108 protein-coding genes, 4 pseudogenes and 1 riboswitch (1 of these 113 cut by a window edge) are annotated in these 109,003 nt (G+C 70.9%); of the genes and pseudogenes, 60 read left to right on the top strand and 52 right to left on the bottom strand.

The genetic code is table 11. From position 1 onward, the window contains the following. Positions 1–702, top strand: partial view of a CbtA family protein gene (locus tag ACWGKJ_RS25180; protein ID WP_385021933.1) — the 3' portion only. Its footprint begins 165 nt before the window's first position; only the last 702 of its 867 coding nucleotides appear in the window; its start codon lies beyond the left edge, outside the window; the stop codon is at positions 700–702. After that, entirely contained in the window at positions 699–1,496 is a 798-nt protein-coding gene (locus tag ACWGKJ_RS25175) for a (2Fe-2S)-binding protein (RefSeq protein ID WP_453315820.1), read from the top strand. Before ACWGKJ_RS25180 ends, ACWGKJ_RS25175 begins: the two co-directional genes overlap by 4 nt. A gap of 241 nt (positions 1,497–1,737) precedes the next feature. On the opposite strand, the gene ACWGKJ_RS25170 is transcribed toward ACWGKJ_RS25175, so the two are convergent. After that, positions 1,738–2,610: an aldo/keto reductase family oxidoreductase gene (locus ACWGKJ_RS25170; RefSeq protein ID WP_385021927.1), complete on the bottom strand. Its 873-nt coding sequence runs from the start codon at positions 2,608–2,610 to the stop codon at positions 1,738–1,740. Between the two features lie 105 nt (positions 2,611–2,715). Here ACWGKJ_RS25170 and ACWGKJ_RS25165 point away from each other — a divergent pair, with 105 nt between their 5' ends. From ACWGKJ_RS25165 to ACWGKJ_RS25140, 6 genes and pseudogenes are all read left to right on the top strand, one after another. Next, complete coding sequence (locus ACWGKJ_RS25165; RefSeq protein WP_385021924.1) at positions 2,716–3,579, top strand: LysR family transcriptional regulator; 864 nt, start codon at positions 2,716–2,718, stop codon at positions 3,577–3,579. A gap of 179 nt (positions 3,580–3,758) precedes the next feature. Then, positions 3,759–3,929, top strand: a riboswitch (cobalamin riboswitch). Between the two features lie 225 nt (positions 3,930–4,154). Then, positions 4,155–5,654 (top strand): CoA-acylating methylmalonate-semialdehyde dehydrogenase, encoded by a 1,500-nt coding sequence (locus ACWGKJ_RS25160; protein ID WP_385021921.1) that lies wholly within the window; start codon positions 4,155–4,157, stop codon positions 5,652–5,654. A gap of 5 nt (positions 5,655–5,659) precedes the next feature. Then, positions 5,660–6,808: an acyl-CoA dehydrogenase family protein gene (locus ACWGKJ_RS25155; RefSeq protein ID WP_385021918.1), complete on the top strand. Its 1,149-nt coding sequence runs from the start codon at positions 5,660–5,662 to the stop codon at positions 6,806–6,808. Beyond that, entirely contained in the window at positions 6,805–7,872 is a 1,068-nt protein-coding gene (locus ACWGKJ_RS25150; RefSeq protein WP_385021915.1) for an enoyl-CoA hydratase/isomerase family protein, read from the top strand. Before ACWGKJ_RS25155 ends, ACWGKJ_RS25150 begins: the two co-directional genes overlap by 4 nt. Beyond that, positions 7,866–8,798 (top strand): 3-hydroxyisobutyrate dehydrogenase, encoded by a 933-nt coding sequence (gene mmsB, locus ACWGKJ_RS25145; RefSeq protein ID WP_385021912.1) that lies wholly within the window; start codon positions 7,866–7,868, stop codon positions 8,796–8,798. Before ACWGKJ_RS25150 ends, mmsB begins: the two co-directional genes overlap by 7 nt. A gap of 17 nt (positions 8,799–8,815) precedes the next feature. Further along, positions 8,816–8,944: pseudogene (locus ACWGKJ_RS25140) on the top strand (enoyl-CoA hydratase); the annotation flags it as partial. Between the two features lie 108 nt (positions 8,945–9,052). Here the strand turns inward: ACWGKJ_RS25140 and ACWGKJ_RS25135 are convergent. Next, entirely contained in the window at positions 9,053–9,646 is a 594-nt protein-coding gene (locus ACWGKJ_RS25135) for a TetR/AcrR family transcriptional regulator (RefSeq protein WP_385021909.1), read from the bottom strand. A 128-nt stretch (positions 9,647–9,774) separates the two neighbouring features. On the opposite strand from ACWGKJ_RS25135, the gene ACWGKJ_RS25130 reads away from it, so the two are divergent. From ACWGKJ_RS25130 to ACWGKJ_RS25120, 3 genes are all read left to right on the top strand, one after another. Further along, positions 9,775–10,887, top strand: coding sequence for an FAD-dependent oxidoreductase (locus ACWGKJ_RS25130; protein ID WP_385021906.1), 1,113 nt, complete (start codon positions 9,775–9,777; stop codon positions 10,885–10,887). A gap of 279 nt (positions 10,888–11,166) precedes the next feature. Next, entirely contained in the window at positions 11,167–12,114 is a 948-nt protein-coding gene (locus ACWGKJ_RS25125) for an oxygenase MpaB family protein (protein WP_385021903.1), read from the top strand. After that, positions 12,096–14,333: a serine/threonine-protein kinase gene (locus ACWGKJ_RS25120; RefSeq protein WP_385021900.1), complete on the top strand. Its 2,238-nt coding sequence runs from the start codon at positions 12,096–12,098 to the stop codon at positions 14,331–14,333. The genes ACWGKJ_RS25125 and ACWGKJ_RS25120 overlap by 19 nt, the downstream gene beginning before the upstream one ends. Positions 14,334–14,419: 86 nt before the next feature. Here the strand turns inward: ACWGKJ_RS25120 and ACWGKJ_RS25115 are convergent, their stop codons facing one another. Together ACWGKJ_RS25115 and ACWGKJ_RS25110 are read right to left on the bottom strand one after the other, a co-directional pair. Continuing rightward, positions 14,420–15,142: a DUF4232 domain-containing protein gene (locus tag ACWGKJ_RS25115; protein ID WP_385021897.1), complete on the bottom strand. Its 723-nt coding sequence runs from the start codon at positions 15,140–15,142 to the stop codon at positions 14,420–14,422. A 175-nt stretch (positions 15,143–15,317) separates the two neighbouring features. Further along, positions 15,318–17,177 carry a serine hydrolase gene (locus ACWGKJ_RS25110; RefSeq protein WP_385021894.1) on the bottom strand — a complete coding sequence of 620 codons (1,860 nt, stop codon included), beginning with the start codon at positions 17,175–17,177 and terminating at the stop codon, positions 15,318–15,320. 171 nt (positions 17,178–17,348) lie between these two features. Here ACWGKJ_RS25110 and ACWGKJ_RS25105 point away from each other — a divergent pair, with 171 nt between their 5' ends. The 5 genes from ACWGKJ_RS25105 to pip all read left to right on the top strand — a co-directional run bounded on the left by ACWGKJ_RS25105 (position 17,349) and on the right by pip (position 24,149). Next, a complete protein-coding gene (locus ACWGKJ_RS25105) occupies positions 17,349–18,455 on the top strand; it encodes an NAD(P)H-dependent flavin oxidoreductase (protein ID WP_385021891.1) in 1,107 nt (368 codons plus the stop codon). Then, entirely contained in the window at positions 18,455–20,017 is a 1,563-nt protein-coding gene (locus ACWGKJ_RS25100) for an acyl-CoA synthetase (protein ID WP_385021888.1), read from the top strand. Before ACWGKJ_RS25105 ends, ACWGKJ_RS25100 begins: the two co-directional genes overlap by 1 nt. A gap of 264 nt (positions 20,018–20,281) precedes the next feature. Next, the gene (locus ACWGKJ_RS25095; RefSeq protein ID WP_385021885.1) at positions 20,282–21,379 is read left to right on the top strand and encodes a calcium:proton antiporter; all 1,098 of its coding nucleotides are present in this window, start codon (positions 20,282–20,284) and stop codon (positions 21,377–21,379) included. A gap of 175 nt (positions 21,380–21,554) precedes the next feature. Continuing rightward, complete coding sequence (locus ACWGKJ_RS25090; protein ID WP_385021990.1) at positions 21,555–23,096, top strand: acyl-CoA synthetase; 1,542 nt, start codon at positions 21,555–21,557, stop codon at positions 23,094–23,096. A gap of 93 nt (positions 23,097–23,189) precedes the next feature. Continuing rightward, the gene (gene pip / locus ACWGKJ_RS25085) at positions 23,190–24,149 is read left to right on the top strand and encodes a prolyl aminopeptidase (RefSeq protein ID WP_385021882.1); all 960 of its coding nucleotides are present in this window, start codon (positions 23,190–23,192) and stop codon (positions 24,147–24,149) included. Positions 24,150–24,235: 86 nt separating this feature from the next. On the opposite strand, the gene ACWGKJ_RS25080 is transcribed toward pip, so the two are convergent. After that, positions 24,236–24,976, bottom strand: coding sequence for an MBL fold metallo-hydrolase (locus ACWGKJ_RS25080; protein ID WP_385021879.1), 741 nt, complete (start codon positions 24,974–24,976; stop codon positions 24,236–24,238). Between the two features lie 269 nt (positions 24,977–25,245). Here ACWGKJ_RS25080 and ACWGKJ_RS25075 point away from each other — a divergent pair, with 269 nt between their 5' ends. After that, positions 25,246–25,650: a MerR family transcriptional regulator gene (locus ACWGKJ_RS25075; RefSeq protein ID WP_385021876.1), complete on the top strand. Its 405-nt coding sequence runs from the start codon at positions 25,246–25,248 to the stop codon at positions 25,648–25,650. A gap of 154 nt (positions 25,651–25,804) precedes the next feature. Here ACWGKJ_RS25075 and ACWGKJ_RS25070 read toward each other — a convergent pair whose 3' ends face one another. Then, positions 25,805–26,857 (bottom strand): hypothetical protein, encoded by a 1,053-nt coding sequence (locus tag ACWGKJ_RS25070; protein ID WP_385021873.1) that lies wholly within the window; start codon positions 26,855–26,857, stop codon positions 25,805–25,807. Between the two features lie 76 nt (positions 26,858–26,933). Between ACWGKJ_RS25070 and ACWGKJ_RS25065 the strand changes: the two are divergent. Continuing rightward, positions 26,934–27,516: pseudogene (locus ACWGKJ_RS25065) on the top strand (aminoglycoside phosphotransferase family protein); the annotation flags it as partial. An 89-nt stretch (positions 27,517–27,605) separates the two neighbouring features. Here the strand turns inward: ACWGKJ_RS25065 and ACWGKJ_RS25060 are convergent. The 3 genes and pseudogenes from ACWGKJ_RS25060 to ACWGKJ_RS25050 form a co-directional block, all read right to left on the bottom strand. After that, positions 27,606–27,679, bottom strand: a pseudogene (locus ACWGKJ_RS25060) (Uma2 family endonuclease); the annotation flags it as partial. Between the two features lie 54 nt (positions 27,680–27,733). Next, the gene (locus ACWGKJ_RS25055; RefSeq protein WP_385021870.1) at positions 27,734–28,903 is read right to left on the bottom strand and encodes a hypothetical protein; all 1,170 of its coding nucleotides are present in this window, start codon (positions 28,901–28,903) and stop codon (positions 27,734–27,736) included. A 242-nt stretch (positions 28,904–29,145) separates the two neighbouring features. After that, complete coding sequence (locus ACWGKJ_RS25050; RefSeq protein ID WP_385021867.1) at positions 29,146–29,721, bottom strand: serine/threonine-protein kinase; 576 nt, start codon at positions 29,719–29,721, stop codon at positions 29,146–29,148. Positions 29,722–29,810: 89 nt separating this feature from the next. On the opposite strand from ACWGKJ_RS25050, the gene ACWGKJ_RS25045 reads away from it, so the two are divergent. After that, a complete protein-coding gene (locus tag ACWGKJ_RS25045) occupies positions 29,811–30,044 on the top strand; it encodes a hypothetical protein (RefSeq protein ID WP_385021863.1) in 234 nt (77 codons plus the stop codon). 3 nt (positions 30,045–30,047) lie between these two features. Here ACWGKJ_RS25045 and ACWGKJ_RS25040 read toward each other — a convergent pair whose 3' ends face one another. After that, entirely contained in the window at positions 30,048–30,422 is a 375-nt protein-coding gene (locus ACWGKJ_RS25040) for a hypothetical protein (RefSeq protein ID WP_385021860.1), read from the bottom strand. Between the two features lie 179 nt (positions 30,423–30,601). On the opposite strand from ACWGKJ_RS25040, the gene ACWGKJ_RS25035 reads away from it, so the two are divergent. After that, on the top strand, positions 30,602–31,048 hold the full coding sequence (locus ACWGKJ_RS25035; RefSeq protein WP_385021857.1) for a cold shock domain-containing protein: 447 nt from the start codon (positions 30,602–30,604) through the stop codon (positions 31,046–31,048). Positions 31,049–31,097: 49 nt separating this feature from the next. Here ACWGKJ_RS25035 and ACWGKJ_RS25030 read toward each other — a convergent pair whose 3' ends face one another. Next, positions 31,098–31,289: a GrpB family protein gene (locus ACWGKJ_RS25030; RefSeq protein ID WP_385021854.1), complete on the bottom strand. Its 192-nt coding sequence runs from the start codon at positions 31,287–31,289 to the stop codon at positions 31,098–31,100. Between the two features lie 714 nt (positions 31,290–32,003). Between ACWGKJ_RS25030 and ACWGKJ_RS25025 the strand changes: the two genes are divergently transcribed. Continuing rightward, positions 32,004–32,561, top strand: coding sequence for a hypothetical protein (locus tag ACWGKJ_RS25025; protein WP_385021852.1), 558 nt, complete (start codon positions 32,004–32,006; stop codon positions 32,559–32,561). A gap of 487 nt (positions 32,562–33,048) precedes the next feature. Here ACWGKJ_RS25025 and ACWGKJ_RS25020 read toward each other — a convergent pair whose 3' ends face one another. The 3 genes from ACWGKJ_RS25020 to ACWGKJ_RS25010 are packed head-to-tail and all read right to left on the bottom strand — an operon-like array spanning position 33,049 to position 33,934. After that, positions 33,049–33,384, bottom strand: a complete 336-nt coding sequence (locus tag ACWGKJ_RS25020; RefSeq protein ID WP_385021849.1) for a LexA family protein — start codon at positions 33,382–33,384, stop codon at positions 33,049–33,051. Then, positions 33,381–33,620, bottom strand: a complete 240-nt coding sequence (locus tag ACWGKJ_RS25015) for a hypothetical protein (RefSeq protein ID WP_385021846.1) — start codon at positions 33,618–33,620, stop codon at positions 33,381–33,383. Before ACWGKJ_RS25015 ends, ACWGKJ_RS25020 begins: the two co-directional genes overlap by 4 nt. A gap of 44 nt (positions 33,621–33,664) precedes the next feature. Further along, positions 33,665–33,934: a hypothetical protein gene (locus ACWGKJ_RS25010; protein WP_385021844.1), complete on the bottom strand. Its 270-nt coding sequence runs from the start codon at positions 33,932–33,934 to the stop codon at positions 33,665–33,667. An 83-nt stretch (positions 33,935–34,017) separates the two neighbouring features. On the opposite strand from ACWGKJ_RS25010, the gene ACWGKJ_RS25005 reads away from it, so the two are divergent. The 8 genes from ACWGKJ_RS25005 (at position 34,018) to ACWGKJ_RS24970 (ending at position 39,175) form a co-directional block, all read left to right on the top strand. Continuing rightward, a complete protein-coding gene (locus ACWGKJ_RS25005) occupies positions 34,018–34,905 on the top strand; it encodes an epoxide hydrolase family protein (protein WP_385021841.1) in 888 nt (295 codons plus the stop codon). 93 nt (positions 34,906–34,998) lie between these two features. Further along, positions 34,999–35,172 (top strand): hypothetical protein, encoded by a 174-nt coding sequence (locus tag ACWGKJ_RS25000; protein ID WP_385021838.1) that lies wholly within the window; start codon positions 34,999–35,001, stop codon positions 35,170–35,172. A 293-nt stretch (positions 35,173–35,465) separates the two neighbouring features. Continuing rightward, positions 35,466–36,113, top strand: a complete 648-nt coding sequence (locus tag ACWGKJ_RS24995; RefSeq protein WP_385021987.1) for an HAD family hydrolase — start codon at positions 35,466–35,468, stop codon at positions 36,111–36,113. Positions 36,114–36,217: 104 nt separating this feature from the next. After that, positions 36,218–37,390: a helix-turn-helix domain-containing protein gene (locus ACWGKJ_RS24990; protein WP_385021835.1), complete on the top strand. Its 1,173-nt coding sequence runs from the start codon at positions 36,218–36,220 to the stop codon at positions 37,388–37,390. Between the two features lie 379 nt (positions 37,391–37,769). Further along, complete coding sequence (locus ACWGKJ_RS24985) at positions 37,770–38,150, top strand: DUF6415 family natural product biosynthesis protein (RefSeq protein WP_385021832.1); 381 nt, start codon at positions 37,770–37,772, stop codon at positions 38,148–38,150. Further along, positions 38,143–38,544 carry a hypothetical protein gene (locus ACWGKJ_RS24980; RefSeq protein WP_385021829.1) on the top strand — a complete coding sequence of 134 codons (402 nt, stop codon included), beginning with the start codon at positions 38,143–38,145 and terminating at the stop codon, positions 38,542–38,544. Before ACWGKJ_RS24985 ends, ACWGKJ_RS24980 begins: the two co-directional genes overlap by 8 nt. A 142-nt stretch (positions 38,545–38,686) precedes the next feature. After that, complete coding sequence (locus ACWGKJ_RS24975; protein ID WP_385021826.1) at positions 38,687–38,869, top strand: hypothetical protein; 183 nt, start codon at positions 38,687–38,689, stop codon at positions 38,867–38,869. An 87-nt stretch (positions 38,870–38,956) separates the two neighbouring features. Further along, positions 38,957–39,175 carry a hypothetical protein gene (locus ACWGKJ_RS24970; protein WP_385021824.1) on the top strand — a complete coding sequence of 73 codons (219 nt, stop codon included), beginning with the start codon at positions 38,957–38,959 and terminating at the stop codon, positions 39,173–39,175. Between the two features lie 82 nt (positions 39,176–39,257). On the opposite strand, the gene ACWGKJ_RS24965 is transcribed toward ACWGKJ_RS24970, so the two are convergent. Beyond that, entirely contained in the window at positions 39,258–39,710 is a 453-nt protein-coding gene (locus tag ACWGKJ_RS24965) for a hypothetical protein (RefSeq protein WP_385021821.1), read from the bottom strand. A 30-nt stretch (positions 39,711–39,740) separates the two neighbouring features. Here ACWGKJ_RS24965 and ACWGKJ_RS24960 point away from each other — a divergent pair, with 30 nt between their 5' ends. The 4 genes from ACWGKJ_RS24960 (at position 39,741) to ACWGKJ_RS24945 (ending at position 42,682) form a co-directional block, all read left to right on the top strand. Further along, positions 39,741–40,304: a hypothetical protein gene (locus ACWGKJ_RS24960; protein ID WP_385021818.1), complete on the top strand. Its 564-nt coding sequence runs from the start codon at positions 39,741–39,743 to the stop codon at positions 40,302–40,304. 122 nt (positions 40,305–40,426) lie between these two features. Continuing rightward, on the top strand, positions 40,427–40,582 hold the full coding sequence (locus tag ACWGKJ_RS24955) for a hypothetical protein (protein ID WP_385021815.1): 156 nt from the start codon (positions 40,427–40,429) through the stop codon (positions 40,580–40,582). 90 nt (positions 40,583–40,672) lie between these two features. Continuing rightward, positions 40,673–41,548 carry a radical SAM protein gene (locus tag ACWGKJ_RS24950; RefSeq protein ID WP_385021812.1) on the top strand — a complete coding sequence of 292 codons (876 nt, stop codon included), beginning with the start codon at positions 40,673–40,675 and terminating at the stop codon, positions 41,546–41,548. A gap of 9 nt (positions 41,549–41,557) precedes the next feature. Beyond that, positions 41,558–42,682 (top strand): 50S ribosomal protein L11 methyltransferase, encoded by a 1,125-nt coding sequence (locus ACWGKJ_RS24945; RefSeq protein ID WP_385021809.1) that lies wholly within the window; start codon positions 41,558–41,560, stop codon positions 42,680–42,682. Positions 42,683–42,789: 107 nt separating this feature from the next. Here ACWGKJ_RS24945 and paaK read toward each other — a convergent pair whose 3' ends face one another. After that, positions 42,790–44,121: a phenylacetate--CoA ligase PaaK gene (paaK, locus tag ACWGKJ_RS24940; protein ID WP_385021806.1), complete on the bottom strand. Its 1,332-nt coding sequence runs from the start codon at positions 44,119–44,121 to the stop codon at positions 42,790–42,792. A 193-nt stretch (positions 44,122–44,314) separates the two neighbouring features. Beyond that, the gene (locus ACWGKJ_RS24935) at positions 44,315–44,980 is read right to left on the bottom strand and encodes a TetR/AcrR family transcriptional regulator (RefSeq protein WP_385021803.1); all 666 of its coding nucleotides are present in this window, start codon (positions 44,978–44,980) and stop codon (positions 44,315–44,317) included. A gap of 326 nt (positions 44,981–45,306) precedes the next feature. Between ACWGKJ_RS24935 and ACWGKJ_RS24930 the strand changes: the two genes are divergently transcribed. Further along, positions 45,307–46,518, top strand: a complete 1,212-nt coding sequence (locus ACWGKJ_RS24930) for an NAD(P)/FAD-dependent oxidoreductase (protein ID WP_385021800.1) — start codon at positions 45,307–45,309, stop codon at positions 46,516–46,518. An 87-nt stretch (positions 46,519–46,605) separates the two neighbouring features. On the opposite strand, the gene ACWGKJ_RS24925 is transcribed toward ACWGKJ_RS24930, so the two are convergent. Next, complete coding sequence (locus ACWGKJ_RS24925; protein WP_385021797.1) at positions 46,606–47,913, bottom strand: MFS transporter; 1,308 nt, start codon at positions 47,911–47,913, stop codon at positions 46,606–46,608. Between the two features lie 70 nt (positions 47,914–47,983). Here ACWGKJ_RS24925 and ACWGKJ_RS24920 point away from each other — a divergent pair, with 70 nt between their 5' ends. Beyond that, positions 47,984–49,072, top strand: coding sequence for a GlxA family transcriptional regulator (locus ACWGKJ_RS24920; protein ID WP_453315819.1), 1,089 nt, complete (start codon positions 47,984–47,986; stop codon positions 49,070–49,072). Here ACWGKJ_RS24920 and ACWGKJ_RS24915 read toward each other — a convergent pair. Continuing rightward, positions 49,033–50,655, bottom strand: coding sequence for an acyl-CoA synthetase (locus tag ACWGKJ_RS24915; RefSeq protein WP_385021794.1), 1,623 nt, complete (start codon positions 50,653–50,655; stop codon positions 49,033–49,035). The two genes, ACWGKJ_RS24920 and ACWGKJ_RS24915, sit on opposite strands and share 40 nt — an antisense overlap. Positions 50,656–50,871: 216 nt before the next feature. On the opposite strand from ACWGKJ_RS24915, the gene ACWGKJ_RS24910 reads away from it, so the two are divergent. The 6 genes from ACWGKJ_RS24910 (at position 50,872) to ACWGKJ_RS24885 (ending at position 57,265) form a co-directional block, all read left to right on the top strand. Next, positions 50,872–51,672 (top strand): crotonase/enoyl-CoA hydratase family protein, encoded by an 801-nt coding sequence (locus ACWGKJ_RS24910; RefSeq protein WP_385021791.1) that lies wholly within the window; start codon positions 50,872–50,874, stop codon positions 51,670–51,672. Between the two features lie 110 nt (positions 51,673–51,782). Then, complete coding sequence (locus ACWGKJ_RS24905) at positions 51,783–52,751, top strand: Zn-ribbon domain-containing OB-fold protein (RefSeq protein ID WP_385021788.1); 969 nt, start codon at positions 51,783–51,785, stop codon at positions 52,749–52,751. Next, positions 52,751–53,797: a thiolase domain-containing protein gene (locus ACWGKJ_RS24900; protein ID WP_385021785.1), complete on the top strand. Its 1,047-nt coding sequence runs from the start codon at positions 52,751–52,753 to the stop codon at positions 53,795–53,797. The genes ACWGKJ_RS24905 and ACWGKJ_RS24900 overlap by 1 nt, the downstream gene beginning before the upstream one ends. After that, positions 53,794–54,993: a thiolase domain-containing protein gene (locus ACWGKJ_RS24895; RefSeq protein WP_385021782.1), complete on the top strand. Its 1,200-nt coding sequence runs from the start codon at positions 53,794–53,796 to the stop codon at positions 54,991–54,993. Before ACWGKJ_RS24900 ends, ACWGKJ_RS24895 begins: the two co-directional genes overlap by 4 nt. A 200-nt stretch (positions 54,994–55,193) precedes the next feature. Continuing rightward, positions 55,194–55,694 carry a hypothetical protein gene (locus ACWGKJ_RS24890; RefSeq protein WP_385021779.1) on the top strand — a complete coding sequence of 167 codons (501 nt, stop codon included), beginning with the start codon at positions 55,194–55,196 and terminating at the stop codon, positions 55,692–55,694. Positions 55,695–55,933: 239 nt separating this feature from the next. Then, positions 55,934–57,265 carry an N-acetylmuramoyl-L-alanine amidase gene (locus ACWGKJ_RS24885; RefSeq protein ID WP_385021776.1) on the top strand — a complete coding sequence of 444 codons (1,332 nt, stop codon included), beginning with the start codon at positions 55,934–55,936 and terminating at the stop codon, positions 57,263–57,265. A gap of 173 nt (positions 57,266–57,438) precedes the next feature. Here the strand turns inward: ACWGKJ_RS24885 and ACWGKJ_RS24880 are convergent, their stop codons facing one another. Beyond that, complete coding sequence (locus ACWGKJ_RS24880) at positions 57,439–58,578, bottom strand: aminoglycoside phosphotransferase family protein (RefSeq protein WP_385031764.1); 1,140 nt, start codon at positions 58,576–58,578, stop codon at positions 57,439–57,441. A 233-nt stretch (positions 58,579–58,811) separates the two neighbouring features. On the opposite strand from ACWGKJ_RS24880, the gene ACWGKJ_RS24875 reads away from it, so the two are divergent. Next, entirely contained in the window at positions 58,812–60,311 is a 1,500-nt protein-coding gene (locus tag ACWGKJ_RS24875; protein ID WP_385031767.1) for a DNA-binding protein NsdB, read from the top strand. A gap of 75 nt (positions 60,312–60,386) precedes the next feature. Here ACWGKJ_RS24875 and ACWGKJ_RS24870 read toward each other — a convergent pair whose 3' ends face one another. Next, positions 60,387–61,829: a PP2C family protein-serine/threonine phosphatase gene (locus ACWGKJ_RS24870; RefSeq protein WP_385031770.1), complete on the bottom strand. Its 1,443-nt coding sequence runs from the start codon at positions 61,827–61,829 to the stop codon at positions 60,387–60,389. 586 nt (positions 61,830–62,415) lie between these two features. On the opposite strand from ACWGKJ_RS24870, the pseudogene ACWGKJ_RS24865 reads away from it, so the two are divergent. Then, positions 62,416–62,805, top strand: a pseudogene (locus ACWGKJ_RS24865) (hypothetical protein); the annotation flags it as partial. Positions 62,806–62,911: 106 nt separating this feature from the next. Here the strand turns inward: ACWGKJ_RS24865 and ACWGKJ_RS24860 are convergent. The 11 genes from ACWGKJ_RS24860 to ACWGKJ_RS24810 form a co-directional block, all read right to left on the bottom strand. After that, positions 62,912–63,952, bottom strand: coding sequence for an NAD(P)-dependent alcohol dehydrogenase (locus tag ACWGKJ_RS24860; RefSeq protein ID WP_385031773.1), 1,041 nt, complete (start codon positions 63,950–63,952; stop codon positions 62,912–62,914). Between the two features lie 60 nt (positions 63,953–64,012). After that, entirely contained in the window at positions 64,013–64,780 is a 768-nt protein-coding gene (locus tag ACWGKJ_RS24855) for an SDR family NAD(P)-dependent oxidoreductase (protein ID WP_385031776.1), read from the bottom strand. A gap of 84 nt (positions 64,781–64,864) precedes the next feature. Continuing rightward, entirely contained in the window at positions 64,865–65,485 is a 621-nt protein-coding gene (locus tag ACWGKJ_RS24850) for a TetR/AcrR family transcriptional regulator (protein ID WP_385031779.1), read from the bottom strand. A 74-nt stretch (positions 65,486–65,559) separates the two neighbouring features. Further along, a complete protein-coding gene (locus tag ACWGKJ_RS24845) occupies positions 65,560–66,819 on the bottom strand; it encodes a chitinase (protein ID WP_385031782.1) in 1,260 nt (419 codons plus the stop codon). A gap of 252 nt (positions 66,820–67,071) precedes the next feature. Next, positions 67,072–68,157 (bottom strand): phosphatidylinositol-specific phospholipase C domain-containing protein, encoded by a 1,086-nt coding sequence (locus ACWGKJ_RS24840; RefSeq protein ID WP_385031785.1) that lies wholly within the window; start codon positions 68,155–68,157, stop codon positions 67,072–67,074. A gap of 133 nt (positions 68,158–68,290) precedes the next feature. Continuing rightward, on the bottom strand, positions 68,291–68,782 hold the full coding sequence (locus ACWGKJ_RS24835) for a cupin domain-containing protein (protein ID WP_385031788.1): 492 nt from the start codon (positions 68,780–68,782) through the stop codon (positions 68,291–68,293). 190 nt (positions 68,783–68,972) lie between these two features. After that, entirely contained in the window at positions 68,973–69,374 is a 402-nt protein-coding gene (locus tag ACWGKJ_RS24830) for a nitroreductase family deazaflavin-dependent oxidoreductase (RefSeq protein WP_385031791.1), read from the bottom strand. A 146-nt stretch (positions 69,375–69,520) separates the two neighbouring features. After that, entirely contained in the window at positions 69,521–69,877 is a 357-nt protein-coding gene (locus tag ACWGKJ_RS24825; protein WP_385031794.1) for a hypothetical protein, read from the bottom strand. 109 nt (positions 69,878–69,986) lie between these two features. Next, positions 69,987–71,027 (bottom strand): glutathione S-transferase family protein, encoded by a 1,041-nt coding sequence (locus tag ACWGKJ_RS24820; protein WP_385031797.1) that lies wholly within the window; start codon positions 71,025–71,027, stop codon positions 69,987–69,989. A gap of 163 nt (positions 71,028–71,190) precedes the next feature. Then, positions 71,191–72,915, bottom strand: a complete 1,725-nt coding sequence (locus ACWGKJ_RS24815; RefSeq protein WP_385031800.1) for an adenine deaminase C-terminal domain-containing protein — start codon at positions 72,913–72,915, stop codon at positions 71,191–71,193. Between the two features lie 67 nt (positions 72,916–72,982). Then, entirely contained in the window at positions 72,983–74,350 is a 1,368-nt protein-coding gene (locus ACWGKJ_RS24810; protein ID WP_385031803.1) for an NCS2 family permease, read from the bottom strand. Positions 74,351–74,708: 358 nt separating this feature from the next. On the opposite strand from ACWGKJ_RS24810, the gene ACWGKJ_RS24805 reads away from it, so the two are divergent. Beyond that, entirely contained in the window at positions 74,709–75,707 is a 999-nt protein-coding gene (locus ACWGKJ_RS24805) for a LacI family DNA-binding transcriptional regulator (protein ID WP_385031806.1), read from the top strand. A gap of 32 nt (positions 75,708–75,739) precedes the next feature. Here the strand turns inward: ACWGKJ_RS24805 and ACWGKJ_RS24800 are convergent, their stop codons facing one another. Both ACWGKJ_RS24800 and ACWGKJ_RS24795 read right to left on the bottom strand, forming a co-directional pair. Then, positions 75,740–76,963 (bottom strand): MFS transporter, encoded by a 1,224-nt coding sequence (locus ACWGKJ_RS24800; RefSeq protein ID WP_385031809.1) that lies wholly within the window; start codon positions 76,961–76,963, stop codon positions 75,740–75,742. Positions 76,964–77,098: 135 nt separating this feature from the next. After that, positions 77,099–78,370 (bottom strand): hypothetical protein, encoded by a 1,272-nt coding sequence (locus ACWGKJ_RS24795; protein WP_385031812.1) that lies wholly within the window; start codon positions 78,368–78,370, stop codon positions 77,099–77,101. A gap of 270 nt (positions 78,371–78,640) precedes the next feature. On the opposite strand from ACWGKJ_RS24795, the gene ACWGKJ_RS24790 reads away from it, so the two are divergent. From ACWGKJ_RS24790 to ACWGKJ_RS24775, 4 genes are all read left to right on the top strand, one after another. Continuing rightward, positions 78,641–79,756, top strand: coding sequence for an LLM class flavin-dependent oxidoreductase (locus ACWGKJ_RS24790; protein WP_385031815.1), 1,116 nt, complete (start codon positions 78,641–78,643; stop codon positions 79,754–79,756). Continuing rightward, positions 79,753–80,454 (top strand): FMN reductase, encoded by a 702-nt coding sequence (locus ACWGKJ_RS24785; RefSeq protein ID WP_385031818.1) that lies wholly within the window; start codon positions 79,753–79,755, stop codon positions 80,452–80,454. Before ACWGKJ_RS24790 ends, ACWGKJ_RS24785 begins: the two co-directional genes overlap by 4 nt. Positions 80,455–80,589: 135 nt before the next feature. Further along, entirely contained in the window at positions 80,590–81,468 is an 879-nt protein-coding gene (locus ACWGKJ_RS24780) for an LLM class F420-dependent oxidoreductase (protein WP_385031821.1), read from the top strand. Between the two features lie 249 nt (positions 81,469–81,717). Further along, positions 81,718–83,565 carry a sialidase family protein gene (locus tag ACWGKJ_RS24775; protein ID WP_385033698.1) on the top strand — a complete coding sequence of 616 codons (1,848 nt, stop codon included), beginning with the start codon at positions 81,718–81,720 and terminating at the stop codon, positions 83,563–83,565. Positions 83,566–83,694: 129 nt separating this feature from the next. On the opposite strand, the gene ACWGKJ_RS24770 is transcribed toward ACWGKJ_RS24775, so the two are convergent. Continuing rightward, the gene (locus ACWGKJ_RS24770) at positions 83,695–84,438 is read right to left on the bottom strand and encodes a FadR/GntR family transcriptional regulator (protein ID WP_385033701.1); all 744 of its coding nucleotides are present in this window, start codon (positions 84,436–84,438) and stop codon (positions 83,695–83,697) included. Positions 84,439–84,595: 157 nt separating this feature from the next. Between ACWGKJ_RS24770 and ACWGKJ_RS24765 the strand changes: the two genes are divergently transcribed. Continuing rightward, positions 84,596–85,066: a DUF5954 family protein gene (locus ACWGKJ_RS24765; RefSeq protein ID WP_385033704.1), complete on the top strand. Its 471-nt coding sequence runs from the start codon at positions 84,596–84,598 to the stop codon at positions 85,064–85,066. 68 nt (positions 85,067–85,134) lie between these two features. Here ACWGKJ_RS24765 and ACWGKJ_RS24760 read toward each other — a convergent pair whose 3' ends face one another. Further along, on the bottom strand, positions 85,135–85,800 hold the full coding sequence (locus ACWGKJ_RS24760; protein WP_385033707.1) for a transcriptional regulator: 666 nt from the start codon (positions 85,798–85,800) through the stop codon (positions 85,135–85,137). Positions 85,801–85,935: 135 nt separating this feature from the next. Here ACWGKJ_RS24760 and ACWGKJ_RS24755 point away from each other — a divergent pair, with 135 nt between their 5' ends. Together ACWGKJ_RS24755 and ACWGKJ_RS24750 are read left to right on the top strand one after the other, a co-directional pair. After that, positions 85,936–86,235 (top strand): hypothetical protein, encoded by a 300-nt coding sequence (locus ACWGKJ_RS24755; RefSeq protein ID WP_385033710.1) that lies wholly within the window; start codon positions 85,936–85,938, stop codon positions 86,233–86,235. Between the two features lie 76 nt (positions 86,236–86,311). Further along, entirely contained in the window at positions 86,312–87,016 is a 705-nt protein-coding gene (locus ACWGKJ_RS24750) for an adenosylcobinamide amidohydrolase (protein ID WP_453315818.1), read from the top strand. Positions 87,017–87,090: 74 nt separating this feature from the next. On the opposite strand, the gene ACWGKJ_RS24745 is transcribed toward ACWGKJ_RS24750, so the two are convergent. Both ACWGKJ_RS24745 and ACWGKJ_RS24740 read right to left on the bottom strand, forming a co-directional pair. Beyond that, positions 87,091–88,347 (bottom strand): cation:proton antiporter, encoded by a 1,257-nt coding sequence (locus ACWGKJ_RS24745; protein WP_385033715.1) that lies wholly within the window; start codon positions 88,345–88,347, stop codon positions 87,091–87,093. 6 nt (positions 88,348–88,353) lie between these two features. Beyond that, positions 88,354–88,839, bottom strand: coding sequence for a cation:proton antiporter regulatory subunit (locus tag ACWGKJ_RS24740; RefSeq protein WP_266860137.1), 486 nt, complete (start codon positions 88,837–88,839; stop codon positions 88,354–88,356). Between the two features lie 257 nt (positions 88,840–89,096). Here ACWGKJ_RS24740 and ACWGKJ_RS24735 point away from each other — a divergent pair, with 257 nt between their 5' ends. Then, positions 89,097–89,810, top strand: a complete 714-nt coding sequence (locus tag ACWGKJ_RS24735; protein WP_385033718.1) for a ribonuclease H family protein — start codon at positions 89,097–89,099, stop codon at positions 89,808–89,810. Between the two features lie 140 nt (positions 89,811–89,950). On the opposite strand, the gene ACWGKJ_RS24730 is transcribed toward ACWGKJ_RS24735, so the two are convergent. Then, on the bottom strand, positions 89,951–90,487 hold the full coding sequence (locus ACWGKJ_RS24730) for a hypothetical protein (protein WP_385032651.1): 537 nt from the start codon (positions 90,485–90,487) through the stop codon (positions 89,951–89,953). Positions 90,488–90,646: 159 nt separating this feature from the next. After that, positions 90,647–91,624, bottom strand: coding sequence for an Lrp/AsnC family transcriptional regulator (locus tag ACWGKJ_RS24725; protein ID WP_385032648.1), 978 nt, complete (start codon positions 91,622–91,624; stop codon positions 90,647–90,649). 99 nt (positions 91,625–91,723) lie between these two features. Here ACWGKJ_RS24725 and ACWGKJ_RS24720 point away from each other — a divergent pair, with 99 nt between their 5' ends. Together ACWGKJ_RS24720 and ACWGKJ_RS24715 are read left to right on the top strand one after the other, a co-directional pair. Further along, positions 91,724–92,176, top strand: coding sequence for a VOC family protein (locus ACWGKJ_RS24720; RefSeq protein WP_385032645.1), 453 nt, complete (start codon positions 91,724–91,726; stop codon positions 92,174–92,176). Positions 92,177–92,363: 187 nt separating this feature from the next. Beyond that, positions 92,364–92,777, top strand: a complete 414-nt coding sequence (locus ACWGKJ_RS24715) for an antibiotic biosynthesis monooxygenase family protein (protein ID WP_385032642.1) — start codon at positions 92,364–92,366, stop codon at positions 92,775–92,777. 368 nt (positions 92,778–93,145) lie between these two features. On the opposite strand, the gene ACWGKJ_RS24710 is transcribed toward ACWGKJ_RS24715, so the two are convergent. Then, positions 93,146–93,979 carry a hypothetical protein gene (locus ACWGKJ_RS24710; protein WP_385032639.1) on the bottom strand — a complete coding sequence of 278 codons (834 nt, stop codon included), beginning with the start codon at positions 93,977–93,979 and terminating at the stop codon, positions 93,146–93,148. Positions 93,980–94,106: 127 nt separating this feature from the next. After that, positions 94,107–94,562: a DUF5990 family protein gene (locus ACWGKJ_RS24705; protein WP_385032636.1), complete on the bottom strand. Its 456-nt coding sequence runs from the start codon at positions 94,560–94,562 to the stop codon at positions 94,107–94,109. Positions 94,563–94,735: 173 nt separating this feature from the next. Here ACWGKJ_RS24705 and ACWGKJ_RS24700 point away from each other — a divergent pair, with 173 nt between their 5' ends. Further along, positions 94,736–95,536, top strand: a complete 801-nt coding sequence (locus ACWGKJ_RS24700; RefSeq protein ID WP_385032633.1) for an endonuclease I family protein — start codon at positions 94,736–94,738, stop codon at positions 95,534–95,536. An 83-nt stretch (positions 95,537–95,619) separates the two neighbouring features. On the opposite strand, the gene ACWGKJ_RS24695 is transcribed toward ACWGKJ_RS24700, so the two are convergent. The 3 genes from ACWGKJ_RS24695 to ACWGKJ_RS24685 form a co-directional block, all read right to left on the bottom strand. After that, complete coding sequence (locus ACWGKJ_RS24695) at positions 95,620–95,871, bottom strand: DUF6213 family protein (protein WP_385032630.1); 252 nt, start codon at positions 95,869–95,871, stop codon at positions 95,620–95,622. 243 nt (positions 95,872–96,114) lie between these two features. Next, complete coding sequence (locus ACWGKJ_RS24690) at positions 96,115–96,444, bottom strand: hypothetical protein (protein WP_385032627.1); 330 nt, start codon at positions 96,442–96,444, stop codon at positions 96,115–96,117. Between the two features lie 135 nt (positions 96,445–96,579). After that, the gene (locus ACWGKJ_RS24685) at positions 96,580–97,365 is read right to left on the bottom strand and encodes an SAM-dependent methyltransferase (protein WP_385032624.1); all 786 of its coding nucleotides are present in this window, start codon (positions 97,363–97,365) and stop codon (positions 96,580–96,582) included. Positions 97,366–97,707: 342 nt separating this feature from the next. Between ACWGKJ_RS24685 and ACWGKJ_RS24680 the strand changes: the two genes are divergently transcribed. Further along, a complete protein-coding gene (locus ACWGKJ_RS24680) occupies positions 97,708–98,205 on the top strand; it encodes a peptidylprolyl isomerase (protein WP_385032621.1) in 498 nt (165 codons plus the stop codon). A 186-nt stretch (positions 98,206–98,391) separates the two neighbouring features. Here ACWGKJ_RS24680 and ACWGKJ_RS24675 read toward each other — a convergent pair whose 3' ends face one another. The 3 genes from ACWGKJ_RS24675 to ACWGKJ_RS24665 are packed head-to-tail and all read right to left on the bottom strand — an operon-like array spanning position 98,392 to position 101,443. Then, positions 98,392–99,426 carry an acyl-CoA dehydrogenase family protein gene (locus ACWGKJ_RS24675; RefSeq protein WP_385032618.1) on the bottom strand — a complete coding sequence of 345 codons (1,035 nt, stop codon included), beginning with the start codon at positions 99,424–99,426 and terminating at the stop codon, positions 98,392–98,394. Continuing rightward, entirely contained in the window at positions 99,423–100,595 is a 1,173-nt protein-coding gene (locus ACWGKJ_RS24670) for an acyl-CoA dehydrogenase family protein (RefSeq protein WP_385032615.1), read from the bottom strand. Before ACWGKJ_RS24670 ends, ACWGKJ_RS24675 begins: the two co-directional genes overlap by 4 nt. Continuing rightward, the gene (locus ACWGKJ_RS24665) at positions 100,595–101,443 is read right to left on the bottom strand and encodes an enoyl-CoA hydratase (RefSeq protein ID WP_385032612.1); all 849 of its coding nucleotides are present in this window, start codon (positions 101,441–101,443) and stop codon (positions 100,595–100,597) included. Before ACWGKJ_RS24665 ends, ACWGKJ_RS24670 begins: the two co-directional genes overlap by 1 nt. Positions 101,444–101,557: 114 nt before the next feature. Here ACWGKJ_RS24665 and ACWGKJ_RS24660 point away from each other — a divergent pair, with 114 nt between their 5' ends. The 3 genes from ACWGKJ_RS24660 to ACWGKJ_RS24650 all read left to right on the top strand — a co-directional run bounded on the left by ACWGKJ_RS24660 (position 101,558) and on the right by ACWGKJ_RS24650 (position 104,240). Further along, the gene (locus ACWGKJ_RS24660) at positions 101,558–102,343 is read left to right on the top strand and encodes an SDR family oxidoreductase (protein ID WP_453315817.1); all 786 of its coding nucleotides are present in this window, start codon (positions 101,558–101,560) and stop codon (positions 102,341–102,343) included. A 66-nt stretch (positions 102,344–102,409) separates the two neighbouring features. Beyond that, on the top strand, positions 102,410–103,024 hold the full coding sequence (locus ACWGKJ_RS24655) for a TetR/AcrR family transcriptional regulator (RefSeq protein ID WP_385032656.1): 615 nt from the start codon (positions 102,410–102,412) through the stop codon (positions 103,022–103,024). A gap of 58 nt (positions 103,025–103,082) precedes the next feature. Further along, entirely contained in the window at positions 103,083–104,240 is a 1,158-nt protein-coding gene (locus ACWGKJ_RS24650; RefSeq protein ID WP_385032610.1) for an acetyl-CoA C-acetyltransferase, read from the top strand. Positions 104,241–104,356: 116 nt separating this feature from the next. Here ACWGKJ_RS24650 and ACWGKJ_RS24645 read toward each other — a convergent pair whose 3' ends face one another. Genes ACWGKJ_RS24645 through ACWGKJ_RS24630 form a run of 4 tightly spaced genes read right to left on the bottom strand, consistent with a single transcriptional unit; the run spans position 104,357 to position 107,875 of the window. Further along, positions 104,357–105,466: an NAD(P)H-dependent flavin oxidoreductase gene (locus ACWGKJ_RS24645; RefSeq protein WP_385032607.1), complete on the bottom strand. Its 1,110-nt coding sequence runs from the start codon at positions 105,464–105,466 to the stop codon at positions 104,357–104,359. Next, positions 105,463–106,248: a CoA-transferase subunit beta gene (locus ACWGKJ_RS24640; protein ID WP_385032604.1), complete on the bottom strand. Its 786-nt coding sequence runs from the start codon at positions 106,246–106,248 to the stop codon at positions 105,463–105,465. Before ACWGKJ_RS24640 ends, ACWGKJ_RS24645 begins: the two co-directional genes overlap by 4 nt. After that, positions 106,245–107,093 (bottom strand): CoA transferase subunit A, encoded by an 849-nt coding sequence (locus tag ACWGKJ_RS24635; protein WP_385032654.1) that lies wholly within the window; start codon positions 107,091–107,093, stop codon positions 106,245–106,247. Before ACWGKJ_RS24635 ends, ACWGKJ_RS24640 begins: the two co-directional genes overlap by 4 nt. A gap of 32 nt (positions 107,094–107,125) precedes the next feature. Then, positions 107,126–107,875 (bottom strand): enoyl-CoA hydratase family protein, encoded by a 750-nt coding sequence (locus ACWGKJ_RS24630; protein ID WP_385032601.1) that lies wholly within the window; start codon positions 107,873–107,875, stop codon positions 107,126–107,128. A gap of 140 nt (positions 107,876–108,015) precedes the next feature. Between ACWGKJ_RS24630 and ACWGKJ_RS24625 the strand changes: the two genes are divergently transcribed. Next, positions 108,016–108,963, top strand: coding sequence for an SDR family oxidoreductase (locus ACWGKJ_RS24625; protein WP_385032598.1), 948 nt, complete (start codon positions 108,016–108,018; stop codon positions 108,961–108,963). Positions 108,964–109,003: the final 40 nt, after the last annotated feature.

The following is a 109,003-nucleotide window of genomic DNA, read 5'->3' as shown; positions in this document are numbered from 1 at the left end:
ATACCGGAGGCGGGCGGCCCCGAACTGTTCAGCCGCACCATCCAGGCCAACCTCGGCATCGGCGTCGGCATCGTCTTCTTCGGTATGGCGATGGGCGCCCTGTTCGCCGTCGCCTACACCGTCTGCCTGGGCCGCACCGGCGGTCTGCGGGCCCGCTCCCTGGCGCTGCTCGTCGCCGCCGGCGGGTTCCTCGGCATGTATCTGGTGCCGTTCCTGAAGTACCCGGCCAACCCGCCCGCGATCGGCCACGAGGACACCATCCAGCAGCGCAGCGCCCTGTATCTGATCATGGTCGTGTGCTCCGTGGCCTTCCTGGCGGGAGCGGTGTGGCTCGGCCGACGACTCCAGCCGCGCTTCGGCAACTGGAACGCCTCCCTCCTCGCCGGCGCCGCATTCGTGGTCGCGATCGGGATCGTCATGCTGCTCCTGCCGCAGCTCGGCCATCTCGCGTCCAACAAGGAGAACTTCGGCCATCACGCCACCGAGACCCCGCTGCCGCTGACCGACCCGAAGGGCCACATCGTCTACCCGGGCTTCCCGGCCGATGTGCTGTTCGACTTCCGCTTCTACTCGGTCGCGGCCCAGCTCATCCTCTGGACGGCCATCGGCCTGGTCTTCGCCCCGCTGGCCGAGCGCCTGCTCCGGCCCATGCGACCGGATGCCGCCGCCCCCTCGCAGGAGCCGGACACCGTTCCGGCATGAGCGGTCCACCCACGGCGAGCGCGGCGATCGAGGAGATCGCCGCGCTCGGCCCGTTCTTCGGCGTCCGGACCCATCCGCCAGGTACGGAACCCCCCGGGCCCTGGCGGCGGATCACCGGCCCACTGCTCGAAGCCCGGGTGACAGGCGTACGGGAGTGGCTCGCCGCGGCAGGCGGGCAGCCGCCCGAGGCGGTCGAGACCCGGGTCGCGGCATCCGTCGCCCATCTGGGGCTGGCTGCCCGGCTGGTGTCACCGGCACTGGCCGCCGCCGTGCTGTACGGGCTGGTGCCCGCCCCCGGCCTCGCGGACCTCCGATGGCAGCCTGTGACCGGCGGCCCGGTCCCCTTGTCGCTGCCCGCCGATGCTTTCACCGAAAGGGCTTTTGTCGAGGGGGCGGTGACTGACGGGGCTTCTGCCGTCGGGGCCCTCACCGGCGAACTCTCTTCAGCCGCGCCGCCGGCCCGGCTCGCCGCCGAGCTGGGCAGTCGTCTGGTGGACGGCCCCCTGAGCGAACTCGCCCATGCGATGGCCGAGTTCTCGGTCTCCCCGCACATCCTCTGGGGCAACACCGCATCGGCCGTCAACGGAGCCGCGACCATGATCACGGCAAGCCGCCCAAACCTCACCGCACGGACCCGCGCCATCAGCTCACTGCTTCTGGCGCGGCCCCCACTGCGCGACGCGAGCAGCGTGCGGCCCGACGGAGTGTTCCGGCGGCGGAGCTGCTGCCTGATCTACCGCGCCGCGCCCGGCGCCGCGGGGGCCCTGTGCGGGGACTGCGTACTGTCCCGCTGACCAGGCCGCATCACGTCATCCGCCACTGCCCCCGGTCTTGCCGGGGGCCGGGCTGCGCGCTCTGCTAGGACGTGTTTCGAAAGTCCCGCCTGGCCGACGACGCCTGGCACGCACGCTCGCCGCGTTGTCGGAGTCGTCCAAGTACGTCCAGTACGAGGACGATCCTCCGCCTTGCGATCGCACGCGCCAGGCGCCGTCGGCCCCGCCCTTCGGGCGGACGGCGCTACTTTCGAAACGCGCCCTAGTGGCCGATCTTGTCCAACTCCACGAGTTCCTCGTCGGAGAGCGAGAGTCCCGCACCGGCTGCGTTCTCGCGCAGGTGCGCCACCGACGAGGTGCCGGGAATGAGCAGGATGTTCGGCGACCGCCGCAGCAGCCAGGCCAGGGCGACCGACATCGGTGTCGCGTCCAGCCGGGTGGCCACGGCGGAAAGTGCCGTGGACTGCAGTGGGGTGAAGCCGCCGAGCGGGAAGAAAGGCACGTAGGCGATGCCCTTGGCGGCGAGTTCGCCGATCAGCTCGTCGTCCTGACGGTAGGCGAGGTTGTACATGTTCTGTACGCACACGATCGGCGCGATCGTCTGCGCCTCGGCGACCTGTTCCGCCGTCGCGTTGCTCACTCCGAGGTGCCGGATCAGGCCCTGCTGCTGGAGTTCGACGAGGGCCGCGAAGGGCTCGGCGAGCGAGCCGGGCCGGGGACCCGTGGCGTCGCCGAGCCGGAGATTGACCACGTCGAGCGAGTCGAGGCCGAGGTCCTCAAGGTTCTCGCGTACGGCGCGGCGCAGCTCCTCGGGCTGCCGGGCAGGGATCCAGCCGCCCTGCTGATCGCGGACCGCGCCGACCTTGGTCACGACGTGCAGTGACTCGGGGCAGGGGTGCAGCGCTTCACGGATCAGCTGGTTGGTGACGCGCGGTCCGTATGCGCCGGCGGTGTCGATATGGGTGATCCCGAGGGCGGCGGCCTCGCGCAGGACGGCGAGCGCGCCGTCACGGTCGGCAGGAGGGCCCATGACCCCGGGGCCGGCGAGCTGCATGGCGCCGTAGCCGAAGCGGGTGACGGTCAGATCGCCGAGGGTCCAGGTGCCACCGGGCAGGGACGCGGAAGGTCTGTTCATGGTTTCGCTCATGCCGTCGATGTTCGCTCGCGGACAGGCGGCGCATCCAATACCGACACAGCGCCCTGTCATACCCGGTAGGTATCACAGAGATACGCTGTGGCCATGGACACCCTGGAGACCCGTGAGCTGAGGTACTTCGTGGCCGTCGCAGAGGAACTGCACTTCGGCCGCGCCGCCGAGCGCCTCGGCATGGCCCAGCCACCGCTGTCCCGGGCGATCCAGCAGCTCGAACGGCGCCTCGGCGTCTCCCTGCTGGAACGCAACCGCCGCGGCGTCTCCCTGACCGGCGCCGGAGAGACGCTGCTGCACGAGGGCCGCGCAGCACTCGACGCGACCACCGCTGCCGCCCGCCGCACCCGTCGCGCCGGCGGCGCCGGCAGTCCGGGCGGCCCCCGCAACCGCCTGGTACTGGCAGTGAAGGCCGGCGCGTCCCACGAGCTGATGCGCAAGCTCCTAGACGCCTACGCGGCCGAGCCCGACGCCGCTGAGATCGAGGTACTGCCGAGCGGCACATGTGAGCAGGGAGAAATGCTGCGCGACGGCCGCGCTGATGTGGCGCTCATGCACGCGCCGTTCAATTCCCTCGCCGGGTTCGACAGCGAGGAACTGATGGCCGAGGGACAGATCGCGATCCTGCCCGCCTCACATCCCCTCGCCGCGCAGAGGACGCTGTCCCTGGCGGACGTCAGCGACATCCCCGGTCTTCCGCTCGCCCGCTGGTCCCGCCGCGGCACGTACCCACCCGGCCCGGGCCCCGAGATCCACGACCAGACGCAGCTGGCCCAGCTGATCGCCCTCGGACGCACCGTGGCCGTCTTCCCCGAGTCGGCCAGCGCCTGGCTATGGGCCGAGCACACGGCCGTGCCCCTGACCGACGCACCCCCCGTCGTCACCCACATCGCCTGGCCCGCGCACAGCCGCTCCCTCGCCCTTGCCGGACTGATCCGCACGGCCACACGGCTATGACCCGCTGACTGCCCACTACGGCCTCGGGTACGAAAGGGTCAGCCAACGCCTCAGCACGCTGCGGCGGTCCCGGCCGCGAGGTGCCCCGTACCCGCTGACCGGGAAGCAGCCGGAAACCGACGCCTGGAGCGACACAGCCGGGGCGGGGGGTGGACTTACTAGGACGTCCAACTATATCTTCGTGGCACAAGGTCCGCGGTGCAGGGAAGCCGGTGTGAATCCGGCACGGTCCCGCCACTGTGACCGGGGAGTGTGCTGCCATCCACACGCCACTGGCGATTTCAGCCGGGAAGGCGGGCGGCACGCGGGGATCCGGGAGTCAGGATACCGGCCGCGGAATGTTCCGTGTTTTCCACGAGGATGGAGCAGACACGCATGGCACCGGTCCGTACGCACACCCACGACCCTGGTGATCCGGCGGAGCGCACCCGACTCGACGCGCGCTCGTAGAACTCCGCGGCCGCGAGCCGCTGTTCGCTGTCCCACGGCAGCCCTCCCGGCAGCACGCCCGTCCGCGTGCTCCCGGCGATCTGCCGTGCCGTCCCCGGATCCCAACCTGACGAGAGCAGGCAACCATGGTCCGTGAACTCACCCATTTCATCGGCGGTAAACACACCGCCGGTACATCCGGTCTCTTCGGCGACGTGTACGACCCCAACACCGGCACCGTCCAGGCCCGGGTCCCGCTCGCGGGCCGCGCCGACACCGAGGCGGCCATCGCCGACGCGGTCACGGCGCAGCCGGAATGGGGGGAGTGGAATCCGCAGCGCCGTGCCCGGATCCTGCTGCGCTTCCTCCAACTCGTCGATGGGGAACGTGACTCCCTGGCCCGGCTGCTGTCCGCCGAGCACGGAAAGACCGTCGCCGACGCCCACGGTGATATTCAGCGCGGCCTGGAGGTGGTGGAGTTCGCCGCTGGTATTCCGCACCTGCTGAAGGGCGAGTTCACCGACAACGCGGGCACCGGCATCGATGTGCACTCGCTGCGCTCCCCGATCGGAGTGGTCGCCGGCATCACGCCGTTCAACTTCCCGGCGATGATCCCGCTGTGGAAGGCGGCGCCCGCTCTCGCCTGCGGAAACGCGTTCATCCTCAAACCGTCCGAGCGCGATCCGTCCGTGCCGCTGCGCCTGGCCGAACTGTTCCTGGAAGCAGGTCTGCCGCCCGGTGTGCTGAACGTCGTCAACGGTGCCAAGGAGGCCGTCGACACGCTGCTCGATGACCCCCGGGTCGGCGCGCTCGGCTTCGTCGGCTCCACTCCCATTGCCGCACATATCTACGCGACCGCCGCCGCTCACGGGAAGCGCGCCCAGTGCTTCGGCGGCGCCAAGAACCACATGATCGTCATGCCGGACGCCGACCTCGACCAGGCCGTCGACGCCCTCATCGGAGCCGGATACGGGTCCGCGGGTGAACGCTGCATGGCGATCTCGGTGGCCGTGCCGGTCGGGGAGGAGACCGCCGACCGGCTCGTCGCCGCACTCAAGGAGCGGATCGCCACCCTCCGTATCGGCCGCTCCGACGACCCGGAAGCCGACTTCGGCCCCCTCGTGTGCCAGGACGCCCTCGACCGGGTCCGCCGGTATGTGGACACCGGAGTGGCCGAGGGCGCCGAACTCGTCGTCGACGGGCGGCAGTTCTCCCTGCCCGGCCACGAAGGCGGCTTCTTCGCGGGGGCGTCCCTCTTCGACCGGGTCACCCCGCGGATGCGGATCTACCAGGAGGAGATCTTCGGGCCCGTGCTGTGCGTCGTACGGGCCGCCTCCTACGAGGAGGCACTGCGGCTGCCCAGCGAGCACCCCTACGGAAACGGCGTCGCGATCTTCACCAGGGACGGCGACACCGCCCGCGACTTCACCCGCCGGGTGGACACCGGCATGGTCGGCGTCAACGTCCCCATCCCGGTCCCCGTCGCCTACCACACCTTCGGCGGCTGGAAGCAGTCCGGTTTCGGCGACCTCAACCAGCACGGCCCGGACGCCATCCGCTTCTACACCCGCACCAAGACCGTCACCTCGCGCTGGCCATCGGGTGCCAGGGAAGGCGCGAGCTTCACCCTTCCCACCATGGGATGAGCGCCATGACCACCACATCGCTCACCGAAGTCCAACAGGCCCTGGTCGAGACCACATTGGACTTCGCGCAGGATCATCTGGCGCCCCACGCCCTCCGGTGGGACCAGGACAAGTACTTTCCGGTCGAGGAGCTGCGCAAGGCTGCCGGGCTCGGTCTCGGCGGCGTGTACGTACGGGATGAGGCGGGCGGCAGCGGACTCTCCCGCGCCGACGGTGTCCTCGTCTTCGAGGCTCTCGCCTCCGGCTGCCCGTCCATCGCCGGCTACCTCTCCATCCACAACATGGTCGCCTGGATGATCGACCGCTACGGCGACGACGACCAGCGCGCACGGTGGCTGCCCCGCCTCTGCGCCATGGATGACCTCGGCAGTTACTGCCTCACCGAACCCGGTGCGGGGTCCGACGCCGGGGCGATCCGCACCGGCGCGGTGGCGGACGGCGACCACTACGTCCTCACCGGAGTGAAACAGTTCATCTCCGGTGCGGGTGCCTCACAGGTGTACGTCGTCATGGCACGTACGGGTGGAGAAGGCCCCGACGGCATCTCCGCGTTCGTCGTGGACCGGGACGATCCCGGCCTCTCCTTCGGACCGAACGAGAAGAAGATGGGCTGGAACGCCCAGCCCACCCGCCAGGTGATCCTGGACGGAGTCCGGGTACAAGCCGACCGGATGCTCGGGCGGGCGGGCGACGGCTTCCGGATCGCCATGAGCGGCCTCAACGGCGGCCGGCTCGGCATCGCCGCCTGCTCCCTCGGCGGCGCCCGCAGCGCCCTCAGCCAGAGCCTGTCCCATCTCGCCGACCGGGAGGCGTTCGGGACCCGGCTGCTCGACGCGCAGGCCCTGCGGTTCCGCCTCGCCGACATGGCCACCGAACTCGCCGCCGCCCGCGCCCTGGTCCACCAGGCGGCCGAGGCCCTGGACCGTGGCGACGCCGGGGCACCGCAGCTGTGCGCGATGGCCAAGTGCTTCGCCACCGACACCGGTTACTCCGTCGCCGACCGCGCTCTCCAACTGCACGGAGGCTACGGGTATCTGCACGAGTACGGCATCGAGAAGATCGTCCGGGACCTCCGTGTCCACCAGATCCTGGAAGGAACCAACGAGATCATGCGCGTCATCGTGGCCCGCGGACTGACGGAGGCGTTCCGGTGACCGCCGACGAGGGACACGTACTTCTCCGCACCGAGGGCCGCGCGGCGCACCTCACGCTCAACCGGCCACAGGCGCTCAACGCCCTCACCCACGCCATGGTCCGCCGTATCGACGAGGCGCTGACCCACTGGGAGACCGATCCGGCCGTGCAGACCGTGATCATCACCGGCGCCGGCGGGCGCGCCCTGTGCGCGGGCGGCGACATCCGGTCCATCTACGAGGACGCACGCACCGGAGGAACCGCGTCCGCCGCGTTCTGGCGGGACGAGTACCGGCTGAACGCCCGGATCGCCCGCTACCCCAAGCCGTACGTCGCCGTCATGGACGGCATCGTGATGGGCGGCGGCGTCGGGGTCTCCGCCCATGGCAGCGTCCGTATCGTCACCGAGCGCTCGCGGATCGCGATGCCCGAGACCGGGATCGGTTTCGTGCCCGACGTGGGCGGCACTCATCTGCTCGCCCTCGCCCCCGGTGAACTCGGCACCCACCTCGCCATGACGGGCACCCAGATCGGCGCCGGTGACGCCCTGTTGTGCGGACTCGCCGACCACTTCGTACCCTCTGACGACCTGCCCCGGCTGCTGGCCGATCTCGCCACACAGCCGGTGTGGGACGCGCTCCAGCTGTACGTGGGCGACCCACCGCCCGGCGAGCTGGCGGACCAGCGGGCCTGGATCGACGCCTGCTACGGGGCCGGCACCGTCGAGGGGGTCGTCGCGCGGCTGCGCGGCAGCGGTACGGGCGCCGCCGAGGCGACGGCCGACACCCTGGCGGCCAGGTCGCCCACGGCCCTGAAGGTCACCCTCGCCGCGCTGCGCAGCGCACGGCGGCTCGGTCCGCTGGAGCGTGTGCTTGAGCAGGAGTACCGGATCTCCTGTGCCGCACTCGCCTCGCACGACCTGACCGAGGGGATCCGCGCCCAGGTCATCGACAAGGACCGCAACCCCCACTGGGCCCCGGCCACCCTGGCCGAAGTCACTGACACCGAGGTGGCGCGCTACTTCGCACCGCCTGCCGCAGGCGAACTCCGCCTGACCGTAACCGCACAGGAGGTGCCGTGGTGAACAGCGGGCGCACGATCGGCTTCATCGGACTCGGCCACATGGGCGGTCCGATGGCCGCGAACCTCGTCGGGGCGGGGCACCGGGTCCTCGGCCACGACCTGATGCCCGAGCTGCTCGCCACGGCCGTCAAGGCCGGGGTGGAGGCCGCCGGGTCGTCGGCGGAGGCCGCCGCGGTGGCGGACGTGGTGATCACCATGCTGCCCGCGGGACGCCATGTCCTCGGCCTCTACCGGGCGGAGCGGCTGCTGGCGGCAGCCCGGCCCGGCACCCTGTTCATCGACTGCTCGACCATCGATGTCGCCGACGCGCGCGGCGCCCACGAGGCCGCGTCCGCCGCCGGAATGCGGGCTCTGGACGCGCCGGTCTCCGGGGGAGTCGTCGGCGCCGGGGCCGGGACGCTGACCTTCATGGCGGGAGGCGGCGCAGCCGAATTCGCGGAGGCCGAACCACTTTTGGCGGTCATGGGCAGGAAGGCGGTCCACTGCGGCGGGCCAGGCGCCGGGCAGGCCGCGAAGATCTGCAACAACATGATCCTCGGGATCTCGATGATCGCGGTGAGTGAGGCGTTCGTCCTCGGCGAGAGCCTGGGCCTCTCCCCGCAGGCCCTGTTCGACGTGGCCTCCACCGCGTCGGGACAGTGCTGGGCCCTGACCGTCAACTGCCCGGTGCCGGGACCCGTGCCGGACAGCCCTGCCAACCGCGACTACCGTCCGGGCTTCGCCGCTCCGCTGATGGCCAAGGACCTGGGGCTTGCGGCCGGAGCGGCCAGGGCCGGTGGTGTTCACGCGGAACTCGGTACGAGAGCCGCTGAGTTGTACGCCGCCTACGCCGAAGGGGCCGGGGCGGACGAGGACTTCTCCGGGATCGTCAGAACCATCAGGGAGCGGTCGGTGGCGCACTCGGCGCAGGACGGAGAAACCGTATGACCACGGAGCCGTACGAGATGACCACAGAGCCGTACGAGACGATCCGCGTCGAGCGCAAGGGGCGGACCGCGCTCCTGACGCTCGACCGGCCCGAGGCCCTCAACGCGCTCAACCTCCAGGTGATGAACGAGGTCGTCGCAGCGACGGCGGATCAGAAGGAGGGGATGGCCGCCTTCGTCGACAAGCGTCCGCCTGAATTCACGAACGGCTGACGTACGAGGCCTTCCCATCGTCGTGACTCTCCCGGGCCGGGGTCAGTCGCCCGGCTGGACGGCCGCCCAGCCGTGTTCGAGCAGCGCGAAGATCTCCTCGGCGGCTCGGCGCGGTTCGGCGTGCCCGAGGATGAGGCCGCGGGCCTCCAGGGCGAAACGGGCCAGGGCGGCGCAGCCGATGTCGTCATCGGGCGCACCCGCGGCCTCGGCGATGGCTCCCGCCAGGGCCGCTTCGTGGCGCGTCCACATGCGGTGGGCGTACTCCCGCAGCGCGGGGGTCTCCTGCAACAGGCGCGTGAAGTCGGCGAACCTGGGATCCGCGGCATGGAGGGCGAACCGGGTCTGGGCCAGCAGGAGGTGTTCGCGCAGCGCCTGGGGGACCGACTGGCCCTCGGGGCGCTCACGCACCGCGGCCACGAGTGCTTCCTCCAGGTCGTCGTCCTGATCGAAGACCAGGGCCTCCTTGCTGGAGAAGTGCTTGAACAGGGTGGTCACCGAGACATCGGCGCAGTCGGCGACGTCTTTGACGCCGACCTGGTCGTAGCCCCGCTCAAGGAAGAGTTCAAGGGCGGCGTCAGCCAGGGACTGGCGGGTCTGGGCCTTCTTGCGCTCGCGGCGCCCGGTCGGTTCGGTCACGCACACACCCTAGCCCCACGTGTATCCACTACGAAAGTGTAGTCATTGCACATATGTAGCGAGTGTGCTTTCTTGGTGATGCCTGCCGGGCCTCCCGGCGGCTCATCCACCTTCCGAGGGACGCTCCCATGAACTCCGCTCGTGACCCCCGTATCGCGATTGTCGGCGCCGGCCTCGGCGGCCTCGTCTGCGCCCGGGTCCTCCAGCGGCACGGCCGCTCTGTCACCGTCTTCGAACGAGAGGCGTCCGCCGACGCCCGACCACAGGGCGGCAGCCTCGACCTGCACGCAGGCACCGGCCAGGCCGCGCTGGATTCGGCGGGGCTCCTCGACCGGTTCCACGCTCTCGCCCGTCCCGAAGGGGAGGAGTGGCGCGTGCTCGACTTCGCCACCGCCGCGCTCCTGGCGCAGCAGGGTCCTTCCGCTGCCGGGGGAGGGCGGCCCGAGATCGACCGGGGCCAACTGCGCGGTCTGCTGCTCGACTCGATCGCCGAGGGCACGGTGCGGTGGGACCGCGACGTCAGCGGAGTCACCCCACAGGCGGACGGCACCTGCCGCCTGCTCTTCGGTGACGGCGCAACCGAGGACTTCGATCTGGTGGTCGGTGCCGACGGCGCCTGGTCCCGCGTCCGCCCTGCCCTGTCGCCCGCCGTACCGAGCTACACCGGGGTCACCTACGTCGAGACCGGGTTCGACGACGGCGAGACCCGCCACCCCGGACTCGCGCGGCTGGTCGGCAACGGATCGATGCTCGCCAAGGGGCCCGGCAGGACCCTGGTCGCCCAGCGCAACAGCAACGGCCACATCCGCGCCTACATCGCGCTCCGCGTGCCGCAGGACTGGCATGTGACCGCCCGTGTCGACCTCGGCGACCGGCGGGCCGTGCGGGCGGCACTGCTGGAGATGTTCGACGGATGGGACGAGAGCCTGCGCTACGTCCTGCGCGGCGGCGACAGCGGATTCGTCAACCGGTCGCTGTCCGTCCTGCCCGCCCCGCACACCTGGGCGCACATACCCGGCATGACGCTGCTCCGCGACGCCGCGCATCTGATGCCCCCGGTCGGTCTGGGCGCCAATCTCGCCATGCTCGACGGCTCCGACCTCGCCCACGCCCTCGTACGGGAGTCCCGTGTCGATGACGCCGTCCGCGCCTACGAGAGCATCATGCTGCCGCGCTCGGCCGAAGCCGCGACGGGCAGCGCACAGGGGCTCGACCGGCTCGTTCCCGCGACGGCCTCCTGAGCGACCGCCACTGCCGCCGCGACCGCCAACACTCCTCTCCACCGTCCCGCGCCGCCCGTCGCCTCATCCCTCACCGCGAGGCCGTGCGCGCCGCGGGGAGTGGTGCGCCGCGAACCCGGGCATGCCGTACGTGGGGGACATGTGACCCAGGAGGTCCGGGCCGGAAGCCGGTCCGGGAACGGAGGCGGCCGGCCGAGGGCGACCGGCCGACGGCACCCAAAACCGGGTGACCGGCGGCCGGCCGGGACAGCGAGCGGCCAGGCGGAGCGGAGTGACGGCATGAGCGAAGGACCGCGGACGGCAGGCGGACCCGACCCCGGCCTGTTCGGTCCCGGGTCGGTGACCTGGCAGGTGCACGCGGACCCGGTGATGTGGATCGCCGGGATCCGCGCCCTCTACCTCCAGGCGCTGCACCCCCGCGCGGTCCGCGGCGTCATCCAGAACTCGGACTTCCGCCAGGACGCCTGGGGCCGGCTGCTGCGCACCGCGAGCTTCGTCGGCACCCTCACCTACGGCACGACCGCCGCCGCCGAGCAGGCCGGCGCCCGGGTCCGGCGGATCCACGGCTTCCTCGGCGCCACCGACCCCGCGACCGGGGAGCGGTACGGCGTCGGGGAGCCCGCGCTGCTGCTCTGGGTGCACTGCGCCGAGATCGACTCGTATCTCACCGTCCTGCGCCGCTCCGGTGTCCCCGTCAGCGACGCACAGGCCGACCGCTACATCGACGAGAACCGGCAGAGCGCCCGGCTGGTCGGGCTCGACCCGGCGGAGGTGCCCGCGGACCGGGCCGGACTCGCCGCCTACTTCGAGTCCGTACGCCCCGAACTCGCCGCGACCCCGGAGTCCGGTGAGGTGGACGCGTTCCTGCGCAGGCCCCCCGTGCCCGCCGTTCTCACTCCGGCGCGCGAGGTGTTCTGGCGGCACGTGGCCGGGCTCGCGTACGCCGCACTGCCTCCGTACGCCCATGAGCTCTACGGGAGGCCGGCGCCGGGTCCTGAGACCGTGACCCGGCGGCTCACGGCCACCGGCAACGCCCTGCGCTGCATCCCGGACCGGCTGCGCTGGCAGCTGCCACCTGGCCATATTCTGAAGGCCATGGCGCGCCTGGGCCCCGGCAGCCGTCCGGCACCGTACAAACTCCGGACACCGGACGCCATACTGGACGGGCCGGGGACGGCGCAGCGACGCGACGGGGGCGACAGTACGAGATGGCGGACACCAGGCTGATCCACGGCCGGTACCGGCTGCTCGAACCGATCGGGCGCGGGGGCATGGGCGAGGTGTGGCGGGCGCGTGACGAGTCGCTGGGCCGCCATGTCGCCGTCAAATGCCTCAAGCCGCTGGGGCCCCAGCACGACCAGTCCTTCACCCGGGTGCTGCGCGAGCGCTTCCGCCGCGAGGCGCGGGTCGCGGCCTCGCTCCAGCACCGCGGGGTCACCGTCGTCCACGACTTCGGCGAGTACGAGGGTGTCCTGTACCTCGTCATGGAACTGCTCGACGGCCAGAACCTCAGTCAGCTCCTGGGCGCGAACGGGCAGCGGCCGCTGGCGGTCCCCGATGTCGTGGACATCGCCCGGCAGGTCGCGTCCGCCCTCGCCTACACCCATGAGCAGGGCATCGTCCACCGGGACCTGAAGCCCGCCAACATCATGCGGCTGACCGACGGCACCGTGAAGATCTGCGACTTCGGCATCGCACGGCTCGGCCACGACATCGGCTTCACCTCCCGGCTCACCGGCACCGGCATCGCCATGGGGACCCCGCACTACATGTCGCCCGAGCAGATCGGCGGCGGGGAGATCGACCACCGCAGCGATCTGTACTCGCTGGGCTGTGTGCTGTACGAAATCGCCACCGGGGCGCCGCCGTTCGACCTGGACGACGCGTGGGCGGTCCTCGTCGGCCACCGGGACACCGAGCCCGAGCCGCCGCGCAGCCACCGCCCGGAGCTGCCGGACTTCCTCGACCGGGCCGTCCTCGATCTGCTCGCCAAGACCCCCGAGGGGCGCCCGGCCGATGCCAGGGAGTTCGGTCTGCTGCTCGGCCCCGAGACGCCGTCGGCCGGGCTGACCGTGCCCGGTGTGCCGGGCCCCACCGTGCAACTGCCCCCGCCTCTGCCCCCGTTGCCGCCCTGGACCCGGTCCATGACGACCGGTCACAAGGCCACCGGTACCTGGACGGTCACCTCCACCCCGACCGACCGGGCGACAGCGCTCACCGGGGAGTGGACGACCGCCGGGCCGCCGCGCGACGCCGTGGCGGTCCCCGTGCTCTCCACCGGGCAGCGGCCCACACCCCCGCCCGACCTGGTGGCCGCGCTGACCGGGCGCCACAACGCGGGGCTCAGTCTGAGCAGGCTGGGCCGCTGGTCGGAGGCGGGCGAGGTGCACCGGGCCGTGGCGGCCGAGCGGGAGTACGTACTCGGCCCAGGCCATCCCGACACTCTGGCCAGCCGTTACGAAGTGGGCTTCACGCTGAGCCGCACCGGACGGGCGGCCGACGCGCTGCACGAGTTCACCCGGGTCGCAGAGGGCCGCGAGCGGGCCCTGGGCGCCGACCACCCGGACACTCTCGCCGCCCAGCAGGAGGCGGCGTACGTCCTGGGGCAGCTCGGACGGCACTTCGAAGCGCACCAGGTGTACGCGTCGGTGCTCGCGGCCCGGGAGCGTTCCGTCGGCCCCGACCACCCGGACACACTGCGCTGCCGGCACAACCTCGCCTTCAACCTGAGCAGGCTCGGGCGGCTGGAGGACTCGTACCGGATGGCGTGCGAGGTCGCGGACGCGCGGGCCGCCGTGCTGGGCGCCGCACACCCGGACACCCTGCTGACGCGGTACGAAGTCGCTTACACACTCGGGCAGTTGGGGCGCTGGCCGGAGGCGCTGGAGATCTACCGCGAGGTGGCGGCCGGCCGTGAACAGGCGCTGGGCGCCGACCACCCCGACACCCTCGGCACCCGTTACGAGGTGGCCATCAGCCTGGGCCGGCTGGGCCGCAGTGCGGAGGCGCTCGAACGGCTCGGCGCGCTCGTCGCCGACCGCACCCGGGCCCAGGGGCCGGCCGACCCGGAGACCCTGCGGGCCCGCCACGGCCTGGGGGTGAACCTCGGCCGCCTGGGCCGGTGGGATGAGGCGCTCACCGAGGCGCGCGAGGTCGGCGCCCTGCGGGAGGAGGCGCTGGGTGCCGACCACCCGGACACCCTGGCCAGCCGACGCGAGATCGCGGTCGGCCTCGGCTGGCTCGGGCGCTGGGCGGACGCCCTCACCGTCTACCGGGCGGTCGCGGAGGCCCGCGAGCGGGTGCTCGGCATCGACCACCCCGATGCGCTGGCCAGCCGCAACGACGAGGCCCACTGCCTGGAGCAGCTGGGCCGCGGCGACGAGGCCGCCGAGTTGTACCGCCAGGTCGCCGAGCGTCGCCGGCAGCGGAGCGCGCCGGGGCTGTGAGCCGCCGCGTGCGTACCGGCCGGGGTGGGGAAGCCGGGGCCCTGTCCGGCTCGGGAAGGTCCCGGCGACCGCAGAGGAGCCGGGTGTCAGGACCCGATCGGGTTGACGTATGTCGCCGGGTGGGTGGCGCCGTCCTGCTTGGTGACGGCCCCACCGAACGGCCACTTCAGCGAGAACTGCGTCCTCTCGTCGGGCGGAGTGATCCGCACCAGACTGGGCACGAAGGCGCCCGCCCCCTTCTCCGTGGTCGCGCCGAGCGTGATGCTGAAGTCGGTGGTTTCCCCCGGCGCGAGGGAGATGGTGGTGACCGGCTTCGAGGAACGCTCCAGTGACCAGGTGCTCGGGGAGCCCTGATCGCGGATCAGGTCGACGCCGGGAAAACCCGACAGGGTGCAGGTGGCCTTGCCGGTGTTGGTGAACGCCACCGACGCCTGGGTCTGTTCGTCGCCCTGCATGTCCGGTACGGCGTCGCCGCCCGTGGCGAAGGCCGCCTTCAGACCGGCGGTGTGGCAGCGGGACGAAGCGGAGCCACCGGCTGCCGTGCCCTTCCCGTCGGTGGTGGAGGAGCCGTTCGCCGTCTTCGTACCGCCGTCGGCGCCCGAACCGTTGGACGTCGAGCTGTCCGAGCTGCCGGCGGCCGCGCCCTTGCCGGAGGTGGCGCCGTCGGACGAGGAGGCCGCAGAGGAGTCCGCGGAGGAGGAGCCCTTCTCGTCCGACGAGGAGGAACAGGCCGCTGCGCCGAGGCTGAGGGCGGTGACCGCCAGAAGCGCGGCCATCCGGCGGGGGAGTCGGTTCAGCTGTGTGGTCATGAGTGTGGAGCCCCTGGCATCGTGGATAAGGATCTACGTCCGTTTACCACGCTCCGGCCTTCCGTGCGGTTGCACGGAGAGGGGAATCGCCGAGATGTGACTGGGATCTCCGGGGCCGGGCGGACCACGGCCGACCGTGCGCCGGGCCCTTCCTGGCGGCCCGTCACCGGCCGGGTCAGTCCGCGGAACGCACCCAGCCGGACGCCTCGATCCGGGCCGCGTCGGCCGCCCTGGTCTCGTCGAAGACCGTACGGCGGCCGTCCCCGACCGCGATGCCGGTGACGTACGCCCCGCGGCCCACGTACAGCTGATCGGTCGTACAGCGCCAGCGCAGCCGGACCTCCCTGCCGTGCCAGGGCGTCAGATCCGCGTCCAGCCGGTGCCAGACACGTCCTGACCAGCCGTCCACCGAGCCCGTCGGGTGGGTCTCCGGACCCTGCCCTTCGGCGGTGGTGGAGAAGGGCACCGGCTGCCAGGTCGTCCCGGCGTCCGCGGATACTTCCAGGAGGAGGAAGTCGGCGTGCGGCTCGGTGTCCCACCACAACGAGGCGCTGAGACGGGCCCGTTCGGGCACCGGATTGAGGGCGGGCAGGGTCAGGGTGGCCGTCGCCGAGCTCGCCATACCGGAGAACCAGGCCGTACGTCCGTGCGCGGGCCGCACCGGCACCGCCCGCGCCAGACTGTCGCCCGCGCGGACCCGGGGCGCGCTTCCCGTGCGCCAGTCGCGCACCGGGTGGACCGAGTTGCCCAGCATGATCAGAAAGGTGTCGGTGGACGGGTCGAGCACCAGGCTGGTCCCGGTGAAGCCGGTGTGGCCCGCGGTGTGCGGGGTGGCCATCGCGCCCATGTACCAGTGCTGGTAGAGCTCGAACCCGAGTCCGTGATTGTCCCCGGGGAACGCGGTGTTGAAGTCCGTGAAGAGCAGGTCGACGGAGTCGGGACGCAGGATGCGGGCCCGTCCGTACGCGCCGCCGTTCAGCAGGGTGCGGGCCAGGACGGCCAGGTCCCAGGCGCAGGAGAAGACTCCGGCGTGACCGGCGACGCCGCCGAAACTGTAGGCATTCTCGTCGTGCACCTCGCCCCAGACCAGCCCGCGGTCCAGGCCCGACCAGGGCGGCCTGGCGTCCTCGGTGGCCGCGATCTCCGGTTTCCGGTCGGCTGGCGGGTTGTAGCAGGTGCGGTCCATCCCGAGCGGAGCGGTGATCCCCTCATGGGCCAGTACGTCGAGCGGGCGGCCGGTGATCTTCTCCAGGACCAGCTGGAGCGAGATGAGGTTGAGGTCCGAGTAGAGATAGGCGGTGCCGGGAGTGCTGATGGGTGCTTCGTTCCACAGCATCCGCAGTCTCCCTTCCCGCGTCGGCTCCTTGTACAGCGCCAGCGTCGCGCGGAACCCCGAGGTATGGGTGAGGAGTTGGCGTACGGTCACCTCGGACTTGCCGGCCGCTCCGAACTCGGGGAGGTAGGAGGCGACTTTCGCCGTCAGCCGCAGCGTGCCCCGTTCGATCTGCTGCACCGCGACGAGGGACGTGAAGAGTTTGGAGAGGGACGCCAGGTCGTAGAGGGTGTCCCGGTCCGCGGCGATCTGCTGGTCCGGCGGGAACTCCACACCGGTGTCGGACTTTTCGTCGTACGCCGAGTAGCGCACCGCCTGCCCGATCGGCTCGTGCAGGGCCACCGTGCCGCCGCGTCCGGCGAGCAGGACGGCACCCGCGTACCAGGGGTGGGTGGGCGAGGGATCGAGGAACGTCCGTGCGTCGCGGACCAGTTGGCCCAGGGGGCCGGGGAGCAGCCCGGCCTGCTCGGCGGTGCCGTGCCGGAGGGTCGTACGACGGGAGCCGGAAGCCGGGCCGGTTCCGCGCCCGGGTGCCGGGGCGCCCGAATCCCTGCCCCGCCCCGGGCCGCGGTGCGCGGCCGGTCCCGCCGCGGCCGCGGGGCCCAGGGGGAGGGAGGCCAGGGCGAAGGCCCCGCCGAGAGCCAGCATTCCGCCGCCCAGTCGGCGCCTGCTGATGTGTCCGCCCGCAGCGTTGCCGCTCATCCCCGCGCTCCTTGAAAGTATCTTTCGACCCCTTGGACAATTGCGGAAACTTTCTGCCATCGGTGCGGGGGTGTCAACCCTCGCACCGCGTGTCTCCAGCGCTCCAAAGAATCTGACACAGCATCAGAAAATCTCTTCCCTCGGATGCTCCGCTGGGGCATCCTGCGCCCCATGGAGACGGAGCTGAGCAAGAAACTCGGGATCGAGCACGCAATCTTCGGCTTCACGCCCTTTCCCGCCGTGGCCGCCGCCATCACCCGGGCCGGCGGATTCGGGGTACTCGGAGCGGTCCGCTACACCGCCCCCGACGAACTGGCGCGTGATCTCGACTGGATGCAGGAGCACACCGGCGGACTGCCGTACGGGCTCGATGTCGTCATGCCCGCGAAGAAGGTCGAGGGGGTGACGGAGGCCGAGGTCGAGGCAATGATCCCGGAGGGGCACCGCCGGTTCGTCGAGGAGACCCTCGCCAAACACGGGGTGCCCGAGTACCCCGAGGGCGAAGCCTCCGGCTGGCGGATCACCGGCTGGATGGAACAGGTCGCCCGCAACCAGCTCGATGTCGCCTTCGACTATCCGATCAGACTGCTCGCCAACGCCCTCGGCTCGCCCCCCGCGGACGTCATCGAACGCGCCCACCGCCACGATGTGCTGGTCGCGGCGCTGGCCGGCAGCGCCAAGCACGCCAGGCGCCACGCCGAGGCGGGCATCGACATCGTCGTCGCCCAGGGGTACGAGGCCGGCGGCCACACCGGGGACATCGCGTCCATGGTGCTCACGCCCGACGTGGTCGACGCGGTCTCCCCGCTGCCGGTGCTGGCCGCCGGGGGGATCGGCAGCGGCGAGCAGATCGCCGCCGGTATCGCGCTCGGCGCCCAGGGCGTCTGGCTCGGCTCGCTCTGGCTCACCACCACCGAGGCCGAGATGCATTCCCGCGCGCTCACCCACAAGCTCATCGAAGCGGAGTCGGGCGACACCGTGCGTTCCCGTGCGCTCACCGGCAAGCCCGCGCGTCAGCTCCGTACCGAATGGACCGACGCCTGGGACGACCCCGCGGGACCCGGCACGCTTCCCATGCCGCTCCAGGGCCTGCTCGTCGCCGACGCGGTCTCCCGGATCCAGAAGTATGAGGTCGCCCCGCTGCTCGGCACCCCGGTCGGCCAGATCGTCGGCCGGATGAACTCCGAACGCGGTGTGCAGGAGGTCTTCGACGAGCTGACCCGCGGCTTCGAGCGGGCCGTCGACCGCATCAACCGCATCGCAGGACGGAGTCACTGATGGCAGCCACGGAGAGCGGAACCCCCAACGGCTTCTGGGCCCAGGCCACCGCCGACCCCGGCCGTACGGTCCTGATCGCGCCGGACGGCGAGGAGTGGACAGCGGGACGGCTGCACACCGCCGTCAACCAGCTGGTGCACGGACTGCGCGCCGCGGGGCTGAAGCGCGGTGACGCCTTCGCGGTCGTTCTGCCGAACGGCGTCGAGTTCCTCACCGCCTATCTCGCCGCATCGCAGGCGGGCCTCTATCTGGTCCCGGTCAACCACCACTTCGTCGGGCCGGAGATCGCCTGGATCGTCTCCGACTCCGGTGCCAAGGTCCTCATCGCCCACGAACGCTTCGCCGAAGCGGCCACGGCGGCAGCCGACGAGGCAGGACTCCCCGCCACCCACCGGTACGCGGTCGGCGACATACCGGGCTTCCGCCCCTACGCCGAACTCCCCGGCGGGCAGCCCGGTTCCGTACCCGTGGACCGCACCCTCGGCTGGGTGATGAACTACACCTCGGGCACCACCGGCAGGCCCCGCGGCATCCGCCGCCCGCTGCCCGGCAAACCGCCGGAGGAGACCTACCTCGGCGGGTTCCTCGCCATCTTCGGGATCAAGCCCTTCGACGGCAACGTCCACCTCGTCTGCTCGCCGCTCTACCACACCGCGGTGCTCCAGTTCGCCGGCGCGGCCCTGCACATCGGCCACCCCCTGGTGCTGATGGACAAGTGGACGCCCGAGGAGATGCTGCGCCGCATCGACGCGCACAAGTGCACCCACACCCATATGGTCCCCACCCAGTTCCACCGCCTCCTCGCCCTGCCCGACGAGGTGAAGGAGCGGTACGACGTGACGTCCATGCGCCATGCCATCCACGGCGCCGCGCCCTGCCCCGACCACGTCAAGCGGGCGATGATCGAGTGGTGGGGCCGCTGCGTCGAGGAGTACTACGCGGCCAGTGAGGGCGGCGGCGCCTTCGCCACGGCCGATGACTGGCTGAAGAAGCCGGGCACCGTCGGCCGTGCCTGGCCCATCAGCGAACTCGCCATCCACGACGACGACGGCAACCGGCTGCCCCCCGGCGAACTCGGCACCGTCTACATGAAGATGGCCACCGGCGGTTTCAGCTACCACAAGGACGAGGCCAAGACGGCGAAGAACCGCATCGGGGACTTCTTCACCGTCGGCGACCTCGGCCTGCTCGACGAGGACGGTTACCTCTTCCTCCGGGACCGCAAGATCGACATGATCATTTCGGGCGGGGTCAACATCTACCCGGCCGAGATCGAGTCCGCGCTGCTCAGCCACCCGGCGGTCGCCGACGCCGCGGCCTTCGGCATCCCGCACGCGGAGTGGGGCGAGGCGGTCAAGGCCGTCATCGAACCGTCCGACGGCGCTGTGCCCGGCGACGCGCTCGCCGCCGAGATCCTGGCCCACTGCGAGTCCCGGCTCGCCGGATACAAACGCCCCAGGAGCGTCGACTTCATCGAGACGATGCCCCGCGACCCCAACGGCAAGCTCTACAAGCGGCGGCTGCGCGAACCGTACTGGGAGGGCCACGAGCGCGCCCTCTGACCCGGCCGCCCGGGATCCACGGCGAATCCATAGCGGGATGCGCGGCGCGGTCCGTAGCGTGATCCACGGCGGGGACCGTGGCGGGATGCGCGGCAGGGGCTCGCCACGGGGTGCACAGCTACGGTGCGGTGCGGTGCGGTGTGCGACGGTGGCCACGGCGTGGGCCGCCGGCGTGTCCGCGGCCACCGTACGGTCCACGCGGCAGGTACCCGTCCCGGACGCACTCACCGGGCAGCCACTGATCATCTCTGTCAGCGTGGGCCCATGAGAGCGCCGAGCCGGGCCCTGGCGGCACAGTGGACCACCGCGGTCCCCCTGATCGCCGTGGTGGCCCTGATTCTCAGCTGGGGCCGCCATCTGCCGGTGTTCGCCGTGGTTCTGGTGGCGCTCTGCCTGGCCGGAGCGGTGCTGGCCGCCGTGCACCACGCCGAGGTGATCGCCCACCGGGTGGGGGAGCCCTTCGGCTCGCTGGTGCTTGCGGTCGCCGTCACCGTCATCGAGGTGGCGCTCATCGTCACCCTGATGGCCGACGGAGGCTCCAAGTACTCCTCACTGGCCCGGGACACCGTCTTCGCCGCCGTGATGATCACCTGCAACGGCATCGTGGGGCTCTCCCTGCTGGTCGGTGCGGTACGCCGTGGGGTCGCCGTCTTCAACGCCGAGGGGTCGGGCACCGCCCTGTCCGCGGTGGCGGCGCTGTCGACCCTCACCCTGGTCCTGCCGAGGTTCACCAAGAAGCCGGGGCCGGAGTTCAGCGGACCGCAGCTGGCCTTCGCCGCCATCGCCTCACTCTGTCTCTACGGCCTCTTCGTCGCTGTCCAGACGGTGCGTCACCGGGACTACTTCCTGCCCGTGACCCAGGAGGGCGAAATCCAGGACGAGGAGGGCCACGCCCCGCCACCCCGCCGCCGGGCCGCCCTGCTGAGCCTCGGACTCCTGCTGGTCGCACTGATCGCCGTGGTGGGCAACGCCAAGGCCATCTCACCGACCCTGGAGTCCGGCGTGGAGGCGGCGGGGCTGCCGCACGCGGTCGTCGGGGTGGTGATCGCGCTGCTCGTGCTGCTGCCCGAGACGCTCGCCGCGGTACGGGCGGCGCGCCGCGACCGGGTCCAGACCAGCCTCAACCTGGGGCTGGGCTCGGCCATGGCGAGCATCGGCCTCACCATCCCGGCCATCGCCCTGGCCTCCGTCTGGCTCACCGGCCCACTCCTGCTCGGGCTCGGAGCCACCCATATGGTGCTGCTCGCGCTGACCCTGGTGGTCGGCGCCCTGACCATCGTCCCCGGCCGGGCGACTCTGATGCAGGGCGGTATCCATCTGGCGATCTTCGCCGCCTTCGTCTTCCTGGCCGTCAGCCCCTGAGCCGGGCGCCGCCACCGGGGCGTACGGCCGGCCGGGGCTCGCCGGGCAGCCGCTCCATCCCCCGGTTCCCCCGTACGCCTCCCTTGACCCGACCACCGCCGAACCGCAGGATCACGCCATGACACAAGCCCCGGGCGAACCGCAGGACCAGGCCAGGACGCAGCAGGACCACGTCATGACACGGGACCAGCCCACGCCGGGCGCACGCGCCGGTACGGTCGACGCCGTCCTGCGCCGCAGCGCACGCCGGGTGCCGGTACGCACCGCGGTCCGGTACGGGGAGCGGGCATGGAGCTATGCCGCCCTCGATGAAGCGGTCAGTACGGCCGCCGCCGTACTGACCGGGCGCGGACTGCGGACCGGCGACCGGGTGGCGTCCTACGGGCACAACTCGGACGTCTACCTCATCGGCTTCCTGGCCTGCGCACGGGCCGGGCTGATCCACGTCCCGGTGAACCAGAACCTCACCGGTGACGAACTGGCGTACATCCTCGGCCAGTCGGGCAGTGCGCTGGTGCTCGCGGACCCGGGCCTCGCCGACGCGGTCCCCGACGGGTTCCCGGTGCTCCCGCTGCGCGGGGACGACGGCTCGCTGCTGGCCGCACTCGGCACCCCGCTTCCCTTCACCCCCGAGCGCCCGCCCGGCTCCGACGACCTGGTGCAGCTGCTGTACACCTCGGGCACCACGGCGCTCGCCAAGGGCGCGATGATGACGCACCGGGCGCTCGTCCATGAGTACGTCAGCGCCATCACGGCCCTCGGCCTCCGGGAGACGGACCGGCCGCTGCACTCGCTGCCGCTGTACCACTCGGCCCAGCTGCATGTCTTTCTGCTGCCGTATCTGGCGGTGGGCGCCGAGAACACCATCCTGGACACACCCGACGCCTCCGAGGTGTTCCGGCTGGTCGAGGCGGGTCTGGCGGACACCCTTTTCGCGCCGCCCACCGTATGGATCGGCTTCGCCCGCCACCCCGGCTTCGCGACCCGCGATCTGAGCGGACTCCGTAAGGCCTTCTACGGTGCGTCGATCATGCCGGTGCCCGTGCTGGAGCGGCTCCGCGAACGGCTGCCCGGACTTGCCTTCTACAACTGTTTCGGGCAGAGCGAGATCGGCCCGCTCGCCATGGTCCTCGGGCCGGACGAGCACGAGGGACGGATGGACTCCTGCGGCAGGCCCGTCCTCTTCGTGGAGGCCGCGGTGATCGACGAGAACGGCAACGAGGTCCCCGACGGTACGGCCGGCGAAGTCGTCTACCGCTCACCGCAGTTGTGCGAAGGCTACTGGGGCAAGCCGGAGGAGACCGCGGAAGCCTTCCGCGACGGCTGGTTCCACTCCGGCGACCTCGCCGTGCGGGACGCCGAGGGGTACTTCACCGTGGTCGACCGCGTGAAGGACGTCATCAACTCCGGCGGTGTGCTGGTCGCCTCACGCCAGGTCGAGGACGCGCTCTACACCCACCCCCGGGTCGCCGAGGCGGCGGTCGTCGGGCTGCCCGACGACCGCTGGATCGAGGCGGTCACGGCCGTCGTCGTGGTGTCCGACGAGGCGTCGGGCGCGGTCACCGAGGCCGAACTGCTCGCCCACGCACGGGAGTCCCTTCCGCACTTCAAGGCCCCCAAACGGGTCCTGTTCGTGGACGCACTGCCGCGCAACGCAAGCGGGAAGATCCTCAAGCGCGAGCTGCGGGACCGCTTCGCGGATCCACAGTCCGCCTGAGCCTGCCTACAGGGGTGTGCCGCCGCCGGACACCGCGTCCGGCGGAATCCGGACTGCCCGCCCGTGATCTGCCTGCCTCTAGGATCGACGGTCATGGTCGATCTCTACCCGCCCACAAGTCCCTACGATTCCGGCTTCGTTGACACCGGCGACGGCAACCGTCTCTACTACGAGCAACTCGGCAACCCCGAGGGCAAACCCGCCCTGACCGTCCACGGCGGCCCAGGGGGCGGCGCCATGCGGCGCCCGACGCGGGCCTGGGACCCCGAGGCGTACCGGATCATCCGCTACGACCAGCGCAACTGCGGCCGCAGCACCCCGCACGCGAGCGACCCGGCCGCCGACATGAGCCTCAACACCACGAGGCATCTGACAGAGGACATGGAGCGGCTGCGCAAACACCTCGGTATCGAGAAGTGGCTGCTCAACGGGGCCTCCTGGGGCCCGACGCTCGTCCTGGCCTACGCGGAGCAGTACCCCGAGCGGGTCACCGAGATCGTCATCCAGGCGGTGATGACGTGCCGCCGCTCGGAGATCGACTGGCTCTACCGTGGCGCCGGGCGGTTCCGCCCCGAGGCGTGGGACCGGTTCCGCGAGGGCGTCCCCGAGGACGAGCGGGACGGTGACCTGCTCGCGGCCTACGCACGGCTGATGGAGAAGCCCGACCGTGCCGTACGCGAGAAGGCCGCCGCCGACTGGCTCGCCTGGGAGGACGCGGTCATCACCGGCGAACCCAACGGCGTTCCCGGCATGTACAGCAACCGCGACATCGACGCGCAGATCGCCTTCGTCCGTATCTGCGCCCACATCTTCAGCAACGGCGCCTGGCTGGAGGAGGACCAGCTGATCCGGAACGCGCACAGGCTGGCCGGGATCCCGGGGGTGATCGTGCAGGGCCGGCACGACATGGGCTGTCCGGTGCAGACGGCGTGGGAGCTGGCGAAGGCGTGGCCGGGCGCGCGGCTGCATGTCATCGAGGACGCCGGGCACGCCGGAAGCGACGCGGCGGGGGAGGTGGTCCGGGGCGCCATCGAGGAGTTCAAGAACCGCTGACTCCTCGGCACGGCACGGAAGGAGGGCCGGGAAGGGCGGCACGGAAGGACGGCAGGGTAAGTAAGGACGGCACGGAGGGATCAAGTTCAAGTCGGCAGCTGCTGGGCCGCGTGGTGGTCGTGCGTCGGGATGATCACGACTCGGTCCTTGACGGCGTGCAGGCGGTGCAGCGTCCGGAAGGTCTCGTGCCGGTCTTCGTCGACGAGCTCACCGGGGTAGCCGGCCTTCTGCCGGATGAGATCGATCTGGTGGGTGTGCCAGGCGGCATCACCCGCGAGCAGCACCCAGCCTGTCGCCGTATGCGCCAGCACTCCGACGCTGCCAGGGGTGTGTCCCGCGAGGTCGACGAGTACGACGGAACCGTCGCCGAAGAGGTCGTGGCTGGCGGCAAACGTGAGGACCGGCGGGCCGTCCAGTTCGTACGGGACCATGCCGCGGCCGCGCAGGGCCTCACGGACACCGCCCACGGGCGCGATCGGGCCCTGCATGACCCAGTCGTGTTCGCGGCGGTGCAGGTGCACCGGCAGTTCCGGAAGGTCGAGGAGCCCGCACACATGGTCCCAGTGCGTGTGCGTCGGCAGTGCGAAATCCAGGGAGGAATGCGGCCGCTCACGCAGTGCGGCAACGGTGGCGACGGTGTCGGCCGGGGGACGCACCGCGACCCGCAGGACCACCGGCAACTCGGCGACGGCGCGACTGCCGACATCCAGGCACACACCCGGATCCACGATGAACGTCGCTTCCGGGTGGGTGATCACGAACGACAGCAGCGCGTTCGCGATGCGCCGCGGCTGCCGTAACCCCTCCACGACGAATGCGGTGGGCACGGGCCGCGGCACCTGTCGCAGCGCGGACACGGTGACCGACACCGCCGTCTCCGGCAGTCCCGCGTCGGTCAGACCACGCAGAAACCGCTGGTCGGGGCGGCGGGGGCGGAGTAGGCCCGTTGCCAGGCTTGCGACCGCGCCGCAGCATGCGGCCGGCGTCGGTGATCTCACAGCGTCAGACACAGCGAACGTCGTCCTTCTCGCGATCCGGTGGTGCCTTCGATGACCGGACGGTATAACTTCAGGCCGACCTGAAGTAAAGGAGTGTGGTGTCCGCAGTGGAGTTGAAGATCGGCGGTGCGGCTGCCCTGCTCGGGGTGGCCACCCATGTCCTCCGGCACTGGGAGGACATCGGACTGCTCACCCCGCGTCGGCTGCCCTCCGGGCACCGTGTCTATGACGGCCGGACCATCGGCCGGGCCCGCCTCGTCCAGATCGGCCGGCGGGCCGGGCTGTCACTCGCCGAAATCGGTCAACTGGCGGCCGGGGAACGGGCCGACCGCATCGGCCTGGTCAACGCGAAGCGCACCCGGATCGCCGAACACATCGCGCATCTCGAACTGGCCGACCGGTTCCTGGCCCACCTGGTGCACTGCGTACACCCGGTCATCTCCGACTGCCCGGAGTGTTCCGCCCTGGTGGAGCGGGGCGCGCGGTCAGCGGCCACCCAGTGACGTGGTGTGCGAACGCGGGCAGCACGGCGGTGGTGCACTCGCGCCACTTCGCGTCCCGGCACGCCGCGATCCAGGGATTCCCTGTCCGGGAGTACAAGAAGCAAGAAGCCCTCCGCCGGCCCCGAGGCTGACGAGGGGCCTTGGGAGGCAGGCGCTACGAGTCCGTTTCCCAGTTGCACTTGGAGGCGAGCATCTTCTTGAGCTTGGTTTCGTTGTCCCCGGTGAGTTCGGGGTGCCAGGTTTCCAGATCCCACGTGGGACCGCCGAGGCGCCCACCGCTGGTGTTGGGGTACGAGAACTCCGCGTGGCACATCAGCTGTTGGAAGGTCGAGTTCTCCTCGGTCTGCGTGGCGCCGGGGAACATGCGGGTGTTGGACCACACCTGCTTCCAGTCGTCATTGAGGTCACTGGCGGCGTCATCGGTACCGGTGACGGTCTTGAACGCGGCGGCCGTCGGAGTGACGTGCACGGAAGTCAGCCGGCTGTCGGTCCAATTGACGTAGACCTCGGTCTTCTGCACCCACTTCGTGTTGGTGATGCCGCCATAGCCGATACACGCGGACTGACAGGTCTCGAAGGCGTCGGCCTGACCACCGCTCCACAGGAGGTACTTGCCGGACTGGAAGTCCTGGCGTACGCCGGTGTTGTCATCGAGGTTGCCGCCCACCTGCCCGGCGTTGTACTCGTCGCTCGTGGGGTAGCCGTACACCCCCGCTTCGTACCCGTACTGCCCCCACCACCATCCGATGTTGCCGTGCACCGCGTGCGCTCCGCTGCTGGGGGACCAGTAGACCGTGGCGTTCTGGAACTGCTGGCGGAGGCCGATCCCGTCGGGGTTCTTGAGCTCGTCGGTGAGGGGGTACCCCATGTAGCCGCTCTCCCAGCCGTGCTGACCCCACTCCTGCCCGATGAGCCCCCACACGGCGTGCGCCCCGGTGTCCGGGCTCCAGTAGATCGATCCGTTCTCGAAGACCTGACGGCGCCCGACCCCGTCGGGAAGGCCGAGTTCATCGCTGGTGGGACAGCCGAGGGACTGCTGCGCACCGGGTGTCTGGGTGTACTCGGTCCAGATGGCGCCATCGACCGAGTGGGAGCCGCAGAAGGTTTCCGCGGCCGCGGGGGCCGCCTGGAGGCCCACCAGCAAGGAGGCCCCGGCCGCACATGCGGCGAGTGCGGCGAGGATCCGTCTCGATTTTGGTCTGTTCATGACCGGCAGTATCTACGGACGCGGACGGCGCGGGCTGCGGGGGAATGAGCCAGAAGCCGGCGAGTAGGGTGCCGGGATGATCGCGACGCCAGAGGAGTTCGCGCAGAGCACCGTCGACCGCGAGGGAGAGGCGGGGGCGGCGTGGCTCGCCGATCTGCCCGGGATCGTGGAGGAGCTGCTGGGGCGCTGGGGGTGCGTGCCGGACGGCGAGGTCATGCATGGGGGCGTCGGCGTCATCGTTCCGGTACGGCGGCGGGATGGGGAGAGCGCGGTGCTGAAGGTGTCGTTCCCGCATCCCGGCAGCGTCCATGAGCCGGATGCCTTCGTCGTGTGGGGCGGGTGCGGTGCCGTCCTGCTGCACAAGCGTGACGACGAGCAGTTCGCGATGCTGCTGGAGCGGGTTCAGCCCTCGACCCTGTGGCGGAGGTCGAGGACGGCGACGAGGCAGTGGCGGTCGCCGGGCGGCTCAACCGCCGCCTGGCCGTCCCCGCCCGCGCTGCCTGCCGCGACTGCGTGAGCAGGCCGATGCCTGGGAGGAGCGGCTGCGCGAGGACGCCGGGGAGCTGACACATGTCCTGCCGCGACAGGCGCTGAATGCCGCAGTGGCGACTGTTCGGGAGCTGGGCCGTACCCAGCCGGACACCCTCATCCATGGGGACTTCCAGCTCCTTCATTAGGCAAGTCGACTGTCGGGTCCAAAGTTGTCGGAACTTTGGCCCGTGGATCCGGCATGCACCGGGCCGAACCTCGGGGAGGCGGTCACATCCTCCGCGAACAGCCCTCCGCGCGGGGAGGGCGCATCCAGTCGGGCAGTGCGGTCATGGCTTCGCCGTAGCGGTGCGTCGGGTCCGGAGGGCGGCGCGCGGCGGGGCTGTCCTACTCGGCCGGCAGACGGAGCATCGGTTCGAAGGCCGTGTCCTCCTCGCCCTCGACCGAAGGGAGGAAACCGTCCGGGACGGTGCGGGCGGCCGTGGTGAGGAGGCGGGCCAGGACCTCGGGCTCGGTGGCCGGGGGGAGGCGGAGGGCGGCGAGGAGGCGGTCGCGGACCTCGGGGTGGTCCGGGTTGTCCTCAAGGTAGTCGGCGTTGAGCGCGGGGGGACGGAAGCCGGCCAGGGCGTCGTGCCAGGAGGGGAGGACGATGGCCAGGGTCAGGGCCTCGGCGAGGGACTCCGCGATGAGGGAAGCCTGGCCCTCGGAATCGGTGTAGAGGACGGGGCGGACGCGGTCGGAGCCGGCCGGGCCGCAAAGGTAGTGGGTGCCTCCCGCGTTGCAGCCGGCCACGGGCTCCACCGGGAGACCGGCCGGCAGGGCGATTGACTCGATGGGGTCGGTCCGCGTGAGGTCGAACTCACCGTCGCAGGCGAGGTACGCCTCGACCTCGGGGTCGGCGCCGATCCGGCGGAGCAGGGCCTCGTCGGAGAGGGCAGCCGGGTTGAGGCCGCGGGCGGCTTCGGGGGTCAGGGGGTGGCCCGCGAGGACGTGGCGGACGGTGGCGAGGGGGACGGGCCGCCCGTAGTCCTCCTCGAAGTGCGCCTGGACGGCATCGGGGGAGCGGTCGGTGAGGAGGCGGAAGAGGTGCCCGGAGCCGTCCGGGTCCGGGCTGCCCGAGGGGAACTCGATGCCCGAGCCGGTGCGCCAGGCGCTGCCGCCGGTCTCCCACCACAGGCAGGCGGTGATCCGCGGGGCGCCGAGGCCCTCGTCGACGAAGGCCGGGTCGTCCAGGAGCGGGCGCAGCGCGGCGGGCACCTCGCCGATGACACCGGGCCAGACCTGTTCGTCGTCCGTGGCGTACGGGCTCATCTCCGACTCGTGGTCGAAGCCGCGGACGAGCACACCGGCCGGGGTGAAGAGGACGGAGTAGTCGTCACCCGAGCCGTTGTCCATCAGGGCCGCCTCCGTCCCAGGTCCCCAGGCGGTGGAGAAGGAGTAGCGGGAGAACCGCGGGTCGCGGCAGATCGCCTGGTCCAGCACGGCCAGCGCGCGCAGGTACGTGCGGAGCTCAGCGGGGTCCGGGAGGAGGGCGGCGGTCGTGTGCACGGTGTCCATGGGCTCATATAAGCGGCCGGCACTGACAACCGGGGCGGCGGTTCGGTCGCACCCGCTCTCTCACTCAGGGAACCAAAAGCCCAGCTCACGCAGGCGGGGCAAGCACACTGCGAGGCATTGCTCCACAGACGCGGCATCGGTTCGCACGAGGACGTCCTCGCGCAACGGAGCTCCACTGGCGACGAAGCTCCAAGGACTGCCCCTCTCTGCCATCCGCTCAGCGTCGGCCTTGAACAGCACCGTTACGCCTTGTTCAGTTGTTCCGGCGACATGTACTGCGGCGTGCCCACCACGCCGTCCGTAGCCGTTAGTTGCGTCGTCGCGTCCACGATCCGGGCGATACCGAAGTCGGTGACGACCGCTCGGTCCCCCACGAGCAGGATCTTCTCGGGTTTCAGGTCCCGGTGGATGACCCCGGTGGCGTGCGCATGGGCCAGTGCCTCGGCCACCTGCACGCAGATCGCGAGTGCGGCCTGCCACTCCAGGCGCCCCGCACGGCGGAGCATCGTGCCCAGCGACTTCCCTGGCAGGAACTCCATCACGATCCAGGGCACTTCTCCGTCCTCGACCACGTCGTGCACGGTGACGATGCCCGCGTGCCGCAGCCGGGCCGCTGCCCGCGCCTCACTCATGGACCGCCGGATCAGCGTCTGACGCGCGGAGTCGGTGAGCTCCGCCGGGAGCAGAACCTCCTTCACCGCGACCTCGCGATCGAGGAGCTCATCGTGCGCCCGCCACACCCGGCCCATACCGCCCTGACCGACCGGTTCAGCCAACCGGTAACGACTGCCTACCGGCATTCCCACCTGTTTCGGCATGTCCCAGAAGCTACCAAGCTCAGCAGGCACGACGGCCGCATCTGAAGATCTGGGGGCGTCAGGATCTGTGCGTGCAGAGGGAGTCGAGTGTGTCGGCGCTGGAGCGTCCGCTACGCTCCTGTGGCCGCCCGATGGGCCACGGGCCGGAAGCGACCTGCCCGGACGGCTACACCCTCCAGGCGCCGGCCGGCAACCCGGACGCACTCATCTGCCGCCGCGCACCGGCCGACGAACCCGCATCACCGGCCGGCCAGAGCGTGCTCGTGGTTGGCGCGCTGGCCATGACCGCGAAGTACCAGAAGATCGGTACCCGCACCGTTTGATACTCATCGCTCAGCTTCCCGTTGCGTATCACTGTCGGCGCTGTCGGCGCTGTCGCTCTCCGCGCTTCCGTGCTCCGCGAGGAACTCTGCAACCCGCTTGTCCTCCGTTCCGCGCCGCGCTATCCGGCGCGCGATCCATGCGGTGCCCCCACCGACGACGAGAACTACCGCAGTGACCAGCACGACGCGGAAGACGGTCGACAGCCCGAAGAGCGACGACAACCCAATTCCGATGAACACGCCGAAGACCAGGCCCACTGAGCCCCACACGATCGTGACGGTGTCGGTCAGCTGCCGTTCCGTGAGGTGTTTGTCGTAGTAGTCACCCCGGATGAGGTAGCGACCACTGGTGCCGCCGGTGCCGCCGGGCATACTCATTGCTCACGCCTCCGTACTCTCGTCCAAGGGCGGTAGTGGCTACCGGCCCCCGCTGCTCCGACTGTGATCAAGAGCAGAATCAGCGTCCTGCCCAACTCCTTGTCTTCCACACCACCGGCACGCAGTGGGTTCACCTGTCGGAGCAGTACGGCAACTGACGGGGCGTCTGCCGACCTACTGTGGATGTGGGCCGTCGACGGCACCTGGGAGCGCGTGTTCACCGCCCTGGTGGCCTAGCGCAAGAGCGGACCCCAAGTCGCTTAGGAAAGCCTGGTGTTCAGTGGGCGACATCAGTGCACACCCCGTTTCTCATCAAGCTTGCGGAGATCCCGGACTACCCCGAATCGGACCGGTCATGGACCACCTGTGCCGAGAAGGGCTTCGGCTTCATCACCCCCGATGACGGCAGCGCGGACGTCTTCGCCCACTGTTCGGCCATCGACTCCGACAGGTTGAGAGCTCTGAATGAGAGCTCCAAGGTGAGTTTCGAGACCACCCAGGGACCAAGGTCCCCCAGGCCGCCAACATCACCGTCGTGTGACCAGCCCGAAGCCATCCGTGGAACGATGCTGGGGCCGGGCCCGCCGGATTCGTCGATGCGGTTCCACGGTTCCGGGCGGCACTGATAGCCGAACACCGCAAGCAGCGGTCCATCCCGGGCCTCGTCGATCGAGCTCATCCGTACCCGCACATCAATGCAGTCCTTGGCCGGCAACTGCGCACCGAAGCGGATCCGACGTGGTCGGCCCCGAGTGCGAGATCACCCAGCGCATCTCGCAGCGCCTCAGCAAGAGGTTCGAACGCCAACGGCCACTGCGGACGGTACTCCACCACGGGAACTGGGCCGCGCTCATCGGGAAACGGCATATCGCCGTACGCTACAAATCGTCCGGGCGACTACACGGACGGCGAGACTATCTCCCGCGTCCCGCCGGGGGCGAGTGCCTCAGCACCCCTGTCCTCATCGCAGTCGTGTCGTCGGCGGTCGCTATCTGGGCGGTGGTCGTACAGGGAGCGAACACAAGGCCCCGCCACCGCCGCGCGCCCAGCTGCGCCGACTTCGGCTTCCCCGTGTCGAGCTGGTGATCGCCGCAACCCGGCTGCTGATCCTCGCGGGCATCGCCATGATGGCCGTCCAGGTGATCGGTCTGTCCTCGGACCTCCGGCAAGCCAACCGGGCGCGTGACCAGCTCTCGGCGCAGGTAGAGCATCTGGGCGGTACGCCGCTGGCTGGGCCGCCCGGCAGCCGCGGTGAGCTGGGTAAGGGAGTGGTGGGCCCGTCTGGGCTCGCAGGGCCGCCGGGCCCAGACGGTAGACCTGCTCCAGCTGTCACAGCGGGGCTCCCGCGCGGGCGGGCAGGTCGAGTCAGGGTGTCAGTGTCTCAGGAAAAGACTCTTTGCTTCTGTCGCCGAGCTTTGTCGTGAAGAGGAGCCTAAAAGACCTCGAACAAAAATTCGCCATTTATCTGCTCTGTCATGGTCCGGTGATTTCCGGAGCCACTCTATTGACTTTCCCGATCTGGGCGCGCCTAATTTGAACCGAACCCACATGGGCCCAATTCGTCCGATCGGAGCATAGGTTGTGATCAATGCAGTGATCAATCGTCGTGTTTTAACCTTGATCGCAGGGGCTGCCCTGGTTGGGGGGCTGGTATTTGCGGCACCGGCCAGTGCCCAAGCGAGCGTCGTTGATGTTGCCTGCGGTCCGCTTGGCACTTCCGACACGGTCACTTTCAGCCCCGGGCTACACTTGTTCGACGCGCCAACCCAATCCCATGGGGGTGCTTCCTACAGCTGTCTTTCGCTCGGCGACCCGACGATCACTGGTGGCAGCTACACCACCCCCACGTCAGGTTCGTACACCGCCTCCTGTTTGGACCCACTGTCCGACAACGCTGGTTACTTCACGATCCCGTGGAACAACGGGAAATCCAGCACCGGCTACTTCACTGTCACCAACAACGTCGTCGCCGGTGAATTCGTTGAGGCTGCTGTCGGGACAATCACCTCGGGCGAGTTCACGGGCGACACCGCCACCGTCGACCACATCTACAGCGCGCCAAACGAACTGGAGTGTCTGTCCCCGTCGGGACTGACAAGTCTGAACGGGTCGATCACGATCCTTCTGACCCCGGTGTAGACGCGGCTCGACAAGACGGCTAGCTCGGCCCAGACAGGTCTGCCCACATGTCGTTTCTGTTGGCGTGAGACCGATTTCTGGCCGCGAGCGCGAAAGTGTCTTCTACTCTGGAATGATGAACCTTATCTAAGGATTCTATCGCTCCAAGTGGAAGGCACTTTCTGTGAGCAAGGTATCGGTTCGTGATGCTGGAAGGGGTGTTTGTTGGTGTGCTAGTGGGCGGGTGGCGGATGCAGTGCCGTGAGCTGGGGTTATTTGTTTTGTGCTGAATAAAGATGAGTTTTCCGCGCATTCGTGGTCGCCCTCTTGGGGCATCTCGCTCTCCTCTGATCTCAACAGGTTGAGGGGAGTTCCGCCCCCGTTTCTCCGGTACGACGTTTTCCCCGCCCGGGTAATGACTTCGCGAAACTTCCGCACCGCCGATCGACACCCCGGACGCGCTCGTCCGCCGCCGAATGCTCGCCTATGGACCCAGGTCACCGGACAGTCAAAGCATTCGCGGCGTGTGGGCACTCTCGCGATGACCGCGAAGTACAGGAAGATCGGAACCCGCACCGTCTGACATGACTGTGCCCCTTCCGCTCCGGCGGCGGGGGCGCGCTTTCGAGTGTCCGGAGCGGTTCAGCGCGGCTGCCGGCCCTGGGTAGTACGCGAGACGAACCCGAGGGACTGCCAGGCGCTGGAGCTGGTAGTGGACGGACGACGTGCTGGACAGGTCCACGGTGTCGCCGATCTCGCGCATCGTCGGGTAGCGCCCGTGCTCAGCGACCGAGTTGCGTAGGCGGCGCAGGATGCGCGCCTGCCGGTCGGTGATGTCCTTCACGGCCGTGCCCCGGTCAGGTCCCGGGCGGCTTCCCGGAGCGCCATCCGCGCGGCCGGGGCGCCCCCGGGTGCCGTCCGCCAGTACGGGTGGGCGGCGATGTGCGCGGACAGCTGCTGGAGTCGCCGCCGGTGCGCGGCCGTCCCCGCCTGCTGGGTGCTGCGGTCCGCGAGCTGCCGGTAGGTGGCGTACCAGTCGGCCTGGGCCCGCAGGAGATCGTGGGGGAAGTGGCACCTCATTCACCGAGTAGAGCACAAGTTCGAATTTTCTTGCACTGCCGTGCTCACTCCCGTACGCGTGTCGCGGTGACGGCGCCGTGCCTGGTGGTGCCCGCCTCGACCTCCACGGTCAGGTGCTCGCAGGTCGTGTACTGCTCGCCATCCGGCGTGCGCGCGGCCCTGCCGGGGCCCGAGTCGCGCAGGGCCGGAGAGACCTGTACGCGCAGCGCCGTCGTGAGCCGCCGGGTCAGCGTGACCTGGCCGTCCGGCAGGCGTACGGCGAGATGCGTGGGCCGCAACGGAGTGCCCGTGTAGCCCACGACCACGGCGTCCACCGTGTCGGCATGCCTGATCGACTCGGCACGCCCGCGCAGATCTTTCGCGCCATTCCAACTGGAACGGCCATATATTGCCTGCCATGTGTGCTGACATCAGCCCGTTCCGGATCGAGATCCCGCAGGCCGATCTCGACGACCTGCACGACCGACTGGCCCGCACCCGGTCGCCGTTCCCGGTGCCCGGTGCCGGCCCGGAGTGGGATCATGGCATCCCGCCGCACTACCTGCAGGAGCTGGCCGGCTACTGGGCGGACGGGTTCGACTGGCGTGCGCACGAGGCTCGGCTGAACGCTTTCCCGCAGTTCATCAGCGAGATCGACGGGCAGACCATCCACTTCCTGCACCTGCGCTCCCCGGAGCCGGGCGCCACTCCACTGCTGCTGAACCACAGCTACCCGACCTCGTTCGTAGAGTTCCTCGAAGCCAGCGGCCCGCTGACCGACCCGCGCGCGCACGGCGGGGACCCGGCCGACGCCTTCCACATCGTCATTCCCTCCCTCCCCGGCTTCGTCTTCTCCAGCCCCCTCTCGGCGCGCGGATGGAACCTGGAACGGACGGCCCTGGCCTTCGGGGAGCTGATGACCCGCCTCGGCTACGAGCGCTTCGGCGTGGAAGGCGGCGACCTCGGGGCCGGAGTGACCGGTCGGGTGGCGACGCTCATGCCCGACCGGGTGCTCGGCGCGCACACCCACGGCGACCGTCTCCAGCTCGGCATGGCGGGCGAGGACCTCCCGGTCCCCGACGGCCTGACCCCGGAAGAACAGGCCGGGCTCGAAGCGGCGCAGCACCGCTGGTCGCAGATGAAGGGCTACAAGGTGCTGCACTCCACCGCACCCAACGCCCTCTCGGCAGGTCTCGCGGACTCGCCGGTCTTCCAGCTGGCGTGGATCGCGGAGAAGTTCGTGCAGTGGGCGAATCCCGCCACGCCGATCAGCCGCGAGAACGTCCTGATCACCGCCAGCCTGTAGTGGTTCACGCGAACCGGGCCAGCGGCCGGCGACTTCTACTGGGAACTCGCGCACGCCGACAACCCCGGCTGGGGCAGTACCAACGGTGTCCCCATGGCGTCCTCGCTGTTCTTCAGTGACCCGCTGGTCCGCAAGGTCCTCGGCCCCGGAGACGGCAGTCCCGTCTTCTTCCGGGAGCACACCGAAGGCGGGCACTTCCCCGCATTCGAAGTCCCCGATCTGTTCGTCGACGACATCCGCGCCTTCTTCCGCACCCTCCGTGCCTGACACCGTCTTTCGCAGCACGCCCTTCCGGTGCGGCGCCGCAGCGACCGGCTCCACCACCTGAGGCGGCGCCCGTCCACGGCCACGGCCCGTCCGAAGATCAGCCAGTGGCAGCGCCGCGCCGTACCCCGGCAAGCAGCCCGAGCGGGCATCGGCTGTCAGTGCCCGGAGCTACGGTGGCCGGACAATCCCAACTCACACAGTCGGGGGTTGCTTGGCCGCCCCGCTCCCGTGATGCAGGAGCGGGGCGGAGCTGCGTTCTGGGGCGAGGCTCTGATGCCTAGGCTGCTTACGTGATTGAGACCATTGCCTTTGACATCGGCGAGACGCTGACCCGTGATGACCGGTACTGGGGGTCATGGGCGGATTGGCTTGGCGTGCCGCGTCACACCGTCAGTGCGCTCGTTGGAGCCGTAACTGTCCAGGGCCGCGACAACGCCGATGCGCTGCGTCTCCTGCGGCCCGGCATCGACATCGCTCAGGAGTACGCGGCCCGTGAGGCTGCTGGCCTTGGTGAGCAGCTGAGCGAGGAGGACCTGTACGAAGACGTACGGTCCGCGTTGTCGGCGCTACGTGAACTCGGTGTCCGCGTCATCGTGGCTGGAAATCAGACGGTGAAGGCCGGGCTGTTGCTTCGTGCTCTGGATCTGCCGGCGGATGTGGTGGCGACGTCTGGGGAGTGGAATGTGGCCAAGCCGGCTCCGGAATTCTTCGCCCACGTGGTCGACGCGGCGCAGACGGCACCAGAGCGGATCCTGTACGTGGGAGATCACCCCGTGAACGATGTCTTCCCGGCGAAGCGGGCAGGTCTGCGAGTTGCGCATCTGCGGCGTGGCCCATGGGGTCATCTGTGGGCCGACGACCCCGGGGTGATGGAAACCGCGGATTGGAGTATCAGCAGCCTTTCCGAACTCGCTGCGCTGGTGGGCGGGTTCGGCGGGTAGGGAGTGAAACGGCTCTACTTGCGACGTGCCAGGCAGAGCCGTTTCTGTATCCGGCACCTCACGGTGGCGGTACCGTTCAGAGTGACGCCCTGAACGGAGCAAGTATGCCCTCCGACACCCCTCTTCAGGTAGGCCGGCGTATCGCGGCCACCCGCCACTCCAGACGCATGACACAGGCTGACCTGGCCCGCGCGGCATTCGTCTCACTGGCCACGGTCAAGGCGATCGAGCGCGGAGCCCGCGCCCCGAGCGATGCCACCCTTGACTCAATCGCAGCAGCTCTCACCGTTGACCCGACACAGCTCGCCACCGGGTACACCGGAACGGAGCGCCGCGTCCACGCTGTGCTGCCTGAACTCTCAGCGATACTGGCCGCCTACGATGTCCCGTTGGATCCGCCAAGCCGGTCAGCTGAGGAACTGCGGGCCGCAGTCGCCGAAGCGGTGAGCTGGCGCCTTGCGGCCCAGTACGCCCGCGTCGCCCAACACATTGCCCCTCTGCTCCGGGACAGCCTGTGCCATCTGCACAGCAGCCCAACACCGGATGCAGCGCGCCTCGTGGTGGCCGCCGCGCGCACCGCCGATGCTGTCGCCTACAAATACGGGGCCCACGACCTGTCGGCACGGCTCGTCGACTTGATGCGATGGGCCGTTGCACAGTCCGACGATGCCCTCCTCGGTGTGTCCGTCGCCTACGTACGCACCGAGACGTTTTTCGTCGCCCGAGCTCACCGGGCCGGGCTGCGCGTCCTGGAGGCCGCCGTCGACATAGCCCCGCCGCCCGTTTGCGCGCGCAGCGGCGCAGCCCGCGGTGCGCTGCACATGCGGGCCGCGGTCATCGCCGGCCGGGCTGGAGAAGCATCTGCGGCGGACACGCATCTGTCTCATGCCCGTGCTCTCGGTGATGAGGTTCGGGAGGACATCTACCAGGGCACGGCGTTCGGGCCGGATTCGGTACGCATCCACGAGGTTTCCGTCGCGGTCAGCTTGGGTGGTGAGTTCGTTTCACGGGCGCTCGACGTCGCCCGTGAATGGAAGCCATCCCTAGCAATCCCTGCCGAGCGCCGCTCCGGCTTCTATATCGAACTTGCGCGCGCCCAACTGTGGTCTGGTCTCGCCGACGACGCGTTCGAGTCTCTGAAAGTGGCCCGGTCTGTGGCACCGCAGCACACACGCGAGCATCCCTGGGCCAAGGAAGATGCCGCCACACTGCGGCGCCTCAAGCGTGCCGACGCAGACAGCCTCACTAACTTCGCCGAATGGATCGGCGCCATCTGACGGCTCCTCCATGCCGGGATACAGGGGCTACAAGTTGTAGCCCCTGTATCCCTTGCTGACGCTCATCATCTGTCTGACCACACGCGATCGGACAGATGAGAGATGCCGTGATGGCGGAACACTCACCGGGCCAGCCGACGCTCATCGAGCGACCAGTCAGCATTGCGCGGCTGCATGGGATGGCCTGCTTCTACTGCGGAGCCGTCGCCCCCGCACTCCGTGCGGCTGGGCACATCACCCTGCCTGGCGGGGATCGCGTGTGGCCGATCGTCAGTTGCGGGATGCACGCACCTCCCATGACTGCTGCGCGGCATACGCAGACCCCGGCCACCGCAGCCACGGCCCCGGGGCACGGCCATCCTGAAGGAGACAGGCTGACATGAACCACGCTACTGGCACCCGCCGACCACCGGTAGACGACCCCCGGCCCGTCGATGTCGAGACGATGAAGACCATCGCGGACCGGCTGCTCGCACAGGAATCGACGCGTACGGCGGACGACCTCCTCACCGAGATCATGATGCTGCGAGGGTTCCTCCAGCTGCTCATCCCGGCGGTCGGTGAGCTGGCCGCCGTGCGGCCGGTGGACGACGTACGGCGGGCTGGCGCGCAGGGCGGGCTTGGCGAGGCGCGGCGTCGTCTGGCCCACACCACCGGGCACACGGTGCCCGTGCTGCTCGCTGAGGCTCAGCGGCTCTCCCGGTCTGTGCTGGCCCTGTGCGCTCACCTGGCCAACCTGGGGGTGGTGGCTCATGCGTGAGGCCATCGCTCCTTGGTCGCCCCCGCAGGGCAACACCGTCGACCTGGTCGCTACGGGCACCTGCTGGGACGCGGTACGCGTTTCGACCCGGTTCGGCCGGGCTGTCATCGATCGCCTCGGTGACCAGTGCGGTGCCGTGATCGCGGACGGATACGGGCAGGTCCTCTACTGGCTCATCAAGCCGGGCTCCGCCGATGCGTGGACCCTGCCGTCGCACATGGTCGGTGTCCTCGGCTCCAGCGCGTACGTGGCAGTGCCTCCGGTGGGACGCACCAGCGGGTCCGGCCTGCACTGGGGCGTCGCGCTGACGCCGCTGTGCTACCTCACCGACACTGATCTGCTGCACACCGCGCTCGAAGCGGAGATCGCTTACGCCTACGGGCCGCGCCCGTGATCTGTGCGAGCTGCGACCGCCCGATCCTGCCCGGTGAGCCATGGCAGGAGTACGAGATCCACAGTGGCACGGGGGCGGTCGCCGCGGTGACCTTCCATGTCCAGTGCCCGGTCCGACGCGTGTATGTGCGCCGGTACCCGGTATGACGTCCCGCTCGTGGTCGAGCGCACCGACCGGCCACGAGCAGGGGCCGACCCCGGCGGAGAGGGCTCTCGGTGAGGGGCGGGGGTGCTCGGCGACGCTGGCGTCGCCCTCCTGCTTCGGGTTCCTCCTGTTCGTCAGCCTCTGGCTCCTGATCTGCGCCTGGCACGACCTCGCCATATGAGGCAGCTCGGCGCGCCCTGATTCACCGATCAACACCATCAGACAACGCAATCCCACGAGGAGGCGTCGGTGACCCTTACGACTCCGCATGGCCCTCGGCCTGGTCGACGGCATCGAGGAGCTGTCCGTGCCGTACGGGGACGTCTGGCTCGGAATCCCCGTGCACTTCACCGGCGGCCAGGCCATACCGTGCCTGCCCCCGCTCACCGGCACCGAGCGCCGACGCCTGGACTCCGCGGCCAGCAGCCTCCGCGACGCCTACACCTCCCTCCCTGCCCTTCCCCCTACCGAGAGGACCGCCCCATGATCAGTGCCACCCGGCTCGGCGCCGCCACGGCCGCCGTCACCGTACTGAGCAACCGAACCGAAGTCACCGACTGGGCCCTGCGCTACTTCGGCCCCTGGTGGAACGCCACTTCGACGGACGTCACCGAGGTATGCGCCGACTCTGTCGTGCTCGCCGACGTCAATCTGGCCGCCCACGAGGAGATCACCCGTCTGGTCCACGACGGCCGGCCCACGGAGGCCGTGGAGTACGCGAAGCATGCCCTGCTGGTGGCGCGCGACGGCGAGGACATCATCGCCACGTCACCTGGGGAGAGGATCGCGTACCGCAGCACACCGGACTCAGGCCGTCTCGTCCTGGCCGGGACCGACGCGCAGCCGCTCGCCCTGGCCGCCGCGCGCCTCGCCGCGAGTCGATCCGCGGCCAGCTCCTGCGGGACGGATGGGCCGTCCTGCACGCCTCCGCCGTTGTACGGCCGGACGACGGCGAAACACTGCTCACCTTCGGCGACAAGGGAGCCGGGAAGACCACCACGGCCCTGCTGCTCGCCTCGCACGGCTGGCAACTCCTCGCCAACGACCGGGTCATGGTCCGGCCCACGGGGGAGCGGGACGTGGTCGTCCTGCCGTGGCCGTCCGCTGCCGCCCTCGGCCTGGGCCTGCTGCACGCGCTCGGCTGGGAGGCCGCCGCGCGGGAGCACCTGCGCAGCGGGGGCACCTTCCACCCGACCCAGCACCAGTCCGTGACCGATGCGCTGCTCGCTGGGAACCACACCCCGCTCTGGGACGCCAAGAATCGGGAGCGGAAGGTGCAGGTGTTCCCGGACCAGTTCCCGGACCTGTTCAACGTCCCCCTGGCCACCCGCGGGCATGCCGCCGGGCTGCTCTTCCCCCAGGTCGACGCCGACGCAGCGCCCGACGTCATCGATGGCACCCGCAGCCTGGGAGCGGCCGACTTCATGTCCGGGGCGACCGAGGACCGGTACCCGGACATCTTCGGCCTGGCCCAGGGCATCGACGGCGGCGGCCGGGAGAGCGCCCGCGCCGAGGTGGCTTCCCGGCTCGCCGAACTGCCACACCGCGCGGTCCGGCTCAGCCACGACATCCCGGCCAGCGCGGCTCTGTTGCACAAGGTCGCCGACGCGATCTGACCTCACCCGCACACCACCCATGGCGACCGATTCGGGTCAGGGTCGCACCCCAGAACGCCCGCCCCGACCGGAGTCCGGAAGACCTGGCCGGGGCGGGTCTCCCACGAGAGAGATACCCAGACATGGCGAAGAGCGACGACAGGCTTTTTGAGCAGATCAGGAACCTCGGGGAGGCATCGAAGGCCGCGCGGGACCAGTCCCTTGCCCCCGAGCTACGGGCGCTCGCGCGCGACGTCGCCGAGAAGGCCATGGACGACCTCAAAAAAGACAAAAAGTAACCCGCTGGAGACCGACACGCGCCTGGTCACAGTCCTCCAACTTCCAACCGCACATGACCGCATCAAAGTGACCGAGAAGGAGACCTCGTCGTGACAACCGCCATCCGCCACGCCAAGCCCCTGTCATCTGCTGTGGACGGTATCCAGTCCGTCGAGTGCGAGCTGACGGGCCGCTGCCAGCTGGAGTGCTCGCACTGCTGCACTCTGTCCGGACCGAAGGTCTCCCACGGCACGATGACCCGCGCCGACTGGGAGAACGTTGTAGAAGACATCGCCGCGGTGGGCATCCCTCCTGTGCAGTTCATCGGCGGTGAATCCACCCTGTCCCCGGCCCTGGTTCCGCTGATCACCCATGCGCTCGGCCAGGACCTGGCCGTGGAGGTGTACTCGGACCTCACACACGTACGCCCCGCCCTCTGGGCTGCGCTGGACCAGGATGGCGTGCGCGTCGCGACCAGCTACTACAGCGACGACCCCGGGCAGCACGACGCGATCACCGGCGGCCGGGGCAGCCACGCCCGCACCCTGGCCAACATCACCGAGGTACTGCGCCGTGGCATCCCGCTACGCGTCGGCCTGGTCGACCTCGGCGACGGGCAGCGCGTCACCGAAGCCGAAGCCCAACTGCGGTCGCTCGGAGTCCAGAACATCAGGGTGGACCAGGTCCGCGCCGTTGGACGCGCGGCATCAGACTCCGCCACCATGCCCAACGTGAGCGAACTGTGCGGGCGGTGCTTCCACGAACGCGTCGCCGTCTCTCCGGACGGTGACGTGTACGGCTGCATCCTGTCCCGGCACCTGCACACCGGAAGCGTACGCACCACCCGCCTCGCTGAGATCCTGTCCGGCCCGCGCTGGGCCGAGGCCCGGTCAGCTGTCCCGTACGTGACGACGAATGCGTGCCCGCCCAACGACGGCGGGGATTGCAGCCCCGCCAGCACCCCGGCCTGCAACCCCAAGTACTAGGAGACGCCGGTGAACTGGCAGCCCCACGCCGAAGCCCTCGCGGCCGGCTCCACCCCCACAGGGTCACGGTGGCGCGCTCCGGTTGCGCTGCTCCCGCGCCACCTGTTCGTCCCCCGCTGGTGGGCAGGCGGGGACGGCTGGTCGCTGCGCACCGGGGCGGACGATGAAGAAGCCTGGCTGGCCGCCGCGTACGCCGACAACTCACTCGTCACCCGAGTGGGCAGCGCGCACGCGGACCACGCGAAGCGCAGGGACCGGCCGGCAGGCAGACCGACGTCGTCAGCGACGCTGCCGAGTCTGCTGGTGCGGATGTTCCAGCACACCCGGCTCGGCGACGGACACACCCTGCTGGATGTCGGCACCGGGTCGGGGTACGGCACCGCGCTGGCCTGCGTGCGTCTGGGGGAGCACCGGGTCACCAGCATCGACGTGGACCCCTACCTGACCGAAGCAGCCGCCCAGCGGCTCACCCAGGTCGGACTGGGCCCCCAGCTCCACACCCTCGACGCGAGCGGTGAACTGCCAGGGCGCTACGACCGCATCGTGGCCACGGTCGGGATCCGGCCCGTCCCCGCCAGCTGGCTGACGGCACTCAGGCCCGGCGGGCGGCTGGTGACCACCATCGCCGGGACCACACTCATCGTCACCGCGGACAAACAACCGGACGGCACCGCCCTGGGGCGAGTCGAATGGGACCGGGCCGGGTTCATGCACGCCCGCCGCAGTGCCGACTACCCGCCTCTGCCCAATGGTCCGGTAGAAGCTGCCCGCACCGGGGAAGGGGAGTTCGTCACAGCCGGTAGGTATCCAGTGGTCGACGTGGAGCAGGCATGGGACCTGTCGTCCATGCTCGGCATCGAGGTGCCCGGCATCGTCTACGGATACGAGGAGACCGGGCGGCAGTGCACAACGTGGCTCGCCCACCCGGACGGGTCATGGGCCCGTGCCACCAGCGAGGAGGGGAGCTATCCGGTCGTTCACCAGAGTGGTCCGCGCCACCTGTGGGACGTCCTGGACGAGATCCGCTCGTACTGGCTCCAGCACGGCGAACTGCCCGTACGCGGGGCCCATGTGCTGATCACGCCAGACGGGCGGACACGGCTCGCCCGAGGAGCCTGGCGCGCCACCCTCTGACCTTCACATCCTGCGTGACGACTCCCCCGGGGAGGCGGCCTGCGCCCTGCTGAACTGTCAGTTCCATGTTGGGGCTCGCCGCCGCGCAGCCGAGGAACTGCGTGGCGTCACGGCACCGGGCGGCTGGTGTCTGAGAGGTTCGCGCGACCAGCGGGATTGTTTCGCAGGTCCACGATTCGCCTGAACTTGCCGACCGAGCGTTCCAGCGTCTCCGGATCGACCACCTCTACCCCGGCCGACACTCCGATGGAGTCCTTGATGCCCGCGGCGACCGAGCGGGCCGCCGCCTCCCGCACCCCGGGCGCGCAGTCCGGCCTGGCCTCGACCCGTACGGTCAGGGCGTCCATCCGGCCCTCCCGGGTGAGGTGCAGCTGGAAGTGCGGGGCGAGGCCGGGGGTGCGCAGGACGATCTCCTCCACCTGGGTGGGGAAGAGGTTCACGCCGCGCACGATGACCAGGTCGTCGCTGCGCCCGGTGATCCGCTCCATCCGCCGGAACACCCTGGCGGTGCCGGGCAGCAGCCGGGTCAGATCCCTGGTCCGGTAGCGGATCACCGGCATGGCCTCCTTGGTGAGCGAGGTGAAGACCAACTCCCCTTCCTCACCGTCCGGCAGAACCTCCCCGGCGAGCGGATCGACCACTTCTGGGTAGAAGTGGTCCTCCCATACCGTGAGGCCGTCCTTGGTCTCCACGCACTCCTGGGCCACCCCGGGCCCCATGACCTCGGAGAGCCCGTAGATGTCGACGGCGTCGATCGCGAACCGCTCCTCGATCTCGTGCCGCATCTCCTCGGTCCACGGTTCGGCTCCGAAGATGCCGGCCCGCAGGGATGTGGTCCGGGGGTCGATGCCCTGGCGTTCGAACTCGTCCAGCAGCGTGAGCATGTAGGTCGGTGTCACCATGATGATCTCGGGGTGGAAGTCCTGGATCAGCTGGACCTGCCTGGCCGTCATCCCGCCGGACGCGGGGATCACTGTGCAGCCGAGGCGTTCGGCGCCGTAGTGGGCTCCGAGGCCGCCGGTGAACAGGCCGTATCCGTAAGCGACATGGACCTTGTCGCCGGGCCTGCCGCCCGCGGCGCGGATGGATCTGGCCACCACGTCCGCCCAGGTGGAGAGGTCGCGCTCGGTGTAGCCGACGACGGTCGGGCGTCCCGTCGTACCGCTGGACGCGTGGATGCGCCGTACGTCGGACTGCGGGACCGCGAACATCCCGAACGGGTACTGGTCGCGGAGATCGGCCTTGACCGTGAACGGGAATCGGGCCAGGTCGGCGAGGGTGCGGCAGTTCTCGGGGCGCAGCCCGGCTTTGTCGAAGGACTTGCGGTAGAACGGCACGTTCTCGTACGCGTGCCGGAGCGTCGCGCGCAGCCGATCGGTCTGCAGGGCTACGAGCTCGTCACGGCTGAGGCGTTCCGCGGCGTCCAGCAGGGCTGTCATGTGGTCACTCCCGTCCCGACCGGCAACCTGCCGACCGATCATTCGGTCGACCTGTGTCTGATCAGTAATTCAGGAGCGGGCCGGACCGTCAAGACCCGTGAGCCGGGAGGGCTGCGACGCGGCGGAGGAACCCGGTGGCGGTGACGTGTCGCGTACCGATCCGGGGCGTGTCGGGCATGCCACCGATCCGCTGTCACCGGTCTGTATGCTCCGCCGTCGATGCCGACGCAGCCAGTGACCTGGTGAGATCGTCGATGAAGGCGTGGACGTCGCCCAGCTGCCAGAGGCCGCCCGCCGGACGGTCCAGGAGCAGCCTGCCGTGCACCGACGACCAGATCGATACGGCAGCCGCCTCCGGGGTCTGGGCGAGCCGCACCCCGGCGTCCGCCAGCCGGCCGACCGCCGTGCGCCAGCGGGACGCGATGCCGGCCGGCCCTTCGTCCTCGGGGCCGGAACCGTTGAACATCACCCGGAAGCTCATCGGGTTCTCCTCGGCGAACCGGGCGTACGCGTGCGCCAGGGCCGCCAGCCGCGCGGCCGGGGAGTGTGCGGCAGCCGCTCCGTCCGCCCGGTCCAGCTCCGCCCGCAGCTCGCCGAAGAGCCGGCCGAGTGCGGCACGGACGAGTTCGTCCTTGCCCGTGAAGTGCCGGTAGATCGCGGGCGCGGTGATACCCGCCTCGCGCGCCACCTCCCGCAGCGACAGCGGAACCGGACGCATCCGCTGCTCGTCGGCGATGAGCCGCAGCATCGCCTCGATGATCTCCGTGCGCAGCCTCTCGCCCTCGCCGCGTGCGTTGCGCGGCCGCTGTACGGGACTCGGTGGCGCGGCCACCGGCCGCGGCTCGGAGTGTCTGGGCATCTGCCAAGCCTGACACAGGCCATGTCAGTGGTCGCCGGAGCGCCGGCCCAGGGCACGTAAGCGGTCGCCCGAGCGCCGGCCCGGGGCACGTAGGTGGTTGCCGGAGCGCCAACCCTGGGCACGTAGGCGGTCGCCCGAGTGGCAACTTCCCTGCTGGTGTGCGGGGTGGGATTGGCCGGGTAGGTAAACAGGTGTAAATTTCCGGAAGTTCACTTCACCGTGGTGTGCGGCGCTGCGCCGCCCACCGTGACCATCGGAGCGGCCATGCGTGTCACCACCGAAGAAGAGGGCGGGCGCCTCGGCGCCGTACGGCACGGGGCCCTCGTATGAGCGTTCCGCGCCGGGTCGTGGTCGTCGGCGCGTCCGCGGCGGGTCTCGCCGCGGCGGAGGGGCTGCGCCGCTCCGGATACGAGGGCGGGCTCGTCCTCGTGGGCGAGGAGGGGCACCTTCCGTACGACAGGCCGCCGCTCTCCAAGCAGTTGCTCGCCGGTGAGTGGGGTGCCGAGCGGGTGCGGCTCCGCACCGAGGAGGCGCTGGCCGAGCTGGACATCGGGCTGCGCTCCGGCACCCGGGCGCTGGCCCTCGACCCGGCCGCCCGTGAGATAGGCACCGACGGCGGGACCATCGGCTATGACGCGCTCGTCATCGCGACCGGAGTGCGGCCCCGGGTGCTGCCGGGCACGGAAGGCGTCGCGGGCGTCCATGTGCTGCGCACACTGGACGACGCGACCGCGCTGCGTGAGTCGCTCTCCGGCCGTCCGCATCTGGTGATCGTCGGTGGTGGTTTCATCGGCGCCGAGGCCGCCGCCGTCGCGCGGGAGGCCGGTTGCGAGGTCACGCTGGTGACCGATGGGGCGGTGCCGCTCGCCGACGCGGTCGGCCACGCCATCGGGAGCATGCTGACCGAACTGCACCAGGAGAACGGCGTGCGGACCGTGACAGGCGCCCTCGTCGAGAGCGTCGTCACCGAGGGCGGCCGGGCGACGGGCGTACGCCTCTCCGACGGCCGCACCCTCGCGGCGGACGCCGTACTCGTCGGCATAGGTGCGCGGCCCAACACCGAATGGCTCGCCGGAAGCGGGCTGCGGCTCGGCAACGGTGTCGAGTGCGACGCCACCCTGCGCGCCGCCGACCACATCTGGGCGGCCGGGGACGTGGCGTCCTGGCCCGACCTGGTGACCGGTGAGCGGCTGCGGATCGAGCACCGCACCAACGCCTCCGAACAGGGCCTCGCTGTCGCCCGCAACATCCTCGCCGGGGAGGCGGCCACCGCCTTCACCACCGTGCCGTATGTCTGGTCCGACCAGTACGGTCTCAAGATCCAGATGTACGGCAGGACCCGGAGCGCGGATCTGGTGCACATCGTCGAAGGCAGCCTCGCCGAACGGAAGTTCACCGCGCTGCTTGCCCGCGGCGGACAGGTCTGCGGTGCGGTCGGTGTGAACATGGTCCGTCCGCTGCGAGCCCTGCGGCCCCTGGTCGCGGCCCGTACACCATGGGCGGAGGCGCTGGTCGCACAGGGCGCCGGGGCCGTCTGATATCCGCTGCCGGGGGTGGCACATCGCCCCCGGCGGCAGACGCGAGGCCGGCCTCGCCTCGGCGGGGTGCCGGGCCGACTTCTCCCTTCACCCGTGCTCCCGGCCCGTCACGCTCCCGCACCGGCCGGCCGGGGGAGCGATGACCAGCGCCAGGAGCGCGCCGACGGCGCAGACCGCGCCGATCGCCATCCACAGCGGGTCGTACGAGCCGAAGGTGTCGCGCGCCACCCCGCCGAGGAACGCGGCCAGCCCGGCGCCCAGTTGGTGTGCGGCGGCCACCCAGCCGAACACGATCGCGCTGTCCGCTCCGTACAACTCACGGCAGAGCGCCAGAGTCGGCGGCACGGTGGCCACGTCGAGCAGTCCGAAGACCACCACGAAGGCGACCATCGGCGGCCGTACGGTGGCGGACATCAGCACCGGCAGGCAGAGCAGCGACACCCCGCGCAGCGCGTAGTACACCGCGAGGAGTCTGCGCGGGTCCAGACGGTCCGTCAGCCAGCCGGAGAGGACCGTGCCCCCGACATTGAAGACCCCGACGAGCGCCAGCAGCGAGGAGGCGGTGGTCGCCGGCATCCCGTGGTCGTGGGCGGCCGGGGTGAAGTGCGTCCACATCACGCCGTTCGTGGAGGCCCCGCAGATCGCGAAGGTGGCCGCGAGCAGCCAGAACGCGCCGCCCCGCGCCACCGATCCCAGGACCCGCACGGTCCGGACGGCCGCGTCCGGCGGGGGCGCCGGCTTCGGGGCGAACCGCCGTGCCCCGTAGGCCCGTACGCCCATGTCGGCGGGGTGGTCGCGCAGCAGCACCAGCGCCAGGGGCAGCGCGGCGCACGCGACCAGCGCCAGCAGCACCGCGGCCGACCGCCACCCGTGCCGCGCGACGATCCACGAGAGGACCGGCAGGAAGGCGAACTGCCCGAAGACCCCGGCGGCCGTGAGCACCCCGCTGGCCAGCCCGCGCCGCCGGAGGAACCAGCGCTGGGTGACGGTCGCCGCGAAGGTCAGCGCCATCGCGCCGGAACCGAGCCCGATCAGCACGCCCCAGGTCGTCACGTACTGCCAGGGCGCGCTCATCGCCGTACTGAGCAGGGCGCCCACAGCGACGGCGGCCAGCGCCCCACCCACCACCCGGCGCATCCCGAACCGGTCCATCAGGGCGGCCGAGAACGGCGCGACGACCCCGTACACCACCATGTTGACCGAGGCCGTGAGTCCGATCGACCCGTGCGACCAGCCGAACTCCCGGTGCAGCGGCTCCGTGAACAGGCCCGCCATGGTCGTGAACGCGCCAGCGGCGATGATCGCCAGCGCCGCGACGGCCGCGACCGGCCAGGAGGGATGGACCCGCCTGCGCCTCGTCGGGCCGCCCGTGTACGTCGTTGTGTCGTCAGCCATGCACCGAGCCTGCGCCCCTGCCAGGAACCGGACGAGTGGCGAGACGGACATGATGTGCAAGGATCTCGCCATGACTCTCTTCGGCGACGGAGCAGGCCCCGGCGGGCGCCACCGGGTGGCCGTCCTGGTGCGCCACGGGCTGCTGCCCATGGAACTCGGCATCGTCCACCGGCTGTTCAGGGACGCCAGGTCGGCGTCGGGCGAGCCGCTGTACACCGTCCTGACCTGCACGGTCGAGCCGGGCGAAATCCGGACCGAGGCCGATGTGACCGTCAACGTCACCCTCGGCCCCGAACTGCTCACCGAGGCGGACACCGTGGTCGTCCCCGCGTCGGACGAGGACTACGTACCGCGTGCGGCCCCGTGTCTGCCGCCCGCGCTCGCCGACGCCTTCGCGCGGATCCGCCCGGGGACCCGTCTCGCCTCGATCTGCACCGGCTCCTTCGTGCTGGCGGCGGCCGGATTCCTGGACGGCAGACGCGCCACCACGCACTGGCGGTCGGCCGCCGACCTCAAGCGGCTCCATCCGGCGGTGGACGTCGACCCCGGTGTGCTCTACACCGACGACCGGGGCGTCCTCACCTCGGCCGGAGTGGCCTCGGGGATCGACCTCTGCCTGCACATGATCCGCAGCGACCACGGCGCCGCCGTCGCCAACGCGGTGGCCCGCGCCACGGTGGTCCCGCCGCACCGCGAGGGCGGCCAGGCGCAGTTCGTCCCCAGCCCGGTCCCGGCCCCCGCACCGCTCTCGACCGGGGCGGCGCGCGCCTGGGCGCTGGAACATCTGGGGGAGCGCATCACCCTGGAGGAGCTGGCGGCCCGCGCGGCGATGAGCACCCGCACCTTCTCCCGCCGCTTCTGCGAAGAGGCAGGACTCACCCCCGTGCAGTGGCTCATCCAGCGCCGGGTCGACCTGGCCAGACAGCTCCTGGAGGAGACCGACCTGCCGGTCGACCGGGTGGCGGCGGACGCCGGGTTCGGGACCGCGGCCTCCTTCCGCAACCATCTGCACGAGGCGCTCGGAGTCTCGCCGAGCGCCTACCGTGCGACGTTCCGCGGGCCCGGCCGGCCCGCCAGCCCCGGCGGGCCCCAGGGGCCCGGCCGGCCGGACCCCGCGGTTCAGTCGGCGGCGGCCGCCACCCCGCGCGCCCAGCGGTAGTCCGCCTTGCCGCTCGGCGAGCGCTGTATCCGCGGTGCTATCACCAGTTGCCTGGGCACCTTGTAACCGGCGATCCTGCTGCGGCAGTGCGCCTGGATGTCGTCGAGGCTGGGCTCGTCCGCACCCGCGCGGACCTGCACCACCGCCGCCACATGGTTGCCCCAGCGGGCGTCAGGCACCCCGGCGACGAGAGCGTCGTACACATCGGGGTGGGACTTGAGCGCCTGCTCGACCTCCTCCGGATACACCTTCTCGCCCCCGGTGTTGATGCACTGCGAGCCGCGTCCCAGTACGGTGACGATGCCCTCCTCGTCGACGGTCGCCATGTCACCGAGCAGCACCCACCGCTCGCCCCCGGCCAGGAAGAAGGTCTCGGCCGTCTTCTCCGGGTCGTTGTAGTAGCCGAGCGGGACATGCCCGCGCTGCGCGATCCGGCCCACCTCGCCGACGGCCACCGGCCGGTGGGTGGCCGGATCGACCACGGCGGTACGGGAGTTCATCCGCAGCCTGAAGCCCTTGTCGGGGCCCGAGTCGGGGGTCGCCGTGCCGTTGAACCCGGACTCCGACGAGCCGAAGTTGTTCAGCAGCATCGCCGTCGGCACCAGCTCCTGGAACTGCGCGCGCACCGTCTCCGACATGATGGCCCCCGAGCTGGAGACGCTGAACAGCGAGGAGCAGTCGGTGCCGCTGAGCGGACCGCCGAGCGCGTCGATCAGCGGACGCAGCATGGCGTCGCCGACCAGCGAGACACTGGTGACCTTCTCCTTCTCGATGGTGCGCAGTACCTCATCGGGGACGAACTTCCGGTGGATCACCACCCGCTGGCCGAAGTTGAAGGCGATGAAGGCGGTCAGCGTGGACGTGCCGTGCATCAGCGGGGGAGTGGGGAAGAAGGTGATCCCGTCGCCTCCCGCGGCCACCCGCTCGGCCAGCTCCTCGGGTGCGCCGACCGGGTCGCCGGTCGGCGCACCGCCGCCGAGACCCGAGAAGAACAGGTCCTCCGCACGCCACATCACACCCTTGGGCATGCCGGTGGTGCCCCCGGTGTAGATGATGAACTGGTCATCGGCCGACCGGGGTCCGAAGCCGCGCTCCGGTGAACCCGCCGCCTCCGCGTCGGCGTAGCGGACCGGCCGCACACCGGGCTCCGGCGCGCCCTCGGGCGGCTCGCCGACCCGTATCAGATGGCGCAGCTTCTCCGTCTTCGGCAGCGCAGCCGCGACCCGCTCCGTGAACTCACCGTCGAAGACCAGCGCTGCCAGATCGGCGTCCCGGTAGAGATAGACCAACTCCTCTTCCACATAACGGTAGTTGACATTGACCGGCACGACGCGGGCCTTGAGGCAGGCCAGTACGGTCTGCAGATACTCCACCCCGTTGTAGAGGTGCAGCCCCAGATGCTCGCCGGGGCGGATGCCGCTGTCGGTCAGATGGTGCGCGATGCGGTTGGCCGCGGCGTCCAGTGCCGCATAGGTGAGCCTGCGCTCCGCGCCCGTACCGGGATGGTCGATGAACACGAGCGCCTCGCGGTCCGGGACCGCGTCGACGACGGACTCGAACAGGTCGGCAAGGTTGTACTCCACCACATCTCCTGACGCCGGCGTCCAGTGACCCGGCGTCATTACAGCGCCGCGCGCGGAAAGTGGGAAGGCCCCCCGCGAGAAAATCTGACTGAGTGTCAGAAAACTATTGAACTGCGACCCCGCCTCCTGCAACCTGTCTACGCGCCGCTCACCGGTCCGGCACAGATCCGCGGAGCCGCGCCCAGGTCTTGGGACGCTTGAGACGGGAGGACGGTCATGGGTGGTACGGAACACCTCACCGTGCGGCGTGAGGGCGCCACACTGGTACTCACTCTGAACAGGCCGGAGGCGAAGAACGCGCTCTCGCTGCCGATGCTGGTCGGGCTCCACGACGGCTGGCTGGCGGCCGACGAGGACGACGGGATCCGCTCGGTGGTACTCACCGGAGCCGGCGGCGCGTTCTGCGCGGGCATGGATCTGAAAGCCCTGGCGGGCGCGGGGATGGAGGGCGAGCAGTACCGCGACCGGCTCAAGGCCGACCCCGATCTGCACTGGAAGGCGATGCTGCGCCACCACCGGCCCCGCAAACCGGTGATCGCGGCCGTCGAGGGGTACTGCGTCGCAGGAGGCACCGAGATCCTCCAGGGCACCGACATCCGGGTCGCCGCCGAGAGCGCCACCTTCGGCCTCTTCGAAGTCAGGCGCGGCCTGTTCCCGATCGGCGGCTCCACCGTGCGCCTGCAGCGCCAGATCCCCCGCACCCACGCCCTGGAGATGCTGCTCACCGGCCGCCCGTACACCGCGGCCGAAGCAGCGTCCATCGGGCTTGTCGGCCACGTCGTGCCCGACGGGACCGCGCTGGAGAAAGCCCTGGAGATCGCCGGGCGGATCAACGAGTGCGGACCGCTCGCCGTCGAAGCCGTCAAGGCATCGGTCTACGAGACGGCCGAACTGACCGAGACCGAGGGGCTGAAGGCCGAACTGGCCCGCGGCTGGCCCGTCTTCGACACCGCGGACGCCAAGGAGGGCTCACGCGCCTTCGCGGAGAAGCGCCCGCCGGTCTACCGCAGGGCCTGACCGCGCCCCGCACCCCGCGCCCTCCTCCACCGGTTCCCCTTCCGTCGCTCCGGCACCCGCCGGACGAGCACCCCGAGCCCCGCGCGCAGCGGAGAATTTGGAGCCCACCCATGACAGCCGCTCCCTCACCGGAGGTGCTCCGCGCCCCCCTCGTCGTCGAGTTCCCCTTCACCCGCTCCCTCGGGCCCGTACAGAGCGCCTTCCTCACCGGGCTGCGCGAGCGCACCGTACTGGGGGTGCGGACCGGCGACGGCAAGGTCCTCGTCCCCCCGGTCGAGTACGACCCCGTCACCGCCGACGAGATACGCGACCTGGTCGAGGTCGCCCCCACCGGAACGGTCACCACCTGGGCCTGGAACGAGTCCCCGCGCCGCGGCCAGCCGCTCACCACCCCGTTCGCCTGGGTACTGGTGAAACTCGACGGCGCCGACACCGCCCTGCTGCACGCCCTCGACGCCCCGGGACCCGACGCCGTCCACTCCGGACAGCGCGTACGCATCCGCTGGGCCGCCGAACGCACCGGGGCCATCACGGACATCGCCTGCTTCGAACCGTACGAGAACGGGGACGGAACCACCGGTGCCGCGCCGGCCGCGCACAGCGGACTGTTCGACGACCAGGTCACCGGCATCACCGCCCCCGCACGCCTCGACTACACCTACAGCCCCGGCCGCGCGCAGAGCGACTACATCAACGCGCTCGCCGACCGGAAGACCGTCGGCGAGCGCTGCCCCTCCTGCGCCAAGGTCTACGTACCGCCGCGCGGCGCCTGCCCCACCTGCGGCGTCGCGACGACCGACCGGGTCGAGGTGGGCCCGGCCGGCACCCTCACCACGTACTGCATCGTCAACATCAAGGCCCGCGGCCTGGACATCGAAGTGCCCTACGTCTACGGACATATCGCTCTGGACGGCGCGGGCCTCGCTCTGCACGGCCGGATCGGCGGCATCCCGTACGACCAGGTGCGGATGGGACTGCGCGTCGAACCGGTCTGGACCGAGGGCGCCCGCTTCCCCGACCACTACCGGCCCACCGGTGAGCCCGACGCCGACTACGACACCTACAAGGAGCTGATCTGATGCGGGACGTCGCGATCGTTGCCTTCGCGCAGAGCGACCACCGGCGGCGCACCGACGAGCGCTCCGAGGTCGAGATGGTGATGCCGGTCCTGCACCGGGTGCTCGAACAGACCGGGCTGAAGACCAGCGACATCGGCTTCACCTGCTCCGGGTCGAGCGACTACCTCGCCGGCCGGGCCTTCTCCTTCACCATGACCCTCGACGGGGTCGGGGCCTGGCCCCCGATCTCCGAGTCCCATGTGGAGATGGACGGGGCCTGGGCCCTGTACGAGGCATGGGTGAAGCTGCTGACCGGCGAGGCGGACACCGCGCTCGTCTACTCCTACGGCAAGTCCTCGCCCGGTTCCGTACGGGACGTGCTGACCCGGCAGCTCGACCCCTACTACGTGGCCCCGCTCTGGCCCGACTCCGTCGCACTCGCCGCGCTCCAGGCGCAGGCCCTGATCGACGCGGGCGAGACCGACGAGCCCGCCCTCGCCGGAGTCGCCGCCCGCAGCCGCGGGGACGCGGCAGACAACCCGCACGCCCAACTGCCCGGTGCCAGGCCGCAGGGCGGCTATCTGGTGCGGCCCCTGCGCACCGGCGACTGCCCGCCCATCGGGGACGGCGCGGCGGCCGTCGTGCTCGCCGCGGGCGACCGGGCGCGTGAGCTGTGCGAGCGCCCCGCCTGGATCCGGGGCATGGACCACCGCATCGAGGCCCACAGCCTGGGCGTCCGCGACCTCACCGACTCGCCGTCCGCCCGGCTCGCCGCCGAACGGGCCGGGGCCTTCGAGCGCCCCGTCGACACCGCCGAACTGCACGCGCCCTTCACCTCCCAGGAGGTCGTCCTGCGCAAGGCCCTGCGGCTCGGCGACGGCGTACGGGTCAACCCGTCCGGCGGTGCGCTCGCCGCCAACCCCGTCATGGCGGCCGGGCTCATCAGGCTCGGCGAGGCCGCCGCCCGGATCCAGCGCGGCGAGTCCGACCGCGCGCTCGCCCATGCGACCTCCGGCCCGTGCCTGCAACAGAATCTGGTCGCCGTCCTCGAAGGAGAGGCCCAGTGAGTAACCAGCCAGCGAACACCCGGCGCGCGACCCACAAGGAACCGGTGGCCGTCGTCGGGATCGGCCAGACCCACCATGTCGCCGCCCGGCACGACCTCTCCATCGCCGGACTCGTCCGCGAGGCGGCCGGTCGCGCCCTGAGCGACGCCGAACTGACCTGGGCGGACATCGACGCCGTCGTCATCGGCAAGGCCCCGGACTTCTTCGAGGGCGTGATGATGCCCGAGCTCTACCTGGCCGACGCGCTGGGAGCCGTGGGCAAACCCATGATGCGCGTGCACACCGCGGGCTCGGTCGGCGGATCGACCGCGCTGGTGGCATCCAACCTGGTCGCTTCCCGGGTGCACAGGACGGTCCTCACACTCGCCTTCGAGAAACAGTCCGAGTCCAACGCGATGTGGGGCCTCTCCCTGCCCGTGCCGTTCCAGCAGCCCCTGCTCGCCGGGGCCGGCGGGTTCTTCGCCCCGCATGTGCGTGCCTATATGCGCAGGTCCGGGGCGCCCGACACGGTCGGCTCGCTCGTCGCGTACAAGGACCGCCGCAACGCGCTGAAGAACCCCTACGCCCATCTCCACGAGAAGGACATCACCCTGGAGAAGGTGCAGTCGTCCCCCATGCTGTGGGACCCCGTCCGCTACTCCGAGACCTGTCCCTCGTCGGACGGGGCGTGCGCGATGATCCTCACCGACCGTGCGGGGGCGGCCCGTTCGCCCCGGCCGCCCGCCTGGATGCACGGCGGGGCGATGCGCAGCGAGCCCACCCTCTTCGCCGGCAAGGACTTCGTCTCCCCGCAGGCCGGCAAGGACTGCGCCGCCGACGTCTACCGGCAGGCGGGGATCACCGACCCGCGCCGGGAGATCGACGCCGTCGAGATGTACGTCCCGTTCTCCTGGTACGAGCCGATGTGGCTGGAGAACCTGGGCTTCGCGGCCGAGGGCGAGGGCTGGAAGCTCACCGAGTCCGGCGTCACCGAGCTGGACGGCGACCTGCCGGTGAACCCGTCGGGCGGGGTGCTCTCCACCAACCCCATCGGCGCATCCGGCATGATCCGGTTCGCGGAGGCCGCGCTCCAGGTGCGCGGCGCGGCAGGGGAGCACCAGGTGGACGGCGCCCGCAAGGCGCTCGGGCACGCCTACGGCGGCGGCTCCCAGTTCTTCTCCATGTGGCTGGTGGGCTCCGAACCACCGGCCGCCTGACCCGCCGTCCGGCTGACCGGCCCGTCCGTGGTCCGTACGGACCGCCGGGCCGGCCACGGACGGCGGACCGGGAGGAACACGGGGGGTGCCCGCCGGTCCACGCTGTGCTTCCGCACGGCGGGTGCCAGGGCGATCAGGACGGGCCCCCGCGGGCCCGGCCCCGGCTTCGGCGGACGGCCGGAGCCACGTACCATGGCTGCATGTCCTTCCTCCGCCGCCGCAGCGCCGCCACTCCCGCGGGCCCGGACTTCGACGTCCTGGCCATGGACCCGGGTGACTGGCCCGGCAACCTCGGCGCCGGTCTCCTCCCCGCCCCGGACGGCTCCTGCCAGGGCGTCTTCCTGCGGTACGACCTGTTCGGCGGCCGCGGCCCCGCGATGATCATCGGTAATCTGCCGGAGGGCTCGCCCGCCCGCGAGGTCGCCGATGGCCAGATCCCCTTCGAGGTGGCGCAGCTGCTGGCGGCCCTGGAGAACGACGAGCCCATCGAGGTGCTCGACAGCGAGGACATGCCGGTGATGCAGGGGGACAACCTCCTCATCGTGCATCGGCTGAAGCTCTCGGAGAGCCGTATCTCCTGCGTCCAGTTCGACCGCAGCGACAAGGTCCTGGTCACCATCGCCAGCTGGGACCGGCCGATCACGGACGATCTGTACGCCCTTCTGAAGCCGCTGCCCGCGGAGATGTTCCAGCAGGGCTGAGCCCCCCCCTGGCATCCGGCCGACGGCCCTCGTCCGCCGGAGAGAGCCGGACGACCCGCACCGCCAGAGCCTGGTAGCCACGCCCTTCGCGCTGGTCATCGGCCATGCCAGTGGTCTGGACAACTGTTTCAACAGCCGCCCTGTGCGGCGCTCTTGACGTGCCATCACCTCAGGTCAGAGAGTGCGCCCATACCGTTCGAGAGATCACCACGGCGCAACTCCCGGCAAGAAGGGCCGTCATGACGTCCAAGCAGAGGATCAGACTCGCGCTCGCACTGACCACCGCGAGCACCTTCGGCCTCGCCCTGCTCTCCCCGGTGGCGCAGGCGGCCCCCGGCGGCACCCGCCCGGAGTGCCCCCGCACCCTCGACTGCGCGTGGGCCCCCGCCGCCTACCAGCAGACCGGTGATCCCGCCGACAAGGAGACGTACGGCAACTACGACACCGCGGACCGCCCGCACACCGGGAAGATCAAGTACATCGTCCTGCACGACACCGAGGAAACCTTCGACAGGACGCTGCAGATCTTCCAGGACCCGCACAACCAGACGTCCGCGCACTATGTGGTCCGCTCCGGCGACGGCCATGTGGCGCAGATGGTCAAGGACAAGGACATCGCCTGGCAGGCCGGCAACTGGTACATCAACCAGCAGTCCATCGGGATCGAACAGGAGGGCGTCGCGACCGAGGGCTCCCAGTGGTTCACCCCGGCGATGTACCGCTCGACGGCGCGTCTCGTACGCTATCTCGCGGCCAAGTACGACATCCCGCTGGACCGCCAGCACATCATCGGCCACGACAACGTCCCGCCCACCAGCACCTCGGGCACCGCGGCCATGCACTGGGACCCGGGAACGTACTGGGACTGGGACTACTTCATGAAGCTGGTGGGCCGGCCCACCGTCCCCACCGCCTCGCCGCGCAGCCAACTCGTCACCGTGAGCCCGGTGTTCAAGGAGAACATCCAGAAGTTCCGGGACTGCGAGAAGAACATCGACCTCCCCGCGCAGCCGTCGAGCGCGGTGCCGCTCCACACCGCGCCCTCCACCGGCTCACCACTCTTCTCCGACCCGGCGCTGCACACCGACGGCAAGCCCGGCACCAACTGCGTCGCCGACTGGGGCAGCAAGATCAGTGCATCGCAGCAGGCCGTCGTCGCCGGGCACGCACCCGGCTGGACCGCGATCTGGTGGTACGGGCAGAAGGCCTGGTTCCAGAGCCCCGCGCACACCAGGACCACCGTACCGACCTCCGGATATCTGGTGCGGCCCAAGGCCGGCCGGACCGACGTGCCGGTGTACGGGGTGGCCTACCCGGAGAAGGGCGAGTACCCGGCGGACTTCACCGGGGCCCATCTGGGCACGCCGCTCTCGTACACGATCAAGCAGGGCCAGGCCTACCCCGGCGGCGGCGAGGCGCCCACGGGCTACTACTACGCCCCGACGATCGACGCCTCCTACCCGTACGACCACACGTACTTCCCCGGCGCCACCAAGTACGTGACCGTACAGATCGGGCACCGGGTGGCCTTCGTCAAGGCGTCGGACGTCGACATCGTGCGTACGCACTGACGGCCACTCAGGACAGTTGAGCGGGAAGCCGTCCGGGGCGTCGGCCGCGGACGGCTGCGGCAGCCCCGCACCGGGCCGTGCCCGTACGGCGGCAGCACCGTGCGCGCCCAGTGTGTCGGCACTGGGCGCGCACCGTGCTTCCCCCCCGGAGCCTGGCGCCGGGACCCGCGGGTTCAGCGGGTGCCGACAGCCGCGCGTACGGCACGGCGGGCCAGCGCGCAGTCGTCGTGCAGCCTGCGGAGCAGCAGCCGCTGCTCCTCGCCGTGGGACAGCACACCGGGCTGCGGCTGCTGGCCCCCACCGGCCGGTGCGGCCTCCCGGATGGTGCGCTGGACGGCCGTCTCGTACGTACGGATCTCGCGGGTCAGCACCAGCATCAGATTCACCAGGAAGGCATCCCTGGCCGCGGGACCCGCGGCCTGGGCCAGCTGGCTGATCCGGCGCCGCGCCACCGGCGCCTCGCCGAGTACCGACCAGAGCGTCGCCAGGTCGTACCCGGGCAGATACCAGCCCGCGTGCTCCCAGTCGACCAGCACCGGGCCTGCTGGTGACACCAGGATGTTGGAGAGCAGTGCGTCACCGTGGCAGAACTCTCCCATGCCCTGCCGGCCGCCGGAGTGCGCGAGCCCGTGCAGCAGCTTCTGGAGGTCGCCGAGATCCCGGTCGGTGAAGAGGCCGAGCTCGTGGTACCTGGCGATCCGGGATGCGTAGTCCAGGGGCTGGCCGAAGAGACCGGCCGGCGGCCGCCAGGCGTTCACCCGGGTGACGGCGTCGAAGACCGCCCGCAGATCCGCGCGCGGCGGGCTCTCCACGGGGTGGCGCTGAAGTGCCGCCGCCCGTCCGGCCATCCGCTCGATCACCAGCGTGCAGTTGTCGGGATCCGCGGCGATGAGCCTCGGTACCCGGGCCGGGGGGCGGTGCCGGACGAACGTACGGTATGTAGCTATTTCGTGGCGGAAGCTCTCCGCCCAGGCGGGCGACTGGTCGATCAGGCACTTGGCAACTGCCGTGGCCCGCCCGGTCGTTCCCACCAGCAGGACCGACCGGCTGCTCCGGCGCAGGACCTGTACGGGGTTGAACTCCGGGCAGATGCGGTGCACGGAGGCGATCGCCATCCGCAGCTGGGCGCCCTGGGAGCCGGACAGGTCGAGCCTCCCGCTGAGCGGTTGGGGGCCCGGCCCGGCCGCCCGCCGGACCCGGCCGGTGCCGAGCGCCGCAGCGGCGTGGGAGGGGTCGAGGTACGGTCCGCCACCGGCAGGGAGGGAACGGTGCGGCCGGGATGGGGCGGACACGGAGGATGATGCTGTGTACATGGGGGATACAGATCCCTTCGTGTGCCGACGGGTTGCGTGCGCTGCCCGCCCCGGCGGCCGTTGCATACCCTGGGGAGTACGGTCCGGCCACCGGGTCGGGGTGGCGCGTTCCTACCTCACAACGGTCCGCGGGTGGCACACCATCTGGCGGACCCTGGCGAACCCTGGCGAATAGTCGCACGGCATCTGACACAGGGTTACTGTCGAACCAGCCGAGAACCTGGGGGCTTGACGTGACCGGAGAACCCAACACCCGCCTGGCAGACCTGTTCGGCCTGGCCGGCTGGTCCAAGGGCGAACTCGCGAGACTCGTGAACCGGCAGGCGGCCGTCATGGGCCACCAGCAGCTGGCGACCGACACCTCGCGGGTGCGGCGCTGGATCGACATGGGCGAGAGCCCGCGCGATCCCGTGCCGAAGGTGCTGGCAGCCCTGTTCACCGAGCGGCTCGGCCGTGTCGTGACCATCGAGGACCTCGGGTTCGTACGCCCTGGGCGCGCTGGAAAACGGCAGGCCACCGGGAACGCGGAAGAGACAGCGAACCCGGACGGCCTCCCGTGGGCGCCAGAACGGACGGCAGCGGTCCTCACCGAATTCACGGGAATGGACCTCATGCTCAACCGACGCGGCTTGGTGGGCGCAGGCGCTGCGCTTGCCGCAGGCTCCGCACTCAGCAGCGCCATGTACGACTGGCTCCACACCGACCCCGCCCTCGCTTCGGACGCTCCGCGCACCGCACGGCCGCTGCACGCCGAGCCCGCCGCCTTCGACCGGTACGAGGCCGCGCCCATCGGATCGCAGGAGATCGAGGCGCTGGAGCACTCCGTCGAGATCTTCCGCGCCTGGGACGCCTCACGCGGCGGCGGGCTGCAACGCAAGGCGGTGGTGGGCCAGTTGAACGAAGTGGGGGGCATGCTCTCCTACCGCCACCCCGACTCCCTGCAGCGGCGCCTGTGGGGTGTCGCCGCCAACCTCGCCGTACTCGCGGGCTGGATGTCCCACGACGTCGGCCTCGAACCCACCGCCCAGAAGTACTTCGTCATCGCGGCGCACGCGGCGCGCGAGGGCGGCGACCGGCCGCGCGCCGGGGAGGCCCTGTCGCGGGCCGCCCGCCAGATGGTCCATCTGGGCCGCCCGGACGAGGCCCTGGACCTGATGAAGCTCGCCCGGAGCGGATCCGGTGAACGCAATCTGCCGCGTACCCGCGCCATGCTGCACACCATCGAGGCGTGGGCGCAGGCGTCGCTGGGCCACGGCCAGGCGATGCGGCGCACGCTCGGCGAGGCCGAGGAGCTGTTCGTCTCCGACCGGGGGGACGAGCCGGCGCCGAGCTGGATGCAGATGTTCGACGAGGCGGACCTCCACGGGATGCAGGCTCTGGCGTACCGCACGCTCGCCGACCATGAACCGTCCGCCGCTGCCACCGCCCAGAGCCACGCCAAGCGGGCGCTCGAACTGCGGATCAACGGCCGCCAGCGCTCGAAGATCTTCGACTACATCTCGCTGGCCTCCGCCTGCTTCATCGCGGACGACCCCGAACAGGCCGACCGCTACGCCAGGCTCGCACTGGTGTCGATGGGGGAGACCTCCTCGCACCGCACCTGGGACCGGCTGCGGGAGATGTACCGGCTCACCGGACAGTACGGCCGGCACGGGAGTATCCGGGAACTGCGCGAGGAGATCCAGCTCGCCATGCCCCCCCAGATGAAGCGGGCCAAGAACGCCCCGGCGTGACCGGGGAGACGGCTCAGGCGCGGACCGGAGCCGGCGGCGAAGCAGCGGGCAGGAAGGGTCCGGTGCGGGTGTGCGCTACCGGTCGCCGACGCGGGCGATCAGCACACAGGCGTCCTCCTGGCGCTCCGTGTGGCCGTACTGCTCCACGACCATCCGCATGCACTCCTGTGCGGTGCCCGCACCGGTGAACTGCGGTGCCAGTGCGAGCAGTCCGCCGCCCGGAGCGTCCGCGGCGCCGGACGGTGCCAGCCCGCCGGTGTGCAGGACCAGCACGTCCCCGCCCCTGAGCCGCTCATCGGCCTGCCCGTAGGACGTCCCGGGCATCGCGCCGAGCAGCACTCCGCTCGGCGGCGTGAGCGCGCGCCCCGTTCCCCCGCGGAAGAGCAGGGGAGCGGGGTGCCCCGACTGGGCCCAGGACAGGGTCCGCGCGTCGGGGTCGTAGCGGCAGCACAGCGCGCTGCCCAGACAGGGCTGCGTGGAGGCTTCCAGAAGTTCGTTGAGATGACCCATGAGAGGTCCGGGGCCGATACCGGCCACGGCCATGCCGCGCACCGCGCCCAGCAGCATCGCCATCGCGGAGGTGGCGCCCACGCCGTGTCCGGTCAGATCTCCCACCGAGAGCAGGGACCGGCCGTCGGGGAGCGGCATCGCGTCGTACCAGTCGCCGCCGATACGGGAAGGGGCGGCGGACGGCAGATAGTGGGCTGCCAGGTCGAGCGCCGCGGGGCCGCCCTGCGGAAGCCGTACCGGACCGCGCCAGGGCGGCAGTACGGCTTCCTGTAACTCCACCGCGACCCGGCGCTCCGTCCGGGCGACCTGCTCCCTTCGCTGGAGCGAGTCCTCCGTCTCCCGTACCGTGCGCTCACTGCGCCGCAGGTCGCTGACGTCGCGCAGTACGGCCCACATGGAGGCCGTGCAGCCGTCGGCGTCGAGCACCGGCTCGCCCCTCATGTGCAGGACACGGACGGTCGAGTCGGGCCGCCTGATCCGGAACTCGCCGTCGATCGGCGCTCCGTCGACCAGGCAGTCGGTGACCATCGCGGTGAGCCGGGCCTGGTCGTCGGCGAGTACCACGGTGGGCAGTTCGTCCAGGGAGAGCGGACCGTTCTCCGGCGGGCGGCCGAAGATCCGGTACAGCTCGTCGGACCAGCTGACCTCGTCGGTGAGGAGGTCCCACTCGGCGCTGCCCACCCGGCTGAGCAGGGAGCCGGGTCCGGTGCCGGGGTGGGCGTGGGCGCCGGGGCCGGCGGATGCACCGCGGAGCGGAGCGTCCGCTCCCGTGGGCAGCCCTTCCTTGAGCTGCCCCAGATGTGTGCCCAGGTCGTCGAGGTGGTGGACGGCCAGATCGCAGAGTGCGCGCTGCCAGCGGCCCTGTACGTCGTCGTCGTCGGCGGCGGCGTCACGCCGTACGGCGTCCATGTCCCCGCGCAGCAGGCGGGTCCGGGTGATGAGCGCGTCGACCGTGCCCCGGCCGGGTGGCTGGGGGGCGGGACGGTCCGCGAACACATGGGACGGCATGACGTACTCCGATACGGGCGCGGCGCGGCCAGGGCTGCGGGATGGACCGGTAATGACTGTTGCACAGGGAGCGAAGGCCCGTAAGGGAATTGGCAACACTCGATGCGATGGTGCTTCTGGCATATGCCACAGGCCGCCGGGGTGCGGAGCGGCGGGACATGTTCCGGATGGCACGGGGTGCCGCAGCTCACATGCTCCCCCGGGAGGGGCCGGAACATTCGGGCCTGGTTCACCGTTCACCTTGATGTGGGAACGGAGCGGAGCGCCCAGGGCGCCGGCCCTCCGTCCCCGCATGAAGGACCGCCCCGGCTGGCCTCCCCCGACCAGCCGGGGCTCTTCTGTGTCCGGGGCCGCTTCCGTGCCGTATCGCGGAGGCTTTTCGGCCAAGGTCGACCGTGAATATGCCGGAGATATGGCCAGAACCCTATGGTGACAATGCGGCCGGAGTGAAGATACTCGTTGACGGGGAAGGTTGAATTCCGTTCGATTCCACCGCGATCCATCTGCGAAAGGCCCGCACGCCCCGGACAGACAATGCCCGGTCCGTGACCGGGCCCTGGCCGCGAACTGCCCTGGGGGAGTGGCTGTGCACGACGAATTCCTGTGCCATGTCACCGCGTACGGAGTCTGCGGTGGACGCCGCGTCGGGGTGCCGCTCGGCACCTACCGCGCCCCCACCCTCCCGCTGGCCCTCTGGTGGCTGCGGGACCGGGCGACCTGGATCTCGGAACGGCTGGATCCCAGCCCCGGCGGCGGCTGCTTCCCGGACCGGGCGCTCTTCGAACTGCCCGCCGACGCCCCCGACGTACCAGGTGCTTTCCGCGCCTGGCGGGACGGCGGGCCGCAGCAGGAAAAAGCCGCGGAAGTGCTGGCCAGCGGCGGGCTCATGCGATTCGCGATCAATGACGACACCACCGAATACGAACTTCTGGCGGAATCCGTCGACGCCCTGCGGATGCAGCGCGCAATTCCCTCGCCCGCGGCCTCTCCTTCGCCCCCGGCCCCGCCCGCCTTTCCGGAATGGACGGGGCTTCCCTCAGGGGCCGTGCTGCTCGCCACGCTGAACAGCTCCACCGTGGTGTTCAGCTCTGCGGCAGGATGACCGCGCGTCCGTTGATCTTCCCGGCGTGCAGCCGCTCATAGGCGAGCGGGGCCTCGTCGATCGGGTACGTCTCCACATGGACGTCCACCGATCCTGCGCGCGCGAGGTCGAGCACCTCGGTGAGCTCCGCACGCGAACCCCAGTAGGGCGCCGCGACCGAGACCTCGAAGGCGAGCGCGCCGAAGCCGACGGGCAGGGTGCCGCCGCCGATCCCGACCAGCGCGACATCCGCCTCGACCCCGGCCACCGCACCGGCCAGCGCCGCGGTGGACGGAACGCCCACGAAGTCGAATACCGCCTGGGCGCCGAGCCCGCCGGTCAGTGCACGGACCCCGGCGGCCGCGTGCTCGTCCGAGAGCACCGCCTCATGGGCCCCGACCGTCTTCGCCAGCGCGAGCTTGTCCTGCGTGACGTCGAGCGCCACGACCCGGGCGGCGGACATCGCCCGCAGCAGCTGGATCGCCACATGCCCGAGACCGCCGGTGCCGATGACCACAGCGGTGGTGCCGGGCGTGAGCTTCGGCAGGGAGCGCTTGATGGCGTGGTATGGGGTCAGACCGGCGTCGGTGAGCGGCACGGCCCGCACCGGGTCGAGGTCGCCGAGCGGCACCAGATGGCGCGGGCTGTCCACGATCATGTACTCGGCCATCGCGCCCGGGGCGCCGAGACCCGGCGGGTGGATACCGAGTTCAGCGGCGCGCAGGCAGTAGTTCTCCTTGCCCTCGGCGCACTTGATGCAGGATCCGCAGCCCCACGGCCCGTAGACCGCGACGGACTCGCCCTCGGTGAGGCCGGTGACACCGGCGCCCAGCGCGGCGACCGTGCCGGCCCCCTCGTGTCCGAGGGTGAGCGGAAGGTCGTACGGCAGGCTCTCGGCGGGCCGGCTCATCACGGCGATGTCGGAGTGGCAGACGCCCGCGGCTGTGACCTTCAGAAGGACCTGGCCCGGACCCGGCTCGGGGTCGGGGACGGTGACGACCTCGGGTGCGGCGCCGATGGTGCGGTACTGGACTGCTTTCATGGGGTGCTCCTCAGCTGAGGGGCGGGACGGTCCCCGATACCGGCCCGCCGTGGTGATCGGTCAGCGCGCGGCGTAGCCGCCGTCGACCAGGTGGTAGCTGCCGTGGATGAACGAGGCGCGGTCCGAGAGCAGGAACGCCGTCAGCTCGGCCACTTCGTCGGCCGTTCCCAGCCGGCCCGCCGGGTGCAGCGACACGAGCTGCTCCCGCATCGGGTTGTCCGTGTCGCGCAGCAGAGGGGTGTCGATGAAGCCCGGTCCGACGGCGTTGATCCGGATGTTCTGTGCGGCGTATTCGAGTGCCGCGGTCTTGGTGAGCCCGACGACGCCGTGCTTGGCGGCGACATAGGCGGGAGAGCCCGCGAAACCGTTGGTGCCCAGAATGGAGGCCATGTTGACGACCGCGCCGCCGCCCGCCGCGAGGATCGCGGGCAGCTCGTACCTGAGCGAGTAGAAGACGCCGTTGAGGTTGGTGCCGATCACCCGCTGCCAGTCGTCCACTCCGTACTCACCGGTCGGCAGGCTGGGACCGCCGATCCCGGCGTTGTTCACGGCGAGGTGCAGCGCGCCGAAGGTGTCGGTGGAGTGCCGGACGGCACGTTCCACCGAAGCGGGGTCGGTGACGTCCACGGCGACGGCGGCGGCGCGGGCCCCGGACGCCTTGAGTCCGGCGGCGGCCTTGCGGGCGCCCTCCTCGTTGTAGTCGGCCACGACGACCGCGGCGCCGCCGCGGGCGAGCCGGCTGGCGATGGCCAGACCGATGCCGGACGCGCCGCCGGTGACCAGGGCGGTCCGGCCGGCGAACTCATCTGTGGGGGTGGTGGTGCTCATGGTGCCTGTGTTCCTTTCGTACGGTGCGCCGCGGCGGTGTCACGACCTGTGGTGTGACAAGCCGTGGTGTCGCGGCTTGCGGTGTCACGACCGCGGCAGTTCGCCGGTGAGTGCGGCGAACGCGGCCTGGACGATGCCGGGGAGCGCGTCCTCGCGGGAGCCGCGGACCCAGGCGGACTGTGCGGCCACCAGGGCCCCGGCGCCCGCGCCCACCAGAACGGCGGGGCGCAGGTCGTCTCCGTCGTCCACGCCCATCCGGTCGGCCAGGATCCGGATCGAGTCCGCCTGGGCCTCCACCCGGATGTGCTGGAAGGCCGCGTAGAGCGTCGGCTCGCGGTCCGCGATCCTCATGAGTTCGAAGATCCGCGGGCGCCGGTGCCAGGCCGGGTGGGCGTCGTCCGTGAGCCAGTCGTCCACCGCGTTGCGGTAGGCGGCGAGCGGGGTCTCGTCGGCCGGGCGGGCCCGCAGGGCGGCGTTGATCCGGTCGCCGTCGGCGCGTACGGAGTCCAGCACTGCGTCCTCCTTGCTGGAGAAGTAACGGCTGAACGTCCGGCGGGCGACATCGGCGCGGTCGGCGATGTCCTCGACCGTGACGGCCTTGAGCCCACGGTCGCACACGAGGTCGCAGGCGGCTTCCGCAAGCGCCTCACGGGTCCTGCGGGCCTTGCGGACCCGCCGGTCCCCGGCTCTTCCCTCATCGGTCATGTTTTCACCGTACACCTGAAAATGTCCCACCGGGACATGTGGCCCGGTGGGACATTCTCAGGGTGCTACGTCGTTCAGCAGGCTCCCTTGTCCCGCCAGACGCCCCAGTCGCCCGTGGTCCCCGGCTCCTCGTTCTGGGTCCACCACTGGGCCTGCCAGGTGTGTCCGCCGTGGGAGACCGTGTCGCCGCCCGTGTACGTGGCGGTGCTGCTCCACGCCGCCGCCGAGCAGGTGCCGGACGGCGGTGTGGGGGAGGACGAGACCGGCGGTGTCGTCGGGGGAGTGGTGGGCGGGGTGGCCCCGGCGAAGGTCACCGAGTACTTGGCGAACTCCCAGGCCGACTGCGGCACACTGCTGCAGGTCCCGGACGTGGTGCCGTTGTCCGGCGGGCTGCACTGGCGGTCGCGGTTGAGCGACCAGAAGGTGAAGCGGTCCATGTGGTGGCTGGTGGCGAAGTCCAGGACGGTCTGGAAGTCCGCCTGCTTGAAGTACTCACCGGTGTCGCTGCGGCCGTTCATCCCGGAGAAGCCCTCATGGGCGTAGGCGGTCGCCTCGTCCCACCCGAAGGTGGACCGCAGGATGGCGTTGAAGTTGGTCAGCGCACTCGTCTGGGATGCGGCCCCGTTGAAGCCCCCGTCGAAGGGCATGATCGAGAAGTTGTTGGGCGTGAACCCCTGGGACTTGGCCTCGTTCAGCATCTGCTTGCCGAACCAGCCGGTGCCGTCGGCGGTGCCCGCGGTGGTGACCGACACATACAGGCCGGGGTTGTTCTGCTGGAGGATCTTCGCCGCGCCGATCTCGTGCGCGACGGCCGCCGTGTTCTCGTACTCCGGCTCTTCCAGGTCGAAGTCGATGGCCTTCAACTGGTACTTGGTGATGACCTGTTGGTAGGCGGCGGCCGTCGACGCCGCGTCGGAGCACGCCTGCCCGAGTTTGGTGCCGCCGTACCCGCCGATGGAGACCGAGACATCACCGCCCTTGGCGCGGATCGCGCTGATCACCGAGCCGACCGCGGTGTCCGACGACACGGCCGATGTGCCGCCCCAGGTCGGGCTGCATCCGCCGCCGTTGGGGGCCAGGATGAAGGCGAGCTGAAAGGCCTTCAGCCCGGTGGCGTCCATGATGGCGCCCGCGTCCGGCGGGTTGTTGTCGGTGGGCATGAGGTACGGGGCCGCCGCGTACCAGCGGTTGCTGAGCGCGGTGGTGCCTGCGGTCTTCGCGGAGCTGGTGGTGGCTCCGGCCGCCTGGCCGGTGCTGAACGCGGCCAGACCGGCGGCGGCCAGCGCGGCGGTGGCCACACCGCAGAGCGCGGCGCGGATGCGAATGCGTTTCATCTGACGGTCTCCTGAGTCGGGGAGTGGCCGCCAGAATCAGCGTCTGCCGGGTGCGCGTCAACGACTTGGACTAGACCATTGCCAATCCTTGGTGATCGGGCGGGACTTCGGGCTGTTCTGCCCCGGCCTCCGGCCCGTGCCCCCGCCGGATGTGGTGAGGGCACGGGCCGGGTCCCGCCCGGGAGTACGGGCCCGGTCCCGCCCGCGGACGAGGCCGCGCTCCGGGTCCTGTTCAGGGCGCGGGGCCGGTGGTCAGCCGCGGGGCAGCGCGGACGACTGCACCTGGGGGAGCCCGGTCCAGTCGTTGGAGACGATGCTCGCGTGGGCCGCCGCGAGCTGGGCGACACGGGCCTTCGCGTCGGACTCGGACGGGGCTCTGTCGTCCAGGACCGGCGCCACGTTCTGGGCGTCGGTCATCACCAGCAGGTAGTGGTGGGTGTCGTACCAGGAGGTGTCGATGGTGCCGTCCAGATACGCGGCCGCGTCACCGTCGAAGAAGACGAACCAGGGGCGGAGCGAGGTGTCCGTATACCGCGACCTGGGGTCGCCCGCCTGGGCGGAGTGCACAGCGGGGAAGATCTGGGCCTGTTCGGTGTGGCCCGAGGTGTGCAGATCGCGGAGGTGGCCCGCGTACTCCCGGTCCGTCCAGAGTGAGTCCGTCGGGTTCTTCTCCTCGACGGTGCCGGGGATGATCTCCAGCAGTACCTTTCCGGCGAGTTGGGCCCGCGTGGGCCAGTTTCCCGCGGTGGCGGCCTCGTCCAGGGAGGCGTACTGACCGCCGCCCGGTTTGGCCAGCAGGTCCGCAGGCCGGAAGACGGCGGAGCCCAGATGCGCGGCGACCGCCTCGTCCAACTGGGCGGGCCCCAGGCCGAGATCGGACTGGAAGCCCGCTTTCATCTCCAGCTTGATCACCAGCGGCGCGTGTCCCGGGTGGGCCCCGAGCCACACCCGTACGTCGTCCAGGCAGGTCTCCAGATCCTTGTTGGCGCCCCCGGTGTAGAGCTGGCCGGGGCTGTCGGCCGTCACGCAGTTGTTGCTGTTGCCCAGCGGGTTGGAGTGGCTGACCTTCCACTCCTTGGTGACGACGTCGTCCCAGACGTCCAGCTCGATCATCGAGGTGCCGGTGTCCAGGGACTGGGCGAGATAGGGGAAGGCCGCGGGGTCGTAGGTGTTGTGGAGCCCCGACACCGTGGCTCCCGACAGCGGCAGCGCACCGGGGTCGGCGGCGGCCGCGCTGCCGGTGCCGCCCGCGGCGGTGAGGGCGAGGCCGGCCGCGGCAACGCCGACGAGTATCGCGCGCAGCCGGGACGGGGCACATCTGAACCGTTGGCCTGACATATGTCCTCCTGTGGGGGTGACTCTCCGTCAGGACTGTTGCAGTCCTTGGTGAATCGACGGAGACATGCCAAGCAACATAGAGGAACTGCCGCGGGTCGGGGGCGGCTTGGGCCGCCTCGGTCGGCTGTGGCGCTCAGCCGGTCGGCAGCTCTTCACCGCACCGGGAGCAGAATCGTGCGCCGGACTCCTGCGCGAGGCGCCCGCAGCCGGGGCAGACCAGCTGCAGCAGACACGCCGCTTCCCCGCCCGCAGGCTCGGCCGCGGCCGGAGCGATGGTGAGGCCGGGGCGACGGCGGTGCACGGTGAGATAGCAGAGGCCGTCCGCCCCGGCGGCGAGCGAGCGGCGGACGCCGTGCGGCAGCCAGAGGACCGCGCCCGGCGTCAGCTCCTGCGGCCCGTCGGCCGTCTCCAGCCGCCCGCTGCCGCCGACGACACACACGAGCACATCGAGGTCGGGTTCCACATGTCCGGCAACCTGGGCCTCGGGCGCCAGCCGGATCACGTTCGAGTCCAGTTGCCGCCCCGGCTCGGCCAGCCGCCACAGCGCGCCCCGGTCCCCGTCGCCCGCGTCGCGCAGCAGGCGGGCGGTGTCGGTGACGACGCCGGGGGCGGGGGTGAGGGACAACGGGGCCTCCTGCGGTGGACGTACGGAGCGGGGCGGGGCGCGGAGAGATGGTACGCCCGCATCGGCCCCGGCCCGTGCCCGGATCGGCCCGTGCCCGCCCCGGCCTGCACCCGCCCCGGCCTGCACCCGCCCCGGCCCACCGCGCCCCGGCCCACCGCGATCAGGCCCACCGCGCCCCGGCCCGCCGCGGTCAGGCCCGGCTGAGCACCACCACGGGGATCTCGCGGTCGGTCTTCGTCCGGTACTCGTCGTACGCGGGCCAGGCCGCCGCCATCGTCCGCCACATGTCCGGCTTCTCCGCAGGCCCCGCGGTCCGCGCCCGGGCGGTGAACCGGTCGCCCTTCACCTGGACCCGCACCTCCGGGTCCGCCTGGAGGTTCAGATACCAGGCCGGCGGTTCGTCGGATCCGCCCTTGGACGCGACGACCAGCAGATCGTCCCCGTACGCCTGGTAGATCAGCGGAGTGCTGCGCTGCTGACCGCTCTTGCGTCCGGTGGTGGTGAGGATCAGGGTCGTCGTTCCCTGCCACTCGTGTCCCTCGGCTCCGTCGGTCGCGACGTAACGCTCGACATGCTCCTTGCCGAACAGCATCTCTGGCTCCTCTGTCGTCGGATGGTGTCGGAATCCTCCGGCGCCCGGCTGTTGGCCGACCCGGCGCACCACGCCATCGCCACGGAATGCAAGCGGAGGGGGACTGCGGATCGGCTTCCGGCCGTTCGGGATCAGGACGTTCCGGGTCACCCTGCCGCGGATGACGCCGTCGTCGACCGCAGCTCCCTGGGTGCTGTCCGGTCATCCCTGCCGGTCCGGTCGGGCTGCTGAGCCGTGTCCCGGTGCAGCAGCTGGATCAGCCGGTCCGCCTCGGCGTGCGTCAGATGGAGAAGCATCGCCTCCTCGGGGTGCGCGGGACCCGGCGGGGCGACGACCAGCCGTACCGTGCTCGCCCCGGCCGAATCGGTGGTGAAGGACGGCGGGAACGACTGGCGCCAGTTGACCAGCGCGTCCCTCAGCCGGCCGTGCGGAGAGCTGAGATCGCGCGCGACCCAGCCTGTCGTCACCTGGGCAAGATGATCCAGTTTCTGAGAATGCGTCATCGCTCCATAGTGGCCGCGCGTCCGGTGGCGCGCCCGCTGGAGGCGCGCGGAGGGGTGACGCCGCCGCGCGCCCTTTCCGTACTCCGCCCCGGCACTGGGGTGCCCGGCCTCAGTACTCGGGCGCGCGCCCGGCAGGCGGGACCTCATCGGCCGGTGCGACCGGCCCCGGCGGTGTGCCGTCCCCGAACGGCCGGCCGCCCAGCTCCTCCCGGTAGTGCGGGGTGAGCCAGCCGCTCAGGTCCGGGCCCAGCGGCACGATGCCGGTCGGGTTGATGCCCCTGTGCACCCCGTAGTAGTGCCGCTTGATGTGGTCGAAATCGACCGTGTCCCCGAAGCCGGGTGTCTGGAACAGATCCCTCGTGTACGCCCAGAGCACGGGGTCCTCGGTCAGCTTCGACCGGTTGCACTTGAAATGGCCGTGGTAGACGGCGTCGAACCGCACCAGTGTGGTGAAGAGCCGGATGTCCGCCTCGGTGATCGTGTCCCCCACCAGATAGCGCTGCCCGGTCAGCCGCTCGGAGACCAGGTCGAGGCGCTGGAACACATCGCGGTACGCGTCCTCGTACTCGCTCTGCTCCGACGCGAACCCCGCCCGGTACACCCCGTTGTTGACGTCGCGGTAGATCCCCTCCATGACCTCGTCGATCTCACCGCGCAGCCGCTCGGGATACAGATCGGGCGCGCCGGGCCTGTGCAGCGCGGTCCACTCGGTGGCGAGGTCCAGGGTGATCTGCTGGTAGTCGTTGGTGACCAGCTGCCCGCTCGGCACGTCGACGATCGCGGGCACACTGACACCGCCCGGGTACTCCGCCTCCCGCGCGTCGTACGCCTCGCTGAGGAACCGGATGCCGAGTACCGGGTCCCGGCCGTCCGGGTCGAGGGTGAAGCGCCAGCTGCGGTCGTCCTGGACCGGGTCGGTGATGCCCAGCGAGAGCGCGTCCTCCAGGCCCAGCAGCCGGCGCGACACGAGTGCGCGGCTCGCCCAGGGGCAGGCCCGGCTGGCCACCAGCCGGTACCGCCCGGCCTCCACCGGCCAGCCGTCCCGGCCGTCCGCCGTGATGCGGTCCGCGAAGTGGCTCTTCGACCGCTTGAACGGCTTCCTGCCGTACCCGGAGTTGCCGTCGTCTCCGCTGTCGCTGGGGTGGTCCATCACGGTGATCCTTCCCATTGGCCGGTGCCCGGTGCCCGTCCGTACGCCGGAGGGCGGCCCGTACGTCTACCCGTCCCCTCCAGGCTGACACCGTTTGCCCCCGGCGCGCAGCGGAAGGCGACCGGGGCCGCCGCCGCACGGCCTCCGGGGGCACGCCTCCGGGTCAGGGAGCAGCGGGCACCGTCGCTCCCACGGGCTCCCTGCGGACCACGTCCACCAGCGACAGGTCCGTGATCTTCAGGCTGGGGGAGACCGCGAGTGTCAGGGTCGACACGCTCATGAACGGGTTGAGGTGGTCCCAGCCCCACTGGGTCAGCGCGGTCCGCACCGCACCCGACTGCGCGGCGATCTCCTCGGCCGGTGCCGGGGACATCACCCCCGCGACCGGCAGTGGCAGCCGGGCCGCCACCGTGTCGCCGTGCACGACGGCGACCCCGCCGCCGTCGGCGAGCACCGCGGCCGCCGCCGTGGCCATCGCGGCCCGGGAGGTCCCCACGGTGACCAGGTTGTGGCTGTCGTGGGCGTACGACGTCGCCACCGCGCCGGCCGAGAGCTCCCGGCCCAGCAGCGGGGCGAAGACCGTGCCGGAGCGGCCGTAGCGGTTGCGCACCCGGACCAGCGTGACCCGGCCCTCCCACTGCACCTCGCCTTCGCGGACGGGCAGTTCGGCCTCGGCGGCCTCGGTGTACGTGTCCCGGGCGTTGACCCGCATCGCCCGGAAGCGGTGCACACCGTCGGGCAGCTCCACCCGCCAGCGGAAGCCCTCCGGGGTCTGCGGCTCGACGTCGAACGTGCCGGTCAGCGCACCGGCCACCGGCTCCGTCACATACACCGGCTTTCCGTCACGCGCCACGGTCCGGCCGCCCGCGATCACCAGCGCCGGGTCGAAGGCGGCCAGCTCACCGCGGAGCAGGACCAGGTCGGCCCGCTTGCCGGGAGCCACCACCCCGCGGTCGTACAGCCGGAGCCGCTGCGCCGGGTTCCAGGTCAGGGCGCGCAGCACATCGACGGCGGACAGTCCGGCCCGCACGGCGACGCGCGCGATGTGGTCGAGGTGGCCGGTGGAGACGATGTGGTCGGCGGCCAGGTCGTCGGTGACCAGGCACAGCGGCGGCAACTGCGGCAGCGCGAGGAGCGCGTCGACGACCTCCGGGAGCAGGCACTTCTCCTGGAGCATCATCAGCATGCCCATCCTGGCCTTCTCCAGGACGACTTCGGTGCGGTTCTTGGTGTGGTCGGAGTCGACACCGGTGGCCATGTACGCGCTGAGTTCGGCGCCGCTGAGGTTCGGGCAGTGGCCGTCGAGGATGACCCCGCGCTCGCGGGCCGCGCCCACGATGCCCCGCATCCGCGGCTCGTCGGCCACCACGGCCCGGTAGTCCATGACCTCGCCCAGCGCGATGACGCCCGGCCACTGGAGCATCGCGTCGATGTCGTCGGCGGACAGACTGGCGCCCGCGTGCTCCAGGCCCTGGAGCGCGGGGACGCAGGACGGTACGCCCCAGAGCTGGGTCTGCGGCGTACCCCGCCCCGCCTCGGTCATCCAGCGCATCGCCTCGGCGCCCGCGACATTGACGATCTCGTGCGGGTCGGCCAGGACCGTCGTCGTACCGCGGGCGAGGGTCAGCCCGGCGAACGTCTGCGGGGTGAGGAACGAACTCTCGATGTGCATGTGCGCGTCGACGAAGCCGGGCACGATCAGCATCCCGGTGGCGTCCACCCGCTCCCGTGCGTCACCTGGCGCGCCGGGCGGCAGCACCCCGCTGATGGTGTCGCCGCGCAGCAGGACGTCGGCTGCGAACTCCTCACCCGTGAACGTGGACACCACCCGGCCGCCGCTGATGCGGACGTCGTGCGGTTCCGGCAGATGCTGCTGGTCAGTGGTCATGCGGTGCGTGCTCCTCAGCGAGCCGTCGGTTCCCGGACGCCGCGCCCCGAACCCTCGGGGCACGGGGTCAGGGGACGAGTGTGTAGAAGTAGTAGCCGAGCGGGATCATCACGATCCACAGGCCGAGCGGGATCTCGCGGAAGCGGCCCGCCGCGGCCTTCACCAGCACATGGGCGGCGAGGCCGACGGCGATCCCGGTGCCGAAGTTGCCGAAGAAGATCGTCGTCGCGACGACCAGGGCCGCGGGGACCGCGTCCGTCGGGTCCCGGAAGTCGACGTTGCGCAGCGCGCCGAGCATGCTCAGGCCGATGTACATCAGCACCGGAGCGGTTGCCGCCGAGGGGATCAGGGTGGCGAACGGCGTGACGAGCAGCAGTGCCGCGAAGCCGAGCGCCGCGTACACCGATGTGAGCCCGGTACGGCCCCCGCTGTCCGCGCCCGCCGACGACTCCAGATACGCGGTCATGCTGGGCGCGCCGAGTCCGGCGCCGCCGATCACGGCGCCCGAGTCGACGTAGAACGGACGCCGGATGCCGGGCACGTTGCCGTCCTTGTCGGTGAGACCGGCCCGCCCGGCCACGGCGATCAGGGTGCCCGTCATGGAGAAGAACTCCGAGACGAAGAAGGCGAAGATGTACGGGAAGTACTCCGGCTTCAGCGCGCCCATGATGTCGACGTGGAACATCACGGGGCCCGGACTGTCGGGCGCCCCGAAGAAGTGGCCGGGCAGCTCGGTCACCCCGCACGGAATGCCCGCCAGGGTCACCACGGCGATGGTGATCAGGAACGCGCCCGGCACCTTCCGGGTCACCAGGGCCGTCAGCAGCACCAGGCCGCCGAGGGCGAGCAGGGCGGCAGGCTGCGAGAGGTCACCGAGGCTCAGCGAGTTGCCCGCGGGCTTCGCGATCACCAGCCCGCTGTCCCGGAACCCCAGCAGAGCGATGAACAGCCCGAGTCCGCCGCTGATCGCGTACTTGAGGTTGAGCGGCATCAGCCGGGTGATCAGATCGCGGATGCCGAGCGCGGTGAGCACCAGGAACGCGACGCCCGACCAGAAGACCATGCCCAGCGCGGAGTCCCAGGGCACCCCGTCCTGGCCGACGATGGTCACGGCGAGCAGTGCGACACCGCCGAGACCGGGGGCGAGGACGAACGGCAGGTTCGCGAACAGGCCCATGGCGAGTGTGGCCAGCACGATCGCGATGATCACGGCGGTGGTGGCGGGGCCGAGCGGCAGCCCCGCCTTCGCCAGCTGGCCGGGCACGACCACCACCGCGTAGGCGGCGGCGACGAACATGGACAGGCCCGCCACGGCCTCGGTGCGTGGCGTGCTGCCGCGCTCGCGGATCCGGAACAGCCGTTCCAGCGGCGAGGGGCGTGGCCCGGGGGCCGGGCCTGGCGCGTCCTGTATGTCGGGCGCGTCGAGTTGGGGCATGAGTACCTCGGCAGGATGAGGGGGCGAGGCCGGTGTTCCGGATCCCTTGCGCGGCTGGGTGGCGGTGCTGCGGTGCGGTGGTGCTGGAGTGCGGTGGTGATGCTGCGTGACGGAGATGCGGAGTGATGGTGCTGTGCCGCGGTGGTGCGTACCTCGATGATGCTGCGCCACATGCTGTGCCACGCCGCCAGAATTCTGCAACCGGTCTCTGTAACCGGTTGCAGAGACCGGTTGCGGATAGGATGGCACGACCCGGCCGCCACGTGAAGCCCGTGATCGGTCACACTGCGGTCACACGGTCCGTACGGGGGCGCGCCCAGGGTCCCGTTCGTACGGCGGACGGAGGGGGATCCGAACGATGGCGACGCTGGCTGACGTGGCCCGTGCGGCGGGTGTGTCCAAAGCGACCGCTTCCCGTGCGCTGATGCGTCCGGAGATGGTCGCCGAGACCACCCTCCAGCGGGTGCGCGGCGCCGCCGAAGGTCTCGGCTTCCACCCGAATCCGGCCGCCCGCGCCCTCACCACCGGGCGTACCGGCATGATCGGTCTGATCGTGCCGACCCTCGCCAACCCCTTCTTCGCACCCCTGGTCCTCGGTGCCCAGCAGGCCGCCGAGGAGACTGACAGCCATCTGCTGCTCACCGTCTCCGAGTACAGCGCCGAACGCGAGGCGGCGCTCGCCGACCGGATCTCCGAGCAGGTCGACGGCCTGATCATGGTCGCTCCCGTGGGCCCGGACGCCGCGCTGCGCGAGCGGGCCGGGCGCCGCCCCCTCGTCCTGGTGGACCGCCGCTCCGGACGGCTGCCCGCCGTCGTCCTCGACACGGCGTCCGGCACCTCCGAGCTGGTCCGGCATCTGCTCGGCCTCGGGCACCGTGACATCGCGTATGTGTCGGGCCCCGCCGGTTCCTGGGCCGACGCGCGGCGCCGGGCGGCCATGGCCGAGCAGGCGGCGGCCGCCGGGGCGCGGCTGCGGGTGCTCGGGCCGCTGCCGCCCACCTTCGACGCGGGGATAGGGGCAGCGGCGGCGCTGCCGTCCGGGGCCACCGCGGTGATCGCGTACAACAGCTATCTGGTGCTCGGCCTGCTGCACGGGCTGAAGGCGGCCGGTGTCCGCGTCCCGGAGGACATGAGTCTGGCCGCGGCCGACGACCTCACGGCGCTGGGCGCGACCTCGCCCGCCGTCACCGCGCTGGGTGTCCCGGTCGGCGAGGCGGGAGCGCTCGCGGTGACCCGTCTTCTGGAGGTCTGCGCCGGCAGCCGCAGAACCGTGGTGACCGAGCTGCCGACCGTGCTCCACCCCCGGGCGTCCACGGCCGCACCGGGCGGCCCGCCCGGCGGCTGCCGTCCGGACTGATCAGGACGGCCCCGGGAAGGGGGCGAGGCGCGTCACGGTCCGGCGGAGGCTCTGACGGTCCGCATCCGTCCGAACGCGTAGACGCACCCGGCCAGCGCCAGATCGGAGAGCAGCATGAAGCCGATCGAGTAGTTGCCCTTGGCGCTGTAGATCGCCCCCATCACCAGCGGCGGGACGAAGCCGCCCAGGCCGCCCATCGCTCCGACGATCCCGGTCACACTCCCCACCTGGGGCTGCGGGGTGACCTGGGAGACCAGGGCGAACACACTGCCGCTCGCCGTGCCGAGGCCCGCCGCCATGGCGAGGAAGCAGATGGTGCCGGTGGGGTCGAGCGGGGGGTCGAATGCCTGGATGACGGCCATCAGCGCGACCAGCGCGAGCGCGCCCGCCGTGACGACGGCGGGGTGGATCCGGTCGGCGAGGCGGCCGCCGACCGGCCGGAAGATGACGGTGACCAGCGCGAAGCCGGCCGCCTTGGTACCGGCGTCGGTGGGGGAGAGGTGGTACCAGGTCTTCAGATACGTCGGCAGATAGACGCCGAACGCCACGATCCCGCCGAACCCGATCGCGTACAGCGCCGACAGCTCCCACGTCACCCGCAGCCGGCCGGCGCTGCCGAGCCGGGCGGCCAGCGGGGTGGCCGGCACCTGCCGGTCCGGGTGGTCGGTGATCAGCAGCGTGCCGAGCACGGCGAACACGGCCAGCGCGACGGCCACCACGATGAACGGCAGGTTGGCACCGTGCTTGGCGATCCGCGTCGTGAAGTACCCGGAGAGGGCGACCCCGCCCATTCCCATCCCGAACACACCCAGCGCCAGCCCCCGCTGCGCGGGCGGGAACCAGGAGTTGACGAGTGGGATGCCGATCGCGAAGGTCGTACCGCCGAGACCCAGCAGAAAGCCGACGGCCAGCAGCGCGCCGTACGAGTTCCTGGCCGGGATCAGCAGCAGCACCGGCACGATCGTGCAGGCCGTGACCAGCGGGAACATCAGTCTGGCGCCATACCGGTCGGTGAGCGCGCCGACCGGGATCCGGCCCAGCGAGCCGACGATGACCGGTACGGCGACCAGCAGCGACTGCTGGAAGGAACTGAGCCCGAGCCGGTCCTTGTAGTCGCTGCCCAGCGGTGCGATCAGGGACCAGGCCCAGAAGGTCAGGGTGAAGCCGATCGTCGCCATCACCAGATTGCGGTAGGCGGACGCGGTGGACGCCTTGGGTGTGCGCGGCGGGGCGGGGGGTGCGGTCGCGGTGCCCATGGTCCTCCGGCTTCCTCTGTACGGCTTACCCCGAGGCTCCGCGCGGCCGTGGGGCGCCGCCACCCGGCACACCCGAATGGACCGGTGCCCGGGTGCGCACCGCCGCCCCCTCGGCACGGTGCGCACCCGCGCGCTTCAGTGGACCGGGCGGGCGGGTCCGAAGCCCTCGATCACCGGGTGCCACTCCGGTCCCAGCTGCGGCAGTGTCGAACCGACCGCCCAGGCGGTGGGGCCGCCCGGCCGCGGATGCGGGACGGTGGCGACGCCGAAGAGGGATGCGCCCCTGCCTCCGGGGCCGCTGTCGGCGGGTACGGAGTGCCACGCCCCGCCGTCCCGGCGCAGGATGAACGCCGGTGTGGTGACGCCCTGTTGCTCGCCGACCGCCCAGAGCCGGCCGTGTGCGTCCGCGGAGACCGCGTGGAGACTCGCGTCGGTCTGCGGCGCCGCCACCGATGTCCAGGCGCGTCCGTCCCAGTGCAGGATGAGCGGGTGCGTGGCCCCGTCGGCCGGGCCTCCGGCACCGACCGCCCAGACATCGTCCGGCCCGACGGCCGTGACGGCGGCGAGGGACTCACCGCGGCCCGGGGTGTGGGGTGCGCCGACGATCCGCCAGGCGGCGCCGTCCCAGTGCTCGGTCAGCGGCCGGCCGGCGCCCTGTGCGTCGTACGCCACGCCCACCGCCCACACCCCTCCCGCGCCATCGGATGCCGCGCCCTGCAGCAGGGCGTCGCCGCCGGTGGCGGGGGTGGGTACGGACGACCAGCGGTGGCCGTCCCAGTGGTAGGCGAGCGGCCGGGGTGTGCCGATCCGGTCCTCGGCGGTGGCGCCGACCGCCCAGAGGTCGTCGGGTCCCAGGGCGGCGAGGCCCGAGGGATAGGCCGAACGGTTCGCGGGCCCGGCGGGCAGCGGCACGGTGTGCCAGACCCGGCCGTCGAAATGCACGGCGAGCGGGCGGTCCTGCGCGGCCCGGGCGTCGTTCCAGGTGCCCACCGCCCACACGTCGCGGGCCGAGAGCGGCACCACGGCGTCGAGCTGCCCCGCCCCCGCATGGCCGGGCACGGATGTCGCCCGCCAGGCCCGGCCGTCGAAGCGCTCGGCGACGGGTACATCGACGCCCGATCCGCTCTCGCGGTATCCGACGGCCCAGGCGTCGGCGGGGCCGCGGGCCGCGACGCCGCGCAGCTCCTCGTCGTGCTGGGGCCCGGCCGGGGCCCAGGTGTGCCAGCCTCCGCCGGTCGCCCGGCCGTCAGCCAGGGCCGGGGCCGCGACGGCCAGCGACGCGGCCAGCGCCACAAGTGCGAGCCTTCCGCCGCGCCGGACCGCTCCGCGGGGCCGTACCCGTCTGTCGCGCCGTACCCGTCCGTCCTGCCGTACCGCTCTGCTGTGCCGTACCGCTCGGCCGTGCATCCGTACTCCCTCCGCCGGTGTCCGTTCCTGCTGCCGCTGTGCCCAACGCCACCGGGCGGACCGGGGGTGCGGCGGCTCACCCGGTTGAACACCGCGGCACGGCCGGCAGCCGTGGGGCGGAATAGGTGCGGGGGGTCCGCCGTTGTACGATTCAGTTCAAGTTTCAACTACTTAAACCGCTGGGCGAGTGATCGGGCAGCCAGGGCGGCCGGAGCCGTCGGACAGCCAGAGCAGCCAGAGCAGCACCCAGAGCTTCGAGAGGTGAGCGCGATGCAGTTCGGAATCTTCACCGTCGGCGATGTCACGACCGACCCGACCACGGGGAAGGCGCCGTCCGAGCACGAGCGGATCAAGGCGATGGTCGCCATCGCGCTCAAGGCCGAGGAGGTCGGCCTGGATGTCTTCGCGACCGGCGAGCACCACAACCCGCCGTTCGTGCCGTCGTCCCCCACCACGCTGCTCGGGCATATCGCGGCCCGCACCGAGAACATCATCCTCTCCACCTCCACCACTCTCATCACGACGAATGACCCGGTGAAGATCGCCGAGGACTACGCGATGCTCCAGCACCTGGCGGACGGCCGTGTCGACCTGATGCTCGGGCGCGGCAACACCGGGCCGGTCTATCCGTGGTTCGGCAAGGACATCCGGCAGGGGATCCCGCTCGCCGTGGAGAACTACGCGCTGCTCCACGAGCTGTGGCGCAACGAAGTCGTGGACTGGGAGGGCAAGTTCCGCACCCCGCTGCAGGGCTTCACCGCCACGCCCCGGCCCCTCGACGGAGTTCCGCCGTTCGTCTGGCACGGCTCGATCCGCAGCCCGGAGATCGCCGAGCAGGCGGCCTACTACGGCGACGGCTTCTTCGCCAACAACATCTTCTGGCCCAAGGACCACTTCAAGCGGCTGATCACGTTCTACCGGGAGCGCTTCGCCTTCTACGGGCACGGCACTCCCCAGCAGGCCACGGTGGGCCTCGGCGGGCAGGTGTTCATGCGGAAGAACTCGCAGGACGCCGTACGGGAGTTCCGGCCGTACTTCGACAACGCGCCGGTGTACGGACACGGGCCCTCGCTGGAGGAGTTCACCGAGCAGACGCCGCTGACCGTCGGCAGTCCGCAGGAGGTCATCGAGAAAACGCTGTCCTTCCGGGACTCCTTCGGCGACTACCAGCGTCAGCTGTTCCTGATGGACCACGCGGGGCTGCCGCTGAAGACGGTCCTCGAACAGCTCGACATCCTCGGCAACGAGGTCGTGCCGGTACTGCGCGAGGAGTTCGCGAAGCGGCGGCCCGCCGAGGTGCCGGAAGGACCCACCCACGCGGCTCTCGTCGCCGCACGCGACCGGGGCCGGGAGGCGGCCGGGACCGGGGAGGAGGTGGCGGCATGACCGCGCTGAAACTGGTGGCCGTATCGGCCGGTCTCGGCCGGCCGTCCTCGACCAGGCTGCTGGCCGACCGGCTGGCCGAGGCCGCCGGCCGGACGCTCCGGGGCGCGGAAGCCGATGGCACGGAATTCGACGGCGCGGCGGCCGACGGCACGGAAACCGACGGTATCGAGGTCGAGGTCAGGGTCATCGAGCTGCGTGATCTGGCGACCGCCATCGCCCACCACCTGGTGGCCGGCTTCCCGAATCCGGCCCTGCGCGATGCCATCGACGCGGTGACGGAGGCCAACGGTCTGATCGCCGTGACACCGGTCTTCACCGCCTCGTACAGCGGGCTCTTCAAGTCCTTCTTCGACCTGGTCGACACCACCGCGCTGGCCGGGACACCGGTGCTCATCGCCGCGACCGGCGGCACCGCGCGCCACTCGCTCGTACTGGAGCACGCGATGCGCCCGCTCTTCGCCTATCTGCGGGCGGTGACCGTACCCACCGCCGTCTACGCCGCTTCCGAGGACTGGGGTTCGGACGGCGACGCCGCCACCGGCAGCCTTCCGGGCCGCATCGACCAGGCCGGCCGGGAGCTGGCCGCACTGATGGCGGGCCGGTCCGTGACGGGCGGGCCGGGGGACGTGTACGAGAACGTGGTGCCGTTCGCCCAGCAGCTGGCCGGAGTCCGCGCCGGCCGGACCGGTTCCGGCTGACCCGCACCGTCCGGACGGTGCGGGAGCGGCGACGGGGGCGAGGGGAGCGGCCCAGCGGCGCGGTGCGCTCGGCCGATCGGGCGATAGTTCCGCCGTGCCGGAATAGGCAGCGGGCCAGGGGCGGTTGGAGCCTCCATGACCTCTGACGAACACGCGCGTTTCGGCACCATCGGCATCTGGAGCGGGGCCCTGCACCCCGCGGAGCCCGAACGCCGCGGTGAAGTGTCCGACGCCGTGGCCGAGCTGGACGAACTCGGCTACGGAACCCTCTGGATCGGCGGCAGCCCCTCGATGGAAGAGGTGGCGCCCCTCGTCGACGCCACACGGCGTATCACCGTCGCCACCGGCATCCTCAGCATCTGGCAGCACAGTGCGGGCGAGGTCGCGGAACAGGTCGCGCGGATCGAGAAGCGCCACCCCGGCCGGTTCGTGCTGGGGATCGGCGTCAGCCACGACGCGCTCACCCCGCAGTACGCCCGCCCGTACTCGGAGATGGTCGCCTACCTCGACGCGCTGGACACCGCGTCCGACCCGGTGCCCGCCTCGCGCCGGGTGCTGGCAGCGCTCGGCCCGAAGATGCTGGAGCTGTCCGCCGCACGAGCCGTGGGCGCCCACCCCTATCTGGTCACCGCGGAGCACACGGCGCAGGCCCGCGCGGCCCTCGGGCCGGACGCGCTGCTCGCTCCCGAGCTGAAGGTCGTACTCGACACCGATCTCGACCGGGCGCGCACCGTCGCGCGGGAAACACTCTCGATGTACCTGCAACTCCGCAACTACACCGACAATCTGCTGCGGCTCGGTTTCGACGAGGCCGACTTCGCCGACGGCGGCAGCAACCGGCTGCTCGACGCGCTGTTCGCCCTGGGGGATGTGGAGACGGTACGGACCCGGGTGGGCGCCTACCGTGCGGCGGGCGCCGACCATGTGGCGCTCCAGGTGCTGGCGGGGGACCGGCACAGCGATCTGCCGCGCGCCGAGTGGCGCGAGCTGGCATCCGCCTTCTCCCTCGGCTGAGGAAACCCGTATCCCGACGGCCCCGCGGCCCGGACCGCGGGGCCGTCGCCGTCGTTCCGTGGAACTCGCCTCCGACGCAGCCCTCTTGACGCCCCTGCCGCTCGCTCCTAAGGTCTCGAACCACTCGTCGATGCATGACGTCTGATGTCATGCATCGACGTTCGCCGAGTGTGAAGCGATCCCCGGTTCCGTTCGTCGATCTCCGTGTTCCTCTCATCCTCCCCCTCGCACCAAGGAGCGTTCGACCAGATGGCATTGATGTGGAGAGCACCAACGCCCCTGCGAAGGACGGCCGTTGCCCTGTCGGCGGTGGTGGCGACGCTCGCCGCCGCCGTGGTCGTCACCGGCCCGGCCGCCGCCGCGGCCGACGGCGGCCAGTCGGCCGTGGTCAGCCAGGACTGCACAAGCAGCCGGATCCGCGTGGCGCTGCTCAACCCGACCGCGGCGGCGACCACCTTCACCGTCAGCTGGCCGGGCAACGGCACCTGGACCCGTACGGTGGCCGCCGGTGACCGCACCGACCTGTACTTCTCCAAGCCCAGCGGTACGGACTACTCGCTCCGCACCACCACACCCCAGGGTCTGGACAGAACCATGAGGGGCACCCTGGACTGCGGCCGGTCGATGGCCGCGCAGATCAGCATGGAGTGCCCGAGCGACACCGGCGGTTCGCCCGCCGCCACCCACCGGCTGCGGCTCACCCTGGTCAACCGTTCCGACACGTCGAAGACCTTCACCGCACAGTGGGAGGGACGCTCCGGCTCCCCCTGGACCCGGACCCTGGCGGCACACGGTTCCGACGACACGCTGTCCTGGACGGTGGCGGACGGAACCCCGTACCGGATCAGGACGACGGCCACCGGCTTCGACCGTACCGAGAGCGGGACCGCGCGGTGCGGGCTGGCCACCGGGACACCCGGTATGAACGCGCAGGCGCTCTTCGCCGCGCACACCTCCACCAGCGCGGGAACCCCGATCGCCGGTCTGAACCGGGCCAGGGCGGACGGCAGCGGATACGAGACCTACACCGGCACCGCCGCCTCGGTCCGCATCCCCGCGATGGCCGTCACCGACAACGGCACCGTCATCGCCATGGCCGACGCCCGTGTCGACAGCACAGCCGACCTGGGTGGGGCCGGCAACAACATCCAGGTCGCCATGCGCCGCAGCACCGACGGCGGCGCCACCTGGACGGGCGCATCGACGGTCGCGCACGCGGCGACGACCAGCGAGGGGTACGGCGACAGCAGCCTCCTGGTGGACCGCTCGGCGGGCAAGGACGGCACGGTCTTCGCGTTCATCAACTACTCACCCGCGCCCGGCATCAGCTACGCGGGCTCATCGGCCGGTTCGAACTCGGCGACCGACACCACCGCCCTGCACATCCGGGTGATCTCCTCCACGGACAACGGCGCCACCTGGAGCAGCCCGGTGGATCTGAACCCACAGGTCAAGAGCGTGAAGTGGGCCGGTATGTTCGCCTCTTCCGGCCATGGCATCCAGCTCTCCGACGGCCGGCTCGTGCAGCCGATCGTCTACAAGCAGGACGGAGCCGACCACGCGGGCAACATCTACTCCGACGACCACGGCGCCACCTGGCACGCGGGCGCCGCCGCGGCGACCGGCGTCAACGAGAACAAGGCGGTCCAGCGCGACACCGGCCAGGTGGTGCAGAACCTGAGGTCCGACAGCGGAGGCAACCGCTGGTACGCCACCGCGGCGGACACGGCCACCGGGCGCGATGTCGCGGGGGCCTACGGTCCGGCCTGGAACTCCGGCCTGATCGACCCCGGCTGCAACGGCGACGAGATCTCGTACCTCCGGCCCGCCGACGTCGGATCCGGCGGATTCCCCGCTCTGACCCCGGTCACCGTGCAGAGCAACAACGCGTCCACCGGCCGCAGTGAGCTGACGGTGCGTACCAGCGACGACGACGGTGTGACCTGGCCGCACCAGGTGCTGGTCAAGCCGGGCGCGGCCGGATACTCGACCACGGCGGTCCTCGGCAGCGGTGCGATCGGCGACCTCTACGAGATCGGCGACACCGGCGGCATCGTCTTCAGCAGCTTCACCCCCGACTGGGCGCGGCAGTCCTGACCGGCCGAACGGGCGCCGCGGTCCTGACTCGCCGCCCTTGAGCCGGACGGCAGAAGGCTACGGCGACCGAGCGGGCCCGCCCCCTCGGCACGATGCGGGGGACGGGCCCGGAGTGGCCGGGCGGGCAGGTCAGTCGGCCGGAGCCGCTGCCCGTGCCTCCTGCACCCGTCGCCTGACCGGTGCGTAGTGCTCGGCGATGGCGTGGGTGAAGGCGTCGACGTCGCCGGCCCGGGCGGCGTCGACGATCCTGCGGTGGTTGGCCACGGTCTCGGCCTCGTCCTTGCTGGTGAACTCGCCGAGATGCGGCACCACGATCGTGTACACGTCCCAGAACGCGAGCGAGAGCTGCCCGATCAGTTCATTGCCGAGCGGCTCGACCAGCAGGGCGTGGAAGGCGCGGTCGGCCTCGACGAAGCCCATGCCGTCGCTGTTTCCCGAGCGCTCCATGTCGTCCACGATGCGGTAGAGCGTACGGAGATGGTCGCTGTCCAGGGAGGTGAGGATCCGCTCCGCCATCCCGCGCTCGAACAGCTCGCGTACGTCCACCAGGTCCGACATGACCTTGAAGTCGTCGTCGCGGCTGAGCAGTCCGCGGAAGGTGAGCCCCTCCACCAGCGCGGAGAGGGTGAGCCGGCCGACGTAGGTGCCGTGGCCGTGCCGCACCTCCACGATGTCCAGCGCGTCGAGGGTCTTGACCGCCTCGCGCACGCTCGACCGGCTGGCGCCGAGCGTGGCGCTCAGTTCGCTCTCGGTGGGCAGCGGATCTCCCGGACGGAGTTTGTTCTCCAGGATGTACCGCTTGATGCCCTCGCTGACCTCCTGTCTCAGCAGGGCACGCCCCTGACGTCCTTCCAGGATTCGCCGGCTCTCCACCCCTTGATCCCTCTCCTCGTCCCAGCTGTGTTCACACGCTATCAGCCATCGGACATCAGACATCAGACATCAGACATCAGACAAATTTCGGGACGCCCTTCCCGGACACAGCGCAGACGTCTTACGGCGATCCGGGCCCGGGCAGGATGATGGTCCCATGAGCGATCACGACGAGACCGCGGGCAGCCGGAGCGCCTTCGACGAGGAGGCGCGACAGGTACTCGCGACCGGCGCACGCGAGGAGAAGCTGCGCCGGCGCTATCCGGTCGATTCGGCGTCCTTCGAGCGGACCCGGATGGCGCCCTACACCGCCTACGCGGCGATGGTCCTCGAAGGCGCGGGCTGGCGGCAGATGTTCCCCGCCCAGCCGAGCGAGGACGAGGCGCGGCTCGACCTGGCCGCGGTCCTGCGCGCCACCACCGGGCACCCGACGGTGGCGGCGGCCCGCTACGCGCAGGCCGCCGACGCCGTGGAGAACGGGGCGGACCAGGCCATCCTCGGCGACAAGGTCTACCGGATCGTACGTGTCGAGCAGACCGTCGTCATGACGGAGTACGGCCCCGAGCCGCCCCAGGGCGGGGACTGCCCCTTCCCGGAGGAGTTCGACGACCGGGAGTCCGAGCACTGACCGGGTTGCACGGCTTGCACCGGTTGAACGCGTTGTACGGGTTGAACGGGCTGCACGGGTACCGGCCGTCAGGCCAGTCCGGCGAGCGTGTTCCAGAACATCAGCTCGTAACTCTGCAGCAGCCGCCCATGGCGGCGGGCGGCTGCCAGGTCGAGACCGCTGTCGAGCCCGGCCTGGACGGCGTCCGCCGCCTGCGCTTCGAGATCCGGCGCGGGCTCGCCGAAGAAGTCGAAGAATCCGCAGCCCCGGTCGTCGAACCCGTAGTGGGTGCGCAGCCCCTCGGCGATCGTGGCGCAGTACTCACCCCAGGCGGCGAAATTCGCGGTGAGCGCGAGCGCGGCCTCCGCGGGCGCGGCGGTGAGGGCCAGCCTCGCCACGTACGAGGGGTAGGCCTGGCAGCCTGCCGTCGGCTCGTAGGCCGCGACCTCGGCGCCGCCGAGCCCGCACGCGGCGGTCAGCGCTTCGAGCCGCTCGGCCGCGATCTCCTCCCCGGCGGCGAGGGCGCCGAAGAATACGGCACAGGCGTCATCCCCGCGAGCCGCCGACCGCTCGGCCAGATACGTGAATGCGCTCCGGTCGCTGTCGATGACGTACCTCTGTTCCAGGGCGAGCGCGGACAGCGCGCCGGGGTCGGCCGTGCCCGCCGCGACCAGCGGGACGAGCCGGTTGTCTGCGGCCCCCGGCGCCAGCTCGGCCGTGGTGCTCCTGAGTACGTCGAGCGCTGTACGGTGCATCTCCCTCTCCCTTCGTCCTGGGTGCACGGCACCCGCCCAGAGTGTTGCGGCAGCTGTCGTGCACACCCAGGGCCGCGGTGCCATACTCGGACATGTTCACTCGAACGGCTGTCCCTGTCCGAAAGGACGACGCCAATGACCTGGGCTTCGTGGACCACCAGCGGAATCTTCGCGGGACCGGGCGGAGTCCGTACGGAAGAGATCGGTGTACTGACCGGTGATCTGACGGTGCACACCACGTGGTGGGAGGACCAGGCGTCCTTCGCCGTGCAGTACAGCGGATCGTCCGACTGGTTCACGCTGGTCGGCAGCCCCGTGCCCTGCGGCTCGGAGCGTGCCAGCCGCGAACTCCACCAGATCGTCGTCGAGGCGGTGCGCGCCGGAGGCGGGGTCACCGCACAGACCGTCCAGTACAACGCGGAGCCCTGGCAGTAGCCGCAGGGCCCCAGGCAGCAGCCGCCCATGACCGGGCGGCCGTTCCCCGCCCCGACCCGTCGCGTTAGGGTGCGGGGTGCTGTTGAGGACCGCTGGGCCCGGCGCCCTGGACGACATACGGCTGCTGGACCGTGAGGAAGAGGGCGGGCACTGGCCGCTGCTGCTCTGGACCCCCGGGCCCGGCCGGCGCATGATCTCCAGCGCGGCGCTGGGCGGAGGCATCGGCGAGCGGCACTGGGTGCTCAACGCCCAGGTGCGTCCCGGCTACGCGCGGACGGACACGGAAAGCCATCTCGCCGAGATCGCCGGACGGGCGGGCGCGACGGGCCCCGGGGTCGGGCTGATGACGGCGGCGCCCGTGCGCAATGCCCGCTCCGCGACGGACGGCGGAGTGCAGGCCCTGGTCACCGCCGGAACGGGGGTGCACGGCTGGGCGGCCGAACCCGGTACGGGAAGCGACGAGCCGCTGCCCGCGGGGACGATCAACATCATCGTGGCGGTGCCGGTGGCACTCTCCGACGCGGCACTGGTGAACGCGGTGGCCACCGCCACCGAGGCCAAGGTCCAGGCCCTGCGGGACGCCGGTCTCGACGCGTCCGGCACCCCCACCGACGCTGTGTGCGTCTCCGTGCCCGGCCATCCGGCCGGCCCGCCCGCCGGGCGGGCCGGATCCGTGGAGCCCTTCGCGGGGCCCCGGTCGCGCTGGGGTGCCCGGATCGCCCGCGCCGTGCACCGTGCGACGCTGCTCGCCTGTCTGCCGCCGGACGCGGCGCGGCACTGACCGGGGCCGCCGCCGACCGGTCCCGGCTGCGGCTTGCCGGTCCGGCGCGGCGGTCGGCGGGCCCGGGGTGCCGGTCAGCCGCGTGAACCCGCGGCGCCTGCCGCATCCGTGGCATCCGCCGGATCCGCGGTCTCCACCGCGTCGGCCGGCTGCGGGGCCGCCGGCGCGGCTGGCACCGCAGCGCCGCGGCGGAGCCGGCGGGCCAGTGGCTCGGTCCAGCGGGCGGTCAGCGGGCCCACGATGACCAGGATCAGGACGTACGCGGTGGCCAGCGGGCCGATACGCGGTTCGACGCCGACCGCGAGGCCCGCGATCACGATGGAGAACTCGCCGCGTGCCACCAGCGTGCCCCCCGCCCGCCAGCGTCCCGCGGACCTGATCCCGGCCCGGCGGGCCGCGTACCAGCCGGTGGCGATCTTCGTCAGCACCGTCGCGATCGCGAGCAGCAGCGCGGGGAAGAGGACGGGCGGGATGTCGGCGGGGTTGGTGCTCAGTCCGAAGAAGACGAAGAAGACAGCGGCGAAGAGATCCCGCAGCGGCGTCAGCAGATTGTGCGCGCCTTCGGCGACCTCACCGGAGAGCGCGATACCGACCAGGAACGCACCGACCGCGGCGGAGACCTGGAGCTGCTGTGCGATCCCCGCGACGAACAGCGTCAGCCCGAGGACCACGAGCAGCAGCATCTCCGGGTTGTCCGACGACACCGCCCGGCTGATGAACCGGCCGTGGCGCAGCGCCACATAGAGGACGGCGCCGACCGTGCCGAGGGAGATCAGCAGGGTGAGGCTGCCGCCCGCCAGACTCAGTCCGGCGAGCAGTGCGGTGAGCAGCGGCAGATAGACGGCCATCGCCAGGTCCTCGATGACCAGCACGCCGAGGACCACCGGTGTCTCGCGGTTGCCGAGACGGCCGAGGTCCCCCAGGACCTTGGCGATCACTCCCGATGAGGAGATCCAGGTGACCCCGGCCAGTGCGACGGCGGCGACCGGGCCCCAGCCGAGGATGAGCGCTGCGGCGGCGCCCGGTGTCGCGTTCAGTACGAAGTCGACGATCCCGGAGGGGTACTGGGTCTTGAGGTTCGTGACGAGTTCGGACGCGCTGTATTCGAGCCCCAGCAGGAGCAGCAGCAGGATGACGCCGATCTCGGCGCCGGTGGCGGTGAACTCCTCGCTGGCGTCCAGCGGTACGAGGCCGCCGTGGCCGAAGGCGAGTCCGGCCAGCAGATACAGCGGGATGGGAGAGAAACCGATACGGCCGGCGAAGCGGCCCAGAAGCCCCAGGGCGAGGATGACCGCCCCGAGTTCGATGAGCAGCGCGGACATGTTGTGCACAGGCGTTTATCCTCCGGTGATCAGTTCCGCGACGGCGTCCACGCCCTCGCGGGTGCCGACGACAACGAGGATGTCGCCACTGGCGAAGCGGAAGTCCGGGGTGGGAGACGGGAATGCGGTGGTCCGCCGCAGTACGGCGACGATCGAGGCACCGGTCCTGGTGCGCGCCTGAGTGGCGCCGAGTACGCGCCCCGCGTACGGGGACCTCTTGGTGATCGCGATGCGCTCGCTCACCAGGTCGATCTCCAGGTGCTCGTGCAGCTGGGCCACCGGCGCGGGGGTGAGGAGCCGGGACAGCGCGGCCGCCTCGTGCGAGGCGAGCGGCGTCGAGCTGCGGCAGCTGTCGTCGTCCTCGGGATCGTGGAACGCGAGGATGCGTCGGCCGTCCTGATGTGCCACGACCGAAATGTGCTGTCCGGCATCGGTGTTGAGGTCGTACCTGGTTCCGACTCCGGGCAGTCCGGTCTTCCGGATGCGGGCGGCGGGTTCCATAGAAGGCTCCATACGGGCATTCAGGGGCGGTGTGCGGGCACGGTTGCCGTAGGTGCGGCGCGACGCGGTCGGTCTCCGCGGATCCGTCCAGCGGGCAGCCGGTAGCTCTGCCCGTAACTCTATCGCAGGTCAAGTAATGGTAAATAGTGGAGTCGTTATGGGGTGATTAACCCTTTTTGTCGGCCCAGGTCGGGAGGTGACTCCCGGCCGGGCCCACCCGGTGAGGGTGTGGTGCCGGGCCCTCCCGCGTTGCTGGCATGATCGGGGGCATGGCTGAACGCGTTATCGCCGCGTGTGACGGGGCGTCGAAAGGAAATCCGGGGCCCGCGGCATGGGCCTGGGTCATCGCCGACAGTGCGGGCACACCTGTCCGCTGGGAGGCGGGAGCGCTGGGCACGGCGACGAACAATGTGGCCGAACTGACCGCCCTGCAGAGCCTGCTGGCCGCTGTGGACCCCGGCGTGGAGATGGAGATCCGGATGGACTCCCAGTACGCGATGAAGGCGGTGACGACCTGGCTGCCCGGATGGAAGCGCAAGGGCTGGAAGACGTCGTCCGGCAAGCCGGTCGCGAACCAGGAACTCGTGATGCGGATCGACGAGCTGCTCACCGGCCGTACCGTCGAATTCCGCTACGTCCCCGCGCACCAGGTCGACGGCGATCCGCTCAACGACTTCGCCGACCGGGCGGCCAGCCAGGCCGCGATCGTGCAGCAGGCCGCGGGCAGCCACCTGGGCTCCCCGCAGCCTCCCGCCGCACCTGACGCCGTCCGCACGTCCGGGGCATCCCGGCGCGGGTCCGCGGGTGCCACGAAGGCCGGGCCGTCGGCGAAGCGCACCTCGTCGCGGACGCTGAAGGCGAAGTTCCCCGGCCGCTGCCGCTGCGGCCGTTCCTATGCGAGCGGCGAGCTCATCGCCAAGAACACGGACGGCTGGGGCCACCCCGACTGCCGCACGGCGGACACCGCCTAGGATTTCCGGTCCGCTCCGTACGGGGCGGCCTCCCCGTGCCGGGCCTGCTCCGTACCGTTACGGAGCAGGCCCGCCGCGTGTTCAGTACCTGTTGTCGTTCCCGGGCTCGGTGGCGAGTCGGGCGAAACCGCGCTGGAGCACTACGAGACGGTGGCGGCGTGCTGCCGCAGGAAGGCTCCGGCGTGAGCGGCGGCCTCTTCCTTCGTCGCGTACCAAGTGCCGTCCTCGGCGGCGCCGCGAGTTTCGTCCGCGCCTTCGCCCGCCCAGGCCCAGCCACCGGACGACGGGTCCTGCACCAGTTCGGCCGTGCCGCCGAAGAGTTCGAGCGTCGCGTCTCTCCGCGCCGCCACGGCGGCGGGGCGGGGAACCGCGTCGGGCCACTTCTTGCGCGCGCCCTGGCGGGTTATGCCCCAGACCGCCCCCATCTGCTCGTAGTTCGCGCCGTAGGAGCCGGCTGTCGCCGCCGCGATTGCCGCCAGACGCTTGACCTCCGTATCCACCACCTTCCAGGCGGCGAGGATGGACAGAGTCACATCAACCGGGTCCGCCTCCCACATGCGGGCCGTGGACAGCCCTGACTCGCGGGAGCGAATGGCCGCTGCGAGCGGATTGAGGGCGTCAGTAAGCGCCTTGACCAGCTCGGCCCGCTCTTCGGGGGTGATCTCGATCGAAGTCATGCGACAACTATAGTTACCGTAATCGATTTCGACAACTTTAGTTCCGGCTCGGCGGCCGGGCTGTCGTCGGCGACCGTGACCCGGCTGACGAAGCGGTGGCAGGCACTCTCTGCGTTTCTGATTACTCACCGGGCAGCCCGCTGTGTGAAAGCGCGAGGCCTAGACAAGGCGGCCGCCGGCCACCCGAGTGGCGGCCTGCTTGAGCCTGCTGAGCAACGGCACAGCCTCGACGTGGATCACCCCAGGGAGACTACCGAGCTGCTCAGTGACATAGCTGAAGAGCTCAACGCTGTCGCGGCAGGTTACTGCGGCCACGATGTTCGCAGAGCCCGTGACCGCGGCGACCCAACTGGTCTGCCGATGCGAGGAGAGCGCCTCGCAGACCGTGACGATGAGGTTCGGAGAGACTTGAAGGAGCAGCGTGGCCGAAACTCGGTAGCCGAACGCTTCCAACATCACGTCCACGTCCACGGTGACGGCACCACTGTCCAGGAGCGCCTGGAGACGACCTCTGACGCGGGACAGCGGCCAGTTGAGGGTACGGGACAGTGCTGACGCGGTGGCTCTGCCGTCCCGGCGTAGTTCCTCCAAAAGTGCGCGGTCTTCGAGGAGCACCGGACTGTACGTCTCCTTCCGCCGGCGAGGATCGCTCCCCTCAAGGAGATGTCGTACCGCGTCCTCGCTCAGCGGCTCCTCGAAACCCGACCACTCGGCAGGGCCGCCGGAGTACGAGTGCAGCACCAGGTGAGTAGTGAAGGAGAGCACTTCGGCCGTGTGCGAGATCCGGGGCAGCACTCCCGTGCCGCAGGCTGCATCGGCGGGCAGGGTCGTGGTGCACATCAGCTCCGCACCGCCGGAGTGCAGCGCAACCCAGGAAACGTCCTCGCGTGCAGCAAGCACATCGCCCAGGTGGGCTGCGGCAGTAGGACGGCACTGCAGCCGCAGCAGCCAGAGCCCACGTCTGGCAGAGGCAGCTGCCTCGCTGACCAGGACTCGGAGCACACCTGCCTCGCGCATGGCGCTGTAGCGGCGTGTCGCAGTCTGCTCCGAAACCCCCACCGCCTCGGCGATCCGTCGCATCGGGGCCCGCCCGTCGAGCATCAGGCATTGGAGGATTTGTTGATCCACAATGTCCATATGGGCAGTTTAGTTCTTCTCAGCGGATCCCATGGAGGTAGCTGTCGAGTAGGGGCCGAGCCCTGGAGCTTCCGGGGCCGCGTGGCGAACACTCAACTCATGAGCGTTTTGAACCACCACATCGTCTGGTCCCGCGATGCTGAGACCTCGGCCCGCTTCCTGGCCGACATGCTGGGCTTCGAACCCCCGGTGAAACTGGGTCATTTCTTGATGGTGCAGGTGGGACCTGGCATCACCTTCGACTTCATGACCACCGACCGCGACATCACGGCTCAGCACTACGCCTTCCTGGTCAGCGAGGAAGAGTTTGACGTGATCATCGGCCGGGTGCGGGAGTACGCCCTGGAGTGCTGGGCGGACCCCGGGCATCAGGACGCGAGCAACATCAACCGCCTCGATGACGGCCGCGGTGTCTACTTCAACGACCCCAGCGGTCATGAGCTGGAGATCATCACACGCCCCTACGGCAGTGGCGGTCTCGACGCCGAGCACGTCAACCCGCTACTTACCGAGGAGCTCGCGGCGAGCGGGAAGCTTCCGGACCTTTCATGACCGAGCCGTTGACCGAGTCGTTGACCGAACGCCCCCTCGTTCAGGTGCTGATAGGGAGCACTCGGCCGAACCGCGCAGGCGAACCCACCGCTCGTTGGGCCGCCGAACAGACCGCCGCGGGTGGCGTCTTCGACGTCGAAGTGGTCGACGCTCTGCGCAGAGCCATGCGGCAGAGAACGGTCCGACCGTGCGCCAGATCGCCCCACCAGTCTTCGAAAGAGAACTGACCATGCCGAAATTCACCGAGCTGGACCTTCACGTTGCACTCGCTGACCAGCTTGACGAGGGGGGCGGACCAGTCATCCTCGTCAACGTCTTGTGCGTCGCCCCCGAAGACGTCGACCAACTGCTGCTGGCTTGGTCCACCGACGCGACTACCCTGAAGAATCAACCGGGCTTCATCTCCACCCAGTTGTATCGCGGTATCGCCGGCAGCAGCGCGTTCCTCAATTACGCTGTCTGGGAGTCAACGGACCACTATCGGGCGGCCCGACTTGACGACGGCGCTCGCGCAGCCGCTCGCGATCTCTACCCGGCCAGCCTCGTCGCCACCCCGCACCTGTTTCGAAAGCAGGCTGTGCCAGGAATCTGCGTGGCCTGAGGAATTGATGCGTGGTAGCGGGGTATTACGCGCCTGGCTTGCTGGCGGCAACCTGGGAAGAGGAGGCGAACGCCGCAGTGGCCTCCCGAATCGGGCTGCCGCGGCTGCCAGTCGTGCACTGGCCAGAGCCGTCCAGCGAGCATGAACGCGCGGACCAGTGGTTCGGGCTCTGCTGTAAGACCCGGACCCTGATGACCTGGGCGGCCGGCCGGCCGTTCGCCTGAGCGGACGACGAGATCACCGACGCCGACCGGGATGGGCGGCTTGGTTGGAAGGAAGTAACCCTGTGCCCTCCGGCTTGCCGCCCAGGTGATCGAAGTTTCGGAATGCTGGACGAGCCGTTCACAGTCGGGATCAGAAACAGGTACTCAGCCGGCGGGGGAGTACGAGTAGACCGTCGTGGACACGATGCAAGCGCCCGGCTGAACCACCTCCGCGCGCAGGGTGCGCGACGCCGGGTCGTAGTCGACGCCCTCGGACTCGAAGGTGCCGGAGCAGATGCTGCGGCGGGGGAGCTGGAGCAGTGTCGTCACCCGGCCGGTGACCGTACTGCCGTCGATGGCGTGCTCCAGATCGACCTGGAGCAGGTCCTTCGCCTCGTCGTCCGAGACACACACCAGCCGGGTGTCCGAGACGAAGTCGCAGCCCTGGATGTCGCTCACCGTGCGGTCCAGCGAGATCTGGCCGGCCTGGGGCAGCGCCCCGCCGGCGGGCGGGGTGGCCGGGTTGAGCAGCGGAGCCGGGAAGACCTGGAGGCGGTCCTGGCTGCCCCACTCCCCGGAGACCATCCACTGCGCGTCGGGTGAGACCGCGGCGAAGGAGTTGTTGAGCTTCTCGCCCGGATCGAGCTGGTGGACGTACTCGTACCGCTTCCCGTCCGGGGTCGTCACCGCGTACATCTTCGATGTCGCGTCGTCCCCGCCCTGGTAGGCGTCGAAGACATCGCCCCGGGCGATGTCCGGGTCGCCTATGTGGTTCCAGCCCTTGGCGCGGAGACCGAGCGGCACCGAGGCGAGCCCCCGGAAGAGCAGCGAGCCGTCCGCCCGGCCGGCGATCCCCTCGCCGCCGGTCAGGGAACCGGTGTAGGAGGTGCCCGATTCGGTCCAGCCGCCCGGTGCGGCGGCCGCGCTGGGCAGGAACGCGACGGACAGGGCCAGGGCGCCCGTCAGAACGGCGGCAACGCGGAGCGTTTTGAGGGGCACTGATTCTCCGTCGGTTCGGCAGTGGGAGGCGAAGCGTAGACCGGGCCCTCCGGTGCGCGCACCCGCCTCGGTGCGCCGACCTCGCAACGATGGCCGGAACATGACGCGGCCGCCTGCCCGCACGCGGCTACCCGGCGGGCTCGGCGGTCCAGCTGACCAGTGGGGGCCGGATCGAGCCGCAGAGCGGCTGCCCCTGGCTGTCCGTGAGCCGCAGCCGTGCGGTGAGGCGGCCGGAGCGTACGGCCGCGTCGAATACGTCGGGGCTGACGGCGTCCAGCATCAGTTTGGCGCGGCGGAACATGGTGGGGGTGCCGTCCGGATCCGCCGTGGTCCAGGACAGATAGACGAAGCGCCCGCCGAAGCGGTTCTGGATGTACGGGCCGGAGACGACGGTGGTGCCGTCCGGCCCCGGTGCCGTCGTGCACTCCAGCGTCCACCGGGCGGACGGCAGATCACCGGCGTGCGCGGCCGCCACCTCCTGGGGCCGGTCCCTGGCCTGGACGCCGACGTGGATGTCGACGGCATCGGCGAAGGCGGAGCTGGTGCGTCCGGGCAGGCCGGAGGCTTCGATACGGATCTGCATGCGGCCATTGTCCAGGGCCGCGGCGTACGGCAGATCGGCACACGCTCGTTCCGTCTTCTTCACCTGCCGGTCCGGGGGCCGTGGCAGTGTCCTGTGAACCGTACATGACATCAACCACGTGCCGCCGCACGGCAGTTGGAGAGGACACCCCCCACATGTCCCGACTTACAGCGATGAGATGGATCACCGCCATGGCCCTCGCCGGGGCCGCCGCCCTGAGCGCGGCACCGTCCGCGCCCGCTGCCGCCCGCCAGGTCCCCCTCCCGGCCGCGACGGCCTCCCGGGTGCTGGACGACTCGTACTACGCGGACGCCGAGGGCAAGTCGGGTGCGGCGCTCAAGAGCGCGCTCCACACGATCATCAGCAAGCAGTCGACGGTCAGCTACGCCCAGGTCTGGGACGCGCTCAAGGTCACCGACCAGGATCCGGCCGACTCGTCCGACGTGATCGAGCTGTACACGGGGAAGTCGGTGCCCAAGTCGAGCAGCGGCGGCAGCACGGGTGACTGGAACCGCGAGCACGTGTGGGCCAAGTCCCACGGCGACTTCGGCACGGCCACCGGGCCCGGCACCGATCTCCACCATCTGCGGCCCGCGGACGTCGCGGTGAACGGCGTCCGGGGGAACAAGGACTTCGACAACGGCGGCACGGCGGTGGCCGGAGCCCCCGGCAACTACACCGACTCGGACTCCTTCGAACCGCGCGACGCGGTCAAGGGGGATGTCGCCCGCATGATCCTCTACATGGCCGTGCGGTACGACGGCGGGGACGGATTCCCGGACCTGGAGCCGAACGACAAGGCGGGCAACGGATCGGCGCCGGCCATCGGACGGATCAGCGTGCTCACGCAGTGGAGCGACGAGGACCCGCCCGACACCTTCGAGAAACATCGCAATGACGTGATCTACAGCGACTACCAGCACAACCGCAACCCGTTCATCGACCACCCCGAATGGGTCGACTCGATCTGGTAGCCGCCGGAGCGGTACGGACGACGGGGCGGGGGCCGGTCACCGGACCCCGCCCCCGGTCGTCCTGTTGCCGTCGCGCGGGACGCTCAGACGCTCTCCCCGTCGCTGCTCCCCTTGGAGGTGTGGGCGATGCACTCGACGTCGATCTGGTCGGCGAGCTTCGCCAGTTCGATGGTGAGGGCGGCCACGGTGTCCTCGTCGGCGTTCGACGCGTCGTCGCGCACCGCCTGGAGCCAGCCCGCGCCGAGCGTCCGCAGCATGTGGCTCACATCGGCGGCTGCCACATGCAGCACGCCCTGCTCGTCGGGGACCAGGGCCAGCATGACGTCACGGTTCAAGTCTCTCCGCCTCCAGTGTCTGCGGAATCCTCCGCGCTGCGACTCTAATGACACCCTGCGCCCTCACGCGGGACATGAGGTCCGTGCCCCGCGGGACATGAGGTCCATGCCCTCTCGCAGCGCAGGCGATGCACCAGCTATCCATGTCCGTGTCCGTGGTGTCGTGTGCCCGCCCTGGGCCCGGACCACTCCGACGGCGTGCGACGGCGCGGCAGCCGGACGCGGTGTGGGCATCACGGTTCCTCACCGCCGCTCGGCGCGGTGGCGCCGGATGACGGCGACGTCGATGGCCGCTATGGCGGTGAAGACGGCGCAGAGGGCGGCGAGAACGACCAGGGCCGTCGTACTGGGGGCCCCGGAGGAGCGTGCGGAGGCCGCCCACAGGGCAAGCAGCGCGGCTCCGGCGGCGAAGACCGGCAGGGCGATGGACGAGATCACCAGCCGGGCGCCCAGTGCGCTGTAGGCGGTCAGCGGCTCGGTGCCCGTCCTGGGCCATCCGAGGTGGGGGAGGCGCGGGTGGGTGTGCGGGGCGCTTCCGCCGTGGCCCCCGCCCAGCGCGGCACGGTGGGACATGAGATCCCCTTCCCGGCGCCGGTCACCGGAGAGGACGGGCGGCCGCGCGCCTCGAATCGCGTGGATCCTGTACACCCCAGTGTGCTCCACTCCCGGCGCCCCGCGCCGCCACGGAACCGGAGGACCCGCCCCGCGCTAGCGGACCCGCCCCACCGCGGCGTAGATCCCGCTGCCCTCCGCCTCCGGGGCCGCCGTGTCCTTGAACCACTCGGTCGCGGTCACCAGGCCGGGTTCGACGAGTTCGAGCCCGTCGAAGAACCGGGCCACCTCGGGGCGGGTGCGGAAGCCGAGCCGGATGCCGCCCTTCGCGTACTGCGCCGTGACCATGGCGGCCAGCTCCTCGTACCGGTCCGAAGCGGCGTGTGACAGCACCAGGCAGCTGCCCGGCGGCAGCGTCCCGACCAGGGTGCTGACGATGCCGTACGGGTCCTGGTCGTCGGGGACGAAGTGCATCAGCGCGATCAGGGAGAGCGCGATCGGCCGGTCGAAGTCCAGGAACTTCCTGGCGTGGTCGATGATCGTCCGCGGCTCTCGCACATCCGCCTGGATGTAGTCGGTCGCGCCCTCCGCGCTGCTGACCAGCAGGGCTTCCGCGTGCCGCAGGACGATGGGGTCGTAGTCCGTGTAGACGACCCGCGCCGACGGCACGGTCCGCTGGACGATCTGGTGCAGGTTCGGCCGGGTGGGGATGCCGGTGCCTATGTCGAGGAACTGGTCGATGCCGCTTTCCGCCAGGTACGCGGCGGCCCGGTGCATGAACGCGCGGTTCTGCCGGGCGGCGTCCTTCGCCTCGGACGGAAGGCTCTCGCCCACCTCCTGGTCGACGGGGTAGTTGTCCTTGCCGCCCAGCAGCCAGTCGTAGACCCGCGCGGGGTGCGGCTTGCTCGTGTCGATCCGGGGGGCGGGTGCGGCTTCCGTCATGGGCGGGCTCCGTTGCGCGAGGAGTGGACGGGGGCAGGTCCCTGGGCGTGGCCGGGGGAGAGGGTGACTGCCGCACTGCCGCAGCCCACCGCACCCCGGCCGACCAGCGTCTTGTCGGCGCAGTCTGCCACAGCAACTCAGCGGCCGGTGCATGGCGTTGGCCTGCCCGGAGGGAAGTGCTCGGTCCTCAGCGGGCTGCTTCACAGGGCTGCGGCCTCCTGCCGGTCCCGCTGGGGTACGGGGGCGGGGCAGGCAGGCACCGCCGGCCGGTCCGGACCCCCGTCCGGCGGGCCGCAGGACCTGTGGCCTGGGGCTCCGGGGCGGACGTGACAGGATGGCCGTATGTCTACCAACGTTTTCTTCGACATCACCATCAATGGCGAGGCCGCGGGAAGGATCGTCTTCGAGCTCTTCGACGACGTCGTTCCCAAGACCACGCAGAACTTCCGCGAGCTCGCCACCGGCGAGCACGGCTTCGGCTACGCGGGCTCGGGCTTCCACCGCGTCATCCCCGACTTCATGCTCCAGGGCGGTGACTTCACCCGGGGCGACGGCACCGGCGGCAAGAGCATCTACGGCGAGAAGTTCGCCGACGAGAACTTCAAGCTCAAGCACGAGCGTCCGTACCTGCTGTCGATGGCCAACGCCGGCCCGAACACCAACGGCTCGCAGTTCTTCATCACCACGGTGCAGACCCCGTGGCTGGACGGCAAGCACGTCGTCTTCGGCGAGGTCGTCGAGGGCCAGGACCTCGTGAAGAAGATCGAGTCGTTCGGCTCCGGCTCGGGCGGCACCAAGGCGAAGATCGTCATCGCGGCTTCCGGCGTCGTCGAGAAGTAATCCCCCGGGATCGCCCAGGGGTCTTCCGGGCCGGTCCAGGGGTCTTCCGGACCCCGGGCTTCCGGGATCTTTCCCGGGACCCGCACGAAGCACCCCGGCACGGTCCGGGACATCCGGGTGCCTCCGCGGCCGCCGTCCAGGTGAGCGGCCGCGGAGCCCCGGGCTCCGGCCGTACTCCCCGCGGCCTCAGCCGGCCGGCCGGGCCAGCACCCGGGCCCGGCAGTCGGACGGGGAGCCCCAGGCCGAGCGCAGGGCGCGCGCCTTGCGGATCCACAGGGACAGGTCGTACTCGGCCGTGTAGCCGATGGCGCCGTGCAACTGCAGCGCCGTACGGGCCGCCGCGTACGCCGCCTCGCCTGCCGCCACCTTCGCCGCCGCGACCTCCGCCCCAGCGTCCGGAGACTTGCCCGCCAGGGCCACCGCCGCACCGTGGACCAGCGGGCGGGCGAACTCCAGCCCGATCAGCGCATCCGCCAGCCGGTGCTTCACGGCCTGGAAGGCGCCGATGGTGGTGGAGAACTGGGTGCGCTGCTTCGCGTAGGCGACGGTCCGTTCGACCAGGGCGAGACCGACCCCCAGAGCCTGCGCCGCGGTGGCGAACGCCGCCCAGTCGGCCGCGGTTCGGGTCGACGCTCCGACCTCCGGGCCCGATACGAGCGGAACCCCGCCGGCGATGTGCGGGACCGCGAGCCGCCGGGCCGGATCGATCGAGGGCTGAACGGCGCCGTGTCCGGACGCCGTACGCAGTTCGGCCGGTCCGCCGTCCGTCGCAGCCGTGCCCGTCACCACGAAGGTGACATCTGCCGTGTCCATGTCCAGGGCGTACGGGCCCCCGGCCGGCAGGGCCAGCGATGCCATGCCCCGCCCCGAAGCGAGCCGGGGCAGCCACCGTTCGGCCGATGCCGTGTCCCCGCACCCGGCGGGCCCGCCCAGGAGGACGCCCGCCGCCACGGTCTCCACCAGGGGGCCCGGCACGGCGTGCCGTCCCAGCTCGACGAAGGACACGGCGAGTTCGACCGGGAGCAGGCCCATACCGTCGTACTCCTCCGGCACCGCGAGCGCGAAGACCCCGGCATCGGCGATCCGTTTCCACAGCGCCCGGCCGGGACCGGTGTCCCCGGTGGCCCAGGCCCGTACCGCGGCAGGGGTGTCGGCCGATGCGAGCATCCGGTCCAGTGTCCGGCCGAACTCGGTCTGTTCGTCGTCGAGCAGGAATTTCATGACCGGCGTCCCTTCGGCAGGCCCAGCAGCCGTTCGGCGATGATGTCGCGCTGGATCTCGTTGGTTCCCGCGTAGATGGGGCCCGCCAGCGAGAAGGTGTAGCCGTCGGCCCAGCCGCCGTCGGCGGGCGCGTCCGCCGCGTCGTCGGAGAGCTCACCGCGCGGGCCCAGCAGGTCGAGCGCCGTCTCGTGCAGGCTGATGTCCAGCTCGGACCAGAAGACCTTGTTCAGACTGGACTCCGCTCCGATGGAGCCGCCGGCCGCGATCCGCGAGGCGTTGGCGTAGGTGAAGAGCTGGTAGGCGCGCGAGCGGATCACGGCGTCGGCGACCCGGTCGCGCAGCGCCGTGTCGCCCGGGTCGGCCTCGGCCCGCCACAGCCCGGTGAGCCGGGCGGCCGCCGCGGTGAAGCGCCCCGGGCTGCGGAGTGTCAGACCGCGTTCGTTGCCCGCGGTGCTCATCGCGACCTGCCAGCCGCGGCCCGGCTCGCCGATGACGTCGGCGTCGGGGACGAAGACGTCGTCGAGGAAGAGTTCGGCGAAGGCCGGTTTGCCGTCCAGGCGTCCGACCGGACGTACGGTCACGCCGTCCGCGTCGAGCGGGAACATCAGATAGGTGAGACCGCGGTGCGGCCGGTCCGCTTCCGGGTCGCTGCGGAAGAGCCCGAAGGCACGGTCGGCGAAGGCCGCCCGGGACGACCACGCCTTCTGGCCGTTGAGGAGCCAGCCGCCCGCCGTCCGGGTCGCGGTGGAACGCAGCGAGGCCAGGTCCGAACCGGACTCCGGCTCGGACCAGGCCTGCGCCCAGATCACCTCGCCGCACGCCATGGCGGGCAGGACCCGGGCGCACTGCTCGGGGCTGCCGTGCTCGAAGAGGGTGGGGGCGAGGAGGTTGATGCCGTTCTGGCTGACCCGGCCGGGCGCGCCGGCCGCGAAGTACTCCTCCTCGAAGATCAGCCACTGGAGGATCGACGCGTCCCGGCCGCCGTGCCGGGCGGGCCAGGAGACCACCGACCAGCGGTCGTCCGAAAGGGTGTGCTCCCAGGCCCGGTGGGCCGCGAAGCCCCCGGCGGTCTCCAGCGACGGCAGGGGTGATGCGGGGACATGCGCGGCGAGCCACTCGCGGGCCTCGGCGCGGAAGGCGTCCTCGGCCGCGGTGAAGTCGAGGTCCATCAGCGTCCTGCCTTCTTCATCGCTCCGACGTCCATACCCCCGAGCGGGTCCGCCGCCGTCTCGGCGTTGTGCGCGTGGGCGAGATGGTGCAGGCCGAAGACGGAGTCGAGTCCGGTGTGCAGGCCCTGCAGATCCTCCGCCTGGTTGACCGCGCGCTTGGTCAGAGCCAGCCCCATCCGGGGCATCTCGGCGACGCGGGCGGCGAGTTCGTGCGTACGGGCGGTGAGCTCGGCCGCGGGAACGACCCGGTTGACCATGCCGACCTCGTACGCGCGCCGGGCGCTCATCCGGTCACCGGTGTAGAGGAACTCCTTGGCGATCCGCGGGGGCATCACCCAGGGGTGGGCGAAGTACTCGACGCCGGGGATCCCCATCCGTACGACCGGGTCCGCGAAGAAGGCGTCGTCGGCCGCGACGATCAGGTCGCAGATCCAGGCGAGCATCAGCCCGCCCGCCACACAGGCGCCCTGTACGGAGGCGATCATCGGCTTCGGCAGCTCGCGCCACCGCCGGCACATCCCCAGATAGACCTCGGACTCCCGGGCGAACCGGCTTTCGGCGCCTGCCTTCTCCGAGTGGTCCCACCAGAGCCCGGCCTTCCGGTCGAAGGGGAGGTGCGCGTCGCGCTCCGGGGTCCCGATGTCGTGCCCCGCGGAGAAGTGCCGGCCCGCGCCCGCCAGCACGACGGCCCTGACCTCGTCGTCGTCGGCCGCACGGTAGAAGGCGCGGTCGAGCGCGTAGGTCATCGCGGAGTTCTGGGCGTTGCGGTAGTCCGGGCGGTCCATGGTGACCAGGGCGAGGGGGCCCTGACGCTCGTAACGCACGGGCTCTTCATGGTCGGCGATCATCGGCGACTCCTTCCCTAACAAGTGTTTGGTAGGTTAACCTACGGCCATGAGCAGCGTCGAGGAATCCGGCACCGGGACCGCCCGGACGCGGACCGCATCGCGAGGTGGACATCCGTGAACAAGCCCCCGCAGTACCTCCCCGGGCACCAGCTGCTGGCCGGCCGCACCGCAGTGATCACCGCGGCGGCCGGTGCGGGGATCGGTGGCGCCACCGCACGCCGGTTCCTGGAGGAGGACGCCCGGGTCGTCGTCGGCGACAGTCATGCCCGCCGCCTCGACGAGACCGTCCGGGCGCTGGCGGACGAGTTCGGCGCCGACCGGGTCGCCGGAGCCGCCTGCGACGTCACCGACGAGGAGCAGGTCGCCGCGCTCCTCGACCTGGCGGAGGAGCGGCACGGCCGGCTCGACCTGGTCGTCAACAACGCGGGGCTCGGCGGGACGGCCGAGCTGACCGAGATGACCGACGCCCAGTGGGACAAGGTCATCGACGTCACCCTCAACGGGACCTTCCGGTGCACCCGCGCCGCGCTGCGCCGGATGAAGGCGTCCGGCGGCGGGGGAGTCGTCGTCAACAACGCCTCCGTCGTCGGCTGGCGCGCCCAGCGCGGACAGGCCCACTACGCCGCCGCGAAGGCCGGAGTGATGGCGCTCACCCGCTGCGCGGCGGTGGAGGCCGCCGAGTACGGCGTACGCGTCAACGCGGTCTCGCCCAGCCTGGCCATGCACCCGCACCTGGTGAAGGTCACCACGCCCGAACTGCTCGAACAGCTCACCGAGGCCGAGGCGTTCGGCCGGTACGCGGAGCCCTGGGAGATCGCCAACGTCATCGTCTTCCTGGCCAGCGGCTACTCCTCGTACATGACAGGCGAGACGGTGTCGGTCAGCAGTCAGCACGCGTGAGCGGGGAACGACAATGGGTCTGTGCCTACTGCCAAGAACGTGCCCACCGCCAAGAAGAAGCCCGATATGAGCCCCTCGCCCGCGCGGCGCAGGGAGCTGCTCGCCACCGCCGCCGAGGTGTTCGCGGCCCAGGGCTACAACGCCACCACCGTGCGGAAGATCGCGGACGAGGCCGGCATCCTGGCCGGCAGCCTCTACTACCACTTCGACTCCAAGGAGTCGATGCTCGACGAGATCCTCAGCACCTTCCTGGACGAGCTGTGGGCCCGCTACGACTCCGTACTCGCCTCCGGTCTCGGTCCACGGGAGACCATCGAAGCTCTGGTCACCGAGTCCTTCCGGGAGATCGACCGGCACCGGGCCGCGGTCGCCATCTACCAGAAGGAGTCCAAGTACCTCTCGCTCCAGCCGCGCTTCGGCTATCTGGCCGACTCGCAGGAGAAGTACGAGAAGGCCTGGCTCGGAACGCTCGAACGCGGCGTCTCCGAAGGGGCCTTCCGCGGCGATCTCGACGTCCGCCTCACCTACCGCTTCGTGCGCGACACCGTCTGGGTCGCCGCGAGCTGGTACCGGCCGGGCGGACAGCACAGCCCGGAGGAGATCGCCCGCCAGTACCTCGCGATGGTGCTGGAAGGCATCGCGTCCGGGACGCACCGAAAAACGCCGCACCAGGAAACGTAGACCGACCGCCGGTCCCCGGACGGTCGGGACCCCACCAGGTTCCCATGGAGGAGCAGTCATGGCCGAGGCCTACATCGTCGAAGCGGTACGCACCCCGGTCGGGCGGCGCAAGGGCGGGCTCAGCGCCGTCCACCCGGCCGACCTGGGCGCGCATGTGCTCCGGGCCCTCGTGGAGCGTTCGGGCATCGATCCGTCCGCCGTCGAGGACGTCGTTTTCGGCTGTCTGGACACGGTCGGCCCGCAGGCCGGGGACATCGCCCGGACCAGCTGGCTGGCCGCCGGCCTGCCGGAGGAAGTGCCGGGTGTGACCGTGGACCGGCAGTGCGGCTCGTCGCAGCAGGCCGTGCACTTCGCCGCGCAGGGCGTGCTATCCGGCACCCAGGACCTCGTCGTCGCGGGCGGCACCCAGAACATGTCGATGATCCCCATCGCCTTCGCGAGCCGGCAGGCCGCCGAGCCGCTGGGGCTGACCGACGGGCCGTACGCCGGTTCGCAGGGGTGGCGGGCGCGTTACGGGGCCCAGCCTGTCAACCAGTTCCACGGCGCCGAGCTGATCGCCGGGAAGTGGGGCATCTCCCGTACCGACATGGAGGAGTTCGCGCTCCGCTCGCACCAGCGCGCGATCCGGGCGATCGACGAAGGACGCTTCGCACGCGAGACCGCCGCCTACGGTGACGTCACCACCGACGAGGGCCCGCGCCGGGACACCACGCTGGAGAAGATGGCAGGACTGAAGCCCGTCGTGGAGGGCGGACGGCTCACCGCGGGCGTCTCCTCCCAGGTCTCCGACGGGGCTTCGGCCATGCTGCTCGCATCCGAACGGGCCGTACGCGAACACGGACTGACCCCCCGGGCCCGCATCCACCACCTCTCGGTACGCGGTGAGGACCCGATCCGGATGCTGTCCGCGCCCATCCCGGCGACGGCGTACGCGCTGAAGAAGGCGGGCATGTCCATCGACGACATCGATCTGGTCGAGATCAACGAGGCGTTCGCGCCCGTGGTGCTGGCCTGGCTGAAGGAGACCGGCGCCGACCCGGAGAAGGTCAACGTCAACGGCGGCGCCATCGCGCTCGGCCACCCGCTCGGGGCGACCGGCACCAAGCTGATGACGACGCTCCTGCACGAACTGGAGCGCACCGGCGGGCGCTACGGCCTCCAGACCATGTGCGAGGGCGGCGGTCAGGCCAACGTCACCATCATCGAGCGCCTCTGATGCGTCTCTGACACACCTCTCCCGCCGACGCCGACGCAGGCGCCAACGGCCGTGCCGTTCCGGACACTTACGGTGCCGGGAACGGCACGGCCGTCCTTCGTGCGGCCCCGGCGCGGTCAGCCGGATCCGGCGGCCGCAGCCTCCAGCGCCGCCAGCGACCGCAGGGTCGCATGGGCCTCGGACATGATCCGGCCGACCAGTTCGGCGCAGGACGGCAGATCGTCGATCAGACCCGCGACCTGGCCGGACGCCATCACCCCCAGATCGGGGCGGCCCTCCACCATGGACGCCTTGAGCATCATCGGTGTGTTGGCGGCCAGCAGCACCTGGCTCCACGTCAGATCCTTGCCGTGCTTCATGGCCAGACCGTCGCGGATCATCTCCGCCCAGCCGAGCCCGGAGTGCGCCTTGAAACCCGCCGCGTGCCGCAGCGCCCGCAGCAGCGCCGCCGGCCGCCCCGAGCGCTCAAGCGAAGCGACCAGGGGGGTGCGGAGCATCCGGTGCGGGAGCCCGTCGACCTTGGTGGTGACGGTGATGTCCTTGACGCCCGCCGCGAGGTACTCGGCCTTCACCGCGTCCGGCACCGTACTGTCCGACGTGAGCAGGAAGCGGGTGCCCATCGCGACGCCCGCGGCGCCCTGGGCCAGCGCGGCCACCAGACCGCGCCCGTCGCGGAAGCCGCCCGCCGCCACCACCGGGATGTCCACCGCGTCCACCACCTGCGGAAGCAGCACGGTGGTGGCGACCTCACCGGTGTGCCCACCGCCCTCGCCGCCCTGCACGATGACCGCGTCGGCGCCCCATGCCGCGACCTTCTCGGCATGCCGGCGGGCGCCGATGGACGGGATCACCACGACACCCGCGTCCTTCAGCCGGCCGATCAGGGCCTCGGAAGGGGCGAGCGCGAAGGACGCCACCCGCACCCCCTCCGCGATGATGAGGGCCACCCGGTCGGCGGCGTCGCCCGCGTCGGCACGGAGGTTGACCCCGAAGGGCTGGTCCGTACGGGACCTCACCTCGCGCACCGCCGAGCGCAGCTGCTCCAGCGTCATCGTCGCGGAGGCCAGGATGCCCAGCGCCCCCGCGTTGGCCGACGCCGACACCAGACGGGGGCCCGCCACCCATCCCATACCGGTCTGCACGACCGGATGGCGCACCCCCGTCAGCTCGGTGAGCGGGGTGGAGAGCGTGGCGGCCGGGCCCGCTCCGCCGCCGTCGCCGGTCATGTCCGCACCTCGCGGTCGCGCAGCCCCGCCGGGTCGATGACCGTACGGATCAGCCGCAGCTCCTCCGCGGTCGGCTCCCGGGTGAGAGGTACGTCGTCGGCGACCGTGAGCGGGAAGCCGGTGGCCTCCCGTACCTCCGCCGCGCTCACCCCGGGGTGCAGCGAGCGTACGCGCAGGGTCCGGTCCGGTGTCCCGAAGTCCAGCACCGCCAGATCGGTGACGACCCGTCGCAGCTCGTGGAAACGGGTCGCCGAAGGGCCCGCGGCGGCCGCACGGTCGTGGCCGACACCGCACACCATGTCGACCTTGTCCACGAAGACCCGGGTGGAGTGCCGTGGCACCCAGTAACTCGTCGGGTTGTTGATGGTGTTGACCGGGGCGCCGCGCACCCCGAGCAGCTGCCTGGCGGGCTGCTTCCAGTCGCCGATGCAGCTGATGTTCTGGTTGCCGTACCGGTCGAGCTGGCTGGCGCCCATCATGACGTGCCGCTTGCCGCCGGTCACCATGGACAGATGCCGGCGGTAGGGCAGCCAGCCCTCGACGACCTCCGGCGCGGCGCCGAGTGCGGGGACGTCGCCGATCACCAGCGCCTCGCCGTCGGTGAGCAGCAGGTCGGGCGAGAAGGTCAGCCGGGCGAGCCGGGCGCCGACCGACGGCACGGTGCCCATCGGGCTGGCCAGGACCTCGCCGTCCCCCCGCCACGCCTCCGCGCAGGCGATGACGCAGTACTCGGCGCGGGTGACATCGCTCCGCCCAGCGGCGGTGGCCTCCGGTGTGCTCATGCGCCCTCCTCGGCGAACGCCGCGACCGCGGCCTGGTAGGTGTTCTCGTCCCCGGAGAGGAAGCGCGCGGTGAACTCCCGCCAGGCGTCCGGGTCCGCCGCTGCCTTGGCGTACGCCGTCTGGAACGGCTCGTCCCGTCCGTAGTCGGGCACGCAGGAGGTGAAGTGCGCCCCGTTCGGGGTCTCCGTCACCCCGGTCACCGACTGCCGCCCGACAAGAAGGGTCTGTGGCCCGCCCGCATCCGCGAACTCCGTGCTCTCCACGATGCGTTCACAGGAGACGTACGCCTCGTCCGCCGCGTCGCAGAAGAGGTCGTCGAAGTACGGGTCGGGGCCCAGGTACTGGCCGTTGCCCCGGGCGTCCGCCCGGTTGAGGTGCACGAGCGCGGCGTCCATCCGCAGCGCGGGCACGGCCACCAGCTCCTCACCGTCCGGGTAGGGCGAAGTGACCGTCCGCAGCTCGGGGTTGACCCGCAGTACGTCCGAGCCCAGCCCGGCCCGTACCGGCAGGAACGGCAGCCGGTGGGCAGCCGCTGTCAGCCCCCACATGAACATCGACTCGTCCAGCTCGGTCAGCTCGAAGTCACCGCGCTGGCGGGCGGCGCGGAAGTGCGGTTCCAGCGGGATGGAGTCGAGGGTGGTGAAGGCGGCCACCAGCTTGCGGATCTTCCCCGCGGCGGCCAGCAGACCGACATCGGGGCCGCCGTACGAGACGACGGTCAGATCGGTGACGTCCGACCGCAGCAGGGCCCTGACGAGCGCCATCGGCTTGCGCCGGGAGCCCCAGCCGCCGATCCCGACCGTCATCCCGCTGCGCAGCCGGCCGGCGACCTCGTCCGGGGACATGATCTTGCCGGTTTTCCCGGGATTGTCGCTGCTCACGACTTCTCCTTGCTTCCGAAGGTGTTACGGACCCGGTCGGCGACGCCCAGCAGATTGGCCTCGAAGGTGAAGCCCTGCTCGAAGCGGTAGCTCCGGCGGACGTCGACCGGGTCGATTCCGTTGATGGCCGCCTTCGCGAGGCGGATCAGGGTCCCGTCCTTGGCGGCGATCTCGGCCGCGAGCCGTACTGCGGCGTCCAGAAGTTCGGCGCGCGGCACGATCTCCCACACCGAGCCGTGGTGGTGGAGCTCCTGCGCGGTGGCGGTGCGCGAGGTGTAGTACAGGGTGCGCATCAGGTGCTGGGGGACCAGGCGTGCGAGGTGGGTCGCAGCGCCGAGTGCGCCCCGGTCCAGCTCGGGGAGGCCGAAGGTGGCGTCCTCGCTCGCCACGATGGCGTCCGCGTTGCCCACCAGGCCGATGCCGCCGCCGAGGCAGAAGCCCGCGACGGCCGCGACCACCGGGACCTCGCACTCGTACACGGCGGCGAACGCCTCCGCGCAGCCGCCGTTGGCGCCCACCAGCGCCTCATGGCCGTCGGTGCGCTGCATTTCCTTGATGTCGACTCCTGCGTTGAAACCGCGTCCGGCGGCCGCGAGCACCACACACCGCACGGCCGGGTCGGCGCCCGCGGCGCGTACGGCCGCTGCCAGGTCGTACCAGCCCTGCACGGGCAGGGCATTGACCGGGGGGAAGTCGACGGTGACCACGGTGACACCGCTGAGCGGGCTTGAGGTGGAGACACCCATGAGCAGATCAGCTACCTTTCCACCAAACATTTGTTAGGTGAGAAGGTAGCAGTGGTTCGCGTACCGCGGGAGGGGGCGCCCGGCGCCCCGGCCCGTACGAGCCCGTACGACAGCCGACGGAAACGAAGAGGAGAAGCGGGATGACGTCACAGAACGCGGAAGGCACGGCGGGGGACGGCGGCGGAATCTGCGCGGGGCGGGTCGCCGTCGTCACCGGGGCGGGCCGGGGCCTGGGCCGCGCCCACGCACGCGCCCTGGCGGCGGAGGGCGCCCGGGTCGTCGTCAACGACCTGGGGGTCGGGCTCGACGGCGCGGGCGGCTCGGCCGGTCCCGCGCAGGACGTGGTGGACGAGATCGTCGCGGCGGGCGGCGAGGCGGTCGCCCACGGCGGCGACATCGCGACCACGGACGGTGCGGCCTCTCTGGTCGCCACCGCGCTGGACGCCTTCGGCCGGCTGGACATCCTGGTCAACAACGCCGGGTTCCTGCGGGACCGGATGCTCGTCAACCTCGACGAGGAGAGCTGGGACGCGGTCATGCGAGTCCACCTCAAGGGCCACTTCCTGGCGCTCAAACACGCAGGGGAGCACTGGCGGGCGGAGGCGAAGGCGGGACGGATGCCGCAGGCCCGGGTGGTCAACACCAGTTCGGGCGCCGGACTGCTCGGCAGTGTGGGGCAGGGCAACTACGCGGCGGCCAAGGCGGGAATCCTGGGGCTGACCCTGGTCGCCGCCGCCGAACTGGGCCGCTACGGGGTCCAGGTCAACGCCATCGCCCCGGCGGCCCGCACCCGGATGACCGAGACGGTGTTCGCCGACGCGATGGCCGCGTCCGGGGACGGCGGCTTCGACGCGATGGCCCCGGAGAACGTCTCACCGCTCGTGGTCTGGCTGGCTTCCGGGGCGTCCGCCGGAGTCACCGGCCGGGTCTTCGAGGCGGAGGCCGGACGGATCACGGTCATGGAGGGGTGGCGGCCAGGGCCGGGCGCCGACAAGGGGGCGCGCTGGACACCGGCCGAGGCGGGCGAGACAGCGCTGCGGCTGCTCACCGCCGCCGAACCGCCGCAGCCGGTGTACGGCGCACAGTGAACGCCGCCGTGCGGGCGCACCGGGAACGGGGCGCCCGCAC

The organism is Streptomyces sp. NPDC054757 (assembly GCF_053612185.1).
Note: the sequence above shows the minus strand (reverse complement) of the source record. Positions and strands in the feature narration are given on the sequence as shown.

What these genes read in the sequence shown, in the direction of transcription:
- ACWGKJ_RS24980 (WP_385021829.1), top strand. Translation starts at nt 38,143, where the DNA reads ATGCGTGAGGCCATCGCTCCTTGGTCGCCCCCGCAGGGCAACACCGTC.
- ACWGKJ_RS25005 (WP_385021841.1), top strand. Translation starts at nt 34,018, where the DNA reads ATGTGTGCTGACATCAGCCCGTTCCGGATCGAGATCCCGCAGGCCGAT.
- ACWGKJ_RS25110 (WP_385021894.1), bottom strand. Translation starts at nt 17,177, where the DNA reads ATGAGCGGCAACGCTGCGGGCGGACACATCAGCAGGCGCCGACTGGGC.
- ACWGKJ_RS24850 (WP_385031779.1), bottom strand. Translation starts at nt 65,485, where the DNA reads ATGACCGATGAGGGAAGAGCCGGGGACCGGCGGGTCCGCAAGGCCCGC.
- pip (WP_385021882.1), top strand. Translation starts at nt 23,190, where the DNA reads ATGGTCGATCTCTACCCGCCCACAAGTCCCTACGATTCCGGCTTCGTT.
- ACWGKJ_RS24700 (WP_385032633.1), top strand. Translation starts at nt 94,736, where the DNA reads ATGAGATGGATCACCGCCATGGCCCTCGCCGGGGCCGCCGCCCTGAGC.
- ACWGKJ_RS24705 (WP_385032636.1), bottom strand. Translation starts at nt 94,562, where the DNA reads ATGCAGATCCGTATCGAAGCCTCCGGCCTGCCCGGACGCACCAGCTCC.
- ACWGKJ_RS24725 (WP_385032648.1), bottom strand. Translation starts at nt 91,624, where the DNA reads ATGGACATTGTGGATCAACAAATCCTCCAATGCCTGATGCTCGACGGG.
- ACWGKJ_RS25090 (WP_385021990.1), top strand. Translation starts at nt 21,555, where the DNA reads ATGACACGGGACCAGCCCACGCCGGGCGCACGCGCCGGTACGGTCGAC.
- ACWGKJ_RS24720 (WP_385032645.1), top strand. Translation starts at nt 91,724, where the DNA reads ATGAGCGTTTTGAACCACCACATCGTCTGGTCCCGCGATGCTGAGACC.
- ACWGKJ_RS24655 (WP_385032656.1), top strand. Translation starts at nt 102,410, where the DNA reads ATGAGCCCCTCGCCCGCGCGGCGCAGGGAGCTGCTCGCCACCGCCGCC.
- ACWGKJ_RS24800 (WP_385031809.1), bottom strand. Translation starts at nt 76,963, where the DNA reads ATGGGCACCGCGACCGCACCCCCCGCCCCGCCGCGCACACCCAAGGCG.
- ACWGKJ_RS24755 (WP_385033710.1), top strand. Translation starts at nt 85,936, where the DNA reads ATGACCTGGGCTTCGTGGACCACCAGCGGAATCTTCGCGGGACCGGGC.
- ACWGKJ_RS24765 (WP_385033704.1), top strand. Translation starts at nt 84,596, where the DNA reads ATGAGCGATCACGACGAGACCGCGGGCAGCCGGAGCGCCTTCGACGAG.
- ACWGKJ_RS24820 (WP_385031797.1), bottom strand. Translation starts at nt 71,027, where the DNA reads ATGGACCACCCCAGCGACAGCGGAGACGACGGCAACTCCGGGTACGGC.
- ACWGKJ_RS25000 (WP_385021838.1), top strand. Translation starts at nt 34,999, where the DNA reads ATGGCGTCCTCGCTGTTCTTCAGTGACCCGCTGGTCCGCAAGGTCCTC.
- ACWGKJ_RS24780 (WP_385031821.1), top strand. Translation starts at nt 80,590, where the DNA reads ATGACCTCTGACGAACACGCGCGTTTCGGCACCATCGGCATCTGGAGC.
- ACWGKJ_RS25155 (WP_385021918.1), top strand. Translation starts at nt 5,660, where the DNA reads ATGACCACCACATCGCTCACCGAAGTCCAACAGGCCCTGGTCGAGACC.
- ACWGKJ_RS24845 (WP_385031782.1), bottom strand. Translation starts at nt 66,819, where the DNA reads ATGAAACGCATTCGCATCCGCGCCGCGCTCTGCGGTGTGGCCACCGCC.
- ACWGKJ_RS25030 (WP_385021854.1), bottom strand. Translation starts at nt 31,289, where the DNA reads ATGCCGTTTCCCGATGAGCGCGGCCCAGTTCCCGTGGTGGAGTACCGT.
- ACWGKJ_RS25015 (WP_385021846.1), bottom strand. Translation starts at nt 33,620, where the DNA reads ATGAGGTGCCACTTCCCCCACGATCTCCTGCGGGCCCAGGCCGACTGG.
- ACWGKJ_RS24815 (WP_385031800.1), bottom strand. Translation starts at nt 72,915, where the DNA reads ATGACCACTGACCAGCAGCATCTGCCGGAACCGCACGACGTCCGCATC.
- ACWGKJ_RS24870 (WP_385031770.1), bottom strand. Translation starts at nt 61,829, where the DNA reads ATGCCGTCCCATGTGTTCGCGGACCGTCCCGCCCCCCAGCCACCCGGC.
- ACWGKJ_RS24630 (WP_385032601.1), bottom strand. Translation starts at nt 107,875, where the DNA reads ATGGGTGTCTCCACCTCAAGCCCGCTCAGCGGTGTCACCGTGGTCACC.
- ACWGKJ_RS24775 (WP_385033698.1), top strand. Translation starts at nt 81,718, where the DNA reads ATGGCATTGATGTGGAGAGCACCAACGCCCCTGCGAAGGACGGCCGTT.
- ACWGKJ_RS25105 (WP_385021891.1), top strand. Translation starts at nt 17,349, where the DNA reads ATGGAGACGGAGCTGAGCAAGAAACTCGGGATCGAGCACGCAATCTTC.
- ACWGKJ_RS24675 (WP_385032618.1), bottom strand. Translation starts at nt 99,426, where the DNA reads ATGAAATTCCTGCTCGACGACGAACAGACCGAGTTCGGCCGGACACTG.
- ACWGKJ_RS25165 (WP_385021924.1), top strand. Translation starts at nt 2,716, where the DNA reads ATGGACACCCTGGAGACCCGTGAGCTGAGGTACTTCGTGGCCGTCGCA.
- ACWGKJ_RS24795 (WP_385031812.1), bottom strand. Translation starts at nt 78,370, where the DNA reads ATGCACGGCCGAGCGGTACGGCACAGCAGAGCGGTACGGCAGGACGGA.
- ACWGKJ_RS24920 (WP_453315819.1), top strand. Translation starts at nt 47,984, where the DNA reads ATGACTCTCTTCGGCGACGGAGCAGGCCCCGGCGGGCGCCACCGGGTG.
- ACWGKJ_RS24790 (WP_385031815.1), top strand. Translation starts at nt 78,641, where the DNA reads ATGCAGTTCGGAATCTTCACCGTCGGCGATGTCACGACCGACCCGACC.
- ACWGKJ_RS24805 (WP_385031806.1), top strand. Translation starts at nt 74,709, where the DNA reads ATGGCGACGCTGGCTGACGTGGCCCGTGCGGCGGGTGTGTCCAAAGCG.
- ACWGKJ_RS25100 (WP_385021888.1), top strand. Translation starts at nt 18,455, where the DNA reads ATGGCAGCCACGGAGAGCGGAACCCCCAACGGCTTCTGGGCCCAGGCC.
- ACWGKJ_RS24665 (WP_385032612.1), bottom strand. Translation starts at nt 101,443, where the DNA reads ATGATCGCCGACCATGAAGAGCCCGTGCGTTACGAGCGTCAGGGCCCC.
- ACWGKJ_RS24930 (WP_385021800.1), top strand. Translation starts at nt 45,307, where the DNA reads ATGAGCGTTCCGCGCCGGGTCGTGGTCGTCGGCGCGTCCGCGGCGGGT.
- ACWGKJ_RS24645 (WP_385032607.1), bottom strand. Translation starts at nt 105,466, where the DNA reads ATGACCGGCGACGGCGGCGGAGCGGGCCCGGCCGCCACGCTCTCCACC.
- ACWGKJ_RS25055 (WP_385021870.1), bottom strand. Translation starts at nt 28,903, where the DNA reads ATGGACACCGTGCACACGACCGCCGCCCTCCTCCCGGACCCCGCTGAG.
- ACWGKJ_RS24960 (WP_385021818.1), top strand. Translation starts at nt 39,741, where the DNA reads ATGGTCCGGCCCACGGGGGAGCGGGACGTGGTCGTCCTGCCGTGGCCG.
- ACWGKJ_RS24685 (WP_385032624.1), bottom strand. Translation starts at nt 97,365, where the DNA reads ATGACGGAAGCCGCACCCGCCCCCCGGATCGACACGAGCAAGCCGCAC.
- ACWGKJ_RS24935 (WP_385021803.1), bottom strand. Translation starts at nt 44,980, where the DNA reads ATGCCCAGACACTCCGAGCCGCGGCCGGTGGCCGCGCCACCGAGTCCC.
- ACWGKJ_RS24670 (WP_385032615.1), bottom strand. Translation starts at nt 100,595, where the DNA reads ATGGACCTCGACTTCACCGCGGCCGAGGACGCCTTCCGCGCCGAGGCC.
- ACWGKJ_RS24840 (WP_385031785.1), bottom strand. Translation starts at nt 68,157, where the DNA reads ATGTCAGGCCAACGGTTCAGATGTGCCCCGTCCCGGCTGCGCGCGATA.
- ACWGKJ_RS24690 (WP_385032627.1), bottom strand. Translation starts at nt 96,444, where the DNA reads ATGTCCCACCGTGCCGCGCTGGGCGGGGGCCACGGCGGAAGCGCCCCG.
- paaK (WP_385021806.1), bottom strand. Translation starts at nt 44,121, where the DNA reads ATGACAGCCCTGCTGGACGCCGCGGAACGCCTCAGCCGTGACGAGCTC.
- ACWGKJ_RS25125 (WP_385021903.1), top strand. Translation starts at nt 11,167, where the DNA reads ATGAGCGAAGGACCGCGGACGGCAGGCGGACCCGACCCCGGCCTGTTC.
- ACWGKJ_RS24680 (WP_385032621.1), top strand. Translation starts at nt 97,708, where the DNA reads ATGTCTACCAACGTTTTCTTCGACATCACCATCAATGGCGAGGCCGCG.
- ACWGKJ_RS24730 (WP_385032651.1), bottom strand. Translation starts at nt 90,487, where the DNA reads ATGACTTCGATCGAGATCACCCCCGAAGAGCGGGCCGAGCTGGTCAAG.
- ACWGKJ_RS25130 (WP_385021906.1), top strand. Translation starts at nt 9,775, where the DNA reads ATGAACTCCGCTCGTGACCCCCGTATCGCGATTGTCGGCGCCGGCCTC.
- ACWGKJ_RS24925 (WP_385021797.1), bottom strand. Translation starts at nt 47,913, where the DNA reads ATGGCTGACGACACAACGACGTACACGGGCGGCCCGACGAGGCGCAGG.
- ACWGKJ_RS25160 (WP_385021921.1), top strand. Translation starts at nt 4,155, where the DNA reads ATGGTCCGTGAACTCACCCATTTCATCGGCGGTAAACACACCGCCGGT.
- ACWGKJ_RS24900 (WP_385021785.1), top strand. Translation starts at nt 52,751, where the DNA reads ATGCGGGACGTCGCGATCGTTGCCTTCGCGCAGAGCGACCACCGGCGG.
- ACWGKJ_RS24830 (WP_385031791.1), bottom strand. Translation starts at nt 69,374, where the DNA reads ATGCTGTTCGGCAAGGAGCATGTCGAGCGTTACGTCGCGACCGACGGA.
- ACWGKJ_RS25120 (WP_385021900.1), top strand. Translation starts at nt 12,096, where the DNA reads ATGGCGGACACCAGGCTGATCCACGGCCGGTACCGGCTGCTCGAACCG.
- ACWGKJ_RS24825 (WP_385031794.1), bottom strand. Translation starts at nt 69,877, where the DNA reads ATGACGCATTCTCAGAAACTGGATCATCTTGCCCAGGTGACGACAGGC.
- ACWGKJ_RS25095 (WP_385021885.1), top strand. Translation starts at nt 20,282, where the DNA reads ATGAGAGCGCCGAGCCGGGCCCTGGCGGCACAGTGGACCACCGCGGTC.
- ACWGKJ_RS24890 (WP_385021779.1), top strand. Translation starts at nt 55,194, where the DNA reads ATGTCCTTCCTCCGCCGCCGCAGCGCCGCCACTCCCGCGGGCCCGGAC.
- ACWGKJ_RS24955 (WP_385021815.1), top strand. Translation starts at nt 40,427, where the DNA reads ATGGCGAAGAGCGACGACAGGCTTTTTGAGCAGATCAGGAACCTCGGG.
- ACWGKJ_RS25070 (WP_385021873.1), bottom strand. Translation starts at nt 26,857, where the DNA reads ATGAACAGACCAAAATCGAGACGGATCCTCGCCGCACTCGCCGCATGT.
- ACWGKJ_RS24885 (WP_385021776.1), top strand. Translation starts at nt 55,934, where the DNA reads ATGACGTCCAAGCAGAGGATCAGACTCGCGCTCGCACTGACCACCGCG.
- ACWGKJ_RS24640 (WP_385032604.1), bottom strand. Translation starts at nt 106,248, where the DNA reads ATGAGCACACCGGAGGCCACCGCCGCTGGGCGGAGCGATGTCACCCGC.
- ACWGKJ_RS25175 (WP_453315820.1), top strand. Translation starts at nt 699, where the DNA reads ATGAGCGGTCCACCCACGGCGAGCGCGGCGATCGAGGAGATCGCCGCG.
- ACWGKJ_RS24905 (WP_385021788.1), top strand. Translation starts at nt 51,783, where the DNA reads ATGACAGCCGCTCCCTCACCGGAGGTGCTCCGCGCCCCCCTCGTCGTC.
- ACWGKJ_RS24985 (WP_385021832.1), top strand. Translation starts at nt 37,770, where the DNA reads ATGAACCACGCTACTGGCACCCGCCGACCACCGGTAGACGACCCCCGG.
- ACWGKJ_RS24880 (WP_385031764.1), bottom strand. Translation starts at nt 58,578, where the DNA reads ATGTACACAGCATCATCCTCCGTGTCCGCCCCATCCCGGCCGCACCGT.
- ACWGKJ_RS24860 (WP_385031773.1), bottom strand. Translation starts at nt 63,952, where the DNA reads ATGAAAGCAGTCCAGTACCGCACCATCGGCGCCGCACCCGAGGTCGTC.
- ACWGKJ_RS24970 (WP_385021824.1), top strand. Translation starts at nt 38,957, where the DNA reads ATGGCCCTCGGCCTGGTCGACGGCATCGAGGAGCTGTCCGTGCCGTAC.
- ACWGKJ_RS25040 (WP_385021860.1), bottom strand. Translation starts at nt 30,422, where the DNA reads ATGAGTATGCCCGGCGGCACCGGCGGCACCAGTGGTCGCTACCTCATC.
- ACWGKJ_RS24650 (WP_385032610.1), top strand. Translation starts at nt 103,083, where the DNA reads ATGGCCGAGGCCTACATCGTCGAAGCGGTACGCACCCCGGTCGGGCGG.
- ACWGKJ_RS24990 (WP_385021835.1), top strand. Translation starts at nt 36,218, where the DNA reads ATGCCCTCCGACACCCCTCTTCAGGTAGGCCGGCGTATCGCGGCCACC.
- ACWGKJ_RS24625 (WP_385032598.1), top strand. Translation starts at nt 108,016, where the DNA reads ATGACGTCACAGAACGCGGAAGGCACGGCGGGGGACGGCGGCGGAATC.
- ACWGKJ_RS24740 (WP_266860137.1), bottom strand. Translation starts at nt 88,839, where the DNA reads ATGGAACCCGCCGCCCGCATCCGGAAGACCGGACTGCCCGGAGTCGGA.
- ACWGKJ_RS25170 (WP_385021927.1), bottom strand. Translation starts at nt 2,610, where the DNA reads ATGAACAGACCTTCCGCGTCCCTGCCCGGTGGCACCTGGACCCTCGGC.
- ACWGKJ_RS25050 (WP_385021867.1), bottom strand. Translation starts at nt 29,721, where the DNA reads ATGCCGAAACAGGTGGGAATGCCGGTAGGCAGTCGTTACCGGTTGGCT.
- ACWGKJ_RS24855 (WP_385031776.1), bottom strand. Translation starts at nt 64,780, where the DNA reads ATGAGCACCACCACCCCCACAGATGAGTTCGCCGGCCGGACCGCCCTG.
- ACWGKJ_RS24735 (WP_385033718.1), top strand. Translation starts at nt 89,097, where the DNA reads ATGATCGGGGGCATGGCTGAACGCGTTATCGCCGCGTGTGACGGGGCG.
- ACWGKJ_RS24760 (WP_385033707.1), bottom strand. Translation starts at nt 85,800, where the DNA reads ATGCACCGTACAGCGCTCGACGTACTCAGGAGCACCACGGCCGAGCTG.
- ACWGKJ_RS24810 (WP_385031803.1), bottom strand. Translation starts at nt 74,350, where the DNA reads ATGCCCCAACTCGACGCGCCCGACATACAGGACGCGCCAGGCCCGGCC.
- ACWGKJ_RS24785 (WP_385031818.1), top strand. Translation starts at nt 79,753, where the DNA reads ATGACCGCGCTGAAACTGGTGGCCGTATCGGCCGGTCTCGGCCGGCCG.
- ACWGKJ_RS24635 (WP_385032654.1), bottom strand. Translation starts at nt 107,093, where the DNA reads ATGTCCCCGGACGAGGTCGCCGGCCGGCTGCGCAGCGGGATGACGGTC.
- ACWGKJ_RS24910 (WP_385021791.1), top strand. Translation starts at nt 50,872, where the DNA reads ATGGGTGGTACGGAACACCTCACCGTGCGGCGTGAGGGCGCCACACTG.
- ACWGKJ_RS25115 (WP_385021897.1), bottom strand. Translation starts at nt 15,142, where the DNA reads ATGACCACACAGCTGAACCGACTCCCCCGCCGGATGGCCGCGCTTCTG.
- ACWGKJ_RS24975 (WP_385021826.1), top strand. Translation starts at nt 38,687, where the DNA reads ATGACGTCCCGCTCGTGGTCGAGCGCACCGACCGGCCACGAGCAGGGG.